98 protein-coding genes and 1 pseudogene (1 of these 99 running past the window's edge) are annotated in these 115,343 nt (G+C 73.4%); 37 read left to right on the top strand and 62 right to left on the bottom strand.

Features of this window, described 5'->3' with window-relative positions:
• Positions 1 to 216 precede the first annotated feature (216 nt).
• Positions 217 to 1,047, top strand: a complete 831-nt coding sequence (locus DQ244_RS18395; RefSeq protein WP_113812966.1) for an MOSC domain-containing protein — start codon at positions 217 to 219, stop codon at positions 1,045 to 1,047.
• Here the strand turns inward: DQ244_RS18395 and DQ244_RS18400 are convergent.
• Positions 1,034 to 3,190 (bottom strand): DEAD/DEAH box helicase, encoded by a 2,157-nt coding sequence (locus tag DQ244_RS18400; RefSeq protein ID WP_113812967.1) that lies wholly within the window; start codon positions 3,188 to 3,190, stop codon positions 1,034 to 1,036. The genes DQ244_RS18395 and DQ244_RS18400 overlap by 14 nt on opposite strands.
• A gap of 362 nt (positions 3,191 to 3,552) precedes the next feature.
• Between DQ244_RS18400 and DQ244_RS18405 the strand changes: the two genes are divergently transcribed.
• The 4 genes from DQ244_RS18405 to DQ244_RS20185 all read left to right on the top strand — a co-directional run bounded on the left by DQ244_RS18405 (position 3,553) and on the right by DQ244_RS20185 (position 6,594).
• The gene (locus DQ244_RS18405; RefSeq protein ID WP_113812968.1) at positions 3,553 to 3,756 is read left to right on the top strand and encodes a zinc-ribbon domain-containing protein; all 204 of its coding nucleotides are present in this window, start codon (positions 3,553 to 3,555) and stop codon (positions 3,754 to 3,756) included.
• Positions 3,757 to 3,875: 119 nt separating this feature from the next.
• Positions 3,876 to 5,405, top strand: coding sequence for an MFS transporter (locus DQ244_RS18410; protein WP_113812969.1), 1,530 nt, complete (start codon positions 3,876 to 3,878; stop codon positions 5,403 to 5,405).
• Positions 5,402 to 6,019, top strand: a complete 618-nt coding sequence (locus tag DQ244_RS18415) for a TetR/AcrR family transcriptional regulator (protein WP_113812970.1) — start codon at positions 5,402 to 5,404, stop codon at positions 6,017 to 6,019. Before DQ244_RS18410 ends, DQ244_RS18415 begins: the two co-directional genes overlap by 4 nt.
• 359 nt (positions 6,020 to 6,378) lie before the next feature.
• Positions 6,379 to 6,594: a helix-turn-helix domain-containing protein gene (locus tag DQ244_RS20185; RefSeq protein WP_158544623.1), complete on the top strand. Its 216-nt coding sequence runs from the start codon at positions 6,379 to 6,381 to the stop codon at positions 6,592 to 6,594.
• A gap of 39 nt (positions 6,595 to 6,633) precedes the next feature.
• Here DQ244_RS20185 and DQ244_RS18425 read toward each other — a convergent pair whose 3' ends face one another.
• Together DQ244_RS18425 and DQ244_RS18430 are read right to left on the bottom strand one after the other, a co-directional pair.
• The gene (locus DQ244_RS18425) at positions 6,634 to 8,970 is read right to left on the bottom strand and encodes a YbhN family protein (protein WP_147251561.1); all 2,337 of its coding nucleotides are present in this window, start codon (positions 8,968 to 8,970) and stop codon (positions 6,634 to 6,636) included.
• Positions 8,971 to 9,060: 90 nt separating this feature from the next.
• Positions 9,061 to 9,696, bottom strand: a complete 636-nt coding sequence (locus DQ244_RS18430; protein WP_199580478.1) for an isochorismatase family protein — start codon at positions 9,694 to 9,696, stop codon at positions 9,061 to 9,063.
• Between the two features lie 171 nt (positions 9,697 to 9,867).
• Here DQ244_RS18430 and msrA point away from each other — a divergent pair, with 171 nt between their 5' ends.
• The gene (gene msrA, locus DQ244_RS18435) at positions 9,868 to 10,383 is read left to right on the top strand and encodes a peptide-methionine (S)-S-oxide reductase MsrA (protein ID WP_113812973.1); all 516 of its coding nucleotides are present in this window, start codon (positions 9,868 to 9,870) and stop codon (positions 10,381 to 10,383) included.
• A gap of 49 nt (positions 10,384 to 10,432) precedes the next feature.
• Positions 10,433 to 11,404 (top strand): NADPH:quinone oxidoreductase family protein, encoded by a 972-nt coding sequence (locus DQ244_RS18440; protein WP_113812974.1) that lies wholly within the window; start codon positions 10,433 to 10,435, stop codon positions 11,402 to 11,404.
• Positions 11,405 to 11,441: 37 nt separating this feature from the next.
• On the opposite strand, the gene DQ244_RS18445 is transcribed toward DQ244_RS18440, so the two are convergent.
• From DQ244_RS18445 to DQ244_RS18485, 9 genes and pseudogenes are all read right to left on the bottom strand, one after another.
• Positions 11,442 to 12,398 carry a VWA domain-containing protein gene (locus DQ244_RS18445; RefSeq protein ID WP_113812975.1) on the bottom strand — a complete coding sequence of 319 codons (957 nt, stop codon included), beginning with the start codon at positions 12,396 to 12,398 and terminating at the stop codon, positions 11,442 to 11,444.
• The gene (locus DQ244_RS18450) at positions 12,395 to 13,423 is read right to left on the bottom strand and encodes a DUF58 domain-containing protein (RefSeq protein WP_113812976.1); all 1,029 of its coding nucleotides are present in this window, start codon (positions 13,421 to 13,423) and stop codon (positions 12,395 to 12,397) included. The genes DQ244_RS18445 and DQ244_RS18450 overlap by 4 nt, the downstream gene beginning before the upstream one ends.
• Before the next feature lie 260 nt (positions 13,424 to 13,683).
• A pseudogene (locus DQ244_RS18455) lies at positions 13,684 to 14,640 on the bottom strand (AAA family ATPase); the annotation flags it as partial.
• Positions 14,641 to 15,199: 559 nt separating this feature from the next.
• Positions 15,200 to 16,555, bottom strand: a complete 1,356-nt coding sequence (locus DQ244_RS18460; protein ID WP_233491722.1) for a C40 family peptidase — start codon at positions 16,553 to 16,555, stop codon at positions 15,200 to 15,202.
• A gap of 180 nt (positions 16,556 to 16,735) precedes the next feature.
• The gene (locus DQ244_RS18465) at positions 16,736 to 18,271 is read right to left on the bottom strand and encodes an AMP-binding protein (RefSeq protein WP_113812978.1); all 1,536 of its coding nucleotides are present in this window, start codon (positions 18,269 to 18,271) and stop codon (positions 16,736 to 16,738) included.
• Between the two features lie 33 nt (positions 18,272 to 18,304).
• Positions 18,305 to 18,739, bottom strand: a complete 435-nt coding sequence (locus DQ244_RS18470) for a DUF1772 domain-containing protein (protein WP_233491723.1) — start codon at positions 18,737 to 18,739, stop codon at positions 18,305 to 18,307.
• Complete coding sequence (locus DQ244_RS18475) at positions 18,736 to 19,047, bottom strand: hypothetical protein (protein ID WP_113812979.1); 312 nt, start codon at positions 19,045 to 19,047, stop codon at positions 18,736 to 18,738. Before DQ244_RS18475 ends, DQ244_RS18470 begins: the two co-directional genes overlap by 4 nt.
• A complete protein-coding gene (locus DQ244_RS18480) occupies positions 19,044 to 19,802 on the bottom strand; it encodes a Sir2 family NAD-dependent protein deacetylase (RefSeq protein ID WP_113812980.1) in 759 nt (252 codons plus the stop codon). The genes DQ244_RS18475 and DQ244_RS18480 overlap by 4 nt, the downstream gene beginning before the upstream one ends.
• Complete coding sequence (locus DQ244_RS18485) at positions 19,799 to 20,803, bottom strand: phosphatase PAP2 family protein (protein WP_113812981.1); 1,005 nt, start codon at positions 20,801 to 20,803, stop codon at positions 19,799 to 19,801. The genes DQ244_RS18480 and DQ244_RS18485 overlap by 4 nt, the downstream gene beginning before the upstream one ends.
• A 275-nt stretch (positions 20,804 to 21,078) precedes the next feature.
• On the opposite strand from DQ244_RS18485, the gene DQ244_RS18490 reads away from it, so the two are divergent.
• The 3 genes from DQ244_RS18490 to DQ244_RS18500 are packed head-to-tail and all read left to right on the top strand — an operon-like array spanning position 21,079 to position 25,393.
• Complete coding sequence (locus DQ244_RS18490) at positions 21,079 to 23,946, top strand: aconitate hydratase (RefSeq protein WP_113812982.1); 2,868 nt, start codon at positions 21,079 to 21,081, stop codon at positions 23,944 to 23,946.
• Complete coding sequence (locus DQ244_RS18495; protein ID WP_113812983.1) at positions 23,946 to 24,701, top strand: SDR family oxidoreductase; 756 nt, start codon at positions 23,946 to 23,948, stop codon at positions 24,699 to 24,701. The genes DQ244_RS18490 and DQ244_RS18495 overlap by 1 nt, the downstream gene beginning before the upstream one ends.
• Entirely contained in the window at positions 24,698 to 25,393 is a 696-nt protein-coding gene (locus tag DQ244_RS18500) for a sirohydrochlorin chelatase (protein WP_113812984.1), read from the top strand. The genes DQ244_RS18495 and DQ244_RS18500 overlap by 4 nt, the downstream gene beginning before the upstream one ends.
• A 1-nt stretch (position 25,394) precedes the next feature.
• Here DQ244_RS18500 and DQ244_RS18505 read toward each other — a convergent pair whose 3' ends face one another.
• Positions 25,395 to 25,676 carry a hypothetical protein gene (locus tag DQ244_RS18505; protein ID WP_113812985.1) on the bottom strand — a complete coding sequence of 94 codons (282 nt, stop codon included), beginning with the start codon at positions 25,674 to 25,676 and terminating at the stop codon, positions 25,395 to 25,397.
• Positions 25,677 to 25,704: 28 nt separating this feature from the next.
• Positions 25,705 to 26,835, bottom strand: coding sequence for an aromatic acid exporter family protein (locus tag DQ244_RS18510; protein WP_113812986.1), 1,131 nt, complete (start codon positions 26,833 to 26,835; stop codon positions 25,705 to 25,707).
• A gap of 241 nt (positions 26,836 to 27,076) precedes the next feature.
• Between DQ244_RS18510 and DQ244_RS18520 the strand changes: the two genes are divergently transcribed.
• Positions 27,077 to 27,706: a DUF881 domain-containing protein gene (locus tag DQ244_RS18520; protein WP_158544616.1), complete on the top strand. Its 630-nt coding sequence runs from the start codon at positions 27,077 to 27,079 to the stop codon at positions 27,704 to 27,706.
• Between the two features lie 7 nt (positions 27,707 to 27,713).
• Here the strand turns inward: DQ244_RS18520 and DQ244_RS18525 are convergent, their stop codons facing one another.
• The 5 genes from DQ244_RS18525 to DQ244_RS18545 form a co-directional block, all read right to left on the bottom strand.
• Positions 27,714 to 28,178, bottom strand: coding sequence for an SgcJ/EcaC family oxidoreductase (locus DQ244_RS18525; protein ID WP_113812988.1), 465 nt, complete (start codon positions 28,176 to 28,178; stop codon positions 27,714 to 27,716).
• Between the two features lie 245 nt (positions 28,179 to 28,423).
• Positions 28,424 to 30,319 carry an ABC transporter ATP-binding protein gene (locus DQ244_RS18530; RefSeq protein ID WP_113812989.1) on the bottom strand — a complete coding sequence of 632 codons (1,896 nt, stop codon included), beginning with the start codon at positions 30,317 to 30,319 and terminating at the stop codon, positions 28,424 to 28,426.
• A 76-nt stretch (positions 30,320 to 30,395) separates the two neighbouring features.
• Entirely contained in the window at positions 30,396 to 31,187 is a 792-nt protein-coding gene (locus DQ244_RS18535; RefSeq protein WP_233491724.1) for an enoyl-CoA hydratase/isomerase family protein, read from the bottom strand.
• Positions 31,184 to 31,411, bottom strand: coding sequence for a helix-turn-helix domain-containing protein (locus DQ244_RS18540; protein WP_113812991.1), 228 nt, complete (start codon positions 31,409 to 31,411; stop codon positions 31,184 to 31,186). The genes DQ244_RS18535 and DQ244_RS18540 overlap by 4 nt, the downstream gene beginning before the upstream one ends.
• Positions 31,412 to 31,610: 199 nt before the next feature.
• A complete protein-coding gene (locus DQ244_RS18545; protein WP_113812992.1) occupies positions 31,611 to 33,212 on the bottom strand; it encodes an ABC-F family ATP-binding cassette domain-containing protein in 1,602 nt (533 codons plus the stop codon).
• Positions 33,213 to 33,343: 131 nt separating this feature from the next.
• Between DQ244_RS18545 and DQ244_RS18550 the strand changes: the two genes are divergently transcribed.
• From DQ244_RS18550 to DQ244_RS18565, 4 genes are all read left to right on the top strand, one after another.
• Entirely contained in the window at positions 33,344 to 35,461 is a 2,118-nt protein-coding gene (locus tag DQ244_RS18550; protein WP_113812993.1) for an SCO7613 C-terminal domain-containing membrane protein, read from the top strand.
• Positions 35,462 to 35,529: 68 nt separating this feature from the next.
• Complete coding sequence (locus tag DQ244_RS19485; protein ID WP_158544618.1) at positions 35,530 to 37,308, top strand: SCO7613 C-terminal domain-containing membrane protein; 1,779 nt, start codon at positions 35,530 to 35,532, stop codon at positions 37,306 to 37,308.
• 85 nt (positions 37,309 to 37,393) lie between these two features.
• Complete coding sequence (locus DQ244_RS18560) at positions 37,394 to 39,064, top strand: alkaline phosphatase (protein WP_199580479.1); 1,671 nt, start codon at positions 37,394 to 37,396, stop codon at positions 39,062 to 39,064.
• Positions 39,061 to 40,329 carry an alkaline phosphatase family protein gene (locus DQ244_RS18565; protein WP_199580480.1) on the top strand — a complete coding sequence of 423 codons (1,269 nt, stop codon included), beginning with the start codon at positions 39,061 to 39,063 and terminating at the stop codon, positions 40,327 to 40,329. Before DQ244_RS18560 ends, DQ244_RS18565 begins: the two co-directional genes overlap by 4 nt.
• A 141-nt stretch (positions 40,330 to 40,470) precedes the next feature.
• On the opposite strand, the gene DQ244_RS18570 is transcribed toward DQ244_RS18565, so the two are convergent.
• From DQ244_RS18570 to DQ244_RS18605, 8 genes are read right to left on the bottom strand one after another with little or no spacing between them, the layout of a single operon-like run.
• Positions 40,471 to 40,854 (bottom strand): metal-sulfur cluster assembly factor, encoded by a 384-nt coding sequence (locus DQ244_RS18570; protein ID WP_113812995.1) that lies wholly within the window; start codon positions 40,852 to 40,854, stop codon positions 40,471 to 40,473.
• Positions 40,854 to 41,321, bottom strand: coding sequence for a Fe-S cluster assembly sulfur transfer protein SufU (sufU, locus tag DQ244_RS18575; RefSeq protein ID WP_113812996.1), 468 nt, complete (start codon positions 41,319 to 41,321; stop codon positions 40,854 to 40,856). The genes DQ244_RS18570 and sufU overlap by 1 nt, the downstream gene beginning before the upstream one ends.
• A gap of 10 nt (positions 41,322 to 41,331) precedes the next feature.
• Entirely contained in the window at positions 41,332 to 42,645 is a 1,314-nt protein-coding gene (locus tag DQ244_RS18580; RefSeq protein ID WP_113812997.1) for a cysteine desulfurase, read from the bottom strand.
• Positions 42,642 to 43,415: a Fe-S cluster assembly ATPase SufC gene (sufC, locus tag DQ244_RS18585; protein WP_113812998.1), complete on the bottom strand. Its 774-nt coding sequence runs from the start codon at positions 43,413 to 43,415 to the stop codon at positions 42,642 to 42,644. The genes DQ244_RS18580 and sufC overlap by 4 nt, the downstream gene beginning before the upstream one ends.
• 14 nt (positions 43,416 to 43,429) lie before the next feature.
• Positions 43,430 to 43,783 (bottom strand): non-heme iron oxygenase ferredoxin subunit, encoded by a 354-nt coding sequence (locus tag DQ244_RS18590; protein ID WP_113812999.1) that lies wholly within the window; start codon positions 43,781 to 43,783, stop codon positions 43,430 to 43,432.
• 1 nt (position 43,784) lies between these two features.
• Positions 43,785 to 45,080, bottom strand: a complete 1,296-nt coding sequence (gene sufD / locus DQ244_RS18595) for a Fe-S cluster assembly protein SufD (RefSeq protein WP_113813000.1) — start codon at positions 45,078 to 45,080, stop codon at positions 43,785 to 43,787.
• Positions 45,080 to 46,522 (bottom strand): Fe-S cluster assembly protein SufB, encoded by a 1,443-nt coding sequence (gene sufB / locus DQ244_RS18600; protein ID WP_113813001.1) that lies wholly within the window; start codon positions 46,520 to 46,522, stop codon positions 45,080 to 45,082. The genes sufD and sufB overlap by 1 nt, the downstream gene beginning before the upstream one ends.
• On the bottom strand, positions 46,519 to 47,328 hold the full coding sequence (locus tag DQ244_RS18605; RefSeq protein WP_113813002.1) for a metalloregulator ArsR/SmtB family transcription factor: 810 nt from the start codon (positions 47,326 to 47,328) through the stop codon (positions 46,519 to 46,521). The genes sufB and DQ244_RS18605 overlap by 4 nt, the downstream gene beginning before the upstream one ends.
• Before the next feature lie 150 nt (positions 47,329 to 47,478).
• Here DQ244_RS18605 and DQ244_RS18610 point away from each other — a divergent pair, with 150 nt between their 5' ends.
• A complete protein-coding gene (locus DQ244_RS18610; protein ID WP_113813003.1) occupies positions 47,479 to 48,423 on the top strand; it encodes a heme A synthase in 945 nt (314 codons plus the stop codon).
• A 72-nt stretch (positions 48,424 to 48,495) separates the two neighbouring features.
• Here DQ244_RS18610 and DQ244_RS18615 read toward each other — a convergent pair whose 3' ends face one another.
• Both DQ244_RS18615 and DQ244_RS18620 read right to left on the bottom strand, forming a co-directional pair.
• Positions 48,496 to 48,774 carry a hypothetical protein gene (locus DQ244_RS18615; protein ID WP_113813004.1) on the bottom strand — a complete coding sequence of 93 codons (279 nt, stop codon included), beginning with the start codon at positions 48,772 to 48,774 and terminating at the stop codon, positions 48,496 to 48,498.
• Between the two features lie 78 nt (positions 48,775 to 48,852).
• Positions 48,853 to 49,785 carry a heme o synthase gene (locus DQ244_RS18620; protein ID WP_199580481.1) on the bottom strand — a complete coding sequence of 311 codons (933 nt, stop codon included), beginning with the start codon at positions 49,783 to 49,785 and terminating at the stop codon, positions 48,853 to 48,855.
• Positions 49,786 to 50,062: 277 nt separating this feature from the next.
• Between DQ244_RS18620 and tkt the strand changes: the two genes are divergently transcribed.
• The 6 genes from tkt to pgl all read left to right on the top strand — a co-directional run bounded on the left by tkt (position 50,063) and on the right by pgl (position 58,561).
• Complete coding sequence (gene tkt, locus DQ244_RS18625; RefSeq protein ID WP_113813072.1) at positions 50,063 to 52,276, top strand: transketolase; 2,214 nt, start codon at positions 50,063 to 50,065, stop codon at positions 52,274 to 52,276.
• A 90-nt stretch (positions 52,277 to 52,366) separates the two neighbouring features.
• A complete protein-coding gene (gene tal, locus DQ244_RS18630; RefSeq protein WP_113813006.1) occupies positions 52,367 to 53,473 on the top strand; it encodes a transaldolase in 1,107 nt (368 codons plus the stop codon).
• The gene (locus tag DQ244_RS18635) at positions 53,470 to 55,071 is read left to right on the top strand and encodes a glucose-6-phosphate isomerase (protein WP_113813007.1); all 1,602 of its coding nucleotides are present in this window, start codon (positions 53,470 to 53,472) and stop codon (positions 55,069 to 55,071) included. Before tal ends, DQ244_RS18635 begins: the two co-directional genes overlap by 4 nt.
• Before the next feature lie 109 nt (positions 55,072 to 55,180).
• Positions 55,181 to 56,698: a glucose-6-phosphate dehydrogenase gene (zwf, locus tag DQ244_RS18640; RefSeq protein ID WP_113813008.1), complete on the top strand. Its 1,518-nt coding sequence runs from the start codon at positions 55,181 to 55,183 to the stop codon at positions 56,696 to 56,698.
• Between the two features lie 25 nt (positions 56,699 to 56,723).
• A complete protein-coding gene (locus tag DQ244_RS18645; RefSeq protein ID WP_113813009.1) occupies positions 56,724 to 57,752 on the top strand; it encodes a glucose-6-phosphate dehydrogenase assembly protein OpcA in 1,029 nt (342 codons plus the stop codon).
• On the top strand, positions 57,749 to 58,561 hold the full coding sequence (gene pgl / locus DQ244_RS18650; protein ID WP_113813010.1) for a 6-phosphogluconolactonase: 813 nt from the start codon (positions 57,749 to 57,751) through the stop codon (positions 58,559 to 58,561). The genes DQ244_RS18645 and pgl overlap by 4 nt, the downstream gene beginning before the upstream one ends.
• Before the next feature lies 1 nt (position 58,562).
• Here the strand turns inward: pgl and DQ244_RS18655 are convergent, their stop codons facing one another.
• The 14 genes from DQ244_RS18655 to DQ244_RS18720 all read right to left on the bottom strand — a co-directional run bounded on the left by DQ244_RS18655 (position 58,563) and on the right by DQ244_RS18720 (position 76,464).
• Complete coding sequence (locus DQ244_RS18655) at positions 58,563 to 58,904, bottom strand: RNA polymerase-binding protein RbpA (protein ID WP_113813073.1); 342 nt, start codon at positions 58,902 to 58,904, stop codon at positions 58,563 to 58,565.
• A gap of 174 nt (positions 58,905 to 59,078) precedes the next feature.
• Positions 59,079 to 59,309, bottom strand: a complete 231-nt coding sequence (secG, locus tag DQ244_RS18660) for a preprotein translocase subunit SecG (protein WP_113813011.1) — start codon at positions 59,307 to 59,309, stop codon at positions 59,079 to 59,081.
• 104 nt (positions 59,310 to 59,413) lie between these two features.
• Positions 59,414 to 61,192 carry an ABC transporter substrate-binding protein gene (locus DQ244_RS18665; RefSeq protein WP_113813012.1) on the bottom strand — a complete coding sequence of 593 codons (1,779 nt, stop codon included), beginning with the start codon at positions 61,190 to 61,192 and terminating at the stop codon, positions 59,414 to 59,416.
• Between the two features lie 47 nt (positions 61,193 to 61,239).
• A complete protein-coding gene (gene tpiA / locus DQ244_RS18670; protein ID WP_113813013.1) occupies positions 61,240 to 62,052 on the bottom strand; it encodes a triose-phosphate isomerase in 813 nt (270 codons plus the stop codon).
• A gap of 11 nt (positions 62,053 to 62,063) precedes the next feature.
• Positions 62,064 to 63,257, bottom strand: a complete 1,194-nt coding sequence (locus tag DQ244_RS18675) for a phosphoglycerate kinase (RefSeq protein ID WP_113813014.1) — start codon at positions 63,255 to 63,257, stop codon at positions 62,064 to 62,066.
• The gene (gap, locus tag DQ244_RS18680; RefSeq protein WP_113813015.1) at positions 63,257 to 64,261 is read right to left on the bottom strand and encodes a type I glyceraldehyde-3-phosphate dehydrogenase; all 1,005 of its coding nucleotides are present in this window, start codon (positions 64,259 to 64,261) and stop codon (positions 63,257 to 63,259) included. The genes DQ244_RS18675 and gap overlap by 1 nt, the downstream gene beginning before the upstream one ends.
• Before the next feature lie 122 nt (positions 64,262 to 64,383).
• On the bottom strand, positions 64,384 to 66,039 hold the full coding sequence (locus DQ244_RS18685; protein WP_113813016.1) for a diguanylate cyclase: 1,656 nt from the start codon (positions 66,037 to 66,039) through the stop codon (positions 64,384 to 64,386).
• Positions 66,040 to 66,256: 217 nt separating this feature from the next.
• Complete coding sequence (gene whiA / locus DQ244_RS18690; protein ID WP_091930636.1) at positions 66,257 to 67,237, bottom strand: DNA-binding protein WhiA; 981 nt, start codon at positions 67,235 to 67,237, stop codon at positions 66,257 to 66,259.
• A 131-nt stretch (positions 67,238 to 67,368) separates the two neighbouring features.
• Positions 67,369 to 68,337 carry a uridine diphosphate-N-acetylglucosamine-binding protein YvcK gene (gene yvcK / locus DQ244_RS18695; RefSeq protein ID WP_113813017.1) on the bottom strand — a complete coding sequence of 323 codons (969 nt, stop codon included), beginning with the start codon at positions 68,335 to 68,337 and terminating at the stop codon, positions 67,369 to 67,371.
• Positions 68,337 to 69,311 (bottom strand): RNase adapter RapZ, encoded by a 975-nt coding sequence (gene rapZ, locus DQ244_RS18700; protein ID WP_233491726.1) that lies wholly within the window; start codon positions 69,309 to 69,311, stop codon positions 68,337 to 68,339. Before rapZ ends, yvcK begins: the two co-directional genes overlap by 1 nt.
• Entirely contained in the window at positions 69,308 to 71,341 is a 2,034-nt protein-coding gene (gene uvrC, locus DQ244_RS18705) for an excinuclease ABC subunit UvrC (protein WP_113813018.1), read from the bottom strand. Before uvrC ends, rapZ begins: the two co-directional genes overlap by 4 nt.
• 146 nt (positions 71,342 to 71,487) lie before the next feature.
• Positions 71,488 to 71,793, bottom strand: coding sequence for a hypothetical protein (locus tag DQ244_RS18710; RefSeq protein WP_113813019.1), 306 nt, complete (start codon positions 71,791 to 71,793; stop codon positions 71,488 to 71,490).
• Positions 71,794 to 71,971: 178 nt separating this feature from the next.
• Positions 71,972 to 74,869, bottom strand: coding sequence for an excinuclease ABC subunit UvrA (uvrA, locus tag DQ244_RS18715; protein ID WP_113813020.1), 2,898 nt, complete (start codon positions 74,867 to 74,869; stop codon positions 71,972 to 71,974).
• Positions 74,870 to 75,018: 149 nt separating this feature from the next.
• On the bottom strand, positions 75,019 to 76,464 hold the full coding sequence (locus DQ244_RS18720; RefSeq protein ID WP_233491727.1) for an amidase: 1,446 nt from the start codon (positions 76,462 to 76,464) through the stop codon (positions 75,019 to 75,021).
• Between the two features lie 47 nt (positions 76,465 to 76,511).
• Here DQ244_RS18720 and DQ244_RS18725 point away from each other — a divergent pair, with 47 nt between their 5' ends.
• Positions 76,512 to 77,180, top strand: coding sequence for an MBL fold metallo-hydrolase (locus DQ244_RS18725; RefSeq protein WP_113813021.1), 669 nt, complete (start codon positions 76,512 to 76,514; stop codon positions 77,178 to 77,180).
• A gap of 63 nt (positions 77,181 to 77,243) precedes the next feature.
• On the opposite strand, the gene DQ244_RS18730 is transcribed toward DQ244_RS18725, so the two are convergent.
• The 6 genes from DQ244_RS18730 to DQ244_RS18755 all read right to left on the bottom strand — a co-directional run bounded on the left by DQ244_RS18730 (position 77,244) and on the right by DQ244_RS18755 (position 84,505).
• Positions 77,244 to 78,890, bottom strand: coding sequence for a M28 family peptidase (locus tag DQ244_RS18730; RefSeq protein WP_199580482.1), 1,647 nt, complete (start codon positions 78,888 to 78,890; stop codon positions 77,244 to 77,246).
• Positions 78,891 to 79,117: 227 nt separating this feature from the next.
• Positions 79,118 to 81,106, bottom strand: a complete 1,989-nt coding sequence (locus DQ244_RS18735) for a S9 family peptidase (protein ID WP_113813022.1) — start codon at positions 81,104 to 81,106, stop codon at positions 79,118 to 79,120.
• 56 nt (positions 81,107 to 81,162) lie between these two features.
• A complete protein-coding gene (locus DQ244_RS18740; protein WP_113813023.1) occupies positions 81,163 to 82,158 on the bottom strand; it encodes a hypothetical protein in 996 nt (331 codons plus the stop codon).
• Entirely contained in the window at positions 82,155 to 82,718 is a 564-nt protein-coding gene (locus DQ244_RS18745) for a TerD family protein (protein ID WP_113813024.1), read from the bottom strand. The genes DQ244_RS18740 and DQ244_RS18745 overlap by 4 nt, the downstream gene beginning before the upstream one ends.
• 13 nt (positions 82,719 to 82,731) lie before the next feature.
• Complete coding sequence (locus tag DQ244_RS18750) at positions 82,732 to 83,220, bottom strand: hypothetical protein (RefSeq protein ID WP_113813025.1); 489 nt, start codon at positions 83,218 to 83,220, stop codon at positions 82,732 to 82,734.
• 61 nt (positions 83,221 to 83,281) lie between these two features.
• A complete protein-coding gene (locus DQ244_RS18755) occupies positions 83,282 to 84,505 on the bottom strand; it encodes a toxic anion resistance protein (RefSeq protein ID WP_113813026.1) in 1,224 nt (407 codons plus the stop codon).
• Between the two features lie 382 nt (positions 84,506 to 84,887).
• Here DQ244_RS18755 and DQ244_RS18760 point away from each other — a divergent pair, with 382 nt between their 5' ends.
• The 5 genes from DQ244_RS18760 to DQ244_RS18780 are packed head-to-tail and all read left to right on the top strand — an operon-like array spanning position 84,888 to position 90,708.
• Positions 84,888 to 86,051 (top strand): HpcH/HpaI aldolase/citrate lyase family protein, encoded by a 1,164-nt coding sequence (locus DQ244_RS18760; protein WP_113813027.1) that lies wholly within the window; start codon positions 84,888 to 84,890, stop codon positions 86,049 to 86,051.
• On the top strand, positions 86,048 to 87,319 hold the full coding sequence (locus tag DQ244_RS18765; protein ID WP_158544620.1) for a phosphoribosyltransferase family protein: 1,272 nt from the start codon (positions 86,048 to 86,050) through the stop codon (positions 87,317 to 87,319). The genes DQ244_RS18760 and DQ244_RS18765 overlap by 4 nt, the downstream gene beginning before the upstream one ends.
• Entirely contained in the window at positions 87,316 to 88,434 is a 1,119-nt protein-coding gene (locus tag DQ244_RS18770; protein WP_113813028.1) for a cysteine protease StiP family protein, read from the top strand. The genes DQ244_RS18765 and DQ244_RS18770 overlap by 4 nt, the downstream gene beginning before the upstream one ends.
• Complete coding sequence (locus tag DQ244_RS18775) at positions 88,431 to 89,276, top strand: HAD family hydrolase (protein ID WP_113813029.1); 846 nt, start codon at positions 88,431 to 88,433, stop codon at positions 89,274 to 89,276. The genes DQ244_RS18770 and DQ244_RS18775 overlap by 4 nt, the downstream gene beginning before the upstream one ends.
• A 28-nt stretch (positions 89,277 to 89,304) precedes the next feature.
• A complete protein-coding gene (locus DQ244_RS18780; RefSeq protein ID WP_113813030.1) occupies positions 89,305 to 90,708 on the top strand; it encodes a VWA domain-containing protein in 1,404 nt (467 codons plus the stop codon).
• A gap of 27 nt (positions 90,709 to 90,735) precedes the next feature.
• Here the strand turns inward: DQ244_RS18780 and DQ244_RS19745 are convergent, their stop codons facing one another.
• From DQ244_RS19745 to uvrB, 7 genes are all read right to left on the bottom strand, one after another.
• Complete coding sequence (locus DQ244_RS19745) at positions 90,736 to 90,972, bottom strand: hypothetical protein (RefSeq protein WP_199580483.1); 237 nt, start codon at positions 90,970 to 90,972, stop codon at positions 90,736 to 90,738.
• A gap of 558 nt (positions 90,973 to 91,530) precedes the next feature.
• Positions 91,531 to 92,712 (bottom strand): DUF475 domain-containing protein, encoded by a 1,182-nt coding sequence (locus DQ244_RS18790; protein WP_113813031.1) that lies wholly within the window; start codon positions 92,710 to 92,712, stop codon positions 91,531 to 91,533.
• A gap of 76 nt (positions 92,713 to 92,788) precedes the next feature.
• Positions 92,789 to 93,367 (bottom strand): TerD family protein, encoded by a 579-nt coding sequence (locus DQ244_RS18795; RefSeq protein WP_113813032.1) that lies wholly within the window; start codon positions 93,365 to 93,367, stop codon positions 92,789 to 92,791.
• 156 nt (positions 93,368 to 93,523) lie between these two features.
• Positions 93,524 to 94,108: a TerD family protein gene (locus DQ244_RS18800; RefSeq protein ID WP_113813033.1), complete on the bottom strand. Its 585-nt coding sequence runs from the start codon at positions 94,106 to 94,108 to the stop codon at positions 93,524 to 93,526.
• An 89-nt stretch (positions 94,109 to 94,197) separates the two neighbouring features.
• Positions 94,198 to 94,773: a TerD family protein gene (locus DQ244_RS18805; RefSeq protein ID WP_233491728.1), complete on the bottom strand. Its 576-nt coding sequence runs from the start codon at positions 94,771 to 94,773 to the stop codon at positions 94,198 to 94,200.
• 183 nt (positions 94,774 to 94,956) lie between these two features.
• Positions 94,957 to 95,967, bottom strand: a complete 1,011-nt coding sequence (locus DQ244_RS18810) for a TerC family protein (RefSeq protein ID WP_113813035.1) — start codon at positions 95,965 to 95,967, stop codon at positions 94,957 to 94,959.
• Between the two features lie 282 nt (positions 95,968 to 96,249).
• Positions 96,250 to 98,367: an excinuclease ABC subunit UvrB gene (uvrB, locus tag DQ244_RS18815; protein ID WP_113813078.1), complete on the bottom strand. Its 2,118-nt coding sequence runs from the start codon at positions 98,365 to 98,367 to the stop codon at positions 96,250 to 96,252.
• 418 nt (positions 98,368 to 98,785) lie between these two features.
• On the opposite strand from uvrB, the gene glgX reads away from it, so the two are divergent.
• Both glgX and treY read left to right on the top strand, forming a co-directional pair.
• On the top strand, positions 98,786 to 100,894 hold the full coding sequence (gene glgX / locus DQ244_RS18820; RefSeq protein ID WP_113813036.1) for a glycogen debranching protein GlgX: 2,109 nt from the start codon (positions 98,786 to 98,788) through the stop codon (positions 100,892 to 100,894).
• Positions 100,891 to 103,266, top strand: coding sequence for a malto-oligosyltrehalose synthase (gene treY, locus DQ244_RS18825; RefSeq protein ID WP_199580484.1), 2,376 nt, complete (start codon positions 100,891 to 100,893; stop codon positions 103,264 to 103,266). The genes glgX and treY overlap by 4 nt, the downstream gene beginning before the upstream one ends.
• A gap of 123 nt (positions 103,267 to 103,389) precedes the next feature.
• Here treY and DQ244_RS18830 read toward each other — a convergent pair whose 3' ends face one another.
• From DQ244_RS18830 to DQ244_RS18840, 3 genes are read right to left on the bottom strand one after another with little or no spacing between them, the layout of a single operon-like run.
• Complete coding sequence (locus tag DQ244_RS18830; RefSeq protein ID WP_113813037.1) at positions 103,390 to 104,613, bottom strand: ABC transporter permease; 1,224 nt, start codon at positions 104,611 to 104,613, stop codon at positions 103,390 to 103,392.
• Positions 104,610 to 105,338 (bottom strand): ABC transporter ATP-binding protein, encoded by a 729-nt coding sequence (locus tag DQ244_RS18835; protein WP_113813038.1) that lies wholly within the window; start codon positions 105,336 to 105,338, stop codon positions 104,610 to 104,612. The genes DQ244_RS18830 and DQ244_RS18835 overlap by 4 nt, the downstream gene beginning before the upstream one ends.
• Positions 105,335 to 106,357, bottom strand: coding sequence for a secretion protein HlyD (locus DQ244_RS18840; protein WP_113813039.1), 1,023 nt, complete (start codon positions 106,355 to 106,357; stop codon positions 105,335 to 105,337). The genes DQ244_RS18835 and DQ244_RS18840 overlap by 4 nt, the downstream gene beginning before the upstream one ends.
• Before the next feature lie 181 nt (positions 106,358 to 106,538).
• On the opposite strand from DQ244_RS18840, the gene treZ reads away from it, so the two are divergent.
• From treZ to DQ244_RS18865, 5 genes are all read left to right on the top strand, one after another.
• Positions 106,539 to 108,293 carry a malto-oligosyltrehalose trehalohydrolase gene (treZ, locus tag DQ244_RS18845; protein WP_113813040.1) on the top strand — a complete coding sequence of 585 codons (1,755 nt, stop codon included), beginning with the start codon at positions 106,539 to 106,541 and terminating at the stop codon, positions 108,291 to 108,293.
• Between the two features lies 1 nt (position 108,294).
• A complete protein-coding gene (locus DQ244_RS18850) occupies positions 108,295 to 109,020 on the top strand; it encodes a pyrimidine reductase family protein (RefSeq protein ID WP_199580485.1) in 726 nt (241 codons plus the stop codon).
• Positions 109,021 to 109,147: 127 nt separating this feature from the next.
• On the top strand, positions 109,148 to 110,215 hold the full coding sequence (locus tag DQ244_RS18855; RefSeq protein ID WP_113813041.1) for an ATP-dependent DNA ligase: 1,068 nt from the start codon (positions 109,148 to 109,150) through the stop codon (positions 110,213 to 110,215).
• A gap of 85 nt (positions 110,216 to 110,300) precedes the next feature.
• Positions 110,301 to 111,860, top strand: a complete 1,560-nt coding sequence (locus tag DQ244_RS18860) for an alpha/beta hydrolase (protein ID WP_113813081.1) — start codon at positions 110,301 to 110,303, stop codon at positions 111,858 to 111,860.
• A 23-nt stretch (positions 111,861 to 111,883) separates the two neighbouring features.
• Positions 111,884 to 112,954 (top strand): DNA polymerase domain-containing protein, encoded by a 1,071-nt coding sequence (locus tag DQ244_RS18865; RefSeq protein ID WP_113813042.1) that lies wholly within the window; start codon positions 111,884 to 111,886, stop codon positions 112,952 to 112,954.
• Between the two features lie 10 nt (positions 112,955 to 112,964).
• On the opposite strand, the gene DQ244_RS18870 is transcribed toward DQ244_RS18865, so the two are convergent.
• Positions 112,965 to 113,600, bottom strand: a complete 636-nt coding sequence (locus DQ244_RS18870; RefSeq protein WP_113813043.1) for a PilZ domain-containing protein — start codon at positions 113,598 to 113,600, stop codon at positions 112,965 to 112,967.
• Between the two features lie 163 nt (positions 113,601 to 113,763).
• A complete protein-coding gene (locus DQ244_RS18875; RefSeq protein WP_113813044.1) occupies positions 113,764 to 114,012 on the bottom strand; it encodes a hypothetical protein in 249 nt (82 codons plus the stop codon).
• Positions 114,013 to 114,233: 221 nt separating this feature from the next.
• Between DQ244_RS18875 and DQ244_RS18880 the strand changes: the two genes are divergently transcribed.
• On the top strand, positions 114,234 to 114,647 hold the full coding sequence (locus DQ244_RS18880) for a hypothetical protein (RefSeq protein ID WP_369832128.1): 414 nt from the start codon (positions 114,234 to 114,236) through the stop codon (positions 114,645 to 114,647).
• A gap of 156 nt (positions 114,648 to 114,803) precedes the next feature.
• Positions 114,804 to 115,007: a cold-shock protein gene (locus DQ244_RS18885; RefSeq protein WP_040339721.1), complete on the top strand. Its 204-nt coding sequence runs from the start codon at positions 114,804 to 114,806 to the stop codon at positions 115,005 to 115,007.
• 66 nt (positions 115,008 to 115,073) lie between these two features.
• Here the strand turns inward: DQ244_RS18885 and DQ244_RS18890 are convergent, their stop codons facing one another.
• Positions 115,074 to 115,343 carry the 3' portion of a hypothetical protein gene (locus tag DQ244_RS18890; protein WP_113813045.1) on the bottom strand. It continues 189 nt past the right edge of the window, so the window shows 270 of its 459 coding nt (coding positions 190-459); the start codon falls outside the window, past its right edge — the gene reads right to left on this strand; it ends in the stop codon at positions 115,074 to 115,076.

Raw genomic sequence — 115,343 nt, forward strand, 5'->3', positions numbered from 1 at the left:
GCGTCCAGCAGCAGGTCGGCCACCCGGGTCGCGGCGTCCAGGATCGGCACGGTGTCCTCCTCCGTCATCACCCGCTCGTCACCGAGCCGGCGTCGTCCTCGGGGAACAGCGAAGCAGACGTCGGTCGTGGGCCGGACGGCGCGTGCGGCACCGCACGCGCCGTCGGTCGGTGCCTCCCTAGGCTGGCCGGGTCAGCGCCCTACCGGATGGAGCCCCATGCCCGTCGTCTCCCGCCTCTCGACGACTCCCGTCAAGGGCACCGCTCTCCACTCGCCGTCGACCGTCGAGCTGACCCGCGACGGCGTCGAGCACAACCGGCGGTTCCACCTGGTCGACGGCCGCGGCCGGCTGTTCAACGGCAAGCACCACGGACCGCTGGTCCGGATCACCGCCGACCTCGACGGTCCGGAGCTGACGCTGCGCATCCCCGGGCGTGATCCGGTGCGGGCGAGCTCGACGGAGCTCGGCGAGCCGGTGGTCACGAACTTCTACGGCCGCGACGTGCCAGGCCACCTGCTGGCCGGTCCGTTCGCCGATGCCCTCACCGAGTTCGTCGGCGAGCCCGTGGATCTCGTCGCCACGGACGTCCCCGGCGCCGGGGTCGACGTCCACCCGGTGACGCTGGTGTCCTCGGCCACCATCGAGCACCTGCGCAGCGTCACCCCCGACGGCGGGCGGCTGGACCACCGGCGCTTCCGGATGCTGGTCGAGCTCGAGGGCACCGGCGTGCACGAGGAGGACGGCTGGGTGGGCCGCCGGGTGCGACTGGGCGGTGCGACGGTGCGGGTGGTCGGCCCGGTCCCCCGGTGCGTCGTCACCAACGAGAACCCCGACAGCGGAGAGGTGGACTTCCGCACGCTGAAAGCCATCGTCCGCTACCGCGGTGAGCTGGCGACGAGGCTCGACACCCCCGTCGACCACCTGCCCGACAACGGCGCGGTGATCTTCGGGATGTACGCGACGGTCGAGGAGCCCGGGCCGATCGCACTCGGGGACCCCGTCGAGGTGCTCGACGAGGTCCCCTCCGCAGGCGTCAGCGGGAGCTGACCGCTCCCGCCGGCGACAGGGCGTCGGTGAGCAGCGCGACCAGCGCCTCGAGCTGGACGTCCGTGGAGGACTGCACCTCCTCGTCGGAGCCGTCCAGCGCGCGGGCGGCGAGCCCCGCCTTGCTGTCGATCAGCTCGGCGATGCGGGAGTCGAGGGTCTGCGCGGCGATGATCCGCCACGCGGTGACCGGCTCGGTCTGCCCGATGCGGTGGCTGCGGTCGATCGCCTGGGTCTGCTCGGCGTCGGTCCAGGAGAGCTCGGCGAGCACGATGTTCGAGGCGACCTGCAGGTTGAGGCCGACGCCCGCAGCGGTGAGCGAGCAGACGGCGACCGCGACCTCGGGGTCCTTGACGAACGCGTCGATGTGCTTCTGCCGGGCCGTCGGCGTCTGGTCGCCGCGGATCGAGGAGTACCGGATGCCCAGCTTGTCCAGGGTCTCCTCGGCGGTGTCCATGACGTCGATGTGCTTGGCGAAGAAGACGACCTTGCCGGCGCTGCGGGCCAGCTGCGCGGCGTAGTCGGCAGCGAGGCCGGCCTTGGCCTGCCCGATGCGCCGCATCATGCTGAACACGTTCTCGCCGGTGGCCTTCGTGGTCGTGTCCTTGAGCTCCCAGCCGGCCACCTTGCGCACCAGCTCGTGGTCGATCTCCTCCACGACGGTCGCCGATTCGCGGGCCGCGAGCGCGCTCTCGTACCGCTTGACCAGGCGGGCCGCGAGCTCGCGCTCGGCCGCCCGGATGGACCGGCCCGCCTTGTCGTCGAGCTCGACGGGGAGGTCGGCGATGCGGCGGGCGGGGATGTCGGCGGCGACGTCGATCTTGCGGCGGCGGACGATGCCGAGATCGATCACGCACTTCCGCGCGGCCGGGTAGAAGCCGGGGTCGGCGGGCGTGAGCCCGACCTCCTCGAGGGCCTCCATCAGCTCCCCGAGCGGCTTCTCGTCGTCGATCCAGCCGAGGAACTGCCAGATGGCGCGGAAGTCCTCGATGTCGTTGATCAGCGGGGTCCCGGTCAGCGCCATGAGCAGCGGCCGCGGCACCCGGGAGCGGATCCGCTCGGAGAGCTCGAGCACGTGCTGGGAGCGCTGCGAGGTCTTGTTCTTGATGAAGTGCGCCTCGTCGACCACCATCCCGCGGAAGCCGAAGTCACCGATCCAGCCGACGTGGCGGTCCAGCACCTCGTAGTTGACGACGACGATGTCGGCGAAGGCGTCGATCGTCTCGCCGTTGCCCTGGATCACTGTGGCGGGGCGGTGCGGTGTCCAGCGCGCGGCCTCGCGGGCCCAGTTGGTCTTGACGACGTTCGGGACGACGACGAGGAGCGGGAAGGCTTGCGCCGCCTCGGCCGCGAGCAGCGACTGCGCCGTCTTGCCCAGACCCGGCTCGTCGGCGAGCAGGAAGGTGCGGTGCCCCTGGGCGGCGGCCGCGACCAGCTGGCCCTGGTGCGGCATGAGCTCGGAGCCGGCCGGGGTGAACTGGGAGCTCGGGAAGGGCAGGGCCATGCACGCCGGGGCGCCGCCGCCGGCGCGCTCGAAGGAGTTGAGCAGCGGGGTGAGCAGCTCCCAGTTCAGCAGCCGGCGCGGTCGCGCCACCGTCGGGCGGGCCGCGGAGAAGTCCGGGGCGAGGAAGGGGTTGGCCAGCTGCCGCGAGATGACCGACTGCGGCACGACCTTGCGCTCGGGAGCCGCGGGCGCGGCTTCGGCCTGCACCGGCGGCGGGGGCTCCTCCTCGGCGGTCTCGATGCCGGCCGCGGCGAGCATCTCCCGCTTGAGCGCCTTGGCCGCGTCGGAGGCGACGGCCTCGTCGGCGAGCAGGGCCAGCAGCCCGGACTCCCGGACGGCGGTCGTCGCGAGGATCGTGGCGATCCCGTCCAGGCGCTTGAGCTGCTCGCCCCGGCGGGTGTCACCGATGGTGGAGTCCGCCTGCACGCGGGCGCGCTCCTCGCGCAGCACCAGCGCGATGGCCTGGAACTCGGCGCGCACGGTGGGCGTGACGCGGCCGCGCTTGACCGCGTTCTCGACCTCGCGCACGGCGCGGGCGAGCACGGCGATGACGTCGCCGCCCTCGCGGACGCGGCGCTGGCGCTGCTGGTTGCGCGGGGCGTTGCGCCGCGCGCCCGTCGACCGACGAGCTGGTCCTGCCACGTACCCCTCCTCCGAACGCCCGGCACTGGTGCCACGACTCGCCGCCGCGGAGGCCCGGAACCCGGCGGCCGGGGCCGCGAGCCTCAGCGCCCACGTAGCTGGAGCGTCCCGACCCACGGATCGTGGGAGATCGACGCCTCCGGGCGGACGGTTCCGACGTGGGCCGACAGCCACCGGGATCCCCGGGGCACCCACGCGGGAGCAGAAGTCCCCGCCGGACGAGCGGCCCGTGCTGGGCCGATGCCGGATCCACAGTAGCGCTTGGCGGCCCGTGCGGGGCAGGTACGGGCCCGGGACCTCACCCGCGCCAGGGTGAGGTCGACGGGCACGCGGTGCCGCGGCCGGCTCCCTACCCTGGCGGGATGTTCCTGCTCTTCGGCTTCGGCACCAAGCAGCGAGACCTCGGCCCCGGTGGGACGCGGACCTGCCCGAACTGCGGCAACACCTCGCGGTGGGCCCGGGTCCGGCGGTTCCGGCAGTTCTCGGTGTTCTTCGTGCCGGTCGTCCGCTGGAACCGCCGGCACCTCGAGGTCTGCGGCATCTGCGGTGCCGCGATCGAGGTCTGACCCGCGCCGTCGCCCCGACCCGCCAGTCCGGGTGAGTTTTGGTCGATCGACCAAGACTTCGGTAGGGTGCGCTGGTCGAGCCGGCCGGCTCGGCTCCGCCCTGCTCCCCGGAGGCTCCCGTGAGCCCGCTCCGCCGCTGGTCCGCACTCGCAGTCCTCGCGCTGCCGGTGCTGCTGATCAGCGTCGACATGACCGTCCTCGGCTTCGCCGTGCCGGCGCTCTCGGCCGATCTCGGCCCGACGTCGACCGAGCTGCTGTGGGTCGTCGACATCTACTCGTTCCTGCTGGCCGGCCTGCTGGTGCTGATGGGCAACCTGGGCGACCGCATCGGCCGGCGCCGGCTGCTGATCGCCGGCGCGATCGCCTTCGGGCTCGCCTCCGCCCTCGCCGCGTTCGCGACCAGCCCCGGGATGCTGATCGCCGCCCGCGCCCTGCTCGGTCTCGGCGGGGCGACGCTGATGCCCTCGACCCTCGCCCTGCTGCGCTCGGTCTTCCGCGACGACCGCGAGCGCCGGACGGCGATCGCGATCTGGGCGGCCGCCTTCTCCGGCGGCGCCGCGGTCGGGCCGATCGTCGGCGGGATCCTGCTCGCGCACTTCTGGTGGGGCTCGGTGTTCCTGGTGAACACCCCCGTCATGGTGCTGCTCGTCATCGGCGCCCTCGTCCTGCTGCCCGAGTCGCGCAACCCGCGCCCCGGCCCGTTCGACGTGCTCTCCGGCCTGCTGTCGATCGCCGGCGTCCTGCCGGTGGTCTACGCCCTGAAGAGCGTCGCCAAGGACGGCCCGAGCGCGGGCGTGGCCCTGGGCCTGACGGTCGGGACCGCTCTGCTGTGGACCTTCGTGCGCCGGCAGCGCACCCTCGCCGAGCCGCTGCTGGACCTGCGCCTGTTCAGCAACCGCGTCTTCTCCGTCGCGGTCAGCACCAACCTGCTGACGGTGTTCGCCCTGCTGGGCGTGATGTTCTACCTGCCCCAGTACCTGATCCTCGTGCTCGGCATGAGCCCGCTGGTCGCCGGCCTCTGGATGCTCCCCCTCGCCGGCGCCACCGTCGTCGGCTCGCTCGCCGCGCCCTCGCTGGCCCGGGTGCTGCACCTGCGCTGGATCATCGGTGGCGGGATGACCCTGGCCGCCGCCGGCCTGGCCGTCGGCACGCTGCTCGGGCTGGACGGCGACCGGGCCGTGCTCATCACGGCCGGCCTGCTCATCGGCGTCGGCGTGGGTGCCGCCGAGGCCCTGACGAACGACGCCATCCTCACCGCCGCACCCCCCGAGCGGGCCGGCGCCGCGGCCTCGGTCTCCGAGACCGCCTACGAGTTCGGCGCCGCCATGGGCACGGCAGTGCTGGGCTCGGTCGGGCTGTCGGTCTACGCCGCGAACCTCGGCGAGGTCGACGGGGTCCCCGCGCAGGCGCTCTCGGCCGCACGGGAGTCCCTCGGCTCTGCCGGTGAGATCGCCGCGCAGCTCCCGCCCGACACGGCGGCGGCCTTCCTGACCGAGGCCGCGGAGGCGTTCGTCGCCGGCATGGACGTCGTCCTCGTGGTGGCCGCGCTGGTCGCCGCCTACGTGGCGGCCCAGGCCGTCGTCCTGCTGCGCCGCCACTCGCAGCCCCTCGTGCCGTCGGCACCCGCCCAGGAGCCGGTCGCGCCGTGACCGCCGCCAAGCGCGCCCACCTGCCGATCGAGCAGCGGCGGGCCCAGCTCGTGGCGGCGGCCATGCGCGTGATGCAGCGCGACGGTGCCTGGACGCTCACCACCCGGGCCGTCGCCCGCGAGGCCGACGTCCCCCTCGGCGCGCTGCACTACGCGTTCGGCTCCAAGGCCGAGCTGGTCCGGGCGGTGTTCCAGGCCGACCGGGACCGGTCGACGGCGATGCTCCAGCAGGCGGTCGAGGCCGGGGGCACGGCCGGCGAGATCCTCACCCGCGCGCTGCTCGGCTACACCGACAGCGTCATCGCCGAACCCGGAGCGGAGATCGTGCTCCAGGAGCTGACCCTGATGGGCGGCCGGGACGACGACCTGCGGGCTGCGGCGCGGGAGGCCACGGAGCAGTACCGGGCCGACGTGCGCAATCTGCTGCACCGGCTGGCCGATACCTCGGGCGGCACCTGGGCCGGCGACGTCGACGTCCTGGCCGAGTCGCTGCTCGGCCTGCTGTTCGGGGCGTCGGTGAACTGGCTGTGCACGCGGGACGACGGGCTCTTCCGCCGGTGCGCGGAGGACGCCGCCTCCGCTCTCGCCGCCCGCCTGGTCCCGCCGGCGGGCTAGACCGTCCTCGACGCGTCGTCCCACGAACCCCTCCTGGCCTCGTCCTTCGCACCGGTCGCGAGCGGCGCACGGGCAACATGTGACGAAGGGGAACGGTCCGTCTCGTTCTTCTCGGACTCGCACGGGGTGCAGTCCGTTGCTTACTGTCTGTTCCAGCGAGGGCGCAGTTCGTAGCCGGCAGACAGCGGTGAGAGCGCCCCGCACCGCGACCGAGAGGACACGACATGACGCTCCAGCAGCGCACCGCCACCCCCACCCTCCCCCGCCAGGCCGTCTACGGCCAGCGCCCGGTGCACCGGCCGGCCATGAACGGCGTCCGGATGGCCCCGAGCGGCATGCGTCAGCAGCCCGTCGCGCCGATGGCCCAGCGCCCCGTCGCCGAGCGCCCCGCGCCGCGTCCGGTCAGCTTCCTCACCGTCGCCGAGGTCGCGGCGATCATGCGGGTCTCCAAGATGACCGTGTACCGCCTGGTCCACGGCGGCGAGATGTCCGCCGTCCGCGTCGGCCGCTCCTTCCGCGTGCCCGAGACCGCCGTCCGCGAGTACCTCTCCGAGGCGCGCACCGACGTCGCCTGACGCCGGACGGCCGCGACGACGGCCTGACCGGCGCCGCGCTCAGACGTGCCGGCGCCGCTGCAGGCCGACGAAGGCGAGCCACCCCACGGGTGCCGGCAGCCAGAACGTGACCGTGCGGAAGGCCAGCACCGCCGCGAGGGCCGAGGCCAGCGGGACGCCGGACGCGGTCAGACCTCCGACAAGGGCCGCCTCCACCGCACCCAGGCCACCGGGGGTGGGCGCGACCGAGCCGACCGTCGAGGCGACGAGGTAGACGCCGATCACGGTGGGCAGCGCCAGGGACGCGTCGAAGGCCCGCAGCGAGGCGTCCAGCGCCAGCACGTACCCGCCGGTCTGCAGCACGATCCCGGCGAGCGCCATGGCCAGCCGCCGCGGCTCGGTGGCGGTCGCGAGCAGCTGCGGCACCGACTGCCGCAGCAGGGGCTCGAGGCGGTCCCGCACCAGCGCGCGGATCCGGGGCACCGCGGCCAGCAGCGCCAGGACGACGACGGCGCCGAGGACGACGAGCAGCACCTCCCCGCTGGGCAGGAGCGACAGCCGCGACGCCGAGACCCCGCTCGCCCAGCCGACCACCACGAGCAGCGCGACCGTGACCGCGACGGTCGCCACCTGGTTGACCGCCACGCTGGTCGCGGCGGCACCGACCCCCAGCCCCGCGCGCTGCAGGTAGCGGATGTTCAGGCCGACGTGGCCCACGGTCGGCGGCGTGACGAGCGTGAGCCACGCCGAGGACACCTGCACCATCGTGGTGCGCAGCAGGGGCAGGGCCACCGGCACGAAGGCGAGCAGGGCGAGGGCCGCCCCGAGGTAGGTCACCGCCGAGCCGCCGAGCGCGGCGAGCAGCCAGAGCGGATCGGCCCGCCGGAGCTGGTCGACGACGCTGACCTGCGAGAGCTGCGAGGCCAGCAGGAGGGCCGCGACGACCGAGGCCACCACGGTGAGGACGACGCGCAGCGAGAACCGTTCGAGGCGAGGTGCGGCGACCTCGGCCCCGGCGGGGTCCGCCAGCGCGCTGCGCAGGTCGGCCAGGACGTCGGTCCCGCGCAGGGACCGCCGGAGCGCGTGCGGCAGGGCGACCGGCTGCAGCAGCGCCGTCAGCCGGCGGGGCGCGGCTCCTGCGAGGTAGGCGCTGCGCAGGGCCGCGACGGCCGCGCCCGGGCCGACGACGCCGGCGCCGCCGACGAGCAGCGCGACGGCGTCCAGATCGCGCTGGAGGTCGCCGGCCGCGGGCTGCGCCGACCGCAGGTCGCGGAATCCCGCGTCCCCGTCCCGGCCGAGGACGACGCACTCCGGGGTGAGGGCGCCGTGCGCCAGCCCGACGGCGTGCAGCCGGCGGAGCGCCGCGAAGGCCGCCGTCAGTGCCGGCGCGGCGTCGTCGACCTCCGGGAGGGCCGCGCCGTCCAGCGGGCGTTCGACCAGGACGAGGGCGGGCCCCACCGCCAGCAGCGCCAGCACCTGCGGCACGGGCACCCCGGCCGCCTCGGCCAGCGCGGCACCCGCAGCCTGCCGCTCCAGTTCACCGCGTTGGGTGAGCGAGGGACGGCCGACGACGGCGGCGCGGAACCGGAGCAGCCGGCCGGCGCGGCGCACCAGCGGCACCCCGCGCCCGTCCGGGTCGACGACGGTGACCGACACGGCACCGACGTCGTCGGATCCGGCCAGCCGCACCGAGCCCGCCGCCTGCTCGACCACCCGCAGGTCGCCGACCGCCACCCCGGCGCGGGCGAGCTCGGCCCGGATCACGTCGTCGGACGGCCGGGCCGGTGCGACGCCACCGCCGACCCGCACGGCCAGACCGACGACCGCCCCGAGCAGCACGGCAGCCAGCGCGCCGAGCACCGTGAAGGTGCCGATCGCCACCGCGGACCCGAGGGAGGCGAGCACCGCCCAGCGGGCCGGCGCGCGCCACCTCCGCCGTCGCTGGAGGTCGGCGCCGGCCAGGAAGGCGAGCGACGCGACCACCGGCACCAGTGCCGCGTCGTCGCGCGGAGCGGTCAGCACCTCCGCGACGGCGCCGCCGGCCGCGTCCCCGAACCGCTCCCCCGCCGCAGCGAGGGGCAGGCCGAGGCTCAGACCGACGAGCGCGTGCACCAGGGCCGTGCGGCGGTGCCGGGCGGCGTCGACGGCGACGGTCAGGAGGACGACGAGGACGGCCAGCGACGCGACCACCGAGGCCACCGCGACGACGCTGCGGAGCGGCTCCCGCTGGACGAGCGGAACGGCCTCGGCCAGCGCCGCCGCGGCGTCCGGCGTGAGCAGCGTGGCCAGCAGGACCAGCGCGAGACCAGCGCCCGCGGCCAGGAGCCGGAGGACGTCGGCCGGGCGGCGCACCCGTCGCCGCCTCGGCGCCCGCTCCCCCTCGCCGGTCCCGGTCACCGGGCCATCATCACCGCCGCCCCACGCGGTTCCCGGACGCACCCCGCGCGCGGATCGACGTCAGGGCCCGTTCGGCGCGCGGGGGTCCGGTCAGCCGGCGAAGGCGGCGCGGCCCTGCGTGGCGGAGGTGCCCAGGTTGCTCTTGGGCAGGGGCTGCCCGGCCGCGACGGCCGCGGCCCAGTCCTCGGTGCTCGCCACCGCGGCGAAGTTCGAGTGCAAGAGCACGAGCAGCACCTCGTGCAGCTGCTCGGCCGAGACCTTCCCCGCCTCGTTGGCGAGGTGGATCGCGCCCGTGGCGTCGGACAGCACCTCGGCGGCCAGCCCCAGGTCCTCGGCGCCGACCGCCGTCGCGATGTCGCAGTTGTTGGTCATGTAGCCGACGATCGTGATCGTGTCCACCGCCTGACCGGCCAGCCACTCGGCGACGTCGGTGCCCGCGAACACGCTTCCCCTGTTCTTGCTGACGCGCTTCCAGCCGGGCTGCACCCGCCGCTCGACCTCCGGGTGCAGCGACCAGCTCGCCGAGCCCTTCGCGAAGACCGGCGCCCCCTCCGGCAGTTCGTGCTGGACGACCACCACGGGCAGGTCCTCGCGCTGGGCGACGTCGAGAGCGCGGACGACGTTCGCCAGCGTCTGGTCGCGCGGTGGGGCCTGGATCTGGAGGACCCCGTCGAAGTACTCCTGCTGGACGTCGATGACGACGAGAGCCCGGCGCGGCGTGGTCATGTGCATCTCCTCCGGTGGATCCCGAAGCTGTCGGGATCCACCGTGCTCCACGGACGGCCGGTCGGCGAGGGCAGTCCCACCGGCGTGCAGCCCCGCTGCCTGCACCGAGGAGGAAACATCGGCCCGGGTCGCGGTGTTCACCTGGCGTGCTGGACACAGAAGGAGGCACACGTGACCACTGAGACCGCGATCCTCGCCGGCGGCTGCTTCTGGGGCGCCCAGGAGCTGCTGCGCAAGCGCCCAGGAGTGCTCTCCACCCGCGTCGGCTACTCGGGAGGCGACACCCCGAACGCCACGTACCGCAACCACGGCGACCACGCCGAGGCGGTCGAGATCGTCTTCGACCCCGCCGTGATCTCGTACCGGGAGCTGCTGGAGTTCTTCTTCCAGATCCACGACCCGTCGACGAAGGACCGGCAGGGCAACGACGTGGGCCGGAGCTACCGCTCGGCGATCTACTACACCAACGACGAGCAGCAGCGCGTCGCGCTCGACACCATCGCCGACGTCGACGCCTCGGGCATCTGGCCGGGGAAGGTCGTCACCGAGGTCGAGCCGGCCGGGGATTTCTGGCAGGCCGAGGAGGAGCACCAGGACTACCTGCAGAAGCTCCCCTGGGGCTACACCTGCCACTTCGTGCGGCCCGACTGGGTGCTCCCTCGCCGCGAGGCGCAGACCACGCGATGACCTGAGGCGAGACGGGTTGACCTCGTGGAGCGGGCATAGCCTGAGCTGCATGCGAGCTGTGCAGATCACCCGCTTCGGCGGTCCCGAGGTCCTCGACGTCGTCGACGTCCCCGAGCCGGAGGCGGGGCCGGGTCGCACCCTGCACGACGTCTCCGCCGCCGGTGTCAACTACGCCGACACCCACCAGATCGAGAACTCCTACCTGGCCGCCCAGCAGCTGCCGCTGATCCCGGGTGCGGAGTTCGTCGGCACGCCGGTCGGCGGCGGTCAGCGTGTGGTCGGCCTGCTCGACGGCGGCGGGTACGCCGAGCGGGTGGCCGCCAACGACCGGCTCACCTGGGCCGTGCCGGACGCGGTCACCGACGAGCAGGCCCTGTCGCTGGTGCTGCAGGGCACCACCGCCTGGCACCTGCTGCGCACCAGCGCGCACCTGGCCGAGGGCGAGACCGTCGTCGTCATCGCCGGCGCCGGTGGCGTCGGGTCCCTCGCCGTGCAGCTGGCCCGCCGCTGGGGCGCCGGTCGGGTCATCGCGACCGCCTCCAGCCCGGAGAAGCGCGCGCTGGCCGAGGAGCTCGGCGCCCACGCCACCGTCGACCCGGCGCTGGCCGACGACGACCCGAAGCAGTTCACCGGCGCGCTGCGCGAGGCCAACGGCGGCAAGCCGGTCGACATCGTGCTCGAGATGACCGGCGGCAACGTCTTCAGCGGCTCGCTGTCCGCGCTGGCCCCGTTCGGCCGGCTGGTCACCTACGGCATGGCCGCACGGCAGGAGACGCCGTCGGTCCCGCCGGGCATGCTCATGCAGAAGAGCCGCGCCGTCCTCGGTTTCTGGCTCGCCCACTGCATGGCGCGCCCCGACATGCTCGACGCCGCCATGACCGACCTGCTGGCCATGACCGCCGACGGTTCGCTGAAGCCGGTGGCCGGCGGCCGCTACCCGCTGTCCAACGTGAAGGACGCCCACCAGGACCTGCTCGCCCGGCGCACCACGGGCAAGCTCGTCCTCGACCCGAGCAGGTGAGCACCCGGCCCCGCCGCACGCGCGGCGGGGCCGGTCCTCAGACGAGCCGGTTGGTCCAGAAGAGGCTGAGGACGGCGCCGATCAGCACCACGAGGACGCCGGCCCGCACGAACCACGGGCTGATGTCCTGCGGCTCGGTCGTGTAGCCGATCTGGCTGCCCAGGTCGCTGTAGACCTGCTCGAGCTCGCTCGCGCTGGCCGCCTCGCTGAAGCTGCCGCCGGTCTCGTCGGCGATCTGCTCCAGCGCCGCCCGGTCGACCGGCACCGGCACGTTCTCGCCGTCGATGTCCAGGGTGCCGTAGTCGGTGCCGAACGCGATCGTGGAGACCGGCACCCCGGCGGCCCGGGCGGCGTCGATGGCCTGGCCGTTGTCGCGGCCCACGGTGTTCGAGCCGTCCGACAGCAGCACGATGCGGGCCGGGGGCAGCTCCTCCCCCGTGCTCTCCAGCGACGCCTGGAAGTTCTCGATCGCCGAGAGCGAGGTGAACACCGCCTCGCCGATCGCCGTCGCCTCGGCCAGGTCGAGGTTCTCGATGGCGAGGGCGACCTGCCCGCGGTCGGTGGTCGGCGGCACCACGGTGGTGGCCGTGCCCGCGAACGACACCAGCCCCAGGTTGATCCGCTCGGGGAGGATGTCGACGAAGTCCGTCGCCGACCGCTGCATGACGGAGAACCGGGTCGGCTCGACGTCCCGCGCCTGCATCGACAGCGAGACGTCGACGGCCATGATCACCGTCGCCTTCTCCCGCGGCACCCGCACCTCGGTGCTCGGCACCGCCAGCGAGACGACCAGCGTCGCCAGGCCGGCGGCGACGACGCCGAAGGCCAGGTGCCGCTTCCAGCCGGGCCGCTTGGGCACCAGCGTGCCGAGCAGCGCGACGTTGGTGAAGCGCGCCGCATACGCCTTCCGGCGCAGCTGCAGCAGCACGTACACACCGACCAGCGCGGCGACGACCAGCAGGGCCAGCAGCCACCACGGGGACTGGAAGGTCATCGGGAGGCACCTCCGTTGCCGGCACGCCGGCGCTCGGCGACGAATCGGACGACGTCCATGAGCCAGTCGCGGTCGGTGCGCAGCTGGAGGTGCCCGGCCCCCGCGCTGCGCAGCGTCGCGGCCACCCGCTCGCGCTGGGCGGCGGCCCCCTCGGCGTAGCGGGCGCGGAACTCGGCGTTGCCCGTGGGCACCTCGAGGGTCTGCCCGGTCTCGGGGTCGACGACGGTGAGCAGGCCGACGTCGGGCAGCTCGAGCTCGCGCGGGTCGACCACCTCGATGGCGAGCAGGTCGTGCCGGGTGCCGAGCCCGCGCAGCGGGCGCTCCCAGTCGCTGTCGCCGAGGAAGTCCGAGATCACCACGATCAGACCGCGCCGGCGGGGCGGGCGGCGCAGCGCCTCCAGGGCCTGGGCCAGGTCACCGCGCCGGCCACCGGCCGCCCGCGGCGTGGCCACCACCGAGCGCAGCAGCCGCTCGGCGTTCAGCCGCCCGGGGCGCGCCGGGTAGCGGTCCACCCGCTCCCCCGTGGTGACGACGGCGCCGAGCCGGTTGCCGCCGTGCACGGTCAGGTGGCCGACGGCGGCGAGCCCGGCGATGGCCAGGTCGCGCTTCTGGCAGTTGGCGGTGCCGAAGTCGAGGCTGGCCGACAGGTCGATGACCGCCCACGTCTCCAGCTCTCGGTCGGCGATCGTCTCGCGCACGTGCGGCACCTGGGTGCGCGCCGTGACCGGCCAGTCCATCCGCCGGACGTCGTCGCCCGGGTGGTACGTGCGGGAGTCGCCGGCCTCGCTGCCCGAACCCGGCACCAGCCCGAGGTGGTCGCCCTGCAGGAGCCCGTCCAGCCGCCGCCGGACGGTGAGCTCCAGCCGCCGCAGCAGGACGTCGGCCGGGCCGTCGGTGAACCGGGGCGGGGCGCCGTCGCTGCCGCCGGTCGCGGCGCCGGAACCGGGCGTCGCGGGGTGCAGGAGCAGCCCCGGGTGCGCGGGGGCGTCCGGGAGCTCCACCTCCCGGCGGCGGCGACCGATCACGCCTGCTGCGACCCGGGTGTGGCGCCGTTCCCGTTGACCTGCGGACCCGCGGCGGTTGCGCCGCCGGGCGCTCCGTTGCCCTGCGGACCGGGGCCGTAGCCACCGTGCTGCTGCGGACCGGGCTGCTGGGTACCGGGCCACGGCGCACCGGTGGGCGCACCCTGCGGCGGGCCGTAGAACGGAGCCGGCACCGACGGACCGCCCGGCGCACCCGGGCCGCCACCGGTCGCCTGCTGGCGCGGCGCGACCTGCGGCAGCGGCACCGTCTGCACGATGCGCTTGACGATGTGGTCGGCCGGCACCCCGTCGGCGAGCGCGTCGTAGGAGAGCACCAGCCGGTGCCGCAGCACGTCGGCGGTGACGTCGAGGACGTCCTGCGGGAGCACGTAGTCCCGTCCCCGGACCAGGGCGAGCGCGCGGGCGGCGGCGATCAGGCCGAGCGAGGCACGAGGGCTGGCGCCGTAGGACACCCAGTTCGCGACGTCGTCCATGCCGTGCTCGCGCGGCGAACGGGTCGCCACCACCAGCCGCACGACGTAGTCGACCAGCGCGTGGTGCACGAACACCTGCGAGGCGGTCTTCTGCAGCCGGCGCAGCTCGTCGGGGTTCAGCACCGTCTCGGCGACCGGCCGCTCGGAGCCCATCCGGTAGATGATCTCCCGCTCCTCCTCGGCGCTCGGGTAGTCGACGAGCACCTTCATGAGGAAGCGGTCGCGCTGCGCCTCGGGCAGCGGGTAGACGCCCTCGGACTCGATCGGGTTCTGGGTGGCGAGCACCAGGAACGGGTCGGGCAGCGGGTAGGTGACGCCGCCGATGGAGACCTGGCGCTCGGCCATGACCTCCAGCAGCGCGGACTGGACCTTGGCCGGCGCGCGGTTGATCTCGTCGGTGAGCACGAAGTTGGCGAACACCGGGCCGAGCTCGGTGTCGAACGCGTCCTGCCCGGCCTTGTAGATGCGCGTGCCGATGATGTCGGCCGGCACGAGGTCGGGGGTGAACTGCAGGCGGGCGAACTTGCCGCCGACGACGGTGGCCAGGGTCTCCACGGCGAGGGTCTTGGCCACGCCGGGCACGCCCTCGAGGAGCACGTGGCCGCGGGCCAGCAGCGCCACGAGCATCCGCTCGACCAGGCGGTCCTGGCCGACGATGACGCGCTTGATCTCGAAGAGGACGCGCTCCAGCCGGGCGGCGTCGGCCGACGGCGGGACGTGGGCGGTGGTGCTCCCGACGGCGGTCACGCGAGGATCCCGGCGAGGTCGGAGGTCGTCGACGTTCCCGACGGTGCGGTGCTGATCGGCTCGCGCGCGGACTCGCTCACGGGGCTCCCTGGTCGTCCCGGGCCGCGGCCGTCCCGACACGGGAAGACCGTCGACAGGGCGGTGTCGTCCCGGCCCCTCGTCCAGTGTCCTACACCTTCGCGCCTCGGCCACCCGCTGTGCGGGACGAGTCCCGGCGGCCGCGCTCGCCCGACAGCTTTCCGTCCACCGAGGACCAACGGCCCCTGCACCCGGGCGCCGAGGACTGCTAGCCTGTCGGGTGCGTCGGGCAGCTCCCCCCGTGGCTGCCCGACGCCTTGAACCTGGCCCCTCGGCCGCGCCCAGCAGGCGCTCCGAGGGGCTTTCTCATGCGGCGTGCATGGCGCGACTCCGCGCCCCGGTCCGCTCCTCGCTCGTCACCAGGGCGCTTCCGCGGTCGCTCCGCTCCTCCGCTCGTTCCTCGCTGCGATGCTCACTCCCTGTCAGCGCCCGCCTCGCTGCGATGCTCCCGGAGCTGTCGTCACGCGCTCGGACGGACGGCGCCGAAGTACGTCGAGCTCGAGGTGCGCGCGGTGGAGATCTTCACGATCTGCCCCCGGTCCGGAGCCTCGATCATCTGCCCGTCGCCGATGTAGATGGCCACGTGCGTGATCGACATGTAGTCGTAGCGGTCGCCGCCCCAGAAGAGGAGATCGCCCGGCTGCAGGTTGCCGACGCTCACCGTCTTCGTGCGGTTGAGCCACCACTGGTCGCGGCTGGTCCCGCCGATGGCGATGCCGGCGCGGGCATAGGCGTACTGGGTGAGGCCGGAGCAGTCGAAGCCGAACACGTCCGCATCCGGCGAGATGCCGTAGCTCGGGCCGTTGCTGCCACCGCCGCCCCACGAGTAGGCCACGCCGAGCTGGGTCCGCGCGGCCGCGATCGCGGTCTGCGCGGCCGAGGTCGACGGCGGGCCGGCCGTGCCGCCCCCGGAGGGGACGGGCTTCGGACGGACCGGGGCAGGGGCCGACGGGGCGGACGGCGCCGGAGCCGGGGCCGGAGCCGGAGCCGCGGCGGCCTGGCGAGCGGCCGCAGCCTGCTGCGCGGCCTGCTGGGCGGCCTGCTGCTCCGCGGCGGTGCGGGCACCCTGCAGGCTGTCGAGCGTCTGCTGCGCCTGCTGGAGCTCGCCCTGCAGGGCGTCCTCCCGGGCGTCGACGGCGTCGGCCTGGGCGCGCGCCGATACCTCCTGCGCCTCGGCACCGGCCAGCAGCTCGGCGGCCTCGGCCTTGAGCTCGGCGGCCGTTCCGAGCGTCTGCTCGGCGGTCTGCTTCGCGTCGGTGGCCTGCGCCTCGAGGACGGTCAGCTCGGCGAGGACGTCGACCCGGTGGACGCCGGCGGCATCGAGCAGCGCCGCGCGCTGCACGAGCTCCGCCGGGCCACCGGCGCTGAGCAGCGCGGTCATGCCGGGGGCGGTGGTTCCGCGCATGTAGCTCATCCGCGCGAAGGCGGCGACGTCGTCGCGCCCCTCCCCCAGGTCGGCCTCGGCCTGGGCCGCCGCGGCCGCGGCCGCGTCAGCGGCGGCCCGCGCCGTCTCGTAGGCCGACTGCTTGTCCTCGTAGTCCTGCTGCGCGATCAGCGCGGCCTGGTGCGCCATGTCGGCGGCATCCCGGGCCTGCGCCAGCTCCGCGGTGATGGCGTCCACCCGTTGCGCGGCGGCGGTCCTGGCCTGCTCGGCCTCGGAGAGCTGGGCGTCGGTGGGGTTCCGCGGCGCGGCCGAGGCGACGCCCGGGGCGGACACCAGGCAGAGGACGCCGGCGGCTCCGACCCCGACCAGGCGGTGCGCCCAGCGCGCCCCCCGTCGTCCCGATCCGTTCCGTGCCTCGACCTGCTCGCCCACGAACCCGACTCCTCCGTTGCCCGGCACCCCGGAGGGGGCGCCGGTCTCGACTGGTGTCGCGCACCCTTCGGGGTGCACTCGACGCAGATCGACCACAACGGGTGAGGAGCACAGGGGCCGGGAGCGCGGCCTCCCCCCTTGGGGGGAGGCGACACCTCCGGGTGGCCGCAGGCTCGGCGCTTAGTTCACCTGGCGCTCCGAGCCGGACCAGAAGTCCTGGCGGAGCTTGAACTTCTGGATCTTCCCGGTGGCGGTGCGGGCCAGCTCGTCGCGGAACTCGACCTTCTTCGGCGCCTTGTAGCCGGCCATCCGCGCCTTGCAGTGGGCGATGATGTCGGCCTCGGTCGCCTGCTCCCCCTCGGCCAGGACGACGACCGCCGTCACGAGCTCGCCCCACTTGTCGTCGGGGATGCCGATGACGGCGACCTCCGCGACCGCCGGGTGGCTGAAGACGACGTCCTCCACCTCGATCGAGGAGACGTTCTCGCCGCCGGTGATGATCACGTCCTTCTTGCGGTCGGAGATCGTCAGGTAGCCGCCGTCGTCGATCGTGCCGCCGTCGCCGGTGTGGAACCAGTCGTCCTCGAGCGCCTCGGCCGACGCGTCCGGGTTCTCCCAGTAGCCGGCCAGCACGGTGTTGCTGCGGGCGAGCACCTCACCGCTCTCGCTCACCGAGAGGCGGGTGCCCAGCGACGGGACGCCGGCGCGCGACAGCCGCTTGGCCTTCTCCTCGGGGTCCAGACCGTCGTACTCCTCGCGGCCGCGGTTGATCGTGAGCAGCGGGGCGGTCTCGGTCAGGCCGTAGATCTGGTTGAACTCCCAGCCGAGCTCGGCCTCGACCCGCGCGATCGTCCTCGACGGCGGCGGGGCACCGGCGACGATGATCCGCACCCGGTCCCGCCCGGGGATCTCGCCGTCCCAGTCGGCGGCGGCGTCGAGGACGGCGTTCCAGACGGCCGGGGCGCCGGCCATGACCGTGACGCCGTGCTGCTCGACCCGGCGCAGGATCTCCGCGCCGTCGATCTTGCGGATGACCACCTGCCGGGCGCCCATGCCGGCCATCGCGTAGGGCAGGCCCCAGCCGTTGCAGTGGAACATCGGCAGCGTGTGCAGGTAGACGTCGCGGTCGCTCACCTGCATGTGCATGCCGAAGGTGACGGCGTTGACCCAGATGTTGCGGTGGGTCATCTGCACGCCCTTGGGCCGCGCGGTGGTGCCGCTCGTGTAGTTGATCGTGGCCGTGGCGTCCTCGTCGGGCTCGGACCAGGGTCGCGGCTCGGCGTCGAACCGGAGCAGCTGCTCGTACTCCTCCCCCGTGCCGAACCGGTGCTCGGCCCGCACACCCTTGAGCGAGGTCTCCAGCTCGGGGTCGACCAGCAGCACCCGGGCACCGGAGTGCCCGACGATGTACTCGACCTCGTCGGGCTGCAGCCGGAAGTTGATCGGCACCGCGACCCGGCCGGACGACGGCACGGACAGCAGCAGCTCGAGCAGCCGGGCGGAGTTGTGGCTGACGATCGCCACCCGCTCCCCCTCGGCGATGCCGAGCTCGTCGAGACCGGCCTGCAGCGCGCGACCGCGCCGGGCCACCTCGCGGTAGGTCACCTCGCCCAGCGTCGGCGCGGGCTGGGTGGGCTCGTCGACGATGCCGATCCGGTCCCCGTAGACCAGCTCGGCGCGGTCGAGGAAGTCGCGGGTGGTGAGGGGCACGCGCATGCCGGCTCCCGAAGGCTGGGGACGTGGTCCCCGTCACGCTAGCGGCACGAGCACCCACACCGCCGCCGCGGAGCCTGCGGTCGCCGCGACCGCACGCGCGGTGTCCACCCGCAGCAGCCGCCGGAACGCCTCGCCGTCCCACCCGGCCGAGAGCCGGCGGTGCTGCGGCACGGCACCGGCGGCGGTGAGCAGCAGGACGGCGCCCAGGCAGGCGGCGCCCGCGAGCACCGCGGACGACGGCACCCCGGGCGGCCGGGCGACGAGCAGCCAGCCCGTCGTGCCCAGCTGGCCGGCGAACAGCGGGCCGACGACGCGGCTGATCCGCTGCTGGTGCCTTCGTTCGTAGGCGCCGAAGGCTCCCGCGGGCACCTGGTCGAACTGCGGGTAGACGACGCCGCGCACCGTCCACTGGAAGCCGGCGTAGGCGGCGCTGAGCGCCAGGTGCAGCACCGGCAGCAGCTCGGTCACCGCTTCGGCGGCCTGCCGCGCCAGGCCAGGCTCTGCGCGTCGAGCTCCCGCAGCAGCGGGTCGCCCTCGACCAGCACCCGTTCGGCGAGCGCGACGGCACCGGTCAGCTGCGCGTCGTCCAGCTGCGCGAAAGCCGGGGACCGGCGTCGGTCCAGCGCGTCGTACCAGCGCCCGCCGACGGTGTGGTCGAGGACGATCCGCCCGAAGCAGTGGTCCGCGGTCACCGCCCACCGGTCGGCGCGTGCCCGGCGCGGCAGCTCGTGGAGCACCAGCTCCCGGTAGCGGGCCAGCAGCTGCTCCCGAGTCACGCCGGTGCCGCCAGCAGCCGCGGCAGCGCGGTTCCGATCGGCTCGTGGACGACCAGGTCGGCGATGTCGTCGTAGGGGGTCGGCTCGGCGTTGACGACGACGACGCGCGCACCGGCGCCGAGGGCCAGGTCGACCAGCCCGGCCGCGGGGTGGACGGTCAGCGAGGTGCCGACGGCGAAGAGCACGTCGCAGTCGGTGGCCGCCGCGACCGCCGCGTCGACGACCCGTTCCTCCAGCACCTGCCCGAAGTAGATGGTGGCCGACTTGAGGACGCCGCCGCAGACCAGGCACGCCGGGTCCGGTTCGCCGGCCTCGACGCGGGCCAGCGCGGCGCTCATCGGCGTCCGATCCCCGCACGCCGTGCAGAGCACCTCGTGCACGGTGCCGTGGATCTCCAGCACCCGATCGGGGTCGGACCCGGCGGCCTGGTGGAGGCCGTCGATGTTCTGCGTGATCAGCCCCCGCAGGCGTCCCTGCCGTTCCAGGTCGACCAGCGCGGCGTGCCCGGCGTTCGGCTGCGGATCGGCGTCCCGCAGGTCCCGCCGCATCAGCCAGGACCGGCGCCGGATCTCCGGGTCGGCCAGGTAGTGGGAGAGCGTCACGAGCTTCTCGGCGTCGGGGTCGCGGGTCCAGATGCCCTGCGGTCCCCGGTAGTCCGGGATGCCGCTGTCGGTGGAGATGCCCGCGCCGGTGAGCACGGTGATCCGGGCGGCGGCGGTCAGCCAGTCGGGCAGGGGTGCGGGAACGCCGGTCACGCCCGCCACGGTAGGGCGGGCGCGCTGCCGGCCGCCCGGCGGAGGACCGCCCGGCCGGCCCGCTCCAGCGACGGCATCGCCAGGAAGATCCCGACGGCGTAGGCGGCTCCCAGCAGCGTGTCGACGACGTAGTGCTCGCCACCCCACACCAGGACCACCGGCATGAGGACGGCGTAGGCGACGAGCGCGACCCGCTGCCACGTCCACCGGGCCATCGGCAGCAGCACGGCGCACATGAGCGCGGCGAAGGCGGTGTGCAGCGAAGGCATCGCCGCCACCAGGTTCACCTGCCCCTGCCCGGCGTCGAGCAGGACCCCGGCCTTGGGCAGCCCCAGCACCTCCCAGCCGGAGCTGCTGATCCGCGCCACCGGCTCGATGACCTCGTCGCGGGCGGCCAGCCACGGCGGTGCCGCCGGGTAGAGGACGTAGGTGACCAGCCCCGCGACGGAGAGGCCGACGACGAGCCGGGCGCAGCGGGCCCAGCGCTCGCGGTCGCGCACCCACAGCACGCCGAGCACCAGCGGCGTCACGACGAAGTGGCTGCTGTAGATCAGCGTGGCCACGGCCTTCCACGCGTCGGCCTGCACGTGCTCCTGCAGCCAGACGGTCGGCAGCACTCCCCCGCCGAGCCAGCGGTCGGCGTCGGCGAGCTCCTCGACGTGCACCGGCATGCCGAGCCCGTCGGCCAGGCCCCGGCTGGCGTCGTAGGCCAGCAGCACCGCGACGAGCGGCAGCCAGTCCAGCAGCAGCCGGCCCAGCCGGCGGGGACCCTGGGTGGCCGCGTGCACGCCGAGCCCCGCGAGCACCCAGCCCAGCAGCACCACGCGGTCGGTGGGCAGGCCCCGGACGGCGCAGGTCGCGGCGAAGGCGACGAGCAGGCCGGCCCAGAGCACGACGGTGGGCAGCAGCGGGCGGCGGTCGCGGGCGACGCCGGGTGCCGCCACCCGCTCGACGGGGGCCGCCGGGGCTCCGACGGGTGCCGGGAACTCGACCGCGGTCATGGCGCGGGACGCTAACCGCGCCCGGAGCCGCTGTGGGGCGCACCACCGCGGCACGCCGTCGTGTCGCACGCACGAGTGACAGGAGAGCCGTCGTGGACGGCTGGGACGGGACCCGCGCGGCGGGCCGACGGGGTTTCGCCGGACGTGATGCAGGTCACCGGGTGAGGGAAGGGTCGCCTGACCAGTCATCACCGCCGCCGAACTGGGATGATCGGGGGTGGAAACGAGCGCGACGAACCAGCCGCGACGAACCAGCGAGGGGTAGGCGCAGAAGAGTGGCAGCCAGCAAGGACAGCTTCGGAGCCCGGTCGACGCTCTCGGTCGACGGAACCGACTACGACATCTACCGGCTCGACGCGGTGGAGGGCTCCGAGAAGCTGCCCTTCAGCCTGAAGGTCCTGCTCGAGAACCAGCTGCGCACGGAGGACGGCGAGAACGTCACCGCCGACCACGTCCGCGCGCTGGCGAGCTGGGACCCGAACGCGGAGCCGGACCAGGAGATCCAGTTCATGCCGGCCCGCGTGGTCATGCAGGACTTCACCGGCGTCCCCTGCATCGTCGACCTCGCCACCATGCGCGAGGCCATGGCCGAGATCGGCGGCGACCCGCAGAAGATCAACCCGCTGTCCCCCGCCGAGATGGTCATCGACCACTCGGTCATCGCCGACATCTTCGGCACCGAGGACGCCTTCGAGCGCAACGTCGAGATCGAGTACGAGCGCAACGGCGAGCGCTACCAGTTCCTGCGCTGGGGCCAGGGCGCCTTCAGCGACTTCAAGGTCGTCCCCCCGGGCACCGGCATCGTCCACCAGGTCAACATCGAGCACCTGGCCCGCGTGATCTTCCCGCGCCAGGAGGGTGACCGGGTCGTCGCCTACCCCGACACCTGCGTGGGCACCGACAGCCACACCACGATGGTCAACGGCATCGGCGTCCTCGGCTGGGGCGTCGGCGGCATCGAGGCCGAGGCCGCGATGCTCGGCCAGCCGGTCTCGATGCTGATCCCCCGCGTCGTGGGCTTCAAGCTCTTCGGCCAGCTGCCGGACGGCGCCACCGCCACCGACCTCGTGCTGACGATCACCGAGATGCTGCGCCAGCACGGCGTGGTCGGGAAGTTCGTCGAGTTCTACGGCGAGGGCGTCTCCGCCGTCCCGCTGGCCAACCGCGCCACGATCGGCAACATGAGCCCGGAGTTCGGCTCGACCGCGGCGATGTTCCCCATCGACGAGGAGACCATCACCTACCTGCAGCTCACCGGCCGCCCGGCCGAGCAGGTGGCGCTGGTCGAGGCCTACGCCAAGGAGCAGGGCCTCTGGCACGACCCGACCCGCGAGCCGGCCTTCTCCGAGTACCTCGAGCTCGACCTCGGCACCGTCGTCCCGTCGATCGCCGGCCCCAAGCGCCCGCAGGACCGGGTCGCCATCACCGAGGCCAAGTCCTCCTTCCGTGCGGCGCTGGCCGACTACGTGCAGGCCGACGAGACCGGTGGCGAGGACCGCAAGCCCGGCGTCCCGGCGCAGGAGAAGCCCTTCGGTGTGAAGTCGTCGGTCGACGAGGCCGTGGCGGAGACCTTCCCGGCGTCGGACCCCATCGCCGAGACCCACGGCAACGGCGAGGCCGGCAAGCCCGACGCCTACCACGGCAACGAGGACACCGACCGGCCCCGCAAGCCCACCCGGGTCGTCATGGAGGACGGCACGGAGACCGAGGTCGACCACGGCGCCGTCGTCATCGCCGCGATCACCTCGTGCACCAACACCTCGAACCCGCAGGTGATGATCGGCGCGGGCCTGCTGGCCAAGAACGCCGTCGAGCGGGGGCTGACCAGCAAGCCGTGGGTCAAGACGACGATGGCCCCCGGGTCCAAGGTCGTCATGGACTACTACGAGAAGGCCGAGCTCACCCCGTACCTGGAGAAGCTCGGCTTCTACCTGGTCGGCTACGGCTGCACGACCTGCATCGGAAACTCCGGCCCGCTGCCGGAGCCGGTGTCGAACGCGGTCAACGAGGCCGACCTCGCCGTCGTCTCGGTGCTCTCGGGCAACCGCAACTTCGAGGGCCGGATCAACCCCGACGTCAAGATGAACTACCTGGCCTCGCCGCCGCTGGTGATCGCCTACGCGCTCGCCGGGTCCATGGACGTCGACCTGAACAACGACCCCCTGGGCCAGGACGCCGACGGCAACGACGTCTTCCTGCGCGACATCTGGCCCTCCCCGCAGGAGGTCCAGCGGGTCATCGACCACGCCGTCTCCGCGGAGCAGTTCGGCCGCAGCTACGCCGACGTGTTCGCCGGCACCGAGCAGTGGCAGAACCTGCCCACGCCCACCGGCGACACCTTCGAGTGGGACGCGGAGAGCACCTACGTGCGGCGTCCTCCGTACTTCGAGGGCATGCCGGCCGAGCCGGCCCCGGTCGAGGACATCAGCGGCGCCCGCACCCTCGCGGTGCTGGGCGACTCGGTGACCACCGACCACATCTCGCCGGCCGGCTCCATCAAGGCCGACAGCCCCGCGGGTACGTACCTCCGCGAGCACGGCGTGGACCGTCGCGACTTCAACTCCTACGGCTCGCGCCGCGGGAACCACGAGGTCATGATCCGCGGCACCTTCGCCAACATCCGGCTGCGCAACCAGCTGGTGCCGGGCACCGAGGGTGGCGTCACCAAGAACCACCTGACCGGCGAGACGACGACGATCTACGACGCCTCGCGCGAGTACATCGACGCCGGCATCCCGCTGGTCGTGCTGGCCGGCAAGGAGTACGGCTCCGGCTCGTCGCGCGACTGGGCCGCCAAGGGCACCGCGCTGCTGGGCGTCAAGGCCGTCATCGCCGAGAGCTACGAGCGCATCCACCGCTCGAACCTCATCGGCATGGGCGTGCTGCCGCTGCAGTACCCCGAGGGTCAGAACCGCGAGTCGCTCGGCCTGACCGGCGACGAGGAGTTCACGATCACCGGGATCACCGCGCTCAACGACGGCGAGACGCCGCGCACGGTGAAGGTCAAGGCCCAGGCATCGGACGGTCAGACGACCGAGTTCGACGCCCGCGTCCGGATCGACACCCCCGGTGAGGCGAACTACTACCGCAACGGCGGCATCATGCAGTACGTCCTGCGCTCGCTGCGGGATTCTGCCGCCTGATGGATCTGGGCCTGGGCGGTCGCGGATTCCTGCTCACCGGCGCGAGCCGAGGGCTGGGGTTCGCGACCGCCCGCGCCCTGGTCGACGACGGCGCCCGGGTGCTCATCAGCTCCCGGTCCGCCGACTCCGTGGACGCCGCCGTCTCCTCCCTGGGGACGGCGGCGTCCGGCGTCCCGGCCGACCTCGCCGACGCCGGCGCCGCGGAGGCGCTGGTCGCCGCGGCCCGCGAACGGCTCGGCCGGGTCGACGGCGCGCTGATCAGCGTCGGCGGGCCCTCCCCTGGCACGGTGCTCGACACCGCCGAGGAGGCCTGGCGGGCCGGCGTCGAGAGCGTCCTGCTCGGCCCGCTGCGGCTGGTGAAGGCGCTCGTGCCCCACCTGGACGAGGGCGCGGTGATCGGCCTCGTGCTGTCCACCTCGGTCCGCCAGCCGCTGGACGGGCTGGCGATCTCCAACGGCCTGCGGCCGGGCCTGGCCATGACGGCGAAGGGCCTGGCCGACGAGCTCGGTCCCCGCGGCATCCGCGTCGTCGGCCTGCTGCCCGGCACCATCGCCACCGACCGGGTGGCCGAGATCGAGGCGGCCTCGGGTGACGCGGCCGCCGCGCGCGCCCGCACCGAGGCGGCCATCCCGCTGGGGCGGGTCGGCCGGCCGGAGGAGTTCGGCCGGGTCGCAGCCTTCCTCCTCTCCCCCGCCGCCTCCTACGTCAGCGGCACGATGGTCGCCGTCGACGGCGGCCGGCTCCGCACCCCGTGAAGAAGGACCCGGTCCTCGTCGCCTGCGCGCACGGCACCCGCAACCCCACCGGACGGCGGCTGATCGCCGAGCTCGCCCTCGCCGCCCGGGCGCTGCGCCCCGGGCTGGTCACGACCGCCGCCTTCGTCGACGTCCAGCCGCCCACGGTCGTCGACGTCGTCGCGGAGCTGTCGGGCACCGGCAAGCCGGCCGTCGTGGTTCCGCTGCTGCTGTCGGGCGGCTACCACGTGCACGTGGACATCGCCCAGGCCGTCGCGGCGGCGCCGGGCACCGTCGCCGCCCGGCCGCTGGGCCCCGACCCGCGGCTGGCCGCCGTGCTGCGCGACCGGCTCGTGCAGGCCGGGGCCGACCCGGACGACCCGCAGACCGCCGTGGTGTTGGCCGCGGCCGGGTCCAGCGACCCGCGCTCGGTGCGCGACGTCGAGGACACCGCGGCCCTCCTGCAGCAGGGCTGGACCGGGCCGGTGACCACGGGCTACGGGTCGGCCGCGAAGCCGCCGGTGCCCGACGCGGTCGCCGCCGCGCGTGCGGCCGGTGCCGATCGGGTCGTCGTCGCCTCCTACCTGCTGGCGCCGGGGCACTTCCACGACAAGCTCGCCGGCGCGGGCGCCGACGTGATCACCGCCCCCCTCCTGCCCGACGAGCGGATCGCCGCCGTCCTGCTCGACCGCTACGACGCCGCGGTCGGCTGACTCAGGCCTGCCAGCCGAGCACCCGGTCGCCGACGGCGAGCACGAGGACGAGCAGGGCCGCCGCCGCGACCGGGATCACCGGCGTCCACCAGGACCCGCGCAGGGCCCAGCGCGCCAGGAGCGCCGCCATGACCAGCCAGACCAGCCACAGCGCGATCAGCACCGGTCCCGGGATCACCAGGCCGCCGGCCAGGTAGAAGTAGCCCACCACCAGGTGGACGGCGCCGGCCAGGAGGCCGACGACGAGCGGCACGGCGGACCGGGTGTCGGGCGGCTGCGTCACGGCGTGAGTATGGCCCGATCCGGCGCCGTCAGGACGTTCCGCGGTCCCGGTCGTCCTGGCGGGCCAGCTCCTCCGGCACCACGGCCGCGAGGCACCGGCGGATCGCCTCGGCGATGCTGCTGGCGGTGAACAGGTCGTCGTCGGAGCCCCGCCGCGCCTCCCGCAGGTCGCCGGTCAGCCGGTGCAGGGCCGCGTAGGCGTCCCGCGTCGTCCCGGCGTCCGCCGCGGCGCCGTCGATCGTCCGCAGCACGTCGGCCAGCCGGTCGAGAGCCTCCGCGGCGGCCGGGCGCAGCGACGGCCCTAGGGCGACCTTCTGGTGCTCCGCCACCTCGGTCTCGGCGATCAGCTCGGTGAGGTCCTCGACCAGGAAGGCCAGGCTCTCCAGCGCGCGCGCCTGCGCGTAGAGCCGGTCGGCCTGCTGCTGGTACTTCCGGACGCGGCGGTTGCCCCGCCGGGCGTCGTCGGCCTGCTGCACCGCCGTGCGCATCTGGACCAGCACCGGGTCGATGGCGTGCGAGCGCGCCCGCCACTCGTCCCGGGTCGGCGGGTGCTGCTGCCGGAGCCCCTCGGCCAGCGCGGTCAGCTGCACGGCGAGGGTCTCGCGGAGCCGGGTCACCTCCTCGTCGGCCGGGGTCAGCGCCAGCGGGGGCAGCAGCGCCGTCATGGCCAGCCCGACGACGGCGCCGAGCAGCACGAGGCCGGCGTAGGCGAGCACGTACCCGCCGGTGTCCTGCTGCCCCAGGACGAGGACGAAGAGCGCCGACGTGGGCACCCAGCTGCCGGCCGCGCCCAGCCGTCGCCAGCCCCCGGCCAGCGTGCCGAGGGCGACCACGAGCGCGATGGCGAGGAGCCCGGGGGCCTCGAGCCAGTCGACCACGACGCCGATCACCGCTCCGCCGAGGATCGCGAGGAGGACCCGCACGGATTCCCGCGCCGAGCCGGCCAGCGTGATCGACGACGTCACCACCGCGCCCAGCGGCGCGTAGTACGAGTAGTCCTGCAGCGGCGACGGGAGGAGCTGCGCCAGTGCCCACGCGACCGCGGCGGCCGCCGCGGTCCGCACCGTGAGCAGCCATCGCGGGTTGCGGTACCAGGCCCGTCGGCCGCGCGCGATCCAGACACGTGCCGCCCCGACCGGGAGGCGGGGCGATCCGGTCATCCGGCCATCCTCCGCCACCGGGGCCGTCGACGAGCCGGGGGCCGCGGCCGCCGCAGCGTCCTCGGCCGCATCCGAGCACCTACTGTGGATCCCGATGGACGGCGAACCGACGAGCGACGGAACCGAGGCGCCCGCGACGGCCGACGACGAGCCCGCGGCCGACCAGCAGGTTCCCGCCACTGCACCCTCGACCTCCGGTACAGGTTCACGCCCCCGCCGGACCTGGAGCAAGCCGACCTCCGTGGCCGCGAGCTCGCTGCTGGCCGTCGTCCTCGGCTTCGCGCTCACCGTGCAGATCCGCAACACCGCCGAGCCCGACGCCCAGGTGGGGGCCACGCGCGAGGAGGACCTGGTCCTCATCCTCGACGAGCTGAACGCCCGCGAGGAGGTGCTGCGCCGGCAGATCAACGAGACGCGGCAGACCGTCGAGGATCTCAGCACCGGGCAGCAGCAGTCCGACACCGCGGTCGAGGAGGCGCAGGCGCGCGCCGAGGCCATCGGCATCCTCAACGGCACGCTGCCGGCCCGTGGCCCGGGTCTGCGGATCACCGTGCAGGACCCCGACGGGGCGGTGCCCGTCTCGGTGCTGCTCGACGCCGTCCAGGAGCTGCGCGGTGCCGGCGCCGAGGCCATCCAGGTCGACGGCGTCCGGGTCGTCGCCTCCAGCGCGATCACCGGTTCCCCGGGATCGCTGCGCATCGACGGCGTCCCGCTGAGCGCCCCCTACGACATCCGGGCCGTGGGCCCGGCCGCCGCCATGCAGGTGGCCCTCAACGTGGCCGGCGGCGTCGTCGCCGACGTCAGCCGGGTCGGCGGGACGGCCCGGGCGACCCAGGTCGACGACGTCGTCGTGGATGCCCTCGTCGACTGAGCCCGGCTCACTGCGGGATGAGCAGTCCCCGCAGCTCGGCGGTGAGCGCCTCGCGGGCCTCCGGGTGCTGGCGCCAGGAGGCCGGCGTGGTCTGGAACAGCGAGATCCGCCAGCGGCCGCGGCCCTCGTCGACGGCGACCATGGTGTGCACCGCGTGGAACCGCGGGTCCAGGTCGCTGCTGCCCGGCGGGATCATCCCGGCGTGCGCGATCAGCATCGCGACGCCCTCGGCCACCGGCCGCACCGAGCGGACGACCGCGACGTAGGCGGGCGTCTCGTGGCTGGCGAAGACCTGCCGCAGGTCGGCGGCGATGGACAGCCGGCCCCGGTGGTGGCTGCCGTCGAAGCCGATGATGTCGCCGTCGTCGGCGAACCCGGCGGCGACCGCCGCGCCGCTGCGCCGGTTCCAGCCGTCGACGAAGTCCGCGTAGAGCGCGCGGATCTGGGCGTCCTGCGGGTGGGCTGCGGTCACGTCTCCTCCTCGCTGGCGTTCGCCGGTCTTCCCCGACGGTGCTGTGCTTCCCTCGTGACCGCGCCAGCCCGGTCACGTGCCCCGGCTGCGGCCGCCTGGGACAGGTGTGACGCTAGTGCTCGCTGGTGTTCGACCGTTCGACCCTCGCCGGTGTGCGACGCGGCGCGATCAGCGCTTTTCCGCCGCTACCGAGTGCCTGCGACGCACCGTGTTCGGTCGTGCGCGCAACGGCACCGACGAGCGGCTCAGCCGACCGCCGCTCGGCTGCGGTCGCCGTCCGCGAACTGGGTGCGGTAGAGGTCGGCGTAGCGCCCTTCGCCGGCGAGGAGCTCCTCGTGGGTGCCGGACTCCACGATCCGTCCGTCGTCGACCACGAGGATCTGGTCGGCGCTGCGGATGGTGGAGAGCCGGTGGGCGATCACCAGCGAGGTGCGGCCGGCCAGCGCGGTGTCCAGCGCGTGCTGCACCGCCGCCTCCGACTCGCTGTCCAGGTGCGCGGTCGCCTCGTCGAGGATCACGATGCCCGGTGCCTTGAGCAGCACCCGGGCGATCGCCAGCCGCTGCTTCTCGCCGCCGGAGAGCCGGTACCCGCGGTCGCCGACGACGGTGTCCAGGCCCTCGGGCAGCGACCGCACGAGCTCGGCGATCCGGGCACCGGCGAGCGCCTCCCACACCTGCTCGTCGGTGGCGTCCGGGCGGGCGTAGAGCAGGTTGGCGCGCATGGTGTCGTGGAAGAGGTGGGCGTCCTGGCTCACCACGCCGATCGCCTCGCGCAGCGAGGCCAGGGTCGCCTCGCGCACGTCCACCCCCCCGACACGCACCGTGCCGCCGGTCGCGTCGTACAGCCGCGGCACGAGGTTGGCGATCGTCGACTTGCCCGCGCCCGAGTGCCCGACCAGGGCCACCATCTGGCCCGGCGCCACGCGGAAGGTCACGTCGTGCAGGACGTCGATCGGCCCGCCGTGCTCGGGGAGCGACACTTCTTCCAGTGACGGCAACGAGACGTCGGACGCCGCCGGGTAGCTGAAGGACACGGAGTCGAACTCGATCGACCGCTCGTCCACCGGCACCGCCACGGCGTCGGGGATCTCGCGGATCATCGGCGGCAGGTCCAGCACCTCGAAGACGCGGTCGAAGCTGACCATCGCGCTCATCACGTCGACGCGGACGTTGGCCAGCGCGGTGAGCGGGCCGTAGAGCCGGGACAGCAGCAGCGCCAGCGCGACGACGTCACCGGGGCTGAGCGACCCGGTGAACGCCAGGTAACCGCCGAGGCCGTACACCAGCGCGGTGGCCAGGGCGGCCACCAGGGTGAGCGCGGTGAAGAAGGTGCGGCCGTACATGGCCGAGAGGACGCCGATGTCGCGGACCCGGGCGGCCCGGCCGCTGAACGCCTCCGCCTCCACGGCGGGCCGCCCGAACAGCTTGACCAGGAGCGCGCCGGCGACGTTGAACCGCTCGGTCATCGTGGCGTTCATCGAGGCGTTGAGCTCGTAGGACTCCCGGGTGATCTCCTGCAGCCGCCGGCCGATGCGGCGCGCGGGCAGGACGAACAGCGGGACCAGCACCAGCGACAGCAGGGTGATCTGCCAGGACAGCGTGAGCATGACGCCCGCGGTCAGCACCAGGCCGATGACGTTGGAGACGACGCCGGACAGGGTGGAGGTGAACGCCTGCTGCGCGCCGACGACGTCGTTGTTCAGCCGGCTGACCAGGGCGCCGGTCTGGGTGCGGGTGAAGAAGGCGACCGGCATGCGCTGCACGTGCGCGAACACCTTGCTGCGCAGGTCGTAGATCACGCCCTCGCCGATGCGGGCGGAGAACCAGCGCGTGCCCAGGGAGATCCCCGCGTCGACGACGGCAAGGCCGGCGATCAGCAGCGCGATGCGGACGATGTCGCCGGCCGTGCCCTCCAGCCCGGCGATCCGGTTGACGATGCCGCCGGCCAGCAGCGGGGTGATGACGCCGATGACCGAGGAGCCGATCACCAGCAGGAGGAAGAAGGTCAGCTCGCGCCGGTAGGGCCGGGCGATGCCGAGGATCCGGCGCACCGTGCCCTTGGGCAGGTGCCGCGACGTGACCGACGGATCACGCCGGAACGACCGCATGGCCGCCATGGAGGTCATCGGACTGCCGTCCACCACGCCTCCTTCGATCCGGACCCGCCCCGGCGGCTGCTGCAACCGGGGCGGGACCGCGCTTGTTCCGAGGAGCCTCTCAGCTGCTGCTGACGAGTTCGTGCAGTCGCTGCACCTGGGCGGCGCGCTCGGCGGCGTCCTGGGTCGGGAAGTCGTTGCGGACGGCGGAGCGCACGAGCGCGGCGGTGGCCCGGCTGGCACCCACGGGCGGGGCCAGCAGCGCCTGCACCAGGTCGGACACGGCGCTGTCGAGCTCGGCGCCGGGCACGACCAGGGAGGCCAGGCCGATCGCCTGGGCCTCCGCGGCGCCCACGGCGCGGCCGGTCAGGCACATCTCCAGCGCCCGGGAGTAGCCGACGAGCTCCACCAGGGTGCTCGTGCCGGTGAGGTCGGGCACCAGGCCGAGGGTGACCTCCGGCAGCCGCAGCTGGGCGTCCTCGGCGAACACCCGCAGGTCGCAGGCGAGCGCGAGTTGAGCGCCGGCCCCGATGGCGTGGCCCTGCACGGCGGCCACCGAGACGACGCCCGGCGACCGCAGCCAGCGGAACCCGTCCTGGTAGCCGCGGATCCGGTCCTGCGCGTCCTCGACCGGCAGGCCGACCAGCTCGCCGAAACCACCGCCGGTCGTGGACGAGGGATCGAACATGCTGCGGTCCAGGCCGGCCGAGAACGAGCGGCCCTCCCCCGTCAGCACGACCACGCGGACGTCGTCGTCGAGGGAGGCACCGATCTCGGCCAGCGCCGACCAGGTCGCCGGGGTCTGGGCGTTCAGCCGGTCGGGACGGTCCAGGGTGACGGTGAGGACGGCGCCGTCGCGGCGCGTCCGCACCCAGCCGGAGCCGGCGGAGGAACTCGTGGTGTCTGCGCTCACGCCTTCTTACTATTCCGGTTGGCCCCACCGCGGCTGCGCAGTGATGCCCCGGACTCCGACAGCAGCCGGTGGACGAACCCGTAGGAACGCTTCGTCGACTCCGCGAGCGACCGGATGCTCTCGCCCTCGTCGTACCGCTTGCGCAGGTCGGTGGCGAGCGTCGACCGGTCCCCGCCGGTGATCCGCTTGCCCTTGCCGAGGTCCGCAGTGCTCGAGTCGGCCATGGCTCCCCTCCGTGTCAGCCACCGGCCCGCCAGGCGCGCCGGTGCGTGCTGTCGCCCTGGTGCCGCCGTCCGGGTGACCACGGCTCCCGCCAACCCATGATCACCCAGACACGTGGTGTCGGCCACGTGAACGAGGAACGGGATAGGACCGTGCGTGCAGCGGCCGCGGGTACGGCGTGGCCCGGCCGGGCGGTGCTCCCTACGCGAGCTCGACCAGGTCGGCCAGGTCCTCGCTCCAGGCGTCCTCGGTGCCGTCGGGCAGCAGGATCACCTTGTCGGGGTCGAGGGCGCGCACGGCACCCTCGTCGTGGGTGACCAGCACGATCGCCCCGGCGTAGGTGCGCAGCGCGTCGAGCACCTGCTCGCGGCTGGCCGGGTCGAGGTTGTTGGTCGGCTCGTCGAGCAGCAGCACGTTCGCGCCCGAGATGACCAGCGTGGCCATGGCCAGCCGGGTGCGCTCGCCGCCGGAGAGGGTGCCGGTGCGCTGGTCGACCGTCTCCCCGGAGAAGAGGAAGGCGCCGAGGATCCGGCGCAGCTCGGTGTCGGTGCTGTCGGGTGCGGCGGAGCGCATGTTCTCCAGCAGCGATCGGTCCATGTCCAGGGTCTCGTGCTCCTGGGCGTAGTAGCCCACGCGCAGGCCGTGGCCGGCCTTCACCTCGCCGGTGTCGGGCTGCTCGGTCCCGGCCAGCATGCGCAGCAGCGTCGTCTTGCCGGCACCGTTCAGCCCGAGGACGACGACGCGTGCGCCGCGGTCCACCGCGAGGTCGACGTCGGTGAAGATCTCCAGCGAGCCGTAGCTCTTGCTCAGCCCCTCGGCGGTGAGCGGGGTCTTGCCGCAGGCCACCGGCGTCGGGAACCGCAGCTTGGCGACCTTGTCCTGCACCCGCACGTCGGCCAGTCCCGAGGCCAGCCGCTCGGCGCGCTTGTCCATGCTCTTCGCGGCCTTGGCCTTGGTCGCCTTGGCGCGCATCTTGTCGGCCTGGGCGGTGAGCGTGTCGATCTTCCGCTCGGTGTTGGCCCGCTCCTGCTTGCGGCGCCGCTCGTCGGTCTCCCGCTGGGCCAGGTAGGGCTTCCAGCCGAGGTTGTAGATGTCCACGGTGGCCCGGTTGGCGTCGAGGTGCCACACCTTGTTCACGACGGCGTCGAGCAGCTCGACGTCGTGGCTGATGACGATGAGCCCGCCGCGGTGGCTGGAGAGGAAGCCCTTCAGCCAGGTGATCGAGTCGCCGTCGAGGTGGTTGGTCGGCTCGTCGAGGAGCAGCGTCTCGGCGTCGGAGAAGAGGATGCGGGCGAGCTCCACGCGGCGGCGCTGACCGCCGGAGAGGGTGCGCAGCGGCTGGGCGAGCACGCGGTCGGGCAGGCCGAGGTTGGTGCAGATGCGGGCGGCGTCGCTCTCCGCGGCGTACCCGCCCAGGGCGGCGAACTGGTCCTCGATGCGGCCGTACCGGCGCACGGCCTTGTCGCGCTCGGCGTCGTCGGCGGGCTCGGCCATCGCGATCTGGGCCTTGACCATCTGGTTGCGCAGCTCGTCGAGCCCGCGGCCGGACAGCACGCGGTCGCTGGCGGTGATGTCGAGGTCGCCGCTGCGCGGGTCCTGCGGGAGGTAGCCGATCTCGCCGGACACCTCGACCTTGCCGGCGTGCGGCAGCCGCTCACCGGCCAGCGTCGTGAGGGTCGTGGTCTTGCCGGCGCCGTTGCGGCCCACCAGCCCGATCCGGTCGCCGGGCTGGACGCGCAGGGTGGCCTCGCTGATGAGGATGCGGGCCCCGGCGCGCAACTCCAGACCGGTCGTCGTGATCACTGATCCCAGGGTAGGCGCTCACGACCCGATACCACGAACGATTCCGGGGTGACATCGGCGGCATCATCCGCTCGGGCGTCTTCACGTCCCGATCGGTACCGCGCGGTCGCGGGGCGGGCCAGGATGCCGCCATGAACCCGCCCGGGAGCCCGTGGGTGCCCGCCTGTCCCGTCTGCGGGCGCCCGGTCGGCGACGTCGGACCGGGGCCCTGCCCGTCGTGCGGGCTGCCGGCCGCCGCGCAGGCGGCGCTGGTCCTGGCCCGCATCGGGACGACGATCGGTGAGCTGACCCGCGACCGCGACGAGCTGCTGGCGACGCTGCGGGCCGCCGCGCCCGGCGTCGCCGCTCCTCCCCCGGCTCCTGCACCGGTACCGCAGCCGCAGCCGCAGCCATGGGCGCCACCCGCCCCGCCCCCCTGGGTCCCGCCCGCTCCGGTCGCCGCCGAGAAGCCCCCCGCACCCCGGCGCAGGCTGACGCCGCAGCAGGTCCTGCTCGGGCTGGGCGCCCTGCTGCTGGTGGCGGCCGCGATCACCTTCGTCGCCGTCGCCTGGACGCGGTTCGGGCTGGCCTTCCAGGCCGGCGTGATGCTCACGGCCACGGCGGCGGCGTGCGGTACGTCCGCGTGGACCGCGCGCCGCGGGCTGCGGGCGACCGAGGAGGCGCTCGCCGCCGCCGGCGCGGCCCTGCTGGTGGTCGACCTCGCCGCCGCCCGCTGGCTGGGGCTGTTCGGCATCGAGGACGTGCGGCTGCGCTGGTGGTGGGTCGTGTCCTGCGCCGTCGTCCTGGTCGTGGCCCTGGGCCTGGCCCGGCTGACCCGCAGCACCGCCGTCTGGCCGCTGACGGCGCTGCTCGCCGCCCAACCGCTGCCGTTCCTGCTGCTCCCGGCCGGCTCGCTGCTGGAACCGGCCGGCGTCGCGGTGTTCCTCGCCGTCGCGGCGGCGGACCTCCTGGCGGCCCGCGCGCTGCGCCGGTACCTGGCGCCGGTGGCGTTCGTGCTGGCCGGCCTGGCGGCCGCCGCGGGCGTGCTGGCAGGCCTGGCGCAGGCGATCGACGCACCGGCCGCCGCGCAGTCGTGGACGGCGACCGGGGTCCTGACCGTCGCCGGGGCGGGAGCGATCGCCCTGGCCCTGCGGCCCCGCGGCCCGCTGCCGGCCCCGGTCCCCGTGGCGTCCACGGCGGCCGCGGTCGTCGGCCTGGCGCTCACCGGTTCGCTCGCGTACGCCGGGAGCCCCGGCGCCCAGGCGGCCACGTGGGCCGGTCTGCTGCTGCTCGCGCTGGCGGTCCTGGCCGCGCGGCTGCCCGTACCGGCCGCCGCGCTCACGGCCGCCGGGACGGCGATGGCCCTCCTGGGCGCCACCTTCCTCTCCGACCTGCCCGATCAGCGGGCCCTCGCGGCGGCGACGCTGGGCGCCACCGTCCCGGCAGCGCTGGCCGCGGTGCGGGTGCCCGTGCTCCGACTGCCCGCGACGGCGGCGGCGCTGATCGCGCCGGCGCTGGCGATCGACCTCGGCCGGAGCGGCGGGTGGATCGCGGTCCCGGTCGCCGGGCTGCTCCTCGCCCTGCTGGGCGCCGCCGCGTTCGGGCTGGCCGCGCTGCGCGCCCGGCACCGCGAGGAGCTGGTGCTGGCCACCGGGGGCGCCCTCGCGGGGCTCGCCGCCGGTCTCACCTCGGGATCGGCGGGCGCCTGGGGGCAGGTGGGCATCCAGCTCGGCGTCGTCGGCGTGGCCGCGGGCTGCTACGCCGTCGTCTCCGGTCGGCGCTGGGTCGCGGCCGGAGCGGTCGGCGACCTGGTCCTCGCCTCCTGGATCGCCGTCGGAGGTGCGGGCGTGCAGACGCCGGATGCCTACACGCTGCCCGCGGCGCTGGGGCTGCTGGTCATCGCGCTGCCGCGGCTGCGCGCCGGTGCGACGTCGTGGGCCGCCGAGGGAGCCGCCGTCGGGGTCGCCCTGGTGCCCTCGGCGCTGGCGGTGGTCGCGGAGCCGACCGCGCTCCGGCTGGTCCTCGTCGTCGTCGCCGCTGTGCTGCTCACCGTCGGCGGCACGCTCCGGCACCGGCAGGCACCGTTCGTCGTCGGCGCCGGCGTGCTGCTGTTCGTGACCGTCGGCCGCCTCGGCCCGTACGCGCCGCTCCTCCCCCGCTGGCTCACCCTCGGCGCGGCCGGCCTGGCCCTGCTGGTGGTCGGCGCGACCTACGAGCGGCGCCGGCAGCAGGCGCGGGAGGCCGTCGCCTGGGTCGTCCAGATGCGCTGACCCGGGCTGCCCACGGCGGCGTCCCGCCCTACGGTGGGACGTCGCAGGTGTGGGGAGAGGGGGCGGTCATGGGCGAGGTGCCCCCGTTCCCGTACCGCACCCGCCCGCCGCAGGTGCTGCTGGCCGTCGGCGCCGTGCTGCTGGTGAGCGCCGGCGCCACCCTGGCCTCGGCCCACGGCGGCCCGCTCGTGCGCGCCGTGGTGCTCTCGCTGGCCGCCGTCGCGGCCGTCGTCGCGGTGCGGGCCGACCGCGGGGAGCTGCGCAGCTCGGCGGAGACCTTCGCGGCGACCGCGGCGGGCCTGGGCCTGGCCGGCACCGACATCGGCGGCTCCCCCACCACCGGCGATCCGCTGCTGCCGCTCGCGCTGGCCGCGGGCTTCGTCGCCCTGCGGCGGATCTCCGAGATCCCGGCGGCCTGGCCGCTCGGCGCGTGGGCGGCGTTCCAGGTGGCAGCCCTCCGGTCGCTGGACACGGTCCCCGAGGCGCTGCGCACCGAGCTCTTCCTCGGCGTCGCGGCGGTGGGGCTGGGCACCGCCCTGTGGGCCCGGCCGCTGGTCGCCCGGCTCACCACGGCCACCACGGCCCTCTGGCTCGCGGCCGGCGTCCTCGGCGGCTGGCGGGAGGCCTGGACCGCGCCGGGGCTCGAGCGCTGGCTGGCCGCCGGGCTGGTCACGGCGGCGGCCGCCGGTCTGCTGGTGGCCCGGTTGCGCCGCCCGCTCGACGTGCTGCTCGGCCCACCCCGGCTGGTCCCGGTGACCGCGGGCGCCATGACGGCCGTCGCCGCCACCGGGGCGGTGTCGGCCGGCGGGCCTGTCGCCGTCGCGGTGGCCGGGTTCGCCGGGGTGCTGGTCGCCGCCGTGGCCGCCGCGGAGCTCTCCGGGTGGCGGCGTGGGCTCCTGCTGCCGGTGGCCCTCACCGGTGGGGTGCTGCTCGCCGTCCTCTCCATCGCCCGGCTGGTCGACGGCCGGCACTGGTCGGAGATCGCGCTGCTGCTCCTGCTCACCGCGGTCCCGACGGTGTGGGTGGCCGTGCTCCGCCGCGACGACCGGCCGGTGGCCGCCCCGACCGCCGTCGGCTGCCTGGCCGGGGCGGCCCTGCTCGGCCTGCCGGACGGCTGGGCGTCACCCGCCGTCGTCGCCGTCCTCCTCACCGGGCTCTACGTGCTCGCGCTGCTCACCACCGCCCGGCTGGACCGGGACTCCCGCCGGGCGACGGCGACCGCCGGGGCCGCCGTCGCCGCCGCGGCCGTGGTGCTGCCGGTGGCGCACGGCGACCGCGGCCTCGTGGCCGCGCACCTCGCCGCGCAGGGCGCCACGACGCTGGCCTGGGCCTGGTGGACCGGGAGGTCCGCGGACGACGACGCGGATGCGACGGCCGCCTGGCGCGTGGGCGCCCTCCAGCTGGTGGTCGCGGGCTGGATCACCGCCGCGCTGGCCGGCCTGGGCGCGGTGGAGGCCTACAGCATCCCGGCGGCCGCGGGACTGCTGCTGGCATCTGGGCGCGGGTTGCTGCGGGCGGCGTCCTGGCCGACCTGGGGCCCGGGTCTGGTGGTCGCGGCGGCACCGTCCACCGCGCTGGCCGTCGTCACGCCCGACGCCCTCCGCGCCGTCCTCGTGCTGGTCGTCGCCGCCGTCGCGATGGTGGCCGGGGCCCGGGCCGGGATCCGCGCCCCGCTGCTCGTGGGCGCCGGCACCGCCCTGGTGCTCGCGCTGGGCCTGGCGGTGCGGGCGCTGCCCTGGCCGGTGGCGACCGCCCTCGTCGTGGGCAGCGCGCTGCTGGTCATCGGGATGCTGCGGGAGCGCCACCCGGTCGCCGGGTTCGGCGCCCGGCTCGCCGACCTGCGCTGATCCCGGCGCCCAACGGCACCGGAACCCGCGGTGAACATCGCGGCCGGACCGCATCCTTTTCCGCGCTCGGTCGATGAAGCAGGGCGTGACTCCCTCCGAGGTGCAGCTCAGCCGCCGGCGCGCCCTCCAGCTCGCTGCCGCCACCGGCACCGGCCTGGCCGCTGCGGCCGCGACGACCGGGTCCGCGTCGGCCACGCCGCCCGGGCGGCGGTCGCCGGTGTTCGGGCACGGCGTCGCCTCCGGGGACCCGCTGCCGCGCTCCGTCGTCCTCTGGACCCGGGTCACGCCCACACCGGCCGCGACGCCGGGCTCGGGGCAGGGACCGGCCGCCGACGTCGAGTGGGAGGTGGCCGCGGACCCCGGCTTCCGGCGGATCGTGCGCCGGGGGTCGGTGCGCACCGGCCCCGCCCGCGACCACACCGTCAAGGTCGACGCCGACGGCCTGAGCCCCGCGACCGGCTACTGGTACCGCTTCCGCTGCGCCGGTGCGCTCTCCGCCGTCGGCCGGACCCGGACCGCCCCGGCCGCCGACGCCACCGTGCCCCGCCTCCGGATGGCCGTCGTCTCCTGCGCCAACCTGCAGGCCGGGTGGTTCACCGCGTACCGGCACCTGGCCGCGCGCAGCGACCTCGACCTGGTCGTCCACCTCGGCGACTACCTCTACGAGTACGCGCCCGGCGAGTACCAGGCGCGCGACGTCGTCGTCCGCCCGCACGACCCGGCCACCGAGATCGTCAGCCTGTCGGACTACCGGCGGCGGCACGCGCAGTACAAGACCGATCCCGACCTGCAGGCGCTGCACGCCGTCGCCCCCTGGGTGGTCACCTGGGACGACCACGAGTCGGCCAACGACGCCTGGTCCGGCGGGGCCGAGAACCACACCGAGGGCGCCGAAGGTGCCTGGCGGGCCCGCAGGGCCGCCGCCCAGCAGGCGTACGCCGAGTGGATGCCGGTGCGGTACGAGGCGGGTGGGCAGCTGTACCGGCGGCTGCGCTTCGGACGCCTGGCGAGCCTCTCGATGCTCGACCTGCGCAGCCACCGCGACCAGCAGGCCTCCTCCCCGGTGGACCCGGCGCTCGATGATCCGTCCCGGACGATCGCCGGCCCGGAGCAGCTGCAGTTCCTGCTGGACGGGCTGGCCGACCAGCAGGTGCAGTGGAAGCTGGTCGGCAACCCGGTGATGATCGCGCCGGTCCGCTTCCCCAGCGGCCTGGAGTCCCGCGCGGCCGAGGGCGTCGCGGCGCTGGTCGACCTGCCGGTGCCGCCGGTCGCCGGCGTCCCCTACAACGTGGACCAGTGGGACGGGTACCCCGCCGAGCGGGCCGCGGTCCTCGGCCACCTGCGCGACCGCGGCATCCGCGACGCCGTCTTCCTGACCGGCGACATCCACTCCGGCTGGGCCAACGAGCTGCCGGCCGACCCGTCGACCTACCCGCTCACCGGCGACAGCGTCGGGGTGGAGCTGGTGTGCACGTCGGTCACCAGCGACAACCTCGACGACATCCTGGGCACCCCGCCCCGGACGGCGTCGGCGGCGGTGGAGACCGCGGTGAAGGTGAACAACCCGCACGTGAAGTACCTGGACTTCGACTCCCACGGGTTCTCCGTGCTGGAGCTCACCGAGGCAGGAGCGCAGATGGACTGGTTCGTGCTGACCGACCGCACCGACCCCCGGGCGGCGGCCGTCTGGTCGACGTCGTGGCGGGTGCCGGCGGGGAGCTCCCGCGTCGAGCGGGCCGCGGGGCGGCTGCGGTGAGCGGCGAGGTGCTGAGCCGGCGGCGGTTCCTGCAGGTCTCGACGGCGGCCGGCGGTGCCGTCGTCCTGTCGTCGGCGCTCGGCGCGCCGCCGGCGCGGGCGACGGGCCGGCTGCGCGTCTACGTGCTGGTGGTCGACGGCACCCGGCCCGACGAGGTCGTCCCCGCGCTGATGCCCCGGCTGAGCCAGTTGCGCGCCGAGGGCACGTGGTTCTCGGGAGCACGCTCGCTTCCGGTGATGGAGACCATCCCGAACCACGTGATGATGATGACCGGGGTGCGGCCGGACCGGTCCGGCGTCCCGGCCAACTCGATCTACGACCGCGCCGAGGCCACGGTCCGCGACCTCGACCGCCCCTCGGACCTGCGCTTCCCCACCCTCCTCGAGCGGCTGAACGCCACCGGCCGGACGACGGGGACGGTGCTGTCCAAGGAGTACCTGTACGGCATCTTCGGCGAGCGGGCCACGCACCGGTGGGAGCCGTTCCCGATCATCCCGGTCAGCGGCCACGCCCCCGATCAGGCCACCACCGACGCTCTGATCGCCATGGTCGACGCCCACGACCCGGACCTGGTCTTCGTCAACCTCGGCGACACCGACCGCGTCGGGCACAGCGACCTGACCGGCAGCACGCTGCGGGCCGCGCGGACGCTGGCCCTGCGCAGCACCGACCTGCAGGTGGGGCGGTTCGTCGACCACCTGCGTGCCACCGGCCGCTGGTCCTCGAGCGTGCTCCTCGTGCTGGCCGACCACTCCATGGACTGGTCGCTGCCGACGGGCGTGATCTCCGTGGACGCGATCCTCCGGGCTCGACCGGACCTGCGCTCCTCGGTGCAGATCGCCCAGAACGGCGGCGCGGACCTCCTGTACTGGACCGGCCCGGCCGATCGCCGCGCCGCGGGGCTGGCCGAGGTGCGCCGGCTGGTGACCGCCCACCCGGGCGTGCTGTCGGTCCAGCCGCCGCGCGAGCTCAGGCTCGGGCCGGAGGCCGGCGACCTGATCGCCTACTGCCGGGCCGGCTGGCGGTTCAGCGACCCAGAGGTCTTCTCCAACCCGATCCCCGGCAACCACGGGCACCCGGCGACCGAGCCGATCCCGTTCCTCGTCGCCGGCGAGCACCCGCTCGTGCGCCGGGGCGCGGTCAGCGGCGCACCGGCCCGGACGGTCGACGTCGCGCCGACCGTCGGGGCGATGTTCGGCCTGGGCGCACCACGGGGTGGTTACGACGGCGCCGTGCGGAAGGAAGCCCTCGCCGGCCGTCGCTGACCGGTCAGGACCTCGGCGCTCGCAGCAGCGCGCGGTCGACCCGCGGATGCGTCGCCCACCGACGACGACGGCCCGCACCCCGAGGGGTGCGGGCCGTGACGTGCTGCAACGGTCCCTCCGCGGGAGGCGGAGGGCCCGTCGTCACACGCGAAAGCCGAGGGCTCGCAGCTGCTCGCGGCCGTCGTCGGTGATCTTGTCCGGGCCCCACGGCGGCATCCAGACCCAGTTGATCCGGATGTCGTCGACCAGGCCGGGGCCGGGGCCACCGGTCAGCGCCTGGCGGGCCTGGTCCTCGATGACGTCGGTCAGCGGGCAGGCCGCCGAGGTCAGCGTCATGTCGATGATCGCGACGTTGGACTCGTCGACGTCGAGGCCGTACACGAGGCCCAGGTCGACGACGTTGACGCCGAGCTCCGGGTCGACGACGTCGCGCATGGCCTCCTCGAGGTCCTCGAGCAGCGCCGACTTGTAGGCCGGCAGCTCCGGGGTCTCGGTGGCCGGAGCGTTCTCGGTGGTCTCGCTCATCAGTTGCTGCCTCCGGTCTGGGGGGCGGACATGGCCCGGGCGGATGCGTCCTTGAGCGCCATCCAGCTCAGCAGCGCGCACTTCACGCGCGCCGGGTACTTGGACACACCGGCGAACGCGACGGCGTCCTCCAGCTCGTCCTCGAGCTTCTCGGCGACCGCGGGGTCACCCTTCGCCTGCATCAGGGTCATGAAGTGCTCGCCGGTCTCCAGCGCCTCGGGCACCGACCTGCCGACCACCAGGTCGTACATGGCCGAGACCGAGGCCTGGCTGATCGAGCAGCCCATGCCCTCGTAGGAGACGTCGGCGATCGTGTCGCCGTCGATCTTCACCCGGAGGGTCACCTCGTCACCGCAGGTCGGGTTGACGTGGTGCACCTCGGCGTCGAACGGGTCGCGCAGACCACGCCCGTGCGGGTTCTTGTAGTGGTCCAGGATGATCTCCTGGTACATCGATTCGAGCTGCATCAGTCGCGCCTCACACAGTTCCGAAGAACTTCTGGGCCGCGCGAATTCCGTCGGCCAGCGCGTCGATGTCGTCGTAGCCCGTGTGCACGTAGAAGGTGGCCCGGGTGGTCGCCGGGACGCCATAGCGCCGCACGACCGGCCAGGCGCAGTGGTGCCCCACGCGCACGGCGATGCCGAGGTCGTCGAGCACCTGGCCGACGTCGTGCGGGTGGATGTCCTCGACGGTGAAGGAGATCGCCCCTCCGCGCGCGACGGTGTCCGGCGGGCCGATCACGGTGACGCCGGGGATCTCGGCGAGCTTGTCCAGCGCGTAGGCGGTGAGCGCCTCCTCGTGGGCGAGCACCGTGTCCATGCCGAGGGCCTGCAGGTAGTCCACGGCCGCACCGAGCCCGACCACCTGCGCGGTCATCGGGACGCCGGCCTCGAAGCGCTGCGGCGGCGGCATGAAGGTGGAGCCCTCCATGCGCACGACCTCGATCATCGAGCCGCCGGTGAGGAACGGGGGCAGCTTGTCCAGCACCGCGTACCGGCCCCACAGCACGCCGACGCCGGTGGGCCCGAGCATCTTGTGCCCGGAGAACACCAGGAAGTCCGCACCCAGGGCCTGCACGTCGACCGGCTGGTGCGGCACCGACTGGGCGCCGTCGACCATGACCAGGGCGCCGACCTCGTGGGCGCGCTCCACGATCGGCGCGATCGGGTTGATCGTGCCGAGGATGTTCGACTGCTGGGTGACCGAGACCAGCTTGGTGCGCTCGTTGACCACCGTGTCGAGGTCGGAGAGGTCCAGCCGGCCGTCGTCGGTGAGCCCGAGCCAGCGCAGGGTCGCCCCGGTGCGCTCGCAGAGCTGCTGCCAGGGCAGCAGGTTGGCGTGGTGCTCCATCTCGGTGACCACGATCTCGTCACCCTGGCCCACCGCGTAGGTCCGGAACTCCGGCTCCTTGGCCGTTGCGGCGTTGGAGAGCGCGTAGGCCACCAGGTTGATCGCCTCGGTGGTGTTCCGGGTGAAGACGATCTCGTTCTCGGGAGCGCCGATGAACGCGCCGATCTTCGACCGGGCCTCCTCGTAGGCGCCGGTGGCCTCCTCGGCGAGCTGGTGGGCTCCCCGGTGCGGCGCGGCGTTGACGTTCTCGTAGAACCAGCGCTCGGCGTCGAGCACCTGGCGCGGCTTCTGCGAGGTGGCCCCGGAGTCGAGGTAGACCAGGCGCTTCCCGTCCCGGACGGTGCGCGTCAGGATCGGGAAGTCGGCCCGGATCGCCTCGACGTCCAGAGGCAGGGGCGCTCGCTGCGCCCCGGCTCCGGGACGCGAGGCGGTCTGGGTCATGCGGACGCGACCTCCGTCGAACCCTTCACGTAGGCGGCGTAGCCCTCGTTCTCCAGCTTCTCCGCCAGCTCCGGGCCACCCTCCTCGACGACCTTGCCGTTGACGAAGACGTGCACGAAGTCGGGCTTGATGTAGCGCAGGATCCGCGTGTAGTGCGTGATCAGCAGGACGCCGATCTCGCCCTCGGCGCGGGAGCGGTTGACGCCCTCGGAGACGATCCGCAGCGCGTCGACGTCGAGGCCGGAGTCGGTCTCGTCGAGGATCGCGATGCCCGGCTTGAGCAGGCGCATCTGCAGGATCTCGTGGCGCTTCTTCTCACCACCGGAGAAGCCCTCGTTGACGTTGCGCTCGGCGAACGCCGGGTCCATCTCCAGGCCGGCCATCTCGGTCTTGACGTCCTTGACCCAGGTGCGGAGCTTGGGGGCCTCGCCCTTGATGGCCGTGGCGGCGGTGCGCAGGAAGTTCGACACCGAGACGCCGGGGACCTCGACGGGGTACTGCATGGCGAGGAACAGGCCGGCGCGGGCGCGCTCGTCGACGCTCATCTCGAGGACGTCCTCGCCGTCGAGCGTGACGGTCCCGCCGGTGATCGTGTACTTCGGGTGCCCGGCGATCGAGTAGGCAAGGGTCGACTTGCCCGACCCGTTGGGGCCCATGATCGCGTGCGTCTCGCCCGAGCGGACGGTCAGGTCGACGCCGCGGAGGATCTCCTTGGCGTCGTCACCCTCGCCCACGCTGACGTGCAGGTCGCGGATCTCCAGAACGGACACTTCGCTTCTCTCTTTCACTCGCCGGCCGCGAGCGGGAGGCGGCCGTCCGACTCGGTGTCGACGAGCACGTCCTCCCCTTCCACGCGGACGGGGTAGACGTCGACCGGCTCGGTGGCCGGCAGGTTGGTGGGTTCACCGGTGCGCAGGTCGAAGCACGACCCGTGGAGGAAGCACTCGATGGTCGGGGCGCCGTCGAAGGTCTCGACGTCCCCGTCCGTCAGCGGGACGTCGGCGTGCGAGCAGCGGTCCTCGAGGGCGTAGAGCTTCCCCTCGAAGTTGACGACAGCGACGTCGATGTCGGAGAGCTCGACCCGCAGGGAGCCGTTCTCCGGCACGTCGGACAGTGCGCAGACCCGCTCGAACGCCATGTCAGGCGACCTCGACCGGCTGCTCGTCCAGACCCGGGAGGGCGCCGAGACGGGCGTCGATGGTGGCCATCAGGCGGTCCTGGAGCTCGCCCACGCCGATGTGCTGGATGACGTCGGCGAAGAAGCCGCGGACCACCAGGCGGCGGGCGGTCTCGGCGTCGATGCCGCGCGAGCAGAGGTAGAACAGCTGCTCGTCGTCGAACCGGCCGGTCGCGCTGGCGTGGCCGGCGCCGACGATCTCGCCGGTCTCGATCTCCAGGTTCGGCACCGAGTCGGCGCGGGCGCCGTCGGTGAGCACCAGGTTCCGGTTGAGCTCGTAGGTCTCGGTGCCGGTGGCCGCGGGGCGGATGCGGACGTCGCCGATCCAGACCGTGCGCGCGCCCTCGCCCTGCAGCGCGCCCTTGTAGAGCACGTTGCTGGTGCAGTTGGGCACGGCGTGGTCGACCCAGAGGCGGTGCTCCTGGTGCTGGGTCTCGTCGGAGAAGTAGACGCCGAAGAGCTCCGCGGAGCCGCCGGGGCCGGCGTACTGCACGTTGCTGACCAGGCGGACCAGGTCGCCGCCGAGGGTGACCACGACCTGCTTGAAGGTCGCGTCCCGGCCGACGACGGCGTCGTACTGCCCGCCGTGCACCGCGCCCGGCGCCCACTCCTGCACCGACACGAGGGTGACCTGCGCGCCGTCGCCGACGAGCACGGTGACGCCACCGGAGTAGCGGGCCAGGCCGCTGTGGTCGAGGACGATCGTCGCCTTCGCGAACGCACCGACCTCGACGACGAGCTGGCCCCAGACGACGTCGTCCGAACCGGAGCCGGCGAGGCCGAGGTTGACCGGGCGGTCGAGCTGGGCCTCCGTGGCCACGCGGACCACGTCGGCGCCGTCGCTGTTCTGCCGGGTCAGCGCGGCGAGCCGGTCGACCGGCTCGGGCAGGCCCTTGACCAGCGGGTCGCCGGCCTCGACGCGGGTGAGCTCGACACCCTCGGGCAGGTCGGTGGACCAGGTCAGGCGCGCGTCGGAGGCAGCCCCGTCGAGCAGCGGCTTGATCCGCTTCATCGGGGTGAAGCGCCAGGTCTCCTCGCGCCCGGTGGGCACGCCGAAGGCGTCCGGGTCGGTCGAGGTGAACCGCTCGGCCGGCGAACCGGTCGGGGCGCCACCGTGCGAGTGCGCGCCGGGGGCGACGGCGGCCGAGTCGGCCGGGGTGGTCGGCGGGCCCGCCTGCGTCCCGACGCCCTCGCCGAAGAGCTCTCCGGCGAGGACGGCGGACTCGGTCGTGAGACCCGTGGTGTTCTGGTCGGTCATCAGCCGACGGCACCTTCCATCTGCAGCTCGATGAGCCGGTTGAGCTCGAGGGCGTACTCCATGGGGAGCTCGCGGGCGATCGGCTCGACGAAGCCGCGCACGACCATGGCCATGGCCTCGTCCTCGGTCAGGCCGCGGCTCATCAGGTAGAAGAGCTGGTCGTCGCTGACCCGCGACACGGTGGCCTCGTGACCCATGGCGACGTCGTCCTCGCGGACGTCGACGTAGGGGTAGGTGTCCGAGCGGCTGATCGTGTCGACCAGCAGCGCGTCGCACTTCACCGTCGACTTGGAGCCGTAGGCGCCCTCGTCGACCTGGACCAGACCGCGGTAGGAGGTGCGGCCACCACCACGGGCCACCGACTTCGACACGATGGTCGAGGAGGTGTGCGGCGCGGCGTGCACCATCTTGGCGCCGGCGTCCTGGTGCTGGCCCTCGCCCGCGAAGGCGATCGAGAGGACCTCGCCCTTGGCGTGCTCGCCGGTCATCCACACGGCCGGGTACTTCATCGTCACCTTGGAGCCGAGGTTGCCGTCGACCCACTCCATGGTCGCGCCCTCGTGGGCCACGGCCCGCTTGGTGACCAGGTTGTAGACGTTGTTCGACCAGTTCTGGATGGTCGTGTACCGGCAGCGCGCGTTCTTCTTGACGATGATCTCGACGACCGCGGAGTGCAGCGAGTCCGACTTGTAGATCGGCGCCGTGCAGCCCTCGACGTAGTGCACGTAGGCGCCCTCGTCGACGATGATCAGCGTCCGCTCGAACTGGCCCATGTTCTCGGTGTTGATCCGGAAGTAGGCCTGCAGCGGGATGTCGACGTGCACGCCCGGCGGCACGTAGATGAAGGAGCCACCGGACCAGGTCGCGGTGTTCAGCGCGGCGAACTTGTTGTCGCCGGAGGGGATGACCGAGCCGAAGTACTCGCGGAACAGGTCCGGGTGCTCCTTCAGCGCCGTGTCGGTGTCGAGGAAGAGGACACCCTGCTCCTCGAGGTCCTCGCGGATCTGGTGGTAGACGACCTCGGACTCGTACTGCGCGGCGACACCCGCGACCAGCCGCTGCTTCTCCGCCTCCGGGATGCCCAGCTTGTCGTAGGTGTTCTTGATGTCCTCGGGGAGCTCCTCCCAGGACGTCGCCTGCTTCTCCGTGGAGCGCACGAAGTACTTGATGTTCTGGAAGTCGATCCCGGAGAGGTCGGAACCCCAGTCGGGCATCGGCTTGCGGTCGAAGAGCTTCAGGGCCTTGAGACGGCGCTCGAGCATCCACTCGGGCTCGTTCTTGCGGCGCGAGATGTCGCGGACGACGTCCTCGTCGATGCCGCGGCGCGCGGAGGCACCGGCGACGTCGGCGTCCGCCCACCCGTACTCGTAGCGGCCGAGCTGCTCGATCTGCTCGTCCTGCGTCAGCTGCGTGGCCGTCGCCGGCTGCTGCGTGCTGGTCATGCGGGCGTCCTCTCCCGGTCGTTCGTGGGGGTGGTGCTGGTGGACGACGCGGCGCGCGCGGAGTGCCGCGCTGCTCGCTCACCTGGTACAGGGCGTGCGGGGGTGGTTCTGTTCCCCGGTCGCAGCGCGCCGGGGATGTGTGTGGTGCAGATCCCGTCACCGTGGGCGATCGTCGCCAGCCGCTGCACGTGGGTGCCCACGAGCCGGCCGATCACCGCGGTCTCGGCTTCGCACAGCTGGGGGAACTCGGCCGCCACGTGCGCCACCGGGCAGTGGTGCTGGCAGAGCTGCCCTCCGCCGGACAGCGCCGAGGCGGTCGCAGCGTAGCCCTCGGCCGTCAGGGCCGCGGCGAGTGCCTGGGCACGGTCGACGGCCTCCCCCGGCCGTGCGGCGACGGCCTGCTCGACGGCGCTGGACGCACGCGCCTCGAGGCCGGCGAGCTGCTGCTCGGCGACCGCGCGCACGGCGTCGGGGCCACCGACGCCGGCGACGTACCGCAGCGCGGTGAGGGCCAGGTCGTCGTAGGCGTGCGGGAAGGCCGAACGGCCGGAGTCGGTGAGGTGGAACCGGCGGGCGGGACGGCCCCGGCCGCGATGGGCGTCGCGCACCTGGCGCTCCTCGACCCGGCCGGTGGCGACCAGGGCGTCGAGGTGCCGGCGGACGGCGGCCGACGAGATGCCGAGCCGGCCGGCCAGCTCGGTCGCCGTCTGCGGGCCGTGCTCGAGCAGGAGGCCGCTCACGCGGTCGCGGGTGCGCCCGTCGTCGGCAGTCGCCGACGGCCGGTGCTGCGCCGCGAGGGATTCCACAACACGAGTGTGTCCTATTTCGAGGGTCGTGCAAGCAAGGTCGACCTAAGAAGAGGCCCCACGGGACGGGTTCGTGATCAGCCTCACCGCCGCGCCGTCGGCAGGGCCCGGCGCGAGCACCAGGCGGGCGGATCCTTCTAGCATCGGATCGTGCTGCGCCTGCCCGCCGCGTTCTCCGCGTCGACCATCTCCCGCCTGGCCCTGGGCAACGCCGTCGCCAACGGGCTGATCGTCGTCACCGGCGGCGCCGTCCGGCTGACCGGCTCGGGGCTGGGCTGCCCGACCTGGCCGCGCTGCACCACCGACAGCTTCGTGACGACGCCGGAGCTGGCCGGCCACGGCGTCATCGAGTTCGGCAACCGGCTGCTCACCTTCGTGCTCGCCGCCGTCGCGATCGCCACCGTCGTCGCCGTCTGGCGGTCGACGCGGCGGGACCTCCGGACGCTCGCCATCTTGACCTTCCTGGGCATCCCGGCGCAGGCGCTGCTCGGCGGGGTCACGGTGCTCACCGGGCTGAATCCGTGGACGGTGGCCGCGCACTTCCTCGTCTCGGCGGTGCTGGTCGCCCTGTCCACGACGCTCTGGCTCCGGTCGCGGGAGCCCGGGGTCGGGCAGCCGCTGCTGCGCCGCCCCTTCGTGCTCCTGACCTGGGGCATCGCCGCGGCGACCGCCGCCGTGCTCGCGCTGGGCACCGTGGTCACCGGCAGCGGGCCGCACAGCGGCGACGTCGACGAGAACGACGTGCCCACCGGCGACCGGATGGGCTTCGACCCCGAGCTGGTCAGCCAGCTGCACGCCGACGTCGTCTTCCTGCTGATCGGGTTGACGATCGCGATGCTGGTCGCGCTGCACGCCACCGACTCCCCCGCCCGGGTCCGCCGGGCCGCCCGCGACCTGCTGGTCGTGGAGCTCGCGCAGGGCGTCGTCGGCTACGTGCAGTACTTCACCGACCTGCCGATCGCGCTGGTGCTCCTGCACATGCTGGGCGCGGTGCTCACGACCGCGTTCGTCGCCCGCCTGGTGTGGTCCGTCAACGGCCCCGCCTCCGACGCCCCGCTCGAGGCGCGCGAGCCGAAGGCCGCCGCCACCCGCTGAGCCCCGTCCGGGCGATGTGCGCGGAGGGCGCCCTCCGGCCGGGGAAGCGCGCCCTGACCGCACATCGCCGGGTCAGTCGTGCAGCACCACGACGACGAGCAGCGAGCCGTCGGCGGCCTCCCAGCGTCCGGCGCTGACCCGCTCACGGCGCGCGTCGGCCCACGCGGGCCATGCGTCGTCCTCGTCGTCCCAGAGCAGCCGGCCGCCGGGCAGGTACGTGACGACCGGGCACCCCCGCTCGATCAGCGCCTCGACCTCGGCCCGGTCCAGCGCGACGCCGGTCATCGAGTAGGTGCGCCGGTCCGCACCGACCAGCTGCCCCATCCGGGCGTTGGCGAGGTCCGTGCGCACCAGGCAATGGTGACCTACTGGAACGGCCCCCTCCAGGGGCCCACCCTGAGCGTGCGAAGGGTGGGGAGGAGGGGGTCCTTACACGATGGCGTCGACGATGATCGCGACCGAGAGCAGCGACAGGTACGAGATCGAGACGTGGAACAGCGTCATCGGCCTGAAGTCCCCGCCGCGCTTGATCCGCGCCAGCAGCCGGTGCGACTCCACGACGAACCAGCCGCCCAGCAGGGCCGCGGGGATCGCGTAGCCCAGCCCGATCCCGTACTCGACGCCGACCGGCCACAGCAGCAGCGAGACGGCCAGGGTCGCCCAGGCCCAGGCCACCGACTGGCGCCCGACCGACAGCGCGGTGGTGACCACCGGCAGCATCGGGACGTCGGCCTTCGCGTAGTCGTCCTTGAACCGCAGGGCGAGCGCCCAGAAGTGCGGCATCTGCCAGCAGAAGACGATCGCGAAGATGACGACGGCGGGCCAGTCCAGCGACCCGGTGACCGCTGCCCAGCCGATGAGGACCGGTGCCGCCCCGGGCACCCCGCCCCACTCGGTGCTGCGGCGGGTGTGCCGCTTGAACACCATCGTGTAGAGGACGGCGTAGTAGAAGATCGCCGCCGCCGAGAGCGCCGCCGCGAGCGGGGTCGTCGTGATCAGCAGCAGGACGATCGAGCTGATCGTCAGCACGAACCCGAAGACCAGCGCGGCCCGCGGGGTGACCTCGCCGGTGACCAGCGGGCGCTTCTGGGTGCGCTGCATCAGCCGGTCGATGTCCCGGTCGAAGTAGCAGTTGAAGACGTTGGCCGCGCCGGCCGCGAACGTGCCCCCGAGCAGCGTCCAGAACAGCAGCGACAGCGACGGCCAGCCGCGGTCGGCGACCATCATCGCCGGCACCGTGGTGATCAGCAGCAGCTCGATGATGCGCGGCTTGGTGAGCCCGACGTAGGCGCCGACCCGCGCGCGGAGGCGGGTGGCGAGACGGGGAGCAGGGGCGGCGCTGCGCTCGGTCAGCGCCGTCACCGGGTGCCCTCGTGCGCGGTCGCGCGCGGGCAGCAGGGCACCACGGGATCCCTTCGAACCGGGGGGAGGAACGCCGCCCATGGTAGCCCCGGCCCCCGGCCGAGCCAGGCACGCGCCATGACCAGCGATGACTAGGGTTGATCGCGTTGCGGCCGCGTGCGCAGCGGGTAGGGGCGACGGCGACGACACCCGTCGCGTCGCACCGCCACGTCCGCCGGCGGTCGAGCGCCCGTCCCGGGTGCATCGTCAGGCCTACCTCGAGGGAGACACCGACCAGATGGACACGCGCAGCACGGAGGCGGAGGCCCCGGCCGAGGCCGCGACCGACGCGCCCACCGGAAACCCGGCGCAGCCGCGGCCCACCCTGCCCGAGGGCTTCGGTGACCTGGACCGCCGGGCGATCGACACCGCCCGCGTCCTGGCGATGGACGCCGTCCAGAAGGTGGGCAACGGCCACCCGGGGACGGCGATGAGCATGGCGCCGACCGCCTACCTGCTCTTCCACAAGTGGCTCAAGCACGACCCCACCGACCCGCAGTGGACCGCGCGTGACCGGTTCATCCTGTCGATGGGCCACTCGAGCCTGACGCTGTACGTGCAGCTGTTCCTGAACGGCTACGGCCTCGAGGTCGAGGACCTGCAGGCGCTCCGCACCTGGGGCTCGAAGACCCCGGGGCACCCGGAGGTCAACCACACCCCCGGTGTCGAGACGACGACCGGCCCGCTCGGCCAGGGCGTCGGCAACGCGGTCGGCATGGCCATGGCCGCCCGCCGCGAGCGCGGCATGCTCGACCCCGACGCCCCCGAGGGCGAGAGCCTCTTCGACCACACCATCTGGTGCTTCGCCTCCGACGGCGACCTGGAGGAGGGCGTCAGCGGCGAGGCGTCGTCCCTGGCCGGCACGCAGAAGCTCGGCAACCTGGTCCTCGTCTACGACGACAACCGCATCTCCATCGAGGACGACACGACCGTCGCCTTCACCGAGGACGTCGGCAAGCGCTACGAGGCCTACGGCTGGCACGTGCAGCACGTCGCCGACGGCGAGGACCTCGCCTCCGTCGACGCCGCGTTCGCCGCCGCCAAGGCCGAGACCGGGCGTCCCTCGATCATCGTGCTGCGGACGATCATCGCCTGGCCCGCGCCGAACAAGCAGAACACCGGCGCCTCGCACGGCTCGGCCCTCGGCGACGACGAGGTGCGCGCCACCAAGGAGATCCTGGGCTTCGACCCCGAGCGCACCTTCCAGGTCGACGACGACGTGCTGGCCCACGCCCGCTCCGTCGTCGACCGCGGCCGCGAGCTGCGCGCGCGGTGGGACGAGCAGTTCGCCGCCTGGCAGCAGGCCAACCCCGACGGCGCCGCGCTGCTGGAGCGCATGAGCACCCGCACCCTGCCCGAGGGCTGGGCCGGGAAGCTGCCGACCTGGGACGCCGACCCCAAGGGCGTCGCCACCCGCAAGGCCTCCGGCGAGGTGCTCGCCGCCGTCTACCCGTCGCTCCCCGAGCTGTGGGGCGGGTCCGCCGACCTCGCGGAGAGCAACAACACCGCGGTCAAGGGTGAGCCGTCGTTCCTGCCGGCCGACCGCCAGACCAAGATGTGGTCCGGTGGCCCCTACGGCCGCACCCTGCACTTCGGCGTCCGCGAGCACGCCATGGGCGCGATCATGAACGGGATCGCGCTGCACGGCGGCACCCGTGTCTACGGCGGCACGTTCCTGACCTTCTCCGACTACATGCGCGGCGCGGTGCGGCTGGCCGCCCTCATGCAGCTGCCGGTCATCTACGTGTGGACGCACGACTCGATCGGCCTGGGCGAGGACGGCCCGACGCACCAGCCGATCGAGCACTTCGCGGCGCTGCGGGCCATCCCCGGTCTGGACGTCGTCCGCCCGGCGGACGCCAACGAGGTGGCCGTCGCGTGGCGGACCATCCTGGAGAACAACGACCGCCCGGCCGGCCTGCTGCTGTCCCGGCAGAACCTCCCGGTGTTCGACCGCTCCTCGTCCGGCTCGGCAGAGGGCACCGCCCGCGGCGCCTACGTGCTGGCCGAGGCGTCGAACGGCAGCCCCGAGGTGATCCTGCTGGGCACCGGCTCCGAGGTGCAGATCGCCGTGGCCGCCCGCGAGCGGCTGGAGGCCGACGGCGTCCCGACCCGCGTGGTCTCGGTGCCGTGCGTCGAGTGGTTCGCCGACCAGGACCAGAGCTACAAGGACGAGGTGCTCCCCCCGACCGTCCGGGCCCGCGTCAGCGTCGAGGCGGGCATCCCCATGGGCTGGCGGGAGTTCGTCGGCGACGCCGGGCGGATCGTCGGCCTCACCCACTACGGGGCCAGCGCCGCCTACGGCGTCCTGTACGAGGAGTTCGGCCTCACCGACGAGGCGGTCGTCACCGCCGCCCGCGAGAGCATCGAGGCCGCCGCCTCGGGCAACGCCGTCCCCGCGGGGCCGGTCGCCGCCACCGGTGGCCTCCCCCACCCCACCGGCGACCGCTGACAAAGGACCACCCTTCCCCCCACACCTCGCAAGCTCGGCGCGGGACCCTGAAGGGTGGCCGTTCCAGCACCTCACCTGGAAGGCACTGACATGGCACAGAACGAGAACCTGGCCGAGCTGTCGCAGGCGGGGGTCGCCGTCTGGCTCGACGACCTGTCCCGCGACCGCATCCGCAGCGGCAACCTCCAGTCGCTGGTCGACGACCACTCGGTCGTCGGCGTCACCACCAACCCGACGATCTTCGCCGCGGCGATCAGCGGCTCGGACTCCTACGACGACCAGGTGCACGCCCTCGCCGTGCGCAAGGTGAGCATCGAGGAGGCGCTCCGCACGATCACCGCCGCCGACGTCCGCGACGCCTGCGACCTGCTCGCCCCCGTCGCGCAGCGGCAGCCCGGTGACGGCCGCGTCTCGCTGGAGGTCGCGCCGGGCCTGGCGCACGACACCGACGCCACCGCCGCGGAGGCCGCGCACCTGTGGTGGCTGGTCGACCGGCCGAACCTGTACATCAAGATCCCCGCGACCGAGGCGAGCCTCCCGGCGATCACGACGTCGATCGCCCGCGGGATCAGCGTCAACGTCACCCTGATCTTCAGCCTCGAGCGGTACCGCGCGGTGATGGACGCCTACCTCTCCGGTCTGGAGCAGCGGCTGGCCGACGACCCGGAGGCCGACCTCTCCCAGCTGGACTCGGTCGCGTCGTTCTTCGTGTCCCGGGTGGACTCCGAGATCGACAAGCGGCTGGACGCGTCCGGTGCGGACGCCTCGCTCAAGGGCAAGGCCGGCGTGGCCAACGCGCAGCTGGCCTACCAGACCTACGAGGAGGTCTTCTCCTCCGAGCGCTGGCAGGCGCTCGAGGCGAAGGGCGCCCGCCGCCAGCGGCCGCTGTGGGCCTCGACCGGGGTCAAGAACCCCGACTACTCCGACACCCTCTACATCAGCGAGCTCATCGCCCCGGGCACGGTCAACACGATGCCCGAGAAGACGCTGATGGCCTACGCCGACCACGGCACGCCGGGCACCCCGGTGCAGAAGTCCTACGACGACGCCGCGGCCGTCATGAAGGCCGTGAGCGACGCCGGCATCGACCTGGACGACGTCTTCCGGCAGCTCGAGGAGGAGGCCGTGCAGAAGTTCGTCGACTCCTGGGACGAGCTCACCGAGTCGGTCCGCACGGAGCTGGAGGACAAGGCGTGACCCTGGAGTTCAGCTCCGCCGGCCTGGAGGTCCCCGAGCCGGTCCGCGCCCAGCTCCTCGAGGACGACGTCGCCGCACGGCTGGTCCGCAAGGACGCCACGCTCTGGGGCCCGGACGCGGAGAGCGAGGCGGCGGTCCGGCTCGGCTGGCTGGACCTCCCGGCCACCTCCCGCGGACTGGTCTCGCAGCTGGCCGAGCTGCGCGCCGAGCTCGCCGGCGAGGGCATCGACCGGGTCGTGCTGTGCGGCATGGGCGGCTCCTCGCTCGCCCCCGAGGTCATCTGCCGGACGGCGGGGGTCCCGCTCGTCGTGCTGGACACCACCGACCCCGGGCAGGTCGCGGCCGCGATGACCGACCTGGAGCGCACCGTCGTGGTGGTCAGCTCCAAGTCCGGCGGCACCGTGGAGACCGAGAGCCAGCGGCGCGCGTTCATCGCCGCCTTCGCCGCGGCGGGCCTGGACGAGGGGCAGATCGGCGCCCGCTTCGTCGTCGTCACCGACCCCGGTTCACCGCTGTCGGAGACCGCCTCGGCCATGGGCGCCCGGGCGGTCTTCCTCGCCGATCCCACCGTGGGCGGGCGCTACAGCGCGCTGTCGGCGTTCGGCCTGGTCCCCTCGGCGCTGGCCGGCGCCGACGTCGCCGCGCTGGTGGACGACGCCGAGGAGCTGGCCGAGGGCCTGGCCCAGCCGGACAACGCGGCGCTGCAGCTGGGCACCGCCCTGGGCGCGGCGTTCCGCACCGGCCACGACAAGCTCGCCCTGGCCGACGCCGGGAGCACCCCGATCCAGGGCTTCGGCGACTGGGCCGAGCAGCTCATCGCGGAGTCCACCGGCAAGCTCGGGCGCGGCATCCTGCCCGTCGTCCTCGAGTCGCCCGACGCGCCCGGGGCGACCGCCCCCGACGTCGTGCTCGGCCTCGTCGGCGACACCGCGCCGCAGCCCGGGCCCTCGGTGGGCGTCACCGGTCCGCTCGGCGCGCAGTTCCTGGCGTGGGAGTACGCGACCGCGGTGGCCGGGCGGGTGCTCGGCATCAACCCGTTCGACCAGCCCAACGTCACCGAGAGCAAGGAGAACACCTCCGCGATCCTCGCCGGGGGCCTTCCCGACGACCAGCCGCTGGCGAAGGTCGGCGCGGTGCAGATCCGGGGCAGCGCCGCCCTGCTCGAGGGCGTGGACCTCACCTCGAACGACGGGCTGCGGCTCGCGCTGGACGCGCTGCTCGGCTCGGTGCCGCCGCGCGGCTACCTGGCGGTCATGGCCTACCTCGACCGGCTGCAGGACGCCTCGGCCGCCGATGTGCGCGCGGCGCTGGCCCGGCGCACGGAGCACGCGGTCACCTTCGGCTGGGGCCCGCGGTTCCTGCACTCCACCGGCCAGTACCACAAGGGCGGTCCGCAGGTCGGCGCGTTCCTGCAGATCACCGGCGCCGTCACCGAGGACCTCCCGGTGCCCGACCAGCCCTACACGTTCGGGACCCTGCAGGCGGCCCAGGCCGCCGGCGACCGCAAGGCGCTCGCCGACCGGGACCGGCCGCTGCTGCACCTGCACCTCACCGATCGGGCGGCGGGAATCGGCCAGCTGCTCACCGCGCTCGGCTGAGCGACGGCGCGGTGCGAGCGGTGGACCCCGACCGCACCGCGCCGGCCCCAGCCCGTCGTCCGTCCTCCCGGGGGCGGGCGACGGGACACTCCGACCACGAGGACGGACGATGATCCCCAACCCGCTGCGCGACCCGCGGGACCGGCGGCTCCCCCGGGTGCCCGAGCCCTGCGCCCTCGTCGTCTTCGGCATCACCGGTGACCTGGCGCGCAAGAAGCTGCTGCCGGCGGTCTACGACCTCGCCAACCGCGGCCTGCTGCCCACCAACTTCGCGCTGCTGGGCTTCGCCCGGCGCGACTGGGGCGACACCGAGTTCGCCGAGCTGGCGCGCGAGTCGGCCCGGAAGAGCGCCCGCACGCCGTGGCGCGAGGAAGTCTGGGAGCGGCTGGCCACCACGGTCCGCTTCGTGCAGGGCAGCTTCGACGACGACAACGCCTTCGACGAGCTCGCCGAGCACCTCGCCGAGCTCGAGGGCAGCCACGGCATCGGCGGCAACGCCGCCTTCTACCTGTCCATCCCGCCGTCGATGTTCCCCGTCGTGCTCAAGCAGATGCAGCGCACCGGGATGGCCGACAGCACCCCCGACCGCTGGCGCCGGGTCGTCGTCGAGAAGCCGTTCGGCCACGACCTGGCCTCCAGCAGGGAGCTCAACGAGCTGGTGGACTCGGTCTTCACCGCCGACGACGTCTTCCGCATCGACCACTACCTGGGCAAGGAGACCGTCCAGAACCTGATGGCGCTGCGGTTCGCCAACACCCTGTTCGAGCCGATCTGGAACGGTCACAACGTCGACTCCGTGCAGATCACCATGGCCGAGGACGTCGGCATCGGCGGCCGGGCCGGGTTCTACGAGAAGACCGGCGCCGCCCGCGACGTCCTGCAGAACCACCTGCTGCAGCTGCTCGCCCTCACCGCCATGGAGGAGCCGGTCGAGTTCTCCGCCGAGGAGATCCGCACCGAGAAGCTCAAGGTCCTGCGCGCCATCTCCCTGCCCGACGACCTGCGCACGTTCGCCGTCCGCGGGCAGTACGAGCAGGGGTGGCTCGCCGGCCAGCGGGCGTGCGGCTACCGGCAGGAGGAGGGCGTCGACGAGGAGTCGACGACGGAGACCTTCGCCGCCGTCCGGCTCGGCGTCGAGACCCGGCGCTGGGCCGGCGTCCCGTTCTACCTGCGCACCGGCAAGCGCCTCCCCCGGCGGGTCACCGAGATCGCGCTGGTGTTCAAGCGAGCGCCGCACCTCCCCTTCGCCGACACCGACACCGAGGAGCTGGGCAACAACCAGCTGGTGGTGCGCGTGCAGCCGGACGAGGGGGTGACCCTCAAGTTCGGGTCGAAGGTGCCGGGCAGCGTCATGGAGGTCCGCGACGTGTCGATGGACTTCCTCTACGGCGAGCAGTTCACCGAGTCCAGCCCCGAGGCCTACGAGCGGCTGCTGCTCGACGTCCTCCTCGGCGACGCCACGCTCTTCCCCCGCAACGCGGAGGTCGAGGCCTCCTGGGCGGTGATCGACCCGCTCGAGGAGTTCTGGCAGGGCACGACCCCCGACCCGTACCGGGCCGGCGAGTGGGGGCCACGGACGGCCGACGAGATGCTCGCCGCCGAGGGACGACGGTGGCGGCGACCGTGACCGGGCACCAGCAGGAGGAGACCTCATGACCACCCTCTGGGACACGACCGGCTCGGCCGTGGTCAAGGAGCTGGCCGCCCAGCGGCGCACCGGCGGCGCCGTCCTCTCCGGGGTGGCGCTGACGCTCGTCGTCGTCGCCGACGAGAGCCGGGTGACCGAGGCCGAGGAGGCCGCCACGCACGCCGCGGAGGCGCACCCCTGCCGGGTGCTCATCGTGGTCCGCCGGCAGATCGACGCCCCCGTCCCCCGCCTGGACGCCGAGGTGCAGATCGGCGGCCGGCTGGGGCCCGGCGAGGCGGTCGTGATGCGGATGTACGGGCGGCTCGCACTGCACGCGGAGTCCGTCGTGCTCCCGCTGCTGGCCGCCGACGCGCCCGTGGTCACCTGGTGGGACGGCGCCCCGCCGGACCGGATCGGGACCGACGCCCTCGGGGTGTTCGCCGACCGCCGGATCACCGACACCTCGCTGGCCGAGGACCCGATCGCCGCCCTGCGCGGGCGGGCCGAGGACTATGCGCCCGGCGACTCCGACCTAGCCTGGACCCGCAGCACCGCCTGGCGGACGGTCCTCGCCTCGACCCTGGACTCGGTGTCCGGGCGCCGCAGCGACGCCGTCCAGGTGCACGGGGGCCGGATCGAGGGCGACCCGGGCAACGCCACCGCGCAGCTCGTCGCCGGCTGGATCTCCTCCCGGTGCGGCTGCCCCGTCGAGGTCGTCCGGGGATCTCGCGACGCCGGGCCCAGCGGCATCGAGGCGGTGGCCCTGCACCTGGACCGGGACGAGCACCTCGAGGTCCGCGCCGACCACCGCGGGGGCGCCGTCATCTCCCAGCCCTACCGGCCGGACTCGACCCTCGCGCTGCCAGAGCGCCCGCTGGGCGACCTGCTGAGCGAGGAGCTCCGCCGGCTGGATCCCGACGAGCCCTACAGCGAGGCCCTGGAGGCGACCACGGGTCTCAGCGGCCTGTCCGACCGCGCCAAGGTCCGCGAGCACGTGTGGTTCGACCCCGCGGCCGAGGACCGGGTCGCGGGCCAGGAAGCGGTGACCTCGTGAGCCTCTCCCCCGGTGACCGTGCCTCCGCCGAACTGCCCGACGACGGACGGCCCACCCCGCAGATCGTCATCGAGCCCGACGCCGACCGGCTGGCGCACTCGGTCGCCGAGGCGCTGGTCGCCCGGCTCGCCGCCGCCCAGGCAGTGCACGGCACCGCGTCGGTGGTGCTCACCGGCGGCGGCATCGGGATCGCCGTCCTCGAGCGCGTCGCCGGCCTGGTCGCCGAGCCGGTCCGCGAGGTCGTCGACTGGAGCGCCGTGGACTTCTGGTGGGGCGACGAGCGCTTCGTGCCCGCGGGCTCCGACGAGCGGAACGAGCGGCAGGCGCGGAAGGCGCTGCTCGACGCCCTGGACCTGCCCGACTTCCGGATGCACGTCATGCCGGCCTCCGACGCCGGCATGACCCCGGAGGAGGCCGCCGAGGACTACGTCGGCGAGCTGCGGGAGTACGCCGCCGAGGGCCGGGACCTGCCGCGCTTCGACGTCCTGCTGCTCGGCATGGGGCCCGAGGGGCACACCGCCTCGATCTTCCCCGGCTCCCCCGCGGCCACCGACGAGCGGCCGGTCGTCGCGGTGCGGGACTGCCCGAAGCCGCCGCCCACGCGGATCAGCCTCGGGTTCGGCGCGATCCGCAGCGCCGAGGAGGTCTGGCTGCTCGTCTCGGGCGAGGAGAAGGCGCCGGCCGTCGCTCGCGCGCTGGCCGGCGCCTCACCCGTGGAGCTGCCGGCGGCCGGGGTGCACGGCACCCGGGCCACCCGGTGGTTGCTCGACGCCGCCGCAGCGTCCTCGCTGCCCGGCGCCGAGGGCTGACTCAGCCGCCGCGGCGGACCCGCAGGCGCTCGAGGGCCTCCTGGAGCAGTGCGTCGCCGTCGGCGTCGCTGCGCCGCTCGCGCACGTAGGCCAGGTGGGTCTTGTAGGGCTCGATGCGCGGAGCCGGCGGCGGCTCCTCGCGGTCCTGCCCTGCCGGGAGCCCGCACCGCGGGCAGTCCCAGAACTCCGGGATGTCGGCCTCGCTGGCCAGCACCACCCGGGTCTCGTGCCCGTTGGCGCACCAGAACGGGATCCGGCGCCGCGGCGCCGCCTCACCCCGTTCGACCTCGCCCATCGGACCCGCACCGACCCGGGACCCCCGGATCGCGTTGCCACCAGCCACGTGCGCCCCCTGATCGTCGACCCAGGTTGCGGTGACGCCGATCACCGCGTAGCGGAGTCTAGGGGTACGAGGCGGTTTCTCCGGTCACGATTTCGTCCCGACGGTGACCGGTTGGAACGGCCCTCCCGCAGGGACCCGCGGCGAGCCTGCGAGCGGTGGGGGGCGGGAGGGCCCTCAAACCTTGATGAGGATCCCGAGGCCGACGATGCAGATGGTCCAGATCATCGCCGTGAACACGGTCAGCCGGTTGAGGTTCTTCTCGACGACCGACGAGCCGGACAGCGAGGAGGACGCCGCCCCACCGAACATCGACGACAGACCGCCACCCTTGCCGCGGTGCAGCAGGATGAGCACCACGAGGAGCATGCTGGTGATGACCAGCAGCACGTTGAGCACCAGCTCCATTGACCTCTCCGGAAAAGCTCGACGACCGGCGAAGGACGCCAGCTCTCGGACCCGAGCCTAGCCGACGCCCTGCCGGGGACCGGCGAGGTCGGACCGCAGCGGTGTCAGCGGACGCCGGCGGTGGCGACGTCGTAGCTCGCGTACGGCCGTATGACCACGCCGTTGTGCAGGCGCTGGCCGGCCAGCAGCTGGATGCGCGTCTCGGCCAGCGGCACATAGGCCGACGTCCCCAGCGCCGCCTCGGCGACCGCGCGCCAGCCGTCGCCGCCCTGGGCACGCGCCTCGTCGACCAACGTGTTGACCGCCGGGTCGTCGAGCCGCGCGTAGTTCGGATTGCCGACGGTGCGCACGCTGCGCCCGTCCACCAGCGGCACCAGGAAGGAGCCGGGGGTCGGCAGGTCCGCGGTGCGGGTGGCCAGCACGATGCCGTAGCCGTTGCGCGCCACGATGTCCGGGTTGCCCACCTCGGTGGCGTAGAAGGTGACCGGGTCCAGCGGCCGCACCTCGACGTCGATGCCGACCTCCGCCAGCTGACCGGCGATCTCGTCGGCGACCAGCAGGCTGGCCGGCGCGTCCGCCACGGCGAGCACCGTGCTGAAGCCCTCGGGCTGCCCGCAGGTCTCCAGGGCAGCCCGGGCGGCATCCAGATCCGGGCCGGGGTCGGTGTGCTTGGGTCCACCCGCCAGCCCGCGCGGCCACAGCTCGGAGCTGCGCACCGCGTTCGCCGCTCCCCCGAGCGCCGTCTGCACGGCGCTCCGGTCGACCGCCGCCGCGACGGCGGTGCGGCAGTCGGGGTTGTTCATCGGGGCGACGTCGGTGGGCAGGGCCAGCACGCGCAGCGATCCGGTGGTGACGTCGTCGATCCGCGCCGCCAGGCGGTCGTCGTCCTCACCGGTCAGGCGGGCGGTGGTCGCCGCCTGCACGCCGGCACCCGAGATGTCGATGTCGGCGGAACCGGCGAGCAGCGCCTGGTCCCGCTCGAGACCCGAGAGGCCCGTCCGCACCACGACGGAGTCCGGCAGCGCCGTGCGCACCTGGTCGGTGCCGGGGTCCCATGCCGGGTTGCGCTCCAGCAGGATGCCGGCCTCGGGGTCGACGGAGGTGATCGCGTACGGCCCGGACGACGTCGGGTCCGTCCCGTACGCGGCGCCGCCGTCCGCCTCCGCTGGCACCGGGCTGCTCGACGGCAGCGCGAGCACGTAGGGGAAGTCCGGCTGCGGGGCGCGCAACCGGAAGACGATCGTGCGCGGGTCGGGCGTCTCGATCGCGGTGAGGTCCGGGTCGTCCTCCTCCCGGGAGTACGGCCCGGGATAGGGGTTGGCCGGGTCGTCCAGCAGGTCCACGATGTAGGTCGGCCCGCCGACGATGACGTCCGAGGCGAAGGACCGCTGGAACCCGTACTTCAGGTCGGCCGCCGTGATGTCCCGGCCGTTCTCGAACCGCACCCCCTCGCGGAGGGTGAACGTCCAGGTCAGCCCGTCCTCCGAGACGGTGCCCATGTCGGTGGCGAGGTCCGGGACCAGCTGGTCGGTCTCCCCCGGCTCGGCGGAGTAGGTGACCAGCGTGCGGGTGTACAGCCGCATGAGGTTCCAGACGCCCGGCAGGTAGGAGCGCTGGGGGTCCAGGCTGTCGATCTCGGGGGCGACGAGCCGCAGCGTGCCGCCGCTCTCCTCGGACGGTGAGCGGACGCCGTCCACCCCGGCGTCGGCGCCGTCGGCCAGGACGGGGACGTCCGCCCGTCCCCCCGCTCCGCCCAGGCAGCTCACGGCGAGCACGACGACGAGCAGGACGACGGCGAGCGAGGCGAGGATCCGGCGGCGCGGCCAGCCCCGGGCCCACGCGGGCAGCCGCTCGGCCAGCCCTTCCAGCGTCTGCTGCGGCACCTGCTGCCCACCCCCACCCGTGTCCGGCCGGCGGCGGGCAGCAGGGTTCAGCTACCGCCGGCGGCGATCCGACAGATCTGTGCGAATTCGTCGGCGTCCAGGCTGGCACCGCCGACGAGCGCGCCGTCGATGTCCGCCCCGGCCAGGATCCCGGCCGTGCTGGCCGCCTTCACCGACCCGCCGTAGAGGATACGGACGCTGTCGGCCGTCTCCGCTCCGAATCGCCCGGCGAGCCGCTCCCGGAGTGCGCCGCAGACCTCCTGCGCGTCCTCGGGGGTGGCGACCTCGCCGGTGCCGATCGCCCACACCGGCTCGTAGGCGACCACCAAGCTGGCCCCCACCCTCCCGCCGATACCCGCCACCTGCTCGGCGGTCAGCCCCTCGAGACCCGCGTCGAGCTGGGTGGTGCAGTGGGCGACATGGGTGCCCGTCTTGCGGATGTCGAGCCCCTCGCCCACGCAGAGGATCGGGACCAGCCCGTGCCGCAGCGCGGCCTGCACCTTGGTCGCCACGACGGCGTCGTCCTCGGCGTGCAGCGCACGCCGCTCGGAGTGACCGACGGTGACGTAGGTGCAGGCCAGCGCGGCCAGCATGCTGCCGCTGACCTCACCGGTGTAGGCGCCGGAGTCCTGCGCGGACAGGTCCTGGGCGCCGTAGCCGATGGTCAGCTTGTCGCCGGCGACCAGCGTCTGGACGCTGCGCAGCGCGGTGAAGGGCGGGAGGACGACGACCTCGGCCGCCTCCATCTCCTTGTCCTTGAGGCTGAACACGACCTTCTGGACCAGGCCGATGGCCTCGAGGTGGTTCAGGTTCATCTTCCAGTTGCCGGCGATGAGCGGCCGGCGGGTGGCGGTGGCCATGATCTCCCCGTTCAGTCCGCGAGCACCGCGAGGCCCGGGAGCTCCCGGCCCTCGAGGTACTCCAGCGACGCCCCGCCGCCGGTGCTGATGTGCCCGTAGGCGTCCTCGTCGAGGCCCAGCACCCGCACGGCGGCCGCGGAGTCCCCGCCGCCGACCACGGAGAGCCCGCCCACCCCGGCGACCGCCTGCGCCACGCCCCGGGTGCCGGCCTGGAAGGGGGCCATCTCGAACACGCCCATGGGGCCGTTCCAGAAGACGGTGCGGGCCCCGGACAGCTCACCGGCGAACAGCTCGACGGTGCGCGGACCGACGTCCAGGCCCATCTGGTCGTCCGGGATCTCCTCGACGCCGACGACGGTGGACCCGGCGTCGGCGCTGAACTGCGGCGAGCAGACGACGTCGACCGGCAGCACGATCCGGCCCTCGGCCTCGGCCAGCAGGCGACGGCAGGTGTCGACCTGGTCGGCCTCCAGCAGCGACGAGCCGACCCCGTGACCCTGCGCGGCGAGGAAGGTGAAGCACATCCCGCCGCCGACCAGCAGCCGGTCGACCTTGGGCAGCAGCGCCTCGATGACCGCCAGCTTGTCGCTCACCTTGGAGCCGCCGAGCACGACCACGTAGGGCCGCTCGGGGTCGCTGGTGAGCCGGGTCAGCACCTCGAGCTCGCGGGCCACCAGGCGGCCGGCGTAGTGCGGCACCCGCGTCGCGACGTCGAACACCGAGGCGTGCTTGCGGTGCACGGCGCCGAATGCGTCGTCGACGTAGACGTCGGCCAGGGCGGCGAACCGGTCGGCCAGCTCGCCGCGCTCGGCGTCGTCCTTGGACGTCTCGGCGGCCTCGAAGCGGACGTTCTCCAGCAGGAGGACGTCGCCGTCGGCCAGCGCGGACACCTTCGCGCGGGCGTCGTCCCCGGCGACGTCGCCGGCGAGGGGGACGTCGGCGCCGAGCAGCTCACCCAGGCGCGCGGCGACCGGAGCGAGGGAGAACTGCGGGTCCGGCGTGCCCTTCGGGCGGCCCAGGTGGGCCGCCACGACGACGCGCGCGCCGGCGTCGCGCAGCGCCTGCAGGGTGGGCAGGCTGGCGCGGATCCGGCCGTCGTCGGTGATCTCGCGGGTGGCCTTGTCCAGCGGGACGTTCAGGTCGGCGCGCAGGAGCACGCGCCGACCCGAGACGCCCTCGGCGATGAGGTCGTCGACGGAGCGCATCAGAGCTTCGAGCCCACCAGGGCGGTGAGGTCGACGAGGCGGTTGGAGTAGCCCCACTCGTTGTCGTACCAGCCGAGGACCTTGGCCATCGGGCCGAACACCTTGGTCAGCTTCGCGTCGTAGATGCAGGACGACGGGTCGGTGACGATGTCGGAGGAGACGATCTCGTCAGAGGTGTAGGTGAGGTACTTGCCGAGCGGGCCAGCGGCGGCCTCGCGGTAGGCGGCGTCGATCTGGTCGGCGGTCGCCTCGGTCTTGAGCTGCACCGTGAGGTCGGTGGCCGAGCCGGTCGGGACGGGGACGCGGATGGCGTAGCCGTCCAGCTTGCCCTTGAGCTCGGGCAGGACCAGGCCGATCGCCTTCGCCGCGCCGGTGGAGGTCGGCACCATGTTCAGGGCCGCACCGCGGGCGCGGCGGAGGTCCTTGTGCGGGCCGTCCTGCAGGTTCTGGTCGGCGGTGTAGGCGTGGATGGTGGTCATCAGGCCGCGCTCGATGCCGAAGGCGTCGTTGAGGACCTTGGCCAACGGGGCCAGGCAGTTGGTGGTGCAGGACGCGTTGCTGATGACGGTCTGCGAGCCGTCGTACAGGTCGTCGTTGACGCCCATGACGATCGTGATGTCGTCGTCGGTCGCGGGCGCGGAGATGATGACCTTCTTGGCGCCACCGGCGTCGACGTGCTTGCGGGCGTCGGCGGCCTTGGTGAAGAAGCCGGTGGACTCGACGACGACGTCGACGCCCAGGTCGGCCCACGGCAGGTTGGCCGGGTCGCGCTCGGAGAGCACCTTCATCTTGGTGCCGCCGATGGTGATGCCGTCGCCGTCGGCCACGACGTCCTGCGGCAGCCGGCCGAGGATGCTGTCGTACTTCAGCAGGTGGGCCAGGGCCTCGTTGCTGGTCAGGTCGTTGACCGCGACGATCTCGATGTCCTGGCCGCTGGCCGCCGCGGCCCGCCAGAAGTTGCGGCCGATCCGGCCGAATCCGTTGATGCCTACCCGGACCGTCACTGCGAACCTCCACTGTCGGTGTTGACCGTGCGTTGGGGGCCGCGTGCAGCGGCCTCGCTCGGGTCAGACCCTATCGGGAGGCGCGCGCGGGGGCTCCCGGTCGTCCCGGGAGTGCGCGCGGATCACCCGGTCGGGACGGGCTCCCCCGCCTCGGACACGTCCACGGAGGCCCCGGTGGCGGCCACGACGCGGTTCCGCCCCGTGGCCTTCGCGGTGTACAGCGCTCGATCGGCGGCCTTCAGCAGCGCGGACGCCGATCCGCCGTCGTCGGGCCGCACGGCGACCCCGACGCTGATGGTGACCCGCACGTCCTCCCCGTCCAGAGGGTGCACGCTCGCCGCGAGCTCGCTGCGCAGCTGCTCCGCCCGCCGGACGGCCTGCTCGCGGTCGGCGTCGGGGAGGACCAGGAGGAACTCCTCGCCCCCGAGGCGGACCGCCGTGTCGCCGTCCCGGACGGCTGCCTGCAACCGCCGGGCGACGGCGGCGAGGACCGTGTCCCCCGCCCCGTGCCCGAAGCGGTCGTTGATGCTCTTGAAGTGGTCGATGTCGACGGCCAGGACGGCGAGCCCGCCGGCGTGCGAGCCCGCGCCGAGGTCGTCGCCGAGCACCTGCTCGAGGTGGCGGCGGTTGTGCAGACCGGTGAGCGGATCGCGGACGACCTCCTCGGCCAGCTGGGCGCGCAGCGCGTCGATGACGCGCAGCTGCTCGGCCAACGTCCGGTTCAGCGACTCGACCGCCTGCTGGCGGGCCTGCTGCTCGCTCACGTCCCGCACCACGAGGATCCGGCCCAGGGAGCGACCACGGGAGTCGGCCACGGGGGTGTCGCGCACGTCGAGCGCGAGGTCGGGGTTCACCTGGACGGTGCGGTGCCCGTCCCGGCGCTCGGCCCGGGCGAGCACCTCGAGCACCCGCTCACCGGCGATCTCCGCGAGCGGGCGGCCGGCCAGGCTCTGGGGCCCGAGATCCGGGCGCAGGCGGTGCAGCATGTCCCGGGCGGCCGGGTTGAGGTCGATGAGCACCTCGTGCGGGTCGACCACCAGGACCGCGTCGGGAACCGTGTCGACCACCTGGTCGCGGGCAACCGGGACCAGCCGCAGGAACCCGAGCCGGACGAGCGCCCAGCAGTCGACGAGCCCCGTGACCGCGAAGAAGATCGGAGTGGTGTCGACGACGTGCCCGTCGAGCTGGGTGACGACCGTCATCGCCGTGCCGGCGGTGGAGAACAGCGCGGCGGCCAGCAGGACGCCGATCTGCCGCCGGAAGACGCCGGTCGCGGTCCGCCAGCGCCGGAACAGGCGCAGGTAGGCGGAGGTGACGACGCCGTAGGAGTACAGCGTGTGGACGGCGAAGACCGGCCCGAAGGTCACCGGCTGCTCAGCGCTCGACCCGGCTGCCCCGTGGCCGACCATGACCAGGTCGCGCGTCGCGGGCAGGGCGGCCAGGAGGGCGGTCACGGCGTGCGGGACGGCGAGCAGCGCGAGCACGCGGCGCGTCGGGCGCCACGACGGGTCCACGAGCATGCGGGCGACCGAGAAGATGCCCGTGACCACCACGCCGATGGCGGCCATGAGCACGGGCGGGTATCCCAGCCGCACGACGTCGGAGTCCACGGTGACCAGCAGGGCATCGGCGGCCGACCAGGCAGCGACGCCGGCCATCGTGACCGCGAGCGCCCTCGCGGCGGGGGTGCGGTCGCGACGGCGCCACGCCAGCGCGGCGGCCAGGACGGCGATGAGCGCGGCGCCCGCGAACACCACCGCCCACTGCTGTGCCGACATGCGCCTCTCCTCGATCGACCGACCGAGCGCTGTCGCCCGCCGTCACCTCGCCCATCGGGCGAGGTGGGGTGCACCTGGAACAGTCCCACCCCGTCCGGGGGGTGACACGTCCCCCACCTGCGGCGACGTTGCAGAGCGGCCCCTGGCGACGTGCTGGAACCGGCCCCGTCCCGGACCCCGCCCTGAGCCTGCGAAGGGTGGGGAGGACGAGGTCCTTCTACTGCGCGAGCATGTCGTCGGTGACGACGGACTCCGTGTCGGGGATGCCGAGGTCCTTCGCACGCTTGTCGGCCATCGCCAGGAGACGCCTTATACGACCGGCGACGGCGTCCTTGGTCATCGGCGGATCGGCTCGCTGGCCCAGCTCCTCCAACGAGGCCTGGCCGAACTCCAGCCGCAGCCGGCCGGCGACCAGGAGGTGCTCGGGGGCGTCCTCGCCGAGGATCTCCAGCGCCCGCTCCACCCGGGCGCTGGCGGCGACGGCCGCGCGGGCCGAGCGGCGCAGGTTGGCGTCGTCGAAGTTGGCCAGCCGGTTGGCGGTCGCCCGGACCTCGCGGCGCATGCGCCGCTCCTCCCAGGCCAGCACCGCGTCGTGCGCGCCCATGCGGGTGAGCAGCGCGCTGATGGCGTCGCCGTCGCGGACGACCACGCGGTCGGCACCGCGCACCTCGCGGGCCTTGGCGGCGATCCCGAGACGACGGGCGGCTCCGACCAGCGCCATGGCCGCCTCCGGGCCGGGGCAGGTCACCTCGAGGGAGGAGGACCGGCCGGGCTCGGTGAGGGAGCCGTGCGCCAGGAAGGCCCCGCGCCACGCGGCCTCGGCGTCGTTGATGCTGCCGGAGACGACGGCCGGCGGGAGCCCGCGCACCGGACGGCCGCGCTGGTCGACCAGCCCGGTCTGGCGGGCCAGGCCCTCCCCGTGCTTGGCGATGCGGACCAGGTAGCGCACGCCGCGGCGGATGTTGCCGCCGGCCAGCACGCTCACGCCGCTCGTGTAGCCGTAGACCTCGCTGATGTCGCGGCGGAGCCGCCGGGCCACCGAGCCGGTGTCCAGCTCCGCCTCGATCACCACGCGGCCACCGACGATGTGCAGGCCGCCGGAGAACCGCAGCAGCGCGGTCACCTCGGCCTTGCGCTCGGAGGTCTTCGTGCACTCCACCCGGGAGAGCTCGTCCTTCACCATGGCGGTCATCGCCATGCTGTCCACCCCCACGTCGCGCCGGGGCATGTCCCCGGCATTCGGGAAAGCGTCATGTGCGCCGTCCCCTTCCCCCTCGTGCCGCCGAGGCGGCCGTGCCTTCCGTTACCCGGTCGAACAGCCTTACTCCTTCACCGCCGACCGACCACCGACGCCAGCGCGGCCGCGAGGCGCTCCGGGTCGTGCCGCGGTGCACCGTCCGGCTCGGCCACGGGGGCCAGCAGGAGCTCGGCACCGCACTCCCGTGCTGCGTCCAGCAGACCACGTCGGTCAACTACTGACTCAGCATCCGCGATCACGCTGTGCAACGCCACTCCGCGCAGGTGCGCGCGCAGCACGGTCAGATGCTCCTCCGGTGAGAAACCGTCGGTCTCACCGGGCTGCGGTTCGAGGTTGAGCACCACCACCACCTTGGCCTCGGCGGCCACCAGGGCCGCCCGCAGCTGCGGTACCAGCAGGTGCGGCAGGACCGAGGTGTACCAGGAGCCGGGGCCGAGCGAGACGACGTCGGCCTCGGCGATCGCGCGCAGGACGTCGGGGTGCACCCGCGGGTCCGACGGCGAGACCCGGATCTCGCTGACCCGGCCCGGAGTGGCCGCGATCGCCACCTGACCGCGGATGGTCCGCACGCGTGCGGGGTCGTCCGGGTCGACGGTCTCCACGCGGGCCACCAGGTCCAGCGGCTCGTCGGCCATGGGCAGGACGCGACCGCGGGCCCCGATCAGCTCTCCCAGCTCGTCGAGGGCCCGCACGGTGTCCCCGCCGTGCAGCTCGGCCAGCCCGGTCAGCAGCAGGTTGCCCACCGGGTGCCCGGCCAGCACCCCGCTGCCGCCGAAGCGGTGCTGGAAGAGCGCCGCGAGCGTCTGCTGCCGGTCGTCGTCCCCCGCCAGCGCGGCCAGGGCCATGCGCAGGTCACCGGGCGGCAGGACCGGCATCTCCCGCCGGATCCGGCCCGACGAGCCGCCGTCGTCGGCGACGGTCACGACCGCCGTCAGCTCCGGGGTGATCCGGCGCCAGGCCGCCAGCGCGGCAGCCAGGCCGTGGCCGCCGCCGAACGCGACCACCCGGGGCGCCCGCCCCGGGACCGTCGTGCCGCCCACTACTCGCGACCCAGGTCGCGGTGCCGCGCGACGGCGGCGACGCCCTCGGCGCTCAGCCGGCGCGCGAACTCCTCGGCGATGGCCACGCTGCGATGCTTCCCGCCGGTGCACCCCACCGCCAGCGTGAGGTAGCGCTTGCCCTCCCGGCGGTAGCCGGGGATCAGGAGGCGGAGCACCTCGAGGTAGCGGTCGAGGAAGTCGTCGGCCCCCGGCTGCCCGAGGACGTAGTCGCGCACATCGGGGTCGCGCCCGGTGTGCGACCGCAGCTCCGGGATCCAGTGCGGGTTGGGCAGGAACCGCGCGTCGACGACGAGGTCGGCGTCCAGCGGCAGCCCGTACTTGAAGCCGAAGCTCATCACCGTGGCGGTGAGCGGCGGTGTGCGGCCCTCGCGGGCGAAGGCGTTCTCCAGGGTGGCCCGCAGCTGGTGGACGTTGAGGTCGCTGGTGTCCACCCACAGGTCGGCCTCGCCGGCGATGCCCCGGAGCAGGCCTCGCTCGGCGGTGATCCCGTCGGTGAGCGTGCCGGTGCCCTGCAGGGGGTGCTCGCGCCGGTTGGACTCGTAGCGGCGCACCAGCACCTCGTCGCGGGCGTGCACGTACACGACGCGGGGGCGGTGGCCAGCCTCGGACAGGACGCGGATGGCCTCCTGCAGGTCGCTGGAGAAGGCCCGGCTGCGCACGTCGACGACCGCGGCGAAGCGGCGGACGTCGCCGCGGGCGCCCAGCTCCACCATGGGCAGCAGCAGCGCCGGCGGCAGGTTCTCGACCACGAACCAGCCGAGGTCCTCCATCACCCGGCCGGCGCTGTTCTTGCCCGCGCCCGACAGCCCGGTGACGACGACGACCTCGAGCGGCGCGAGCTCGGTCGACGACGGGTTCAGCGCCGGGGAGAGCCCGTTCTGCGGACCGACGGGGACGCGGTCGTCACCCGACGGCAGCTCCGCGCCCTCGGTCACCTCGGGCCCGCCGCTCACGAGGCCACCCGGCCGACCTCGGCGGTCGCGCCGGAGCCGCGCTGCGGAGCGCCCTGCTGCGCCGCGCCCTGCGGAGCGAGGGTCGTCTCGACCGCCGTCTCCGCCGTCGCCTCGCCGACGGCCGGCTCGGCGACCGCCGTCTGCACCGCCTCCGCCGTGCGCCGGCCGATGCCGGGGACCGCCATGAGCTCCTCGACCGTGGCCGCGCGCAGCCGCTTGAGGGATCCGAACTGCTTCATCAGCGCCTTCCGCCGGGTCTCGCCGAGCCCCGGGACGTCGTCCAGCAGGGAGACCAGCATGCTCGTCGACCGCTTCTGCCGGTGGTAGGTGATGGCGAAGCGGTGGGCCTCGTCGCGCACCCGCTGCAGCAGGTACAGCGCCTCGGAGGTGCGCGGCAGGATCACCGGGTCGCTCTCCCCCGGCAGCCACACCTCCTCCATGCGCTTGGCCAGGCCGCAGACGGCGACGTCGACGATGCCCAGCTCGTCGAGCGCGCGGGCGGCGGCCGCCACCTGCGGGGCACCGCCGTCGACGACGAGCAGGTTGGGCGGGTAGGCGAACCGGCGGGGGCGGCCCTCCTCCGCGGCGACCCCCTGCTCGTCGCGGCGGTCGGCCTCGTCCTTGAGGTGCCGGGCGAACCGACGGCGCACGACCTCGGCCATGGCGGCGGTGTCGTCGGTGCCGTTGGTGACGGAGAACCGGCGGTAGTCGGACTTCTTCGCCAGCCCGTCCTCGAAGACGACCATGGAGGCGACGACGTTGGTGCCCTGCACGTGGCTGACGTCCATGCACTCGATGCGCAGCGGGGCGTCGGGCAGCTCCAGGGCCTCCTGCAGCTCCGACAGGGCGAGGGAGCGCGCGGTGAGGTCGCTGGAGCGCTTCACGCGGTGCCGGGCGAAGGACTCCTTGGCGTTGCGCTCGACGGTCTCCATCAGGCTGCGCTTGTCGCCCCGCTGCGGCACGCGCAGGGAGACCCGGCCTCCCCGCAGCTCCTCCAGCAGCTCGACGTAGACGTCGGCGTCCTCGGGCAGCTCGGGCACGAGCACCTCGCGGGGCACGGCCTCCCCCGCCTCGCCGACGCCGGTCTGCTCGTCCACGCCGCCGTAGACCTGCAGCAGGAACTGCTCGACGAGCTCGCCGGTGCTGACCTCCTCGACCTTGTCGATGATCCAGCCGCGCTGACCGCGCACCCGCCCGCCGCGGACGTGGAACACCTGGACCGCGGCCTCCAGCTCGTCCTGGGCGAAGGCGACGACGTCGGCGTCGGTGCCGTCACCGAGGACGACGGCCTGCTTCTCCATGGCGCGCTTCAGCGCTCCGAGGTCGTCGCGCAGCCGCGCCGCCTTCTCGTACTCCATCGCCTCCGCGGCCTCGGCCATCTCGCGCTCGAGCCGCTTGATCATCGCGTCGGTGCGGCCGGTCATGAAGTCGCAGAAGTCGTCGACGATCTGCCGGTGCTCCTCGGCGCTCACCCGGTCGACGCAGGGCGCGGCGCACTTGCCGATGTACCCGAGCAGGCAGGGCCGGCCGATCTGCCCGGCGCGCTTGAAGACGCCGGTGGAGCAGGTGCGGGCCGGGAAGACGCGGGTGAGGGTGTCGAGGGTCTCGCGGATGGCCCAGGCGTGGGCGTACGGGCCGAAGTACCGCACGCCCTTCTTCTTGGGCCCGCGCATGACCTGCAGTCGGGGGTACTCCTCGTTCAGCGTGACGGCGAGCGAGGGGTAGCTCTTGTCGTCGCGGTAGCGGACGTTGAACCGCGGGTCGAACTCCTTGATCCAGTTGTACTCGAGCTGGAGGGCCTCGACCTCGGTGCCGACGACGGTCCACTCGACGCTCGCGGCGGTGGTCACCATCTGCCGGGTGCGCGGGTGCAGGCCGGCGACGTCGGCGAAGTAGCTGTTCAGGCGCTGGCGGAGGCTCTTGGCCTTGCCGACGTAGATGACGCGCCCGTTCGGGTCGCGGAACTTGTAGACCCCGGGGCTCTCCGGGATCGATCCGACCGCCGGGCGGTACGTGGACGGATCGGCCATGCCTCCACCCTAGGTCGCGGGGCCGACACGCCGTCAGCGGACGTACCCGTCCGTCCCACGCGTCACAGGGAGGCGGTCCTGGACCCCGGGCATGCCACCGGAGCGAGGCCCGAGGGCCTCGCTCCGGAGTGCGTGCGGGGTGGGGCTCAGCCGACCGGCTGCGACCGCCGGACTTCGACGCCCGGCATCCGAGCGGCCGCGGCGGTCGCCCCGCGAACGACCACCCGAGCCGCGCGACGGGCCAGCAGCGCCGCCGACAGCACCGCGATCGGGGCGGCGGCGAAGTCGAACCCGCTGAACACCGCATCCTTGGTCACGGACACCAGGGAGAGCCCCAGGATGCCGAGCAGGACGACGGTGGAGAGGATCCCGGACCCTCGCGAGCCCTTGCCCTTCCAGGGCTCGCCGCAGTGGGCCATGTCCGGGTCGCAGTCGGGCGTGAGCGCGCTCATCGCGGCCTCCTCCTGGGGCGCGCGAGCGCCCCGGTGACGTTGGTCACACATAGGGTACGCCTTCGGTGACCTGCCTCACAAGTGCTCGGCGAGATCGCCCGATGCCACCACCCTCGGCGTCGTCGCCGGGGCACCGCCGATCCGCCGGGCCACGGGCTCGCGCCCGTGCCCCGGTCGGTCAGCTGGCCTTCTTGCGGGTCCGCTTCTTCACCGGGCCGGCGGCGGCCGCGGCGACGGCGTCGGGGTCCAGCAGCGGGGCGAGGTACCGCCCCGTGTGGCTCGCCTCGACCGTGGCCAGGAACTCCGGCGGACCCTCGGCGACGACCGTGCCGCCGCGGAACCCGCCCTCGGGGCCCATGTCGATGAGCCAGTCGGAGCTCTTGATGACGTCGAGGTTGTGCTCGATGACGATCACCGAGTTGCCCTTGTCGACCAGGCCCTGCAGCACGAGGAGCAGCTTGCGGATGTCCTCGAAGTGCAGCCCGGTGGTCGGCTCGTCGAGCACGTAGATGCTCCGGCCGTTGGACCGCTTCTGCAGCTCGCTGGCCAACTTCACCCGCTGCGCCTCACCGCCGGAGAGCGTCGTCGCCGGCTGGCCGAGCCGCACGTAGCCCAGGCCGACCTCGGTGAGGGTGCGCAGGTAGCGGGCGATCGCCGGGATGGCCTCGAAGAAGTCCGCGGCCTCCTCGATCGGCATGTCCAGGACCTCGGCGACGGTCTTCCCCTTGTAGTGCACCTCGAGGGTCTCCCGGTTGAACCGGGCGCCCTTGCACACCTCGCAGGGCACGTAGACGTCGGGCAGGAAGTTCATCTCGATCTTCAGCGTGCCGTCGCCGGAGCAGGCCTCGCAGCGGCCGCCCTTGACGTTGAACGAGAACCGGCCCGGCAGGTAGCCGCGCATCTTCGCCTCGGTGGTCTGCGCGAAGAGCTTGCGGACGTGGTCCCACACACCGGTGTAGGTGGCCGGGTTCGACCGCGGGGTGCGGCCGATCGGCGACTGGTCGACGTGCACGACCTTGTCCAGGTGCTCCAGCCCGGTGACCGTGCGGTGCCGGCCGGGGACCAGCCGCGCGCGGTTGAGCTCGTTGGCCAGGACGCTGTAGAGGATGTCGTTGACCAGGCTGGACTTGCCGGAGCCGGAGACACCGGTGACGCCGACCAGCATGCCGAGCGGGAAGGTGACGTCGACGCCGCGCAGGTTGTTCTCGCGGGCGCCCTTCACCACCAGCTCGCGGCCGGGGGTGGGCTCCCGGCGCTTCTCGGGCACGACGATCTGCTTGCGACCGGAGAGGTAGGCGCCGGTGAGCGAGCGCTCCGAGGCCAGCAGCTCCTCCACGGTGCCGCTGACGACGACCTCTCCCCCGTGCTCGCCGGCGCCGGGGCCGATGTCGACCACCCAGTCGGCGACCTTGATGGTGTCCTCGTCGTGCTCGACGACGATGAGGGTGTTCCCCATGTCGCGCAGCCGGACGAGGGTCTCGATCAGGCGGGTGTTGTCCCGCTGGTGCAGCCCGATCGACGGCTCGTCGAGCACGTAGAGCACACCGACCAGGCCGGAGCCGATCTGCGTGGCCAGGCGGATGCGCTGCGCCTCGCCGCCGGCGAGGGTGGCCGCCGGCCGGTCCAGGGAGAGGTAGTCCAGCCCGACGTCGACGAGGAAGGACAGCCGGGCCTGGATCTCGCGCAGCACGCGGTCGGCGATCGCCGCCTCGCGCTCGCCGAGCTCGAGGGCACCGAGCCACTGCGAGGCCTCGCCGATGGACAGGCCGGTGACCTCGGCGATGGAGCGGTCGGACAGCTTGACGGCCAGGATCTCGGGCTTGAGCCGGGTGCCGTGGCAGACGGGGCACGGGACGTCCCGCATGTAGCCCTCGTACTTGTCCTTCATGTAGTCGCTGTCGGTGTCCTCGTGCCGACGCTCCAGGAACGGCAGGACCCCCTCGAACGCGGCGTAGTAGCTGCGCTCGCGGCCGTAGCGGTTCTTGTAGCGGACGTGCACCTGGTCCGGCGAGCCGTGCAGGATCGCCTTCTGCACCTTGGCGGGCAGGCGCTCCCACGGGTCGTCCATGGAGAACCCGATCTGCTGCGACAGACCGGTGAGCAGCCGGGTGAAGTACTCGTTGCTCATCGAGCTCGACCACGGGGCGATCGCACCCTGGTTGAGGCTCTTGCCCGGGTCGGGCACGACGAGCTCGGGGTCGACCTCCTTGCGGGTGCCGATGCCGGTGCACTCCGGGCAGGCGCCGAACGGCGAGTTGAAGGAGAACGAGCGCGGCTCGAGGGCCTCGAAGGAGAGGCCGTCGTCGACGCAGGCGAGGTGCTCGGAGAAGGTCCGCTCGCGGTGGGGGTCGTCCTCCGGGAGGTCCACGAAGTCGAGGACGACGAGGCCACCGGCGAGGCCGAGCGCGGTCTCGACCGAGTCGGTGAGGCGCCGCTTGGCAGTCTCCTTGACGGTGAGCCGGTCGATGATCACCTCGATCGTGTGCTTCTCCTGCTTCTTGAGCTTCGGCGGCTCGGTCAGCGAGTGGACGACGCCGTCGACGCGGACGCGGGAGAAGCCCTGCGTCTGCAGCGAGCTGAACAGGTCGACGTACTCGCCCTTGCGGGCGCGGACGACGGGGGCGAGCACCTGGAAGCGGGTGCCCTCCTCCATGCCGAGGACCTGGTCGACGATCTGCTGGGGCGTCTGCCGGGAGATCGGCTTGCCGCAGTTCGGGCAGTGCGGCTGCCCGGCGCGCGCGTAGAGCAGGCGGAGGTAGTCGTAGACCTCGGTGATGGTGCCGACGGTCGACCGCGGGTTCCGGTTGGTCGACTTCTGGTCGATCGACACCGCGGGCGAGAGCCCCTCGATGAAGTCGACGTCCGGCTTGTCCATCTGACCGAGGAACTGGCGGGCGTAGGCCGACAGCGACTCGACGTACCGGCGCTGCCCCTCGGCGAAGATCGTGTCGAAGGCGAGGCTGGACTTGCCCGAGCCGGAGAGCCCCGTGAACACGATGAGCGCGTCACGCGGGAGGTCGAGGTGGACGTCCTTGAGGTTGTGCTCTCGGGCGCCGCGGACGACGAGCCGGTCCATGTGATCCCTGTCGGTCGCTGGTGGATGTCGCAGTGCTGCGGTGCGGCCGGGCTGCTCCGGTCGCGGTCCTCCGGGTGCAACGACGGGGTGTCCCGTGGTCGTCCGCCCGGAGGTGTGAGCTGCGCCCGGGTCGCCCCGCGGACGGACCCTCAGCCGGTCGCGGCGGTGGTGGGGTCGAAGGTCGGGGCGTACCGGCGCCACGGCAGACGCCGCTCGAGCTCTCCGGCCATCCAGAGTAGACGCCCCTCGGCACCGGGCGGCCCGACGAACTGGACGGGCACCGGCGGCCCGTCCGGACGCGTGCCGGCGGGCAACACCGCCGCGGGAAGCCCGGCGAGGTTCCAGGCAGCGGTCCACGGCGCCCAGCGGGCGTTGGCCGCGATGTTGGCGAGGAAGCCCCGCTCGTGCCAGGGCCGAGCGGGCAGCGGCGGGCCGGTCGTGACCGGGGTGAGGAGCAGGTCGACGTCGTCGAAGAACGCGGTCATCCGCTCTCGGAAGCGCTCCTGGGTGCGCGGTCGCACCAGGCCGAGCCGGCGGACCACCCGGCCGACGCGGGCGTGCGTGCGGCTGCGCGGCTGCAGGGCGGCGCGGTCGATGCCCAGGAACTCGGCGTCGTCCTCGGCGCCCGCCATCCAGCGGGCCAGGGCGCCGGCCGCGGCGCCGGGGGTGATCGGCGGGTTCCGCCGGACGACGGTGTGCCCGGCCGCGCGCAGCTGCGCGACGACGGCGTCGAGGGTGGCCCGGGTGGCGGCGTCGGCACCGACCCCGGGAACCGGCGAGCGGCTGCTCACCGCGATCCGGAGCGGGCGGCCCGGGTCCGCCGGGGACGGCGACTCCTCCCCCGCCAGCACGGCGTGGGCGGCGGCGAGGTCCGCGACGGTGGTGGCCAGGGCGCCGTTCACGGCCATGCCCGACCAGTCGTCGGCGCCGATGCCACCGGGCACGACGCCGCGGCCGGGCTTGAGCGTGACCAGCCCGCAGGCCGCGGCGGGCAGCCGCAGCGACCCCATGCCGTCGTTCCCGTGCGCGATCGGGACCGACCCGGAGGCGACCGCCGCGGCGCTGCCGCCGGAGCTGCCCGCGGGCGACAGCGCGGTGTCCCACGGGTTGCGGGTCACGGTGCCGGGAGCGTCGGTGGCGGCGTAGAGGCACAGCTCGGGCACGCGGGTGATGCCGACGACGACGGCGCCGGCCTTGCGCAGCCGCTTCACGACAGGGTGGTCCTTGCCCTCCGGACCGGCGGAGCGGGCGGACGAGCCGTCGGTGCAGGTCTCCCCGGAGACGGCGACGTTGTCCTTGATCGCGACCGGGACCCCGGCGAGCGGCAGCGCGAAGCGGGCCGGGCTGGCGTCGACCGCCGCGGCCTCGGCGAGCGCCGCCTCGCGGCGGACCACCCGGAAGGCGCCGATCCGTGCGTCGACCGCCTCGATGTGGTCGAGGTGCGCGCGGACGACCTCGACCGCGGTCAGCTCACCCGCGTGCACCCGCGCGGCGATCTCCGTGGCGGACAGGCCGACGATCCCTGCCGCCCCCGGGGTGGCGTTCCCCGTCCGGTCGTCGTCCTGAGCAGTCCCGACACCTCCGCTAGCGTCCACCCCTGGACCGTAACGGCGACCGCCGACACTTTCCGAACGGAGTCCGGATGAGCACCTCCACCTACACCGGCGACGTCGAGGTCGGCGGCCCCGCCGACGTGCGCGACCTGCCCGGCCTGACCATCAGCAAGGTGGCGGTCAGCGAGATGGCGAACAACGCCTACCTGCTCCGCTGCACCGCCACCGGCGAGGCGCTGCTCGTCGACGCGGCGGCCGAGCCGGAGACCCTCCTCGCGCTCATCGGCGACGTCGACGTGCGCACCGTCGTCACCACGCACGGGCACTGGGACCACCACCGTGCGCTGCCCGAGGTCGTCGAGGCGACCGGCGCGGTCACCGTCGCGCACCCCGCGGACGCCGCCGACCTCCCGGTGCCGGTGCAGCGGCCGGTCGAGCACGGCGACACGATCCCGGTCGGCGACCAGGTGCTCGAGGTCGTGCACCTGCGCGGCCACACGCCCGGCAGCATCGCGCTGGTCTGGCGCGGCGAGGGCGACGCGGGCGTGCACGTGTTCACCGGCGACAGCCTCTTCCCGGGCGGCGTGGGCAACACCCAGCAGGACGCCGACCGGTTCGCCAGCCTGATCGACGACGTCGAGCAGCGGCTGTTCGGCACCCTGCCGGACGACGCGTGGGTCTACCCGGGGCACGGCAAGGACACCACGATCGGCGCCGAGCGGCCCGCGGTGCCCGAGTGGCGCGCCCGCGGCTGGTAGGCCGGGCACGCGACGGCGGGGCCGGTCCGCAGACCGACCCCGCCGCCGTTTCCGGTCCGACCGTCAGGCGCTCTCGCGCTCCAGGTCGTGGTCGTGCACGTGGTCGTGCGAGAGGCCGCCGCCACCGCCGGCGAAGGTGCCCTCAGGGCCGGCCGGGGCCGGCAGCGTGAACGCCGGACCCGGGACCTCCTGGCCCGGGACGCCGTTCACGTCCTGGGTGGAGTACCCGAAGTGCAGCATCGCGTAGGCGATGAGGTCGCTGTTCACCTCGAGCGCACCGGCGTCGTAGTTGGTGATGTCGTCGCAGGCCTCGTGGTAGCAGGGGTCGAACTGCTCCCCGGCCGTGCCGCCCCAGATCTCCTGCTGCTCCGGCGTCTTCCGCACCTCGGCACCGGTGAAGAGCCCACCGGACGGGATGCCGTTCTCGATGAACGCCTGGTAGTCGCTGCGCCCGGAGTACTCGCTGTCGTCGTACGGCTGGCCCACCTTGGTGTAGTAGCCCTCGTAGACGGCCTCGATCGCCTCGGAGCCCTCCGGCACGACCACCGGGGCGGGGAAGGTCGACTCGTTCGCGTCGTACACGCCCAGGTAGTAGTTCGGCGAGCCCACCATGTCGTAGTTCATGTAGAGGGCGATCCGCTCGCGCTCCTCGGGCGCGAGGCCCGTGACGTAGTCGGTCGAACCGACCAGCCCCTCCTCCTCGGCCGCCCACCACCCGAACCGCAGCGTGTTCGGCGTCTTGGACTTGGCCATCAGCAGCGCCGTCTCCAGCAGGGCCGCCGAGCCCGAGCCGTTGTCGTTGATGCCCGGACCCTCCGTCACGCTGTCGAGGTGGGCGCCGGCCATGACCACGTTGTCCACGTTCTCGCCCGGCAGCTCGGCGATCACGTTGTAGTCGGTGCGCTGCTCGGGCTCCTTCACGTCGATGAGCGCGGTGGAACCGGCCACGGCCAGCGCCTTGCCCGCGTCGAAGCTCGTGCCGACGACCGGGCCGCGGGCCTCGTACTGGCCGAGCGTCGGGCTGACCACGCCCTGCCGGTCACCGGCGCCGATCGTGTCGCCCTGGTTCATGATCACGACGGCCTCGGCGCCGGCGGCCTCGGCATTGGTCGCCTTGTCCTGGAAGGTGCAGCTGCCGCGCTGGACGAGCGCGATGTCAGCGGGCCCGTCGAAGCCGAGGCCGGCGAAGTCGGCCGCCTGGCAGCCGCTGCTGTTGACGCGGTCGTCCGCCAGGTTCAGGTCCACCGGGATGACCCGCCCCTCGACGGCGCCGTAGCCGGTGCCGGTGGCGATCGCCATGGGGTGCTCGGCGGGCGTCGGGGTGAGCTGGGCCAGCGTCGAGGGGTAGAAGAACTCGACGGGCACCGGGTCCAGGGTGACCGTGTAGCCGGCGCCCTCCAGCAGACCGGCGACGTACTCGACGCTGGCCGCGTACCCCTCGGTGCCCGCGGCCCGCGAGCCCGGGTACACCGGGTCGGTGCTCTCGTCGGCGATCCGCTGGAACGCCTCCATGTGCTCGACGACGCCCTCGAGCGTCACGCAGCCGAGCAGCTTGTCGTAGCTGTTGTTCGTCCGGTTGTCGCAGGCGTTGCCCGGTGCGGCGGTGGCCGCGGTGGTGGGCAGTGCCAGTGCCAGCAGCACTCCGCTGCTGCCGAGGGCGATGGCCCGAGCCGCCGTCCGTCGTGGGGAGGCGGTCCGTCGTTCGCTCACGCTAGATCCCTTTCGTCAGCTTCCCGGCGATCGGAACCTCCCGCCGGGCCGACGTCGTTGTCGGCGAGCCGACCCTGACCCGTGGCGCGCACGGTTGCAAAGCGAAAGATCACGGTTACTCAGAGGCAGCACATCGGGTAGCGAGCTGTCAACGGCCTCGCGACCTGGGTATTTAGGTGTGACCTGCAACACGCCGCGTGGACGATCTCGCGGTGAGTCATGAATTCTTACTCTGCGTCACGATCTTGCGACACGCTGTCGACCGGGTTCGCCGCCGTCGTCAGCCACCGCGCCCACCAGCGGAGCACGTGCTCGAACCGGGCCAGCCGGTGGCGGGGACGGCCCGACCGGGACAGCTCGTGCCCCTCGCCGGGGAACACCAGCAGCTCGGCGGGGACGCCGCGCCGGCGCAGCTCCACGTACAGCCGCTGCCCCTGCTCCAGCGGCGTCCGCCAGTCCTCCTCGGAGTGGACGACGAGGGTCGGCGTCGTGATCGCGGCGGCGGTGACCATCGGGCTCTGCCCCGCGACCCGCTCGGGCTCCGTGCCCAGGTACTGGTCGGTGAAGTACCACCCGATGTCGGAGGACCCCACGAAGCTCACCGGATCGGTCAGCGCGCGCTCCACGACCGCCCCGGCGAAGCGGTCGGTGCGGCCGAGCAGCAGCGCGGCGAGGTAGCCCCCGTACGAGCCGCCCATGATCCCGACGCGGCCGGCGTCCAGCGCGGCGTCGGCGAGAGCCGCGTCGAGGAAGGCCAGCACGTCGTCGGCGTCGAGGCCGCCCCACCCGTGCCGGACGGCCCGGCCGTGCGCCGCGCCGTAGCCGGAGGACCCGCGCGGGTTGCACTGCACCACGGCGTACCCGGCGGAGACGTACACCTGGGTCTCGTCGAACAGGCCCCGCTCGTACTGCCGGAACGGGCCGCCGTGCACGGTGAGCAGCACCGGGTGGGGGCCCGGGCCCGGCGGCGTGGTGACCCAGCCGTGGACCGGGTAGCCGTCCGGCGCCGTGGCGGTCCGCTCGCTCGGGCGGTGCAGCCGGCCGGTCGCTCCCAGGTCCCGCCCGAACCCGGTCAGCAACCGCCGGCCGGCCGGGGTGAGGGCCAGCAGCTCGCCCGCCGACCGGTCGTGCGCCACGGTGGCGACGACGACGTCGCCCGCCCCCGCGATCCCCCGCACGACGAAGGGCCCGTCGACCAGCGTCTCGGGCTCCCCACCGGTCAGCGGCACCCGCAGCAGCTCCACCGCTCCGCGGCGCTCGACGCCCACCAGCACGGCGTCGCCGGCCAGCACCGTGGTGGGGCTCTCGTCGCCCCGCTGGTGCTCCTCGGCGTCCAGCAGCGGTTCGGGCCGTCCGCCGTCGGCGGGTACCCGGCAGGGCACGGCCTGGCGGGCCACGAAGTCCAGGCCCTCGGGGCCGAGGTCGGGCACGGCCGTCACGACGATCGATGCCCCGTCGGCCGTGTACGCCGGGCGCGAGCAGCTCCCCCGGCCGTCGGTCACCTGCCGCAGACCGCTGCCGTCCGGGGCGACGGCGTGCACGTCGCGCACCAGGTCGCGGTCGGCCCGCTCGTGCCGGGCCGAGACGAACGCCAGCTCCCCGCCGTCGGGGCGCCAGGTGACGTCCTCGCAGTCGGGGGTTCCGGTGGTGACCTGCACGGGCTCGGGCAGCGGCGCCGTGCCGTCGGCGAAGTCGGGCGGCAGGTCGAGGACGAACACCTGGCTCGGGCGGTCGCCGGTGAAGCCGACGCCGTCCCGCCGGTACTGCAGGGTGGTGATCAGCCGCGGGGGCTCGGCCGCCGCCTCCACGCCGTCGACCGTGCCGTAGCGGCCGTGCTCGGGGACCCGGGCGACGTAGGCCAGCCGGCGGGAGTCCGGCGACCACACCGGCGCTCCGGCGCCGAGCGGGTGGTCGGTGAGCCGGCGCGGTGCGCCGCCGGCGGCGGGCAGCAGCAGGACCTGGGGCTTCCCGCCGGGCTCCGCGCCCAGGTAGGCCAGCCAGCGGCCGTCCGGCGAGTAGGCGGGGTCGGTGTCGCGCCGGCCGGAGGTGACGGGCCGGGCCGGGCCGGAGGCGTCGGTCGGCACCGCCCACAGCTGGCTGCGGTACTCGTCGGCCTCGAGGTCGGGCCTGCTCACGGCGACGACGGCGATGCGCCCGTCCGGCGAGACCGTCGCCGTTCCGGGGACGCGCAGGAGCGCGAGATCGGTCGGCCGCATGCCCAGGACGCTATCCGGCCCGGCGGGCGGCCCGGTCCGGACCTCGGGCGCCCGGGTCAGACGACGGGGGTCCGGTCGTCGGCCCAGGTGATCCGCTCGTACCCGTACGCGCGGGCGACGTCGCGGACGGCACCGGCGATCTTCTCCGTCTCCGCGCGCAGCACGAACTCCCCGTCGATGACGTACACCGACAGCAGCGCCACCGGACCGCGGTGCACCCCGAGGTCCAGGGGCAGCTCCAGGCGAGCGCCGCCGAAGGTCCGGGTGATGAGGGTGCCGCCCCAGTCCAGCTCGCGGCCCGACTCGGAGGTCGCGTAGACCAGCACCCTGCGCAGGTCGCGCGACTGGTGCAGGTCGACGACCAGCTGCTCGAACTCCTCGCGGTCGGCGCGCAGCACCGGGGTCGGCGAACCGGGCGGGCCGGCGGCCAGCCCGCGGAGCCGCTCGACGATCGAGGACGTGCCGTCGGTCAGCTCGTACAGCGCGCCGAGGCTGACGTCGCCGACCGCCGGCGAGCAGACCGCCTCCACGGTCAGGGCGCCGATCCCGCTCTGCAGCCGGTTCAGGGTCACCGTCGGGTCCTGGGGCGTGAGGATGACCCGACCGCCGGCAGCCAGCCGGGGCACCGGCCGCGCCGGCTGCTGCGCACGCCGCCGGCCGGCCGCCGGGGCGGGCGGCGCCGCGGCCGGCGCCTCGGGGAACAGGTCGAGCAGGCCAGCGGGCCCCGACGACGCGGGTGGCACCGGCTCGGACGGCGCCGACAGGTCCAGGCTCGGCGACGGCGTGGGTGCCGGAGCCGAGGGCGCCGACAGGTCCAGGCTCGAGGACGGCGCGGGCGGGGAGGGCGCCGGGGCCGGGGCCGACAGGTCGAGGTCGGCGCTCGGCGGCCGGACCGGCGCGGGGCTCGGGGCCGGAGCGGGAGCGGGAGCCGGAGGTGCGGGCGCGGTGGTCCGGCGCGCGGCCGACGACCCGGGCGCGGGCCGCAGGCTGCGGTGCCGGAGCCAGCCCAGGTCGGTGCGTCGGGGTGCGGTGGCGGGGTCGCGACCGCTCACAGCGGCAGGCCGTAGTCCGAGGCGACGCCGGCGATGCCGCTGGCGTAGCCCTCCCCCACGACCTTGAACTTCCAGTCGGAGCGGTGGCGGTACACCTCGCCCAGGACCAGCGCGGTCTCCGTGGACAGGGCCGGCGCCAGGTTCTCCGACCGCACCAGCTCGCGGTTGTCGGCCCCGTCGCGCACGCACACGCTCAGCTGCCGCAGCTGGCCCAGGGTGCGGCGGGCCGCCGTCCCCTCGTTGACGAACAGCACGAAGGCCACCCGGGACACCTCGGGCGGCACGTCGGGCAGGTCGATCTCCACCTGCTCCTGGTCCCCGGCGAGGGCGTGCTCCAGCCGGTGCACGGACAGGTCGGGCGAGGTGAGCTGGTTGACGAAGACGAAGTGCTCGGCGGAGAGCGCCTTGCTCGCGCTGTCGCAGAGGACCGCGGCCAGGACCAGGTTGTCCTGCAGCACCGGCTCGGCGTTCCCGTTCCAGGTCACCCCGACCACGACCTGCCTGAGCCCGGGGATCTCCCGGGTGAGGGGCACGTTGGCCCCGCGGCTCATGAGGGGCATCAGCGGTCAGCCATCAGAGGTCGAGATCCGATCCGGAGAACTTGGTGCGCAGGAAGCTGCCCTGGGTCATCAGGGCGTCGACGTCCTGCGCCTGGGTCGCCTGCAGGACCGCCACGGCCGAGCCCTCCAGCGCGTCGAGCTGTTCCAGCAGCGACTGGGCCGGGGTGGACCCCGACGGCCGCGGCACGTCGACGAGGTCCTCGTCGACGGCCAGGTAGGTGCGCAGCGTGGTCGGCAGGTAGTCGCCCACCGCGCCGCGGACCGAGATCGTGGCGTACACGTCCAGCGGCCGGATCGCCGAGGTGTCGACGATCTCGGCCAGCACGTCGGTGATGCGGCGGGCGGCGACGACCGCCCGGAGCGGCAGGCGGCCGGCGGAGGCGTTGATCATGCGGTTGACCGAGCCGATCGCCGCCCGCAGCGCCTCCGGGCTGTCGCCCGGGTCGGCGACGGGGGCCGTCGGCGAGGGGGCCGCGGGCTGGGACCACCGGAACCACGCCACGCCGTTCCCACCCCTTCCGTTCCGACGCTGCGGACCGCCCGGTGCCCCGGGCGGCTCCGCCTCAGTTGCCGGCGATCTCGTTCTGACGGGTGCGCTCGAGGTAGGGCTTGGCCCGCTGGATCTGCCCCTCGAGCGCCTGGACGGTCTGGGCCATCGAATCGATCGCCTGCGCGCGGAAGGTGTCGACGGCGTCCATCGTCGCGAACACGTTGTCGAAGGCCGCCTGCAGCTTGGCGACGTCGACGGTCGAGGAGGCCGCCTGCTGGTTGATCGCCGTGCCCTGGATCCGCAGCTGCTCGGACGTCGACTCGATGAGGTTCGAGGTCACGGTGTTCAGCGCGGTGATCTGGTCGAGGACCAGCTTCTGCCGGCTGAGCGCCTGGGAGACCATCACCGCGGTCCGCAGGGCCGCGATCGTGGTCGTCTGCGCGCGGTCCACGCCCCGGATCAGCTCGAGGTTGTTGCGGCGGATCAGGTCGAGGGCCATGTAGCCCTGAACCGCGACCGCCATCTGGGTCATGATGTCCTGCCGCCGCTGGCGGACGGGGAACAGCGCGTCGGAGCGGACGGTGTTCGCGTCCTCGGTGCGCCCGGCGGCCTCGAGCTCGGCGACCTTGTTCTCCAGCGCGGAGTCGAGGGCCGCGGCGAGCTCGTTGTACTCCCGCAGCTTGCCCATCATCGACCACATGTTGGCCTTCTCGGTCTCGATGGCCGCGTTGTCCTTGCGCAGCTCGTCCTGACCGGAGTCCAGCGCCTTGATGATGGAGTTCAGGTGCGACTGGGCCGACTGGTACTTGGCGAAGTAGCGGTCGATCTTGTCCCCACCGGGCAGCCACTTGAGCACGCGCTTGACGCCGGTCAGGTCGGCCCGGTTCGGGTCCAGCTCGGTGACCGTCTGGCGGAGGTCGACCAGCGTGTTGGACACCTTCGTCTGGGCGTCGAGCTTGCCCTTGCCCATCGCCGCGGCGGGGCGGTCGAGCATGCGGTTGGAGACGGCGGCCGAGGCCCGCATCTCGCGGTCGCCCAGCGTCGTGATGGAGCCGACCTTCTCCGAGAAGGCCGGCGACTTGGTGTCCAGCGACACGAGGTCGCTGACGAAGGCGGTCGCCTTCGCCCGGAGCTCGGCCTGCTTGGCGTCCTCGATCGGCACCGCGTCGGCCGCCTGCTCGGTGGCCACGACGACGACCGGCTGCGGCGGGGCCAGGACCAGGGCACCCGCCGTGGGGGCCGCACCGGTCGCCGCGGCGGACGGGGCGGAGGTGGAGCCGAGGTCCAGCTCGGACATGGAGGTCACTCCTCGAAGACGCGTCGGTGCCGACCGGGTGCGGACCGGCCCGCCGGGGAGGCGGGAGACCGCGCCGGGCAGTCGGTTGCAGTCCGGGAGCATCCCGGCCCGCAGCCGTCTGTCTAACACGCGGCGGTCACGATTCGAACCCTTCGCGGGCAGGATACGGCGGGTGTCACGGCCGCCCGGGGCGTCGTCACCCGGTCGGTGCCGGGCCTCGACGCTGCCGGCCTCCCGGCCGTCGGAGGGAACCTGCACGCCGGCGACCCGGATCGGCCCGCCGGCCCCCGCCCGTAGTCTCCGTGCGGGCACCAGGCGGCGGAGGATCCGGCCGCCGTGCCGCACCGGCGACCGAACGCGTGCCGGACCGAGGGGAGGACGAGTGCGTCATTTCGGGTTCCTGACACCGGAGCAGCGGGACTCGCTCTTCCAGCAGGCCCCGGGTTCGTTCGACGCGCGGACCGACCGGCGGACCCTCGCCGTCGCCCTGGGCGCGACCCTCTACACACCGGGCACCCGCCAGGACTACGCGGCCCGGATCGGGCAGCTGGTCCAGGAGGGCGTCGCCTCCGCCGTGCTGTGCCTCGAGGACGCGATCCCCGACGACGACGTCTCCGACGGCGAGCGCAACGTCGTCGCCCAGCTGCGCACCCTGCACGAGAGCGGCCGGGAGACCCCCCAGCTCTTCGTCCGCGTCCGCCGTCCCGACCAGGTGCGGACCCTCGTCGGTGAGCTCGGACCGGCCGCCGCCGCGCTCACCGGCTTCGTCTTCCCGAAGTTCACCTCCGCGGTGGCGGAGGACTACCTGGCGGCGCTGACCGAGGCGCGGGCGCAGACGTCCCTGCCGCTGTACGCCATGCCGGTCCTGGAGACCGGCGAGGTGCTGTTCGCCGAGACCCGGCTGCCGGAGCTGCTCCGCATCCGCGAGCTGCTGTCCGCCGCCGAGGACGCCGTGCTGGCCGTGCGCATCGGCGCCACCGACCTGTGCGGCCTGTACGGGCTCCGCCGCGGGCCCGACCTCACGATCTGGGACCTCGCCCTGGTGCGCGAGGCGCTGGCCGACATCGTCAACGTCTTCGCCCGGGACGACCGCTTCACCGTGACCGGCGCCGTCTGGGAGCACTTCACCGGCACCGAGCGCCTCTTCAAGCCGCAGCTGCGCCAGACCCCGTTCGGGCGACCGGACCTCCCCGGGGCACCCGAGCTGCGGTACGACCTGATCCGGCACGACCTCGACGGGCTCATCCGGGAGGTCGTGCTGGACCAGGCGACCGGGATCGTCGGCAAGACGGTCATCCACCCCTCGCACGTCCGGCCGGTGCACGCCCTCTCCGTCGTCACCTCCGACGAGCTGGAGGACGCGCGGACGACGCTCGGCATGACCGGCGGCGGGGTCTCCGGGAACGCCCGGGCCACCCGCATGATCGAGAGCCGGCCGCACGCCCGCTGGGCGGCCCGCACGATGCGCCGCGCCGAGGTGTTCGGCGCGCTCCGGGAGGACCGCACGTTCGTCGACCTGCTGCACGTCGACGAGGGTCAGGCGTGAGCGGGACGACGAGCTGGGTCACCGCGGAGCTCGGCATCGGGCTCGACGTCGGGTCACCCCCGGGCAGCCGGGAGGCGGGGGCCGCGGTCCTGGACGGCGTCGAGCTCGGCCTGCGCCGCAACCCGCTGCGGGCGCAGCTCCTGGTCTCCCGGCTCCTCGGCAAGCACGTGCCCGCACCCGTGGCCGAGGTGCTGGGGACCGGCCACCTGCTGGGCGACCTGGTCCGCGACGCCTGTGCGGGCCGTACGCCGGTCGTCGTCGGCTTCGCCGAGACCGCCACCGCCCTCGGGCACGCGGTCGCCGCCGTCGCCGGCGCGGACGGGCACCAGGCCCCCTACCTGCACACGACCCGACGACCCGCGCCGCGCGGCGCCCAGCTCGTCGAGTTCCGCGAGGAGCACAGCCACGCCACCCAGCAGGGCCTCGCGCTCCTGCCGGGCGGGCTCGCCGACGCCGCCCTGCACGCCGACGTCCCGCTGGTCCTGGTGGACGACGAGATCAGCACCGGCCGGACGGCGATCAACGCCATCCGCGCCCTGCACGCCGTCCGACCGCGCAGCCGCTACGTCGTCGCCAGCCTGCTGGACTCGCGGAGCGAGGAGCAGCACCGGGAGCTCGACCGGGTCGCCGCGGACATGGGCGCGTCGGTCGCCTCCGTCGCGCTCCTGACGGGGACCGTGCGCACCCCCCACGACGTCCTCGAGCGGGCGGCGGCACTGCTCGACCGGCTGCCCGACCCGCCCGCCCCGGGTGGCGCGCCCGTCCCCGTCACGCGGCGGACGCTGGTCCTGCCCGCCGGGCTCCCGACCCTCGCCGCGCACGGCTGGGACGCCGGCTGCGAGCGGCTGCTCTCCGACGCGGTCGGTGCCGCCGCCGGGTCGCTGCCCGTCCACCGGGACGCACGCACCCTCGTCCTCGGCGACGAGGAGTTCATGTACCTCCCCCAGCGGCTGGCCGCGGCCCTCGGCGGCGAGGTGCGCACGTCGACCACCACCCGGAGCCCGGCCGCCGTGGTCGACGTCCCTGGCTACCCGCTGCGCACCGTCCTCCGGTTCCCCGCCACGGAGGACCCGGGGCGCACCGCCTTCGCGTACAACGTCGCGCCCAGCGGCCGGCCCGATCCGGGGAACGCGCCCGGGTTCGACGACGTCGTGCTCGTCTCCGACGCACCGGAGGGCGGGCACACCGACGTGCTGCTCGGCCTGCTGGCGGCCAGCGCCCGGCGCTCGGTCCACCTCGTCCGGGTCCGCGCGGCGGGGGCGGCGTGACCGCCGCACACCTCGAGGGCCTGCGCAGCAGCTACGACCCGGCCGAGGTCACGTTCCTGCTGACCGATCTCTCCTCCGTGCGGCTGGAGCTCGACCTCGCCGAGCGCGAGGCCCGCATCCAGGCCGGCCGGAACTACGCCGAGATGCTGCCGGTCGAGTACCGCCCGGACCAGGCCTACCTCGAGCTCTTCGAGTCGGTGCTCGCCGACTCCGCCGCGGAGATCGCCGAGCACGTCGGCGTCGTCACCGAGATGGCGCTCGCCGCCCGCGGCGGCCGACCGGTGCTGGTCTCCCTCGCCCGCGCCGGGACGCCCGTCGGCATCCTCATGCGCCGCTGGGCGCAGCGAGCGCACGGCGTGGCCCTGCCGCACTACTCGGTGAGCATCGTCCGCGGGCGGGGCATCGACACCGTCGCGCTGGACGCCGTCGTGGCCCGGCACGACCCGGAGGACGTCGTCTTCGTCGACGGGTGGACGGGCAAGGGCGCCATCGTCACCGAGCTGCACTCCGCGCTCGACGCCTACGAGGCCGACGGCGGACCGCGGCTGCCGCGCGACCTCGCCGTCGTGGCCGATCCCGGCCACTGCGCCACCCTCTACGGCACCCGGGAGGACGTGCTCGTGCCCTCGGCCTGCCTGAACGCGACCGTCTGCGGGCTGGTCAGCCGCACGGTGCTCAACGACGAGCTGATCGGGCCGGGCATGTTCCACGGCGCGAAGGTCTACCGCGAGCTCGCCGACGAGGACCGCTCCGCGCACTTCCTGGACACCGTCAGCCGGCGGTTCGACGAGGTCACCCCGGCCGTGCAGGCGCGGTGGCGGGCCGAGTACGCCGCCGACCGGGCACCGACCTTCCTCGGCCTCGACGTCGTCCGGCGGCTGCAGGCCGAGTTCGGGCTGCCGAGCTGGCACCTGGTGAAGCCCAGCGTCGGCGAGACGACCCGCGTGCTGCTGCGCCGGCTGCCGTGGCAGGTGCTCGTGCGCCCCGACCGGCGGGACGCCCTCCGGCACGTGCTGCTGCTCGCCGAGGCCCGCGGCGTGCCGGTCGTCGACCACCCGGACATGCCCTACAGCTGCGTCGGGCTCGTGCAGCCGCTCGCCGGAGCGGACTCGTGAGCGGCCCCGTGCTGGTGAGCACCGATCTCGACCGCACGCTGATCTTCAGCCCGCGGGCCACCGAGCTGCTCGGCGGAGGGCTGCCCCGCTCGGTCGTCGAGGTGCACGAGGGGCGGGTCATCAGCGAGATGGCCGACGTCGTGCGGGACGGGCTGGCCGAGCTCGCCCGGTTCCCGGCAGCCGTCACGGTGGTGCCGACGACGACCCGCACCGTGCGTCAGCTGCAGCGCATCGACCTCCCGTTCACCCCGCGGTTCAGCATCGCGGCATCGGGTGGCGTGGTGCTGGAGCACGGCCGCGTCGACGAGGCCTGGTCCCGGGACACCGCGGCCCGGCTGGCCCGGTGCGCGCCGGTCGCCGAGGTGCGGGTTGTCCTCGACGGGCTGGTGGAGGCCGGCGTCGTGCTGCGGGCCCACACCGCCGAGGACATGTTCTGCTACGGGATCGTCGACCCTGCCCGCTTCGGCCCCGAGGAGGTCGAGCGGCTCACCGCCCAGATGCTCCCCCGCTCCTGGCGGGTGGCCCACCAGGGCACGAAGGTCTACGCGCTGCCCGACGCGCTGCACAAGGCGCACGCCATCGCCCACGTCCGGGACCGGCTGGCCGCGGAGGCGGGCGACGTCCCCGCCCTCCTGGCCGCCGGCGACACCTGGCTGGACGCCGAGATGCTCGAGCTGGCCGACCGCGGCTGGGTGCCGGCGGGCAGCGAGATCTCCCGGTCCGGGCCGCCGCCCTGGCCGCGCGTGACCCTCACCGCCTCCGCCGGTCACGCGGCGGCCGCCGAGATCGTCGCCGCCTGGCACGAGGCCGTGCTGGGTGCCGGCGAGCAGGCCCGCTCCTGAGGTCCGCGGCGCTGGCAGGATGCCCGGCATGACGACGATGTCCAAGGGCGCCAACCTCCCGGTGACCGCAGCGCGGGTCCGCGCCACGCTCGGCTGGTCCTCGACCGTCGAGGTGGACGCCTCGGCGCTGCTCCTGACCGACCGCGGCAAGGTGCGGTCCGACGCCGACTTCGTCTTCTACAACCAGCCCCGCAGCGCCGAGGGCAGCGTGCGGCACACCGGGGCGTCGGGGGCCGCCTCCGGGCAGGACTCGGTCGAGGTGGACCTGACCGACCTGCCCGCGGCCATCGAGAAGGTCGCCGTCGCGGCCAGCGTCGGTGACGGCACCTTCGGCCAGATCCCCGGCCTGCACCTGCGCCTGACCGACGCGGCCGACGGCGCGGAGATCGCGCGGTTCGACATCTCCGACGCCACCACCGAGACGGCCTTCGTCTTCGGCGAGCTCTACCGTCGCAACGGCCAGTGGAAGTTCCGCGCCGTCGGTCAGGGCTACGCCTCGGGCCTCGGCGGGCTGGCCACCGACTTCGGCATCGACGTGGCCGAGGAGCCCGCCGCGGCCGCTCCCCCGGCGGCTCCCCCGCAGCCGGCGACCCCCGCCGTCTCGCTGAAGAAGCAGAAGCAGATCTCGCTGGAGAAGCGGGCCGCCGCCGAGGCGCCCCAGCTGGTCGACCTGGTGAAGAAGGCCGCGGTCAGCCTGGAGAAGAAGGGCCTGGGCGAGCACACGGCCCGGGTCGCGCTGTGCCTGGACATCAGCGGGTCGATGGCCAACCTCTACCGGTCCGGCAAGATCCAGCAGCTCGCCGAGCGCATCCTGGCCCTGGGCCTGCGGTTCGACGACGACGGCGAGGTCGACGTCTTCCTGTTCGGGACCAACGGCCACCAGGCGGACTCGATGAACCTGGGCAACGTCCGGCAGTACACCGGCGACCTGCTCCGGCTGCACCCGCTCGAGGGCAGCACCTACTACGGCTCGGCCATGCGGCTCATCCGCCGCCACTACTTCGGCTCCGACGAGCGCCGCACCAGCCCGCACCAGGACCGCGTCCCGGTGTACGTCATGTTCGTCACCGACGGCGCCACCTTCGACGAGGACGTGACCCGCGAGCAGGTGCGGTCCTCGAGCTACGAGCCGCTGTTCTGGCAGTTCATGGCGATCGGGAAGTCGTCCCGGTCGCTGGGCCTGGGCGGGGGCGGCGGCCGCCGGCGCGGGTTCTTCGGCGGCGGCGGGGGCCCTGCGCCCGGCACCTCCCGGGAGTTCCGCTTCCTCGAGGAGCTGGACGACATGAGCGGCCGGTTCATCGACAACGCCGACTTCTTCAGCGTCGACGACCCGATGCAGCTCAGCGACGACGAGCTGTTCGACCTGCTCATGACCGAGTACCCCGGGTGGCTCACCCGGGCGCGCGAGCGGGGGCTGCTCCCGCAGCGCTGAGCGGCGGGAGCAGCCGGTGGCCGGGGGCTACTTGCGCCCCCGGCCCCACTCCATACCCCAGCCGTACTCGCGGTCGAGCAGGTCCTGGCCGCCGTGCACGTAGCGCACCTCGCGGTTGACCGTCAGGTCGTTCCCGGTGTTCGTCAGGAGCGCGATCGCGCACATCGGGGCACGCGGGTCGGACTCGTCCAGGCGGACCTCGATCGGCGCTCCGCTCGCCGGGTGCATGGTGACGACGCCGTCCGCGGCGGCCCAGTTCGGCACGCCCTGGTAGATGAACGCGAAGACCAGGACGCGGCGGATCTCGGCGACCCGGGAGAGGTCGATGCGCAGGTTCTCGCCGCGGTGTTGGTGCCCGACCGGTCGTCGCCGTCGAGGGTGATGATCGGCGGACCGGCCGGGTGGCGGGAGGCGAACGCGTTGCCGAGAGCCTGCACCACGCCCTTGGACCCGTCGGTGAACTCGTACAGGCAGCCGAGGTCGAGGTCGATGCCGCCCTGGGCCGCCGCGGCCATCCGCTTGAGGAAGCCTCCGCCGGCCGGAGCCGCGGGCCGCGCGTTCCAGTTGAGGTTGACCCGCAGCTCGCCGCCGGCGGCGCCGCGCTTGGTCAGCGAGACGCTCGGCGCGCTCTTCGTCAGCGTGACCTTGCCCAGGTCCACGCCCCCGCCCGCCCCGGTCGGAGCGCCGCCGCCGGCCGGCGGTCGCTTCGTGTAGTCGATCGGCATTCCCTGCGTCCCTTCGTCGCTCGGATGCCGTTCCCCGCCCGACGCCGGGAACGACGACGGCCGGCCCCCGTGGCGGGGAACCGGCCGTCGTGGTGCGTCAGACCTTCTGGTGCTCGTCGGCGCCGACGTGGATCGCGTGCGCCTCCGGCGGGTCCTTCTTCAGCCGCCGCAGCGAGCCGGCGAAGGCCACACCGATGAAGGCGACACCGATCAGGCCCGTGATCAGCTCCGGGATGTGCCACTGCAGGCTGAGCAGCAGGATGGCCGCCAGGGCGCCGATGGCCCAGTGCGCACCGTGCTCCAGGTACACGTACTCGTTCAGCGTGCCCTGGCGGACCAGGTAGACGGTGATCGACCGGACGAACATCGCCCCGATCAGGCCCAGGCCCAGCGCGATGATGATCGGGTCCGAGGTGATGGCGAAGGCGCCGATCACGCCGTCGAAGCTGAACGACGCGTCCAGGACCTCGAGGTACAGGAAGAGGAAGAACCCGGCCTTGCCGGTGGCCCGCGCGAGGGTCGTGGGTCCACCGGTGCGCGCCGGCGCCGCGGCGTTGGCAGTGGCGACGTCGTCGGCCTTGCCCTGCTCGCCGTGCACGACCCCGGCGGTCGACTCGCTGTCCTCCTCGTCGATCTGGGCGTTCTCGAAGAGCGACCCGAGCCCGTTCACGGCGAGGTAGGTGACCAGACCGAGGACACCGGAGAGGAGCACCGACTCGCGCTCCTCCCCCTCCACCAGGAACTCGGCGGCGAGGACCAGCAGCACCAGCGAGATGATCACCGACAGGGCGTCGAGCTTGCCGATGCGGGCCAGCGGGCGCTCGATCCAGGTCAGCCAGGTGATGTCGCGCTCCTCGAACAGCCAGTCGAGGAAGAGCATCAGCAGGAAGAGGCCACCGAAGGAGGCGATCAGCGGGTGCGCCTCGTTGAGCAGGTAGCCGTAGGTACCCGGCTCCTCCGGGTCGCCCTTCTCCATCGCCAGCTGGAGCGCCTCGACCGGCCCGAGGTTGGCGGTGATGCCGACGATCAGCAGCGGGAAGACCAGGCGCATGCCGAAGACGGCGATGAGGATGCCGATGGTCAGGAAGATCTTCTGCCAGAAGTCGCTCATCCGCTCGAGCACCTTGGCGTTCACGACGGCGTTGTCGAACGAGAGGGAGACTTCGAGGACGCCGAGGATCGCGCAGAGCGCCAGGGCTTCCCAGCTGCCGTAGATGAACGCCACGACGAGGCTGGCGATGGTGACCCCGATGGACCACCCGAACGTTCGCAGAAACACGTGATTCCTTGAGTCATGGGCAGCCGGACGGCTGCCAGGGGTGCGCGAGATGCCGGGGACTGGCTGCCCCGGCCGATCAGCTGACGTTGACGCCGAAGTCCTGGGCGATGCCGCGCAGACCGGAGGCGTACCCCTGGCCGACGGCACGGAACTTCCACTCGCCGTTGTTGCGGTAGAGCTCGCCGAAGACCATGGCGGTCTCGGTGGAGGCGTCCTCGGACAGGTCGTAGCGGGCGATCTCCGCCCCACCGGCCTGGTCGACGACGCGGATGAAGGCGTTCCGCACCTGACCGAAGTTCTGGTTCCGCTGGTCGGCCTCGTAGATGCTCACCGGGAAGACGATCTTGTCCACCTCGGCGGGCACGGCCTGCAGGTCCACCTTGACGACCTCGTCGTCGCCCTCGCCCTCACCGGTCAGGTTGTCGCCGGTGTGCTCGACGGAGCCGTCGGGGCTGGTCAGGTTGTTGAAGAAGACGAAGTGCGAGTCCGAGAGGATCTTGCCGTCGGCGCCCAGCATGAGGGCGGACGCGTCGAGGTCGAAGTCGGCGCCGCTGGTCGAGCGCACGTCCCAGCCGAGGCCGATCAGGGCCGCCGTCATGCTCGGCGCCTGCTTGGTCAGCGAGACGTTGCCGCCCTTGGTCAGACTGACGCCCACGTGCGTTCCTCCTCGGCTCCTGCGGATCGGTCAGTCGCAGAGTAGTTGGCGCGGTTCCGCGCTGTCTCGCAGCGGCGCGGGCTCCACCGACGCGACCGCGCCGTCGTCCCCGGGAGAAGCGGACGACGGCGCGGTCGAGGTGGTGCCGCAGGCGGATCAGCCGACGTTGACGCCGAAGTCCTGCGCGATGCCCTTGAGGCCGGAGGCGTAGCCCTGGCCGACGGCGCGGAACTTCCACTCGGCGCCGTTGCGGTAGAGCTCGCCGAAGACCATGGCGGTCTCGGTGGAGGCGTCCTCGGAGAGGTCGTAGCGGGCCAGCTCCTCGGTGTTGGCCTGGTTCACCACGCGGATGAAGGCGTTGCGCACCTGGCCGAAGTTCTGGTTCCGCTGGTCGGCCTCGTAGATGCTCACCGGGAAGACGATCTTGTCGACCTCCGCGGGGACGTTGCCGAGGGTGACCGAGATCTGCTCGTCGTCGCCCGCACCCTCGCCGGTGAGGTTGTCGCCGGTGTGCTCGACGGCGTTCTCGGGGCTCTTGAGGTTGCCGTAGAAGATGAAGTGCTGGTCGGACAGCACCTTGCCGTCGGCCTTGACCAGGAGCGCCGAGGCGTCCAGGTCGAACTCGGTGCCGGTCGTGGTGCGGACGTCCCAGCCCAGACCGACGGTGACGGCGGACAGACCGGCGGAGCCGGCCTGCTTGGTGAGGGAGACGTTGCCGCCCTTGCTGAGGCTGACGCTCACTGTTCCTCCAGTTCCTGCGGGCTGGTCGCCCGGATGTCTGTCTCGAAGTCGAACGCTCTGACCGGCGGGCACCGTTCCCGCCGGTCGGCTCAGAGGTGCTGGCTGACGGCCGGCATCAGGTCCTGGAACGTCCGGCCGTTCGCGATGGCGCCGATGGCGGTCATGCTCCAGCCGCTGCCGGCGCGCGAGACCTTCGCCATCACCTGGCTGTTGTGCGTGCCCGAGCCGGTGAGCTCGTAGCGGGCCAGCTCGGTGTCGTTCGCCGTGGTGTCGACCAGCCGGCAGAAGGCGTTCTCGATCTGGCTGAAGTTCTCGCCGGTGAAGGAGTTCACGACGAAGACGATCTGCGTGATGCTGCTGGGCACCGACTGCAGGTCCACGACGATCGACTCGTCGTCGCCCTCGCCGGCGCCGGTCCGGTTGTCACCGGTGTGCTGCACGGAGCCGTCCTTGCTGCGGAGCTGCTGGAACCAGGCCTGGTCGACCAGCCGCCCGCCGGCGTCGAAGAGCAGGGCCGAGGCGTCGAGGTCCACGGACTGGTCCTTGAGCTTGCCGAACATGCCCTTCTTCTTGATCGCATCCCAGCCCAGGCCCATGCGGACGCGGGTCAGGGTGCCGCCGCCCCGCTTCTCCAGCGAGACGGTCTGACCCTTGCTGAGACTCACCACGTCGATCTCCCCATTCGTCGTACGTAGCCGGTTCCGTGTCCGGACCGGACGGCCTGCTGACGGTAGCGAAGTCCGGTGCGGGGCGGGGGCGGGCCGCCGCCCCCTGCGGGGCGACGGTCCACGGCTCCCACCTGCGGGTCGTCACCCCGGGCCCCCGCGGCGCGAGAGCCGGCGGACGTCCTACGCCCGCTCCTCCGGCTTCGCCGGCACGTGCTCGGCCTGGTCCCGCTTGGACTTCGCCAGGCTGGCCACCGTCGTCACGACCAGGGTCACGAGGATGACGCTCAAGGAGAGCCAGGTCGGGATCTCCGGGACGAGCGTCACGTGCTCACCACCGTTGATGAACGGCAGCTCGTTGGTGTGCAGCGCGTGGATGAGCAGCTTGACGCCGATGAAGCCGAGGATCACCGACAGGCCGTAGGCCAGGTAGACCAGCCGGTCGAGCAGGCCGTCGATGAGGAAGAAGAGCTGCCGGAGCCCGAGCAGCGCGAACGCGTTGGCGGCGAACACCAGGTAGGTCTCCTGGGTCAGGCCGAAGATCGCCGGGATCGAGTCGACGGCGAACAGGATGTCGGCGCTGCCGATGGCGACGAGGGCGATCGCGAGGGGCGTGATGTGCCGCTTGCCGCCGACCTTCGTGACCATGCGGTCGCCGTGGTAGTCGTCCGTGGTGGGCACGGCCTTGCGGGTGAGCCGGAGGAAGAAGTTCTCCGTGAACTCCTCCTCCTCGTCCTTCCCGGCTCCGCGGGCCTGGGCCCAGGCGGTGTAGATCAGGAAGCCGCCGAAGAGGTAGAAGACCCAGCTGAAGTTCTCGATGGCCGCGGCGCCCAGGAAGATGAACAGCGTGCGCAGGACCAGCGCGAAGGCGATGCCGAACAGCAGCACCTTCTGCTGCAGCTCGCGCGGCACCGCGAAGCTGGCCATCACGAGGACGAACACGAAGAGGTTGTCGACCGACAGGCTCTTCTCGGTGATGTAGCCGGCGAAGTACTCCCCGCCGTACTGGGCCCCGGCGAACCAGAACACCAGCAGGCCGAAGACGACGGCGATCGCGACGTAGATCGCCGACCAGATGGCCGATTCGCGCAGGGTTGGCGCGTGCGGCGTGCGCACGTGGCCGAAGAAGTCGAACGCGATCATCACCAGGATCGCGCCGACCGTGAGGGCCCACACCCAGAACGGGACGTCCATGGAACTTTCCTCCGGGAACTGTCAGAGATCAGCTACCGGAGGTCTCTCCCGCCGCGGTCGGGACCGTGGCCGACAGCGCCGGAGGACATGGGACCTCGTGTTGACGACGCTGCCGTCGGGGGATACTCCCCTCCGGAACCACCTAGGGCACACGTTCCCGTCCACCGGTCCGTGGTTCTCCATGTCGCAACGGTCGACCCACGGATCCGGTTCCCGGCGCTCGGAAAAATTTTCGGACGCTCACCCGGTGGGACGACCGGCCGCGGCGCGCGGGGCGCCGCGTCAGGCGTGCGCGGCGTCGAACTGGCGCAGCTCCTTCTTGAGCTCGTTCAGCTCGTCGCGCAGCCGGGCGGCCACCTCGAACTGGAGCTCCCGGGCGGCGGACAGCATCTGGTCGTTCATCGTCTGGATCATGTCGGCCAGTTCGGCCCGGGGCAGGCCCTGCACGTCGATCGACCCGGCCTTGGCCTTGGCCTTGGACGACAGCCCCGGCACCGGCGACTTCCCCCGCGACTGCTGCCGCCCCGAGCCGCCCAGCAGCTCGGTCGCCGCCTCGGTGTCCTCGGCCGCCTTGTAGATGCCGTCGAGGATGTCCACGATCTTCTTCCGCAGCGGCTGCGGGTCGACGCCGTGCGCCGTGTTGTAGGCGATCTGCTTCTCGCGCCGCCGGTTGGTCTCCTCGATCGCCTGGGCCATCGACGGGGTGATCGAGTCGGCGTACATGTGGACCTGGCCCGACACGTTGCGGGCGGCGCGGCCGATCGTCTGGATCAGCGACTTGCCCGACCGGAGGAAGCCCTCCTTGTCGGCGTCGAGGATCGCCACGAGCGAGACCTCGGGCAGGTCCAGCCCCTCGCGCAGCAGGTTGATGCCGACCAGCACGTCGTACTCGCCCTGCCGCAGCTCGCGCAGCAGCTCCACGCGGCGCAGCGTGTCGACCTCGGAGTGCAGGTACCGCACCTTGATGCCGAGTTCCAGCAGGTAGTCGGTGAGGTCCTCGGACATCTTCTTGGTGAGCGTGGTGACCAGGATCCGCTCGTCCTTCTCGGTACGGATGCGGATCTCGTGCACCAGGTCGTCGATCTGGCCCTTGGTGGGCTTGACCACGACCTCCGGGTCGATGAGACCGGTGGGCCGGATGACCTGCTCGACGACGTCGCCCTGGACCTTGCCGAGCTCGTAGTCCCCCGGGGTGGCCGAGAGGTAGACGCTCTGCTTGATCCGGTCGGTGAACTCCTCCCACTTCAGCGGGCGGTTGTCCATCGCCGACGGGAGCCGGAAGCCGTGCTCGACCAGCGTCCGCTTGCGGCTCATGTCGCCCTCGTACATGCCGCCGATCTGCGGCACGGTCACGTGCGACTCGTCGATCACCAGCAGGAAGTCGTCGGGGAAGTAGTCGATGAGGCAGGCGCCGGCCGATCCGGGCTTGCGGCCGTCGATGTGCCGCGAGTAGTTCTCGATGCCGGAGCAGAAGCCGACCTGGCGCATCATCTCGATGTCGTAGGTGGTGCGCATGCGCAGCCGCTGGGCCTCCAGCAGCTTGCCCTGCCGGTCGAGCTCCGCCAGCCGCTGCTCGAGCTCGGCCTCGATGCCGCGGATCGCCCGCTCCATCCGGTCGGGACCCGCGACGTAGTGGCTCGCCGGGAAGACGAAGAGCTCCTCGACCTCCCGCACGACCTCGCCGGTGAGCGGGTGCAGGTAGTACAGCCGCTCCACCTCGTCACCGAACATCTCGATGCGGACGGCGAGCTCCTCGTACACCGGGAAGATCTCGATCGTGTCGCCCCGGACCCGGAAGGTGCCGCGGGTGAAGGAGAGGTCGTTGCGGGTGTACTGCTCGGTGACCAGCGTGCGCAGCAGCTCGTCGCGGTCGCGCTCCTCCCCCAGCTTGATCTTCAGCGCGCGCTCGACGTACTCCTGCGGGGTGCCCAGGCCGTAGATGCACGAGACGGTCGAGACCACGACGACGTCGCGCCGGGTGAGCAGGCTGTTCGTCGCCGAGTGCCGCAGCCGCTCGACCTCCTCGTTGATCGAGGAGTCCTTCTCGATGTAGGTGTCCGTCTGCGGGACGTAGGCCTCGGGCTGGTAGTAGTCGTAGTACGAGACGAAGTACTCCACCGCCGCGTCGGGCAGCAGCTCCCTGAACTCGTTGGCCAGCTGCGCCGCGAGGGTCTTGTTGGGCGCCATGACCAGCGTGGGGCGCTGCACCTGCTCGATCAGCCAGGCGGTCGTCGCCGACTTGCCGGTACCGGTGGCCCCGAGGAGCACCGTGTCCTCCGCGCCGGAGTTCACCCGCTCGGCCAGCGCCTTGATCGCCGCCGGCTGGTCGCCCGCCGGCTCGAACTCGCTGACGACGCGGAAGCGCCCCTGGGTGGGCCGGAGATCGGTGGACGTGCGCACGTGCACGAAGGTACGTCGGCGGTGTGACAGAACGCGCCGCGAGCGCCGCGGGCGGCCGGTGGGGCACCCGGTGACCGAGTGGCAGGGCGGGTACTTGTCTCCTCCCGCGCGGACGCCCTAGCGTGCCTGATCGCAGGAGCGGTCAGCGCCGGGACCAGCGCCACCCGGGCCTCCACCCGGGCGAGGTCGGCCCCGCCGCCGTGCCATCCGGCCGGACCTGCGCACGACGCCCCCCGCGGCCCCGCCGTGGGGGGCGTCGTCGTCGCCGGAACCGGGCACGACTCACACCGCGAGCAGGTGTGGCGGACCCCCGGCGCGGGCAACGGGTCCCCGACGTCCGTCCCCGGCCGGCGGCGTCGACGCGCGCCGGCCACCCGCCCCAGGCCCCGGGGCCCCTGCGCAGGAGGAACTCCAGACGATGACCCAGGTATGGCCCGGTAGCGCCTACCCCCTCGGCGCGACCTACGACGGCACCGGCACCAACTTCGCGATCTACAGCGAAGTGGCCGAGAAGGTCGAGCTGTGCCTCTTCGACGAGCAGGGCGGCGAGGAGCGCATCCGCCTCCCGGAGATGGACGGCTACGTCTGGCACGCCTTCCTGCCCGGCATCCACCCCGGCCAGAAGTACGGGTTCCGGGTGCACGGCCCCTACGAGCCGGAGCAGGGTCTGCGCTGCAACCCCAACAAGCTGCTGCTGGACCCCTACGCCAAGGCGATCGACGGCCAGATCGACTGGGACCCGGCCTGCTTCGGGTACGACTTCGAGACCAAGGAGCGCAACGACGAGGACTCCGCGGCGCACATGCCGAAGTCCGTCGTCGTCAACCCGTTCTTCGACTGGGGCGTGGACCGCCCGCCGAGGACGCCCTACAACCGGACTGTCATCTACGAGGCCCACGTCAAGGGCCTGACCATGACGAACCCCCGGATCCCCGAGGAGCTGCGCGGCACCTACGCCGGCGTGGCCCACCCGGCGACGATCGAGCACCTCACCGATCTGGGCATCACCGCCATCGAGCTGCTGCCCGTGCACCAGTTCGTGCAGGACGACACGCTGCTGCAGAAGGACCTGCGCAACTACTGGGGCTACAACACGATCGGCTTCTTCGCGCCGCACAACGAGTACGCGCAGTCGAGCAACGGCCAGCAGGTGCAGGAGTTCAAGGGCATGGTCCGCGCCCTGCACGAGGCGGGCATCGAGGTCATCCTCGACGTCGTCTACAACCACACGGCCGAGGGCAACCACCTGGGCCCGACGCTGTCGTTCAAGGGCATCGACAACCGGACGTACTACCGGCTGGTCGAGGGCGACGAGCAGTACTACATGGACACCACCGGGACCGGGAACTCGCTCAACGTCCGGCTCCCCCAGTCGCTGCAGCTGATCATGGACTCCCTGCGCTACTGGGTGACCGAGATGCACGTCGACGGCTTCCGCTTCGACCTGGCCTCCACCCTCGCCCGCCAGTTCCACGAGGTCGACCGGCTCTCGGCGTTCTTCGACCTGGTCCACCAGGACCCCGTCGTCAGCCAGGTGAAGCTGATCGCCGAGCCGTGGGACATCGGGGACGGCGGCTACCAGGTCGGCAACTTCCCGGCGCTGTGGACCGAGTGGAACGGCAAGTACCGCGACACCGTCCGCGACTTCTGGCGGGGCGAGGGCGGCACCATCGGCGAGTTCGCCGACCGCATCTCCGGCTCGGCCGACCTGTACCAGCACTCCGGCCGCCGCCCGGTCGCCAGCATCAACTTCGTCACCGCGCACGACGGCTTCACGATGAGGGACCTGGTCTCCTACAACGAGAAGCACAACGAGGCCAACGGCGAGGGCAACAACGACGGCGAGAGCCACAACCGCAGCTGGAACGGCGGCGTCGAGGGCGAGACCGACGACCCGCAGATCCTGCACCTGCGTGCCCGCCAGCAGCGCAACTTCATCGCCACCCTGATGCTCAGCCAGGGCGTGCCGATGCTGCTGCACGGCGACGAGCTCGGCCGCACGCAGAACGGCAACAACAACGGCTACTGCCAGGACTCCGAGCTGACCTGGATCGACTGGGAGAAGGTCGACGAGGGCCTGCTCGAGTTCACCAAGAAGGTCACCCAGCTCCGCTGCGACCACCCGACGTTCCGCCGGCGCCGGTTCTTCCACGGCCGGCCCGTGCGCCGCGGCCAGGGCGAGCCGGTGCCGGACATCGACTGGCTGACCCCCGAGGGCGAGTCGATGGCCGACGAGGACTGGGACGTCGGCTACGCCAAGTCCCTCGCCGTCTACCTCAACGGCGTGGGCATCCGCGAGATGGACGAGCGCGGCGAGTACGTCAAGGACGACCACTTCTACCTGGCGTTCAACGCCTCGGACCAGCCGATCGAGTTCACGCTGCCCGGCGACGACTACTGCCAGGCCTGGACGACGGTGCTCGACACCGCCGAGATGGGCGAGGTCGAGGCGGTCGAGCTCAAGCCGGGCGAGACCGTGACCGTCGACGGCCGGGCGATCGTGGTCCTGACCGGACCGGCCCAGTGACCGGCCCCGACCTGGCACCCGGGGAGGAACCGCGCCGCGGCGTCCCCGCGGCCACCTACCGGTTGCAGGTGCACGCGGACTTCACCCTGACCGACGCCGCGGAGGTCGCGGACTACCTCGCCGACCTGGGTGTCACGCACGCCTACTCCTCCCCCCTGCTGCGCTCGGCCGAAGGCAGCAGCCACGGCTACGACACGGTCGACCACGCGCACATCGACGAGGCGCGCGGTGGGCAGGAGGGCTTCGACCGGTTCGTCACCGCGCTGCACGAGCAGGGTCTCGGGCTGGTGCTGGACCTGGTGCCCAACCACATGGGCGTCGACGACCCGGCGGCCGCGCCGTGGTGGTGGGACGTGCTCCAGCACGGCCAGGCCTCCGCGCACGCCGGTGCCTTCGACATCGACTGGGAGTTCGGCTCGGGCAAGGTCCGCATCCCGGTGCTCGGCTCGGCGGACGACGTCGAGAAGCTCGAGGTGGTCGACGGTGAGGGTGGCGCAGCCGAGCTGCGCTACTACGACAACCGCTTCCCCATCGCCCCGGGGACCGGCGAGGGCACCGCGCAGGAGGTGCACGCCCGCCAGAACTACGAGCTGGTCGACTGGCGCCGCGCCGACTCCGACCTGAACTACCGCCGCTTCTTCGCGATCAACACCCTCGCGGGGCTCCGGGTCGAGGACCCGGCGGTCTTCGACGCCACCCACGAGCTCGTGCTGCGGCTCGTGCGCGACGGCGCCGTCGACGGTCTGCGGATCGATCACCCGGACGGGCTGGCCGACCCCAAGGGCTACCTGGACCGGCTGGCCGAGGCGTCGGGCAACCGGTGGACGGTCGTGGAGAAGATCCTGGAGCCGGGCGAGGACCTGCCGGAGTCCTGGGCGACGGCGGGCACCACGGGGTACGACGCCCTGGCCGAGGTCGACGAGGTGCTCGTCGACCCGGCCGGCGAGGCGGCGATCACCGCCCTGGACACCGAGCTCGCCGGGCGGCAGGTCGACTACGCGCAGCTGGTCCACGACTGCAAGCGCGAGGTCACCGACGGGATGCTCGGCTCGGAGGTCGCCCGCCTGGTGCGCGTCATCGGTGAGCGGGGTCGGGCGGCCGGAGACACCGACGCCGCCCAGCAGACCGAGGCGCTGGCCGAGCTGCTGGCGAGCTTCCCCGTCTACCGCAGCTACCTGCCCGACGGTCGCGAGCACCTCGACACGACCGTGGCCGCGGTGCGCGAGCGGCGTCCCGACCTGACCGCTGCCCTGGACGCGCTGCACCCCGTGCTGTCGCAGGCCGGGACCGAGGCCGCGACCCGGTTCGAGCAGACCAGCGGCCCGGTCATGGCCAAGGGCGTGGAGGACAGCGCCTACTACCGCTGGGCCCGCTTCGTGGCGCTCAACGAGGTGGGCGGCGACCCGGCCGCGTTCGGCAGCACGGTCGCGGAGTTCCACGAGGCCCAGCTGCGCCGGCTCGAGAAGCGGCCCCTGTCGATGACCACGCTGTCGACGCACGACACCAAGCGCAGCGAGGACGTGCGGGCCCGGCTCGCGGTGCTGGCCGAGCTCCCGTCCGAGTGGGCGCAGCTGGTGCGCGGATGGCTGGTCCGCCACCCGCTGGCCGACCGGTCGCTCGCCCACCTGGTGTGGCAGAACCTGGTCGGCGCCTGGCCGCTCTCCCGCGAGCGCGCCCACGCCTACGTGGAGAAGGCCGCCCGCGAGGCCGGCACCTCGACGACCTGGACCAACCCGGTGCAGGAGTTCGAGGAGCAGCTGCACGCGCTCGTCGACGCCGCGTACGACGACCCGACGACGACGGCGGAGATCGAGGCGTTCGTCGCCCGGATCGCGCCGCTGGGCCGGTCGAACTCGCTGAGCCAGAAGCTGCTGCAGCTGACCATGCCCGGCGTCCCCGACGTCTACCAGGGCACCGAGCTGTGGGACCTCTCGCTGGTCGACCCGGACAACCGCCGCCCGGTCGACTACGCGCTGCGCCGGGAGCTGCTGGCCCGGCTCGACGCCGGCGAGGTCCCCGCGGTCGACGAGACGGGAGCGGCCAAGCTGCTCGTCGTCTCCCGCGTGCTCCGGGCCCGGCGGGACTCCCCCGGGTGGTTCGCCGGCTACCGGCCGGTGGAGGTCACCGGCTCGGGAGCCGACCACGTCGTCGCGTTCGACCGGAGCGCGGGGGACGGGAACGGCATGGTCGTCGTCGCCACCCGTCTGCCGGCGAAGCTAGCGGAGAACGGCTGGGGCGACACCGCGCTCCGGCTGCCCAACGGCGCCTGGCGGGACCTGCTCACCGGTGAGCGGGTCGTCTCCGACGTCGCCGGCGTCGCCGCCGACGCGCTGCTCGCGAAGCTCCCGGTCGCCCTGCTCGTCCGCGACTGAGCACATCGTCGTCCTCCGGACGACACCGCGGCCAGGAGCCGTCCCCGAGTGAGCGGAGCCCCGTCGACCGCTCCTCGGGGAGCCTCCGGCCCCCGCTCGTCACGGTCAGGTCCCCCGGCGTGCTCAAAAGCGGATCGCGTCGATCACCTTGGCGCGGACGGCGATGATCGCCGGCAGCAGCCCCGCCAGCGCACCGACGGCGGTGGCCGCGACCATCCCCTCGATCGCCGCGGCCACCGGGAAGCCCGGGGCCTCGGCCAGCGGGATGCCGTCGTTGAACCACTGCTCCACCGGCAGGTTGCGCACCAGCACGATCGCCGCCCCGACCGCGGCCACGCCGGCCAGCGCGGTGGCGCACACGCTCTCCAGCATCACCGCGGAGAACACCCGCCCGGAGGTGGCCCCGAAGCTGCGCCGGACGCCGATCTCGCGGATCCGCTGCCGCACGGTCACCAGCCCGATGTTCAGCACCCCGAGCCCGCCGAGGACCAGCACCACGACGCCGGCGCCGCGGATGGCCAGCCGGAGCATCGCCAGCGTCTCCTCCATCCCCTGCGCGTCCTGCCGGTAGGCGTCCACCTGCGCCCCGTCGAGCGCCAGCCGCAGGTCGTGGGTGACCGTCTCCATCACCTGGTCGGCCTGGTCCGTGCCGACCCACAGCTCCAGGCTCGTCGGCCCGCCGTACATCGCCTGCGCGGGGTCCACCGCGCCCGCGTCCCCCCAGGGCCCGCCGGAGCGGTCCACCCGGTAGGCGATCAGCTCGGTGCCGTAGCCCTCGCGGACGACGCCGACGATCGTGGCCGTCACGGGCGCCGGCCCGCCGAGCACCACCGTGGGCCGGGAGGACAGGTCCGGGACGCCCAGGGCCTCGAGGAACGCCTCGTTGACCACCAGCGCCGGGCTGAGCGAGCTGCGGTCCCCCTCGCGGAACCAGCGCCCCTGCACCGGCTCCTTGCGGTGCAGCACGCCGTAGGACGGGGACACCCGCATCGTCTGCACCCGCTGCGTGCCGCCGGGAAGCCGGTAGAGCCCCTCGCCGTAGGCCATGTTCGCCGACGTCGTGATGCCGTACCGCTCGACGAGGTCGGCGACCGCCGCGTCCCACTCCTCGGCGGCCGGGGGCATCCCGGTCATCGGGTCGAAGGCCTGGACGACGATCGTCGCCGCGCGCCCACCCGTGCGCTCGGCGTTCTCCTGCTGTACCTGCGCCACGATCAGGCCCAGCGCCGTCACCGTCGTCATCGCGAAGACCGCCAGGAAGACGCCGACCAGCGACAGCACGACGCGGCTCTTGTGCACCCGGACCTCGTCCCAGGCCTCCGACAGCGCACCGAGGACGCCGATCACGCCGTCCCCCGGTCCGAGGTCGCGGCACCCAGGGACCCGGCCTCCACCAGCTGCGACAGCCGGCCGCCGTCGAGCCGGTACCGCCGGCTCGCGAGCGCGGCCACCGACAGGTCGTGGGTGATGGTGATCAGCGCGGCACCGTTCTCCGCGGTGGCCTGCGCGAGCAGGGCCATCACCTGCGCGCCGGTCTCCACGTCCAATGCGCCGGTCGGCTCGTCGGCCAGCACCACCCGCGGCGCCCGGACCAGCGCCCGGGCGATCGCCACCCGCTGCTGCTCGCCGCCGGAGAGCCGCTCGGGCACGTGCTCGGCGCGGGCGCCGAGCCCCACCCGCTCGAGCATCTCCGCGGCGGTCCGCCGGCGGCGGAGGAAGTCGCGGCCGCGGGCGTAGAGCAGCGGCGCCGCCACGTTCTCCACGGCGGTGCGACGCGGCAGCAGGTTGAACTGCTGGAAGACGAAGCCGAACACCTCGCCCCGCAGCCGTGCCCGGCGGCGCGCCCGCAGGTGGTCGGTGGGCTCGCCGTCGAGCAGGTAGGTGCCACCGGTGGGGGTGTCGAGCAGACCGAGGATGTTGAGCAGCGTCGACTTCCCCGACCCGGAGCGGCCGACGATCGACACGTGCTCCCCCGGCGCGATCTCCAGGTCGACCCCGGTGAGGATCGGCAGCAGGGTCCCGTCGGGCAGGACGACCTCACGGCTGATGCCGCTCAGCTGCAGCAGGCTCATCCGTAGGGCCCGCCCATCATCTGGTCGTCGACGGTGTCGTCGGGCACCGGGATGAACTGGAGCACCTGCTCGCCCTCGGTCAGCCCCTCGCGCACCTCGATCTGGTCGCCGTCGCTGAGCCCGAGGACGACGGGCCGCTCCTCCTGCGCGCCGTCCTCGCCGACCACCCACACGTTGCCCCGCTGCACCGACCCCTGGACGGCGGTGATCGGCACGACCAGCACGTCCTCGGCGGTGCCGGCGTTGACGGCGACGGTCACGGCCATGCCCGCGAAGACGGTGGTCCCGGCGGGGACGGCGCACCGCGCGGTGGTGCCGCCGCCGGAGGACGGCGGGCCCACGGGCCCGCCCAGGCCGTCGTCGTCCCCGGTGGGCGCCGGGGCGGCGCCGAGGGCCAGCCCGGTGCAGGTGAACGGTGCCGGTCCGCCCTCCACGGTCACCTCGGCGGTGGACGGCGGGGCGAGCAGCCGGAACTGCTCGGCCTGGGTCAGCGGCGCGGTCACCGACAGGGTGCCCGGCCCGATGGCGCCCACCTTGTCACCGACCGCGACCACCTGGTCGACGAGCGCGTCCATCGCGGAGACGGTGCCGCCGGTGGGGGCGAGGACGGCGACGGTGCGCACCCGCGGCGGCCGCGGGGTGACCGTCGGGTTGCCCTCGGCGTCGGTGCCCGTGGTCGGCTGCAGCTGCTCCTCGACCCGGATCTCCAGCAGCGGCTGACCGGCGGCGACCGCCGTGCCCTGGCCGGCCAGGATCCGCCGGACGGTGCCGGCTGCGGTGGCCCTCACCGGTACGGCGTCGTCGGCGACGACGGTGCCGGTGACCGTCACGGTGTTGGCGACGGTGCCGCGGGCGACCGGCACGACCGGCGACGACAGGTCGAGCACCGGCGCACCCGGGCCGGCCGAGACGTCGGTGTCGCTGCCGCCGCGGAAGGCGAGCACGACCAGTGCGACCGCGATGACCGACCAGACGATCAGCCGCAGCACGGGGAGGACGAGGGTGCGGACCGTGCCCACGGGCGACCTCCGGCGGATGGGGTACCCAGCGGTACCGGTGGCGCCGGACGATAGCGGCAGAGAACCCGGTCACAGCCGGTTTTCCGCGCGGCACGCGGGGCACGGCGTCCAGGGTTGGGGTGCCCGAACGCGGGCAGAACTCCTCCGCCCCCCGCCGTCCCCTCTCATCGGAGGCCCCCGCATGCCCGCTCCCGCCGAGTTCGCCGTCTGGGCCCCGCTGCCCGAACGCGTGCGAGTGCAGGTCGACGGCACCGTCCACGAGATGCGCCGGGACGAGGGGGGCTGGTGGCGTGCCGAGGTCGACGCGCGGCCGGACGCCGACTACGGCTACCTGCTCGGCGACGACGACACCCCCCGGCCCGACCCGCGGTCGCGGCGCCAGCCCGAGGGCGTGCACGGCCTCTCCCGCCGCTTCGACCCCTCCGCCCACTCCTGGGGCGACTCGGCCTGGACCGGGCGCCCGCTGGCCGGTGGCGTGGTCTACGAGATGCACATCGGGACCTACACCCCCGAGGGCACGCTCGACTCGGCGATCGAGCGGCTCGACCACCTGGTGGACCTCGGCGTCGACTTCGTCGAGCTGCTGCCGGTCAACGCGTTCAACGGCACCCACAACTGGGGCTACGACGGCGTGCTCTGGTACGCCGTCCAGGAGACCTACGGCGGTCCCGAGGCCTACCAGCGGTTCGTCGACGCCTGCCACCAGCGCGGCCTCGGCGTGATCCAGGACGTCGTCTACAACCACCTGGGCCCGTCGGGGAACTACCTGCCGCTGTTCTTCCCGGTCTTCGCCGAGGGCGGCTCCAACACCTGGGGCGACTCGATCAACCTGAGCGGCCCGGACTCCGACGAGGTCCGCCGCTACATCCTCGACAACGTGCTGATGTGGCTGCGCGACATGCACGTCGACGGTCTGCGCCTCGACGCCGTGCACGCCCTGGTCGACGAGCGCGCGACGCCGATCCTCGAGCAGATGTCGACCGAGGTGGACCGGCTGTCGGTCGCCGTCGGCCGGCCGCTCACCCTCATCGCGGAGAGCGACCTCAACGACCCGCGGATGGTGACCCCCCGTGCCGCCGGCGGCAGCGGCATCCACGCGCAGTGGAGCGACGACTTCCACCACTCGCTGCACAGCACCCTGACCGGCGAGGGTCAGGGCTACTACGCGGACTTCGCCGAGGCCGGCCTCGGCGGCCTGGCCAAGACGCTGACCGGCGCGTTCTTCCACGACGGCGCGTGGTCCAGCTTCCGCAGGCGCTCGCACGGCCGCCCGGTGGACACCGCCCGCCTGCCCGGCTGGAAGTTCCTCGGCTACCTGCAGGACCACGACCAGATCGGCAACCGCGCCACCGGCGACCGCATCTCCGAGACCCTCTCCCCCGACCTGCTCGCCGTGGGCGCGACCCTGGTGCTCACCGCCCCGTTCACCCCGATGCTCTTCATGGGCGAGGAGTGGGGGGCGAGGACGCCGTGGCAGTTCTTCACCAGCCACCCCGAGCCGGAGCTGGGCAAGGCGACCGCCGAGGGGCGCATCGGCGAGTTCGCCGAGCACGGCTGGGACCCCGCGATCGTGCCCGACCCGCAGGACCCGGAGACCTTCACCCGCTCCAAGCTCGACTGGGCCGAGCCCGCGGAGGAGCCGCACGCCCGGCTGCTCGCCGTCCACAAGGCGCTGCTGGCGCTGCGCAAGCAGCAGCCCGACCTGGTCGACCCCGACCTGTCGGCGGTCGAGGTGAGCTGGGACGACGAGGACCGCACGATCACCGTGCACCGCGGCGGGCTGCGGGTGGTGGCCAACCTGGCCGACCAGCCGCGGGAGGTCGACCTGGACCGGGCCGCGGTCGGCGTGGTCTTCTCCACCGGTGACGAACCGACGCTGGACGGCACGACCGTGACCCTCCCCGCCGAGAGCGCAGCCGTCCTGACCACCCGCTGACGTGCGACGACTGCTCCCCGACCCGGCCCCGCTCGACGACGCGGGGCTGGTCGAGGCCTACCGGTGCCCACCGGGCCGCTGGCTGCGGATGGACTTCATCGCCTCCCTCGACGGCGCGATCACCGTCGACGGGAAGAGCGAGGGCCTGGGCGCTCCCGGCGACCGCCGGGTGTTCCGGGTGCTGCGCGCGCTGGCCGACGTCGTCCTCGTCGGGCACGGCACCGCGGCGGCCGAGGGCTACCACCCGGTGCTGCTCGGCTCCGCGGTCGGCCGGCTGCGGGAGTCGCTCGGCCGCACTCCGACGATGCCGGTCGCGGTCGTGTCCCGGCGGGCGTCCCTGGACCCGACGAGCGGGCTGGTGACCGACGCCGTCTCCCCCACGATCCTGGTCACCTGCGCCGCCGCCGACCCTGGCCGGCGGGCAGCCCTGGCCGAGGCCGGCGTCGACGTGCTGGTGTGCGGCGAGGACGACGTCGACCTGCCGGGGGCCCTCGACGCGCTCGCCGAGCGCGGGCTGGAGCAGGTGACCTGCGAGGGCGGGCCCCAGCTGCTGCGCACGGCGCTGGCGGACGGGGTCGTCGACGAGCTCGACCTCTCGGTCTCCCCGACGATGGTGGGCGGCGAGGCGCGCCTGCTCGACGGCGCGCTGCCCTCCCCGGCGCGGCTGACGCTGCGCCAGGTGCTCGAGGAGGACGGCATGCTCTTCACCCGGTACTCGGTGGGCTGACGCCGGCTCTCAGCCGACGAGGGCGACCGCCCCTCGGGTGTGGTCGTGCGGTGGACGGCCGCCGTGCCGGCACCTCCGCACGCCGGGCCACGCGCTGCCGTCGGCCCCGGCTGCTTGACTACGCCGCATGGACCTGCCCGTCATGCCGCCGGTGAAGCCGATGCTGGCCAAGGCCGCGACCACGGTGCCCACCGGCGACTTCCTGTACGAGCCCAAGTGGGACGGCTTCCGCTGCATCGTCTTCCGCGACGGCGACGAGGTGAAGCTGGGCAGCCGCAACGAGCGCCCGCTCACCCGCTACTTCCCGGAGGTCGTGGCCGCGGTCAAGGAGCACCTCCCGGAGCGCTGCGTCGTCGACGGCGAGATCATCGTGCCGCGCGGCGACCGGCTGCACTTCGAGGCGCTGCTGCAGCGCATCCACCCCGCCGAGTCCCGCATCAACCTGCTGGCCGAGGAGACCCCGGCCTCCTTCGTCGCCTTCGACCTGCTGGCCCTCGGCGACGAGTCGCTGCTGGAGACGCCCTTCGCCGAGCGCCGCGCCCGCTTGGAGACCGCGCTGTCCGGCATCCGGCCGCCGATCCACCTGACCAGCGTCACGCGCGACCCGGCCACCGCCGAGCGCTGGTTCGAGACCTTCGAGGGCGCGGGCCTCGACGGCGTCGTCGCCAAGGCCGCCGAGCTCCCCTACGGCCCCGACCAGCGGTTGATGACCAAGGTGAAGCACGTGCGCACCGCGGACTGCGTCGTCGCCGGTTTCCGCTGGCACAAGAGCGGCCCGATCGTGGGCTCGCTGCTGCTGGGGCTGTACTCCGACGGCGAGCTGCAGCACATCGGGGTCGCGGCGTCGTTCCCGATGAAGCGCCGTGCCGAGCTGGTGGAGGAGCTGGCGCCCTACCGCGCCGAGGCGGTCGACGGGCACCCGTGGCAGGACTGGGCCAACGCCCAGGTGCAGGCCGACGGCGAGCAGCGGATGCCCGGCGCGGTCAGCCGGTGGAACGCCAAGAAGGACCTGTCGTGGGTCCCGCTGCGCCCGGAACTGGTGGTCGAGATCAAGTACGACCAGCTCGAAGGACGACGACTTCGTCACACCGGTCAGTTCCTCCGCTGGCGCCCCGACCGGGACCCCCTCAGCTGCACGTACGACCAGCTCGACGTGCCGGTTCGCTACGACCTCGGCGAGGTGCTGGACAGCTGACCGGCGGTGACGACGGCCCCTCCGACGTCGCCCGATCGGGACCGCGCGTCTGCACCGGGGCCGCAAGCCTCCTAGGCTCGTGATCATGCGTCTGCACCGTGGCCTCCCGGCCGTCGCGTCCAGCCTGCTGCTGGCCCTCCCGTTGGCACTGGCCGGCTGCACCTCCTTCGGCGACGAGCCGGAGGAACCCGCCGCCGCCAGCGCCACCCCCACCGAGGTGGAGGCGACGCCGATCGAGTGGAGCGACTGCGACGCCCAGATCCAGCCGCTGATCGAGGGCCAGCCCGGCAGCGAGCGCGACCTGTTCTTCGAGTGCGGCCGCACGGACGTGCCGATCAGCTACGACGAGCCCGGCGGCGCGACGCTGCCGCTCTTCCTGGTGCGTGCGACGCCCGCGGGGCAGACCGAGCGGATCGGCTCCCTGGTGGTCAACCCCGGCGGCCCCGGCGGCTCCGGCGCGGACGCCGCCATCGGCCTGGCGCTCACGCTCCCCCAGGACGTGCTGAACCGCTTCGACGTCGTGGGCTTCGACCCGCGCGGCGTCGGCCTGTCCACGCCGGTGGAGTGCATCCCCGCCGAGCTCAAGGACCGGGTGATCGCCGCCGAGCCGCGGCCGACCACCGCCGAGCAGCTCGACGACGTCTTCGCCCTCACCCGCGAGGTCGCCGACGGCTGCGCCGAGGAGTACGGCGACGCGCTGGGCACCTTCAACACCGTCGACACCGCCCGCGACATGGAGCAGCTGCGCAGGTCCCTGGGCGACGAGCAGCTGACCTTCCTCGGCTACTCGTACGGCACCACCCTGGGCTCCACCTACGCCGAGCTGTTCCCCGACCGGGTGCGGGCGATGGTGCTGGACGCCGCGGTCGACCCGGACACCGACGCCGTCGCCGACGCCGAGGCCAGCGCCGCCGGCTTCGAGGCGGGCTTCGACGCCTTCGCCGCGAACTGCACGAGCCTCATCGCCGGCTGCCCGCTCGGCGCCGACCCGCGGCTCTACGTCGAGGAGCTGCTCGCCCAGGCGGCCGGCGCGCCGATCCCCAGCGCCGAGCCGGGCGAGACCCGCCAGGCCACGCCGGGCGTCATCCTCACCGCCGTGCAGGCCGCGCTGTACGACACCGCGTCCTGGCCGCAGCTGGCGCAGGGTCTCCGGGCCGCGCGCGAGGGCAACTCCCAGGCGCTGTTCTCCCTGGCCGACGAGCTCACCGGGCGCCTGCAGGACGACACGTACTCCAACCTGCTCGACGCCAACCTGGCGGTGAACTGCGCCGACACCGAGGAGACGGTGGAGGAGACCGAGATCCGCCGGCTGGTCGCCGAGTGGAGCCAGGCCTACCCGCTGTTCGGCGCCGGCTCGGCCGCCGGGCTCTACACCTGCTCGGTGTGGGACGCCGAGCGGACGCCGGTCCCGGAGCGCGACGCCGCCGGCAGCGCCCCGATCCTGGTGATCGGCAACCAGGGCGACCCGGTCACGCCGCTGCCCGGCGCCGTCGACATGGCGGAGGACCTGAGCGCCGGCGTGCTGCTCACCTGGCAGGGTCAGGGCCACACCGCCTACCCGAAGACCGACTGCGTGACCGCGGCCGTGAACGCGTACCTGATCGACCTGGTGGCACCGCAGGACGGGCTCACCTGCCCGGCCTGACCTACGGCGAGCGGAGCGGCGAGATGGCCAGCAGCAAGGACGCCGTCGTCCTCGACGTCGACGGGCACGAGGTGCGCGTCTCGAGCCCCGAGAAGCCGTACTTCGGGGAGAAGGGCATCCGGAAGATCGACGTCGTGGAGTACTTCGTCGCCGTCGGCGAGGGCATCCTGTTCGCGCTGAAGGACCGGCCGACGACGCTCGAGCGCTGGCCCGGCGGGGTGTTCGAGGGCGCGCGCCTGTCCACCCGAGTGGACAACACCGGCGACGCGTTCTACCAGAAGCGGGTGCCGAAGAACGCCCCGCCGTGGGTGCCGACGGCGCACATCACCTTCCCCAGCGGCCGGACCGCCGACGAGATCGCGCCGGACTCGGTCGCCGTCGTGGCGTGGTGCGCCAACCTGGGCACGCTGACCTTCCACCCCTGGCCGGTGGACAAGGCCGACGTCGAGTCGCCGAACCAGATCCGCATCGACCTCGACCCGCAGCCGGGCACGGACTTCTCCGACGCGGTGTGGGTGGCCCCGCACGTGCGCGAGCTGCTGCACGAGTTCGGCATGGAGGGCTGGCCGAAGACCTCCGGCGGTCGCGGGGTGCACATCTACGTGCCGATCCAGCCGCGGTGGACCTTCACCGAGGTGCGCCGCTCGGTGATCGCCTTCGGGCGGGAGCTGGAACGCCGTCTCCCCGACCGCGTGACCATGTCGTGGTGGAAGGAGGAGCGCGGCGAGAAGATCTTCATCGACTACAACCAGATGGCCCGGGACCGCACGATCGCGAGCGCCTACTCCATCCGGCCCAAGCCGCACGCCCCGGTGTCGGCGCCGGTGGACTGGGACGAGCTGCCCGACGTCTCACCGTTCGACTTCGACGTCCTCACCATGCCGGCGCGCTTCCGCGAGGTCGGTGACAAGCACGCCGGCCTGGCCGACCACGCCTACGACATCTCGGGCCTGCTGGAGCTCGCCGAGAAGCAGGAGGCCGACGCCGGCATGGGCGACCTCCCCTATCCCCCGGACTACCCGAAGATGCCGGGCGAGCCGATGCGGGTACAGCCCAGCCGGGCCAAGAAGCCCGCCTCCGCGACCGAGGGCTGACCGCGCCAGGTCACTCTGCCTTCGCGCGCTCGTCCCGCAGAGCCTTGAACACCCGCCGGCGCAGCACGTCACCGTCGGCCTCGGACACGTCGAGGAAGCGCAGGGACAAGAGCCAGCGCGGGCCCTGCACGTTCTGCCGGACGATCTCGCCGGTCACATGCACGACCTTCTCCCCGAGGTCGATCATGACATCGGTACGGGTGCCGTTGTCCGGCGGGACGCCCCAGCCGTCGACGAGGGCCCGCATGCCGGATTCGCTGAGGTCGACGGTCAGGCCGGGCAGCAATCCGTCCGACCAGGGCATGCTGACGGGCAGCTCCACCCGGGCGCGCACGGTGCGTCGGCGCTGGCTCCGCTCGGCGGGACCGGTGGCCTGCAGATTCCACAGGACGTCGGTGGTGTCGTCGTCGACTCCCGCGATCTTCGCGGGGAGGGTGCGCTCCTCGTAGCCGGAGATCCAGTACACCTCGACCTGGTCACCGGACTTCACCGCGGTCTTCCACGCCGTGCCCTCGCCCTCGGGGCGCACGGCGATCACGAACTCGTTGGAGACCTCGACCGAGGCGGTCACGGTGATCCCGCGGGCCACGAGCGTCACGTCCGCAGAGGTGCTCACCTCCGGCCGGACAGCGTCGGGCTGGCTCATCGGGATCCTCCACCTGTGCACTTCAGAGACGGGTCGGCCTCGTGACCGCGTCGGCGGACGGTAACGACATGCCGTCCTCCACCGTGTGCATCGGCGGGCGTGTCCTCGACATTTCGTGCCTGCGATCCGTCGTCACCCTCCCGGGTGACCTCCCCGCACGCGCTCAGGAGGCGAGCCGGTGCGCCTCCGCTCCCAGCGCGTGGGCGACCAGGGCAGCGGGACCGGACACCATCATCGCGACGGTCGCGGCCGCGACCACGGCCCGGAGCGCGCCGGCCGACTCCGCGAGGCGGTCGGCAAGCACGAGGTCCAGGTCGGCGTCGTGCAGGTCCTCGATGTCGTGCAGCGGCACGACGGCCCCGTCCTGGTCGGCGAGGCGGGCGGGAGCGGTGCGGGCGGCTGCGGTGCGCATCGGGGTTCTCCTGGTTCGGCGCGAGATGCCGGATCCGTCCGGCTCCACGACCGTGCGGCACCAGGCGCACGGGAACGCCGAGGGATCCGCAGGGAAACCGCAAGACCGCCGTGCCCGGGGCCGGTTCCCCCGGACGGGTGAGGCGGCGCGCTCCCTCCCTCCCCTTGCCCTCAGGCATCCCTCGACCGGGACCGATGCAGGTCAGAGGTACCGACGAAGGGATGGTCGTGAGGGTCTGGCTGCTGGTGTACGGCGTGTTCTACGTCGTCATCGAGATGGTCGGCCACTCCCTGGAGTCCGTCGGCTGGCCGCGGATCACGGCCCTGGACGTGGCGACGGCGGTGACCGACGCCTTCCTCACCGTCTCCGTCGCGCTCGCCGTCCTGCTCGCCCTCAAGCTGGGCGCCGAGCGGTGGGGGCGGTCGCTCCTCCCCCGCCCGGACGCCGGCGAGCCGTTCGAGCCGGTCCGCGAGGCACCGATCGGCGTCCGTTGCTGGCGCCCCGAGCCCCTCGCGCTGCCCGCCGCGTCACCCCCGCCGGTGTCCTCCCGCAGCACCTACTCGATCGGCGCCTACACCGGCCGCCGGCGTCGGGTGGCGCCGTCGTTCCCCGAGGAGCCCGGCCACCTGCTGTGACCGCCCGGCGGCGCAGCGGTGCGGTCCGGAAGAGGTGCAGGTCACAGTTCTGCTGCAGCGTGTTCCCTTCCGGCGATCTTTGGCTAGGGTTGGCACGTCGGGAAGGCCCTGCGCTATGGCAGGACCCCGATGCACCACCTCAGCTAGGAGCGAGCAATGCCCGAAGGAACTGTCAAGTGGTTCAACGCGGAGAAGGGGTTCGGCTTCGCCACCCCTGACGGCGGCGGACCGGATGTGTTCGTCCACTACTCGGCCATCCAGACCAGCGGGTACCGCTCGCTCGACGAAGGCCAGCGGATCGCGTTCGACATCGAGCAGGGCCAGAAGGGCCCGCAGGCTGCGAACGTCACCCCGCTCTGATCTCCTGATCAGCACAGCGCCCCCGCCCGGTTCTCCGGGCGGGGGCGCTGTCGTTCACGGGCCCGGTCAGCGCTTGCGGGGCACGTAACCACCGATCAGCGACTGCATGAGCAGGGCGCCGGAGTCCGGTCCCACGGCGGCGGCCGCGTCGGCCAGGGCACGCCACCGCTGCCGCTCCACCTCGACCGGGGCGTTCTCGGCCCGCGCCCCGATCTGCTCCAGCAGCCGGTCCCACTCCCCCTGCGGCGTCGGCCAGAGGCCAGCCAGCCGACGCGCCTCGGCTGAGATGGCCGTGATCCGCACGATGTCGCCGGCGTGGTTGGTGAGCGGCTCGAT

Origin of the sequence: Blastococcus sp. TBT05-19 (assembly GCF_003319095.1) — a bacterium.
Classification (GTDB): Bacteria; Actinomycetota; Actinomycetes; order Mycobacteriales; family Geodermatophilaceae; genus Blastococcus.

Bases quoted from the DNA above. Each gene is read 5' to 3' on its own strand.
- uvrC (WP_113813018.1), bottom strand. From the start codon at position 71,341: ATGGCCGATCCGTCCACGTACCGCCCGGCGGTCGGATCGATCCCGGAG.
- tal (WP_113813006.1), top strand. From the start codon at position 52,367: ATGGCACAGAACGAGAACCTGGCCGAGCTGTCGCAGGCGGGGGTCGCC.
- DQ244_RS18725 (WP_113813021.1), top strand. From the start codon at position 76,512: ATGAGCACCTCCACCTACACCGGCGACGTCGAGGTCGGCGGCCCCGCC.
- DQ244_RS18860 (WP_113813081.1), top strand. From the start codon at position 110,301: ATGCGTCTGCACCGTGGCCTCCCGGCCGTCGCGTCCAGCCTGCTGCTG.
- treZ (WP_113813040.1), top strand. From the start codon at position 106,539: ATGCCCGCTCCCGCCGAGTTCGCCGTCTGGGCCCCGCTGCCCGAACGC.
- DQ244_RS18445 (WP_113812975.1), bottom strand. From the start codon at position 12,398: ATGACCTTCCAGTCCCCGTGGTGGCTGCTGGCCCTGCTGGTCGTCGCC.
- glgX (WP_113813036.1), top strand. From the start codon at position 98,786: ATGACCCAGGTATGGCCCGGTAGCGCCTACCCCCTCGGCGCGACCTAC.
- DQ244_RS18755 (WP_113813026.1), bottom strand. From the start codon at position 84,505: ATGTCCGAGCTGGACCTCGGCTCCACCTCCGCCCCGTCCGCCGCGGCG.
- DQ244_RS18495 (WP_113812983.1), top strand. From the start codon at position 23,946: ATGGATCTGGGCCTGGGCGGTCGCGGATTCCTGCTCACCGGCGCGAGC.
- DQ244_RS18510 (WP_113812986.1), bottom strand. From the start codon at position 26,835: ATGACCGGATCGCCCCGCCTCCCGGTCGGGGCGGCACGTGTCTGGATC.
- DQ244_RS18875 (WP_113813044.1), bottom strand. From the start codon at position 114,012: ATGCGCACCGCAGCCGCCCGCACCGCTCCCGCCCGCCTCGCCGACCAG.
- sufB (WP_113813001.1), bottom strand. From the start codon at position 46,522: ATGACCAGCACGCAGCAGCCGGCGACGGCCACGCAGCTGACGCAGGAC.
- DQ244_RS18645 (WP_113813009.1), top strand. From the start codon at position 56,724: ATGACCACCCTCTGGGACACGACCGGCTCGGCCGTGGTCAAGGAGCTG.
- DQ244_RS18580 (WP_113812997.1), bottom strand. From the start codon at position 42,645: ATGACCCAGACCGCCTCGCGTCCCGGAGCCGGGGCGCAGCGAGCGCCC.
- DQ244_RS18735 (WP_113813022.1), bottom strand. From the start codon at position 81,106: ATGCGGCCGACCGATCTCGCGCTCCTGCGCGTCCCCGGAACGGCGACG.
- uvrA (WP_113813020.1), bottom strand. From the start codon at position 74,869: ATGGACCGGCTCGTCGTCCGCGGCGCCCGAGAGCACAACCTCAAGGAC.
- tpiA (WP_113813013.1), bottom strand. From the start codon at position 62,052: ATGGCCACCGCCACCCGCCGGCCGCTCATCGCCGGCAACTGGAAGATG.
- DQ244_RS18440 (WP_113812974.1), top strand. From the start codon at position 10,433: ATGCGAGCTGTGCAGATCACCCGCTTCGGCGGTCCCGAGGTCCTCGAC.
- DQ244_RS18745 (WP_113813024.1), bottom strand. From the start codon at position 82,718: ATGCCCCTCATGAGCCGCGGGGCCAACGTGCCCCTCACCCGGGAGATC.
- DQ244_RS18430 (WP_199580478.1), bottom strand. From the start codon at position 9,696: ATGACCACGCCGCGCCGGGCTCTCGTCGTCATCGACGTCCAGCAGGAG.
- DQ244_RS20185 (WP_158544623.1), top strand. From the start codon at position 6,379: ATGGCCCAGCGCCCCGTCGCCGAGCGCCCCGCGCCGCGTCCGGTCAGC.
- DQ244_RS18465 (WP_113812978.1), bottom strand. From the start codon at position 18,271: ATGCGCGTGCCCCTCACCACCCGCGACTTCCTCGACCGCGCCGAGCTG.
- sufU (WP_113812996.1), bottom strand. From the start codon at position 41,321: ATGCAGCTCGAATCGATGTACCAGGAGATCATCCTGGACCACTACAAG.
- sufD (WP_113813000.1), bottom strand. From the start codon at position 45,080: ATGACCGACCAGAACACCACGGGTCTCACGACCGAGTCCGCCGTCCTC.
- DQ244_RS18685 (WP_113813016.1), bottom strand. From the start codon at position 66,039: ATGTCGGCACAGCAGTGGGCGGTGGTGTTCGCGGGCGCCGCGCTCATC.
- secG (WP_113813011.1), bottom strand. From the start codon at position 59,309: ATGGAGCTGGTGCTCAACGTGCTGCTGGTCATCACCAGCATGCTCCTC.
- tkt (WP_113813072.1), top strand. From the start codon at position 50,063: ATGGACACGCGCAGCACGGAGGCGGAGGCCCCGGCCGAGGCCGCGACC.
- DQ244_RS18835 (WP_113813038.1), bottom strand. From the start codon at position 105,338: ATGAGCCTGCTGCAGCTGAGCGGCATCAGCCGTGAGGTCGTCCTGCCC.
- DQ244_RS18885 (WP_040339721.1), top strand. From the start codon at position 114,804: ATGCCCGAAGGAACTGTCAAGTGGTTCAACGCGGAGAAGGGGTTCGGC.
- zwf (WP_113813008.1), top strand. From the start codon at position 55,181: ATGATCCCCAACCCGCTGCGCGACCCGCGGGACCGGCGGCTCCCCCGG.
- DQ244_RS18870 (WP_113813043.1), bottom strand. From the start codon at position 113,600: ATGAGCCAGCCCGACGCTGTCCGGCCGGAGGTGAGCACCTCTGCGGAC.
- DQ244_RS18810 (WP_113813035.1), bottom strand. From the start codon at position 95,967: ATGGACGTCCCGTTCTGGGTGTGGGCCCTCACGGTCGGCGCGATCCTG.
- DQ244_RS19485 (WP_158544618.1), top strand. From the start codon at position 35,530: ATGGGCGAGGTGCCCCCGTTCCCGTACCGCACCCGCCCGCCGCAGGTG.
- DQ244_RS18395 (WP_113812966.1), top strand. From the start codon at position 217: ATGCCCGTCGTCTCCCGCCTCTCGACGACTCCCGTCAAGGGCACCGCT.
- DQ244_RS18865 (WP_113813042.1), top strand. From the start codon at position 111,884: ATGGCCAGCAGCAAGGACGCCGTCGTCCTCGACGTCGACGGGCACGAG.
- DQ244_RS18675 (WP_113813014.1), bottom strand. From the start codon at position 63,257: ATGCGCTCCGTCGACGACCTCATCGCCGAGGGCGTCTCGGGTCGGCGC.
- DQ244_RS18780 (WP_113813030.1), top strand. From the start codon at position 89,305: ATGACGACGATGTCCAAGGGCGCCAACCTCCCGGTGACCGCAGCGCGG.
- DQ244_RS18405 (WP_113812968.1), top strand. From the start codon at position 3,553: ATGTTCCTGCTCTTCGGCTTCGGCACCAAGCAGCGAGACCTCGGCCCC.
- DQ244_RS18550 (WP_113812993.1), top strand. From the start codon at position 33,344: ATGAACCCGCCCGGGAGCCCGTGGGTGCCCGCCTGTCCCGTCTGCGGG.
- whiA (WP_091930636.1), bottom strand. From the start codon at position 67,237: ATGGCGATGACCGCCATGGTGAAGGACGAGCTCTCCCGGGTGGAGTGC.
- DQ244_RS18710 (WP_113813019.1), bottom strand. From the start codon at position 71,793: ATGAGCGCGCTCACGCCCGACTGCGACCCGGACATGGCCCACTGCGGC.
- DQ244_RS18590 (WP_113812999.1), bottom strand. From the start codon at position 43,783: ATGGCGTTCGAGCGGGTCTGCGCACTGTCCGACGTGCCGGAGAACGGC.
- DQ244_RS18855 (WP_113813041.1), top strand. From the start codon at position 109,148: ATGGACCTGCCCGTCATGCCGCCGGTGAAGCCGATGCTGGCCAAGGCC.
- DQ244_RS18540 (WP_113812991.1), bottom strand. From the start codon at position 31,411: ATGGCCGACTCGAGCACTGCGGACCTCGGCAAGGGCAAGCGGATCACC.
- DQ244_RS18880 (WP_369832128.1), top strand. From the start codon at position 114,234: ATGGTCGTGAGGGTCTGGCTGCTGGTGTACGGCGTGTTCTACGTCGTC.
- DQ244_RS18570 (WP_113812995.1), bottom strand. From the start codon at position 40,854: ATGAGCGAGACCACCGAGAACGCTCCGGCCACCGAGACCCCGGAGCTG.
- DQ244_RS18485 (WP_113812981.1), bottom strand. From the start codon at position 20,803: ATGACCGCGGTCGAGTTCCCGGCACCCGTCGGAGCCCCGGCGGCCCCC.